The organism is Senegalia massiliensis, from assembly GCF_900626135.1.
Lineage (GTDB): Bacteria > Bacillota > Clostridia > Tissierellales > SIT17 > Anaeromonas > Anaeromonas massiliensis.
In genome coordinates, this window is record NZ_LR130786.1 from 346,028 (window position 1) to 461,370 (window position 115,343).

A 115,343-nucleotide genomic window follows, 5' to 3' on the forward strand; every position below is an offset into this window, starting at 1 on the left:
AAAAAACTTCCGCCGTTTTAATATCATCTTTATTTAATTCATTAATTTTATATTCTTCTATATCTTCATATATTTTTTTTATATTATCATAATTTATAAATGATATTACTTTATAAATAAATATATCTTTATATAAATTGATATTACTTGGTATATTAAATTTTTCTGTGATTTTTATGGTATCAATACTTTCTCTATATAGATTTTTAATATTTATAGCAACATCACTACTGCTTATTCCTATATTAATATTCTCTAACATCTCAATTTCTATTAATTCTACTATTAACCTAGACAATTCAAGTGCTTTTTCTACACTATTATTTAAGACTATTAGAATAAATTCATCATCCAAAATTGATATAATATCAATTTCTTCTAAATTAACTAATATTTCAAATGCATCATTTAATCTGTCTTTTTTAAAAATTTTTAATGCCATAATAATTAAATTATTATTTTTATTTATAGATAAAAATTTTAATTTTCCTTCAATTTCTTCAGTATTTAAGTTGTTTTTAATTATATTGTTTAATATTTTATTTGAATGGGTATCATTAGAATAAATGTCAAGTTTTTCTGAAATTAAAATTTTTAATATATTTTTTTCGTTAGTAGTAATATCTTCTAGATTGCTATATATATAATAATTATTTTCATTGTTATTATAATTATAAATTAAATTCTTATCTTCATATTTAACTGTATCTAAATGCAAATCATATGAAGTCGATGAATTTATAATATTCAGCTGTTTTTGTAGTTCAATTTTGGTTAACATAAAATCACCTGAATACTATTATAATAGATTTCTTTATGTTTTAAAAGAGTAAATATGATTTTTTTTGTAATAATAAAGTAATAAATTATACTTCTTTTATAATTATTGTAATCTAAATGTAATAAAACCTTATTAAATAATACCATAAAATTTATAATAACACAAATAAAAAAAGAAAGTAGAAATTTTAAAATTTCTACTTTCTTTTTCTATATTAAATTAAATGAAAAGGGCTTTTAAAATATTGCTTTTTCTGTTTCTTTATCAAATAAATGAATTCTATTAGTATCAAAGGCTAAAGATACTTCATCTCCTGCCTCAGATTTATTTCTTGGGTTTACTCTTGCAATTGCATTATTACCAAATATATTTAAATATAAATATGTCTCAGAACCCATCATTTCAGTTACTTCTACTATAGCTTTAAATGAACTATCTTGTGAAGCTTCTATAAAAGCTTTTTCATCATGTATATCTTCTGGTCTTATCCCCATTATTACTTTTTTACCAAAATGACCATTATCTTTTAATATTTTTGCTCTTCCTTCTGGAATTTTGATTTTCACTTCACTATTATTTAATACTAAATAGCAATTATTTACATCAGTTGCTTCAATATTGCCATCAAAAAAGTTCATTTGCGGACTTCCTATAAATCCAGCTACAAAAGCATTAGCAGGATTTTCATATACCTTTTGTGGAGTATCAGCTTGCTGAATGAGTCCATCTTTCATTATAACTATCCTATCTCCCATAGTCATAGCTTCAGTTTGATCATGGGTTACATATATAAAAGTAGTTTGTAATTTCTTATGCAGTTTTGAAATCTCTGTTCTTGTTTGAACTCTTAACTTAGCATCTAAATTAGATAATGGTTCATCCATCAAAAACACCTTTGGGTTTCTTACTATAGCTCTTCCTAGAGCAACTCTTTGTCTTTGACCTCCAGATAATGCTTTAGGTTTTCTATCTAATAAAGCTTCAATGCCTAATATCTTTGCAGCTTCTTTTACCTTTTTATCTATTTCATCTTTAGATACTTTTCTTAATTTTAAACCAAATGCCATGTTATCATAGACTGTCATATGTGGATATAATGCATAATTTTGAAATACCATTGCTATATCTCTATTTTTTGGTGGAATATCATTAACTAATTTATCTCCTATATATAATTCACCACCAGATATTTCTTCTAAACCAGCTACCATTCTTAATGTAGTAGACTTTCCACACCCAGATGGTCCTACAAGAACTATAAATTCCTTGTCTTTTATTTCTAAATTAAAATCCTCTACTGCCTTTACTTCTCCAGGATAAACTTTTTCTAAATTCTTAAATGTTAAACCAGCCATATATACCTCCCGAATAATTAATTTTTCTATATTTTAATTATATCGTGTAATGGCTATTTTTTTCTATTGACATTTCATACAATATTTCTAATGTTTTTTAGTTAAATATACAATAATCTACTATTTATCTTTAGTATATTCTACAAACTGAGATAATTTTTTAGATACTTTATGGTATACACTTTTTTCTGGATATTTACCATTTTCATTCATTTTTCCTGCTTTTACTCCTGTTAAAATCTCTATCCCTTCATCTACTGTTTTTATAGAATATATTGAAAACTTATTTTGTCTTACTGCATCTATAACTTCATCTGATAACATAAGATTAGTTACATTTTGATGAGGGATTATAACTCCTTCTCCTCCTAATAATCCTTTTGTTTTACAAACTTTATAATATCCTTCAATTTTTTCATTTACTCCTCCTATAGGTTGTATTTCCCCTTTTTGATTTATAGAGCCAGTAACTGCTATTGCCTGATTTATAGGTATCTCTGATAAGCTAGATAACAATGCATATAATTCTGTACTAGATGCACTATCACCATCTATTATGCCATATGACTGTTCAAATGTAATACTTGCAGATAATGATAATGGTTTAAATTTAGCAAATTTACTTCCTATATATCCATTTAAAATTAATACTCCTTTATCGTAACTACTGCCACTTTGTTCTACTTCCCGTTCAATTGATACTATTCCATCTTCTCCTACAAATGTAGAAACTGTTATACGATTAGGCCTACCAAAAGAATACTCACCTGAATCAAGTACAGCAAGCCCATTAATCTGTCCTATTTCATATCCGTTTGTTTCAATTAATAAAGTTCCTTCTTTAAATAATTCATGCAATTTTGTTTCATATTGATTGTTCCTATATATTTTACTATCTAAAGCTTGTTTTATATGGTGCTTATTTACAATGTTTTCATTTTCCCATCTCGCTAAGGCATCTGCCTCATATAATAGCTCTACTATATAATTAAATCTACAAGTTAACTTTTTTTGATCTCTTGCAAGTCTTGAGGAGTACTCTATTATTTTTCCAATACTATCTTTATTAAAAGGTAGTAATTTATTTTTCCTACAATGATATGATATAAATTTAGCTATAAGTTTCATGTTTTTTTCAGTTCTTTTCATCTCAATATCAAAGTCTGCTCTTATACGAAATAATTTCTTAAAATCTTCATCATTTGCATATAAAAGTTGATAAATATAATGATCCCCAATTATAATGACTTTCACATCTAAAGTAATTGGTTCAGGTTTTAAGCTTTGTGATAGTAAACTTTCTTTAAATACATTTTCTATTTTTATTTGATTAGATTTTAAAGCTCTTTTTAATCCTTCCCAAGCAAATTTATTTTTTAATATATCTTTTGCTTGTATTATTATGTATCCACAATTAGCCTCGTGTAAAGATCCAGGTTTAATTTTAGTATGATCTGTTTTTAATACTCCTAATTGATTTACATATTCAATCTTACCTAATAAATTATGGTATGTAGGATTTAACTCTCTAATTACAGCTCCTCCTTCTAATTTGCTGTTATCAATAAATAAATTTATTTCATACCTTATAAAAAAATCATCTTGATTAGCTTTTTGATGTAATAAGTCTATTCCCCTTTGATTATCTGATGTATTTGTATTTTTAAATCTATCATAATTTTCTATAATATCTATTTTTACTTCTTCTAAGAATTTTATGACTTTTTTATTATCTTCAAATATTTTATTTGCAGATTTTAATTGAGAATTTATTGTATCACTAACAATACTTTTTTCTAAATATGATATTTGATATAATAAATTATTTTCCTGATTTTTCAATTTTTCAATAATATCAAATGTTACAGATTGTAATTTATTAGATTTTGCTTTTAATTCTTTTATTTCTTCTTCATCTAAATCATTAAGTTGAGCTTTTGACATTGGTTTCCCATTAACAACAGGAAAAGTTACAATACCTTTTTCAGTATATTCAAATTTAAAATCATATTCTTTTGAAATATTATTTAATTCATTTATAATATTTTCAATTATTCGTCTATGATTTTTATACAAATTGTCTAATTTTTCTTCATAATTCTTCGAACTTAGGTTTTCAGGTATTTTTTCCTTTAAGATATCTATAAGTTTATCCACTTCTTTTTTGAATATTTTTCCTTTTCCTTTTTTAAGGAATATTGCTTTAGGATTTTCAGGCTTTTGAAAATTATATACATAACACCAATCTTTACTATTGTTTTTAAATTTAGAGTATTCTTTTGCAAGAGAATAAGAATAACTATTACGCCCTGTACCATTAAGTCCTGATACATATATATTATAGCCTTCTCTATCAATAGAAATTCCAAACTCAAGGGCTTCTATAGCTCTTTTTTGGCCTATTATACCTTCCCAATTATCTACTTCTTCAGTAGTTTCAAATTCAAATATATCAGTATTACATTTATTTTTTAATTTATCTAAGCCTATCTTATATTTATCCACCAAACCCCTCCATTAAAATATTTAAAACATTTATACCCTAAATTGTATATTAGAATTCATTTAGATATTCCAATTATTTATATAAAAAAAATAATCATCAGAATTCATTCTGATGATTATTCTATATAATTTGTTTTTAAATCTATTTTTTCAGGTAACTTTTCTAATTCTGTTTCTGCTACTACAGTAGGATAAGTAATAACTTGAGGTACTATTTCATCAGGTTTCGGATCCTTATATTGAGCATATACTATTAAATTAAATTTTCCATCATTTTTCTTTTTCTCTATAGATTGAATAGTTACATCATAACCATCAGTATTTTTTTCTCCTCTTGTAACTACTATATAAATCTTATCATCTACTTTACATGCAAGTGCACGTTCTTCTTTTTGATACTTAGGTAATATTTCTTCTATTTCTTTAGGAATATCATCTTCTTTAATAATATCAAAAGACACTTTTTCATCTCCTTTATCAGTTAAAATTTTAGGAATGAAAATAATTCCTAAAATAACTATAGTTAAAAAAATAAGTACCCACCATTTCTTATTCACACAATCCCCCCATCTAAACAAAGTTCTTTATTAAATAGTATTATGATTGTATGACAATTATGATTTAATTTCTGTAAATCCTTCTCCTAATACTTCATGGATTTCTGTTACCATAACAAATGCATTTTTATCTAATTTATTAATAAGATTTTTTAATTTAGTTATTTCAGCTCTATTTACAACGCATAACAATACATTTCTATCATTACCAGTATACATTCCTTTACCTTTCAAAATCGTAGCACCTCTATCAATTTCCTTTAAAATTGCACTGCCTAATTTTTCTGGATTGTTAGATATTATAAGAAATGCCTTACTATAACTAAGCCCTTCTAAAATCTGATCTATCACCTTTACTAATATATATAGTGAAATAATAGAATATAGTGCTGTATCTAATTTTTTATCTACTAGTCCTGCAAAAACAACAACCATTAAATCAATACTCATCATAATTTTAGGTATGCTTAATCCTGGAAAATATTTATTTATTATTGCTGCTCCTAAATCAGTTCCTCCAGTAGTCCCACCAAATCTAAATATAATGCCTATACCTATACCTATAAGAAGACCACCAAAAATAGAAGCTAACAAAAGATTATTTGTAGCTACTGAATTAGGGAAAACTTTTACAAAAAAAGATAGTCCTATTGTTGCATACAGTGTTTTTGCACCAAATGATTTTCCTAGAACTAATACTCCTCCAATAAATAATGGAATATTTATAAGTAAGTTTGTAATTTCAATTTTAACAAATCCATTTGTTATCTTTTGAATAACAATTGCAATACCTGATACTCCACCTGGTGCTATAGTATTTGGGCCTAAAAACATATTTAATGATAAAGCCATTATAATAGTACCAAATGTTATTGCAACGTAGTCTATAAGGTACTTATACCATTTGTTATTTTTCATATCATCACCTCTTCTTATATATTTTACACTATTAAATAAGCTTTAAAAAAGAATATAACGTATATTTAATATTTAATATAAAAAAATATATATTAAAGCAACTTTTTGACAATAAAAAATTAGAAATCATATGATTTCTAATTTTAAAATATATTTAAATTTAAAATTCTGCAAGACCTGTACTTATTCTCAAACACTCATCTACTGTTTTCATCATATCTTCATCAAAATGTCCAATTTTTTCTCTAAGTCTCTTTTTATCTATTGTTCTAATTTGTTCTAATAATACAACTGAATCTTTTGTTAAACCATATTCACTAGCATTTATTTCAATATGTGTAGGTAATTTTGCTTTATTAATTTGAGATGTAATAGCAGCTATAATAATCGTAGGGCTATATTTATTTCCTACATCATTCTGTATAACTAAGACTGGTCTAACTCCTCCCTGTTCAGAACCAATAACAGGACTTAAGTCGGCATAAAATATATCTCCTCTTTTAATCAATATTAATCACATCCCGTCAGCTTCGACTCATAATCACAGAGCTCACAATTATCTGCTTCAATTCCTATTTCAGCTAAAGCTAAATTAATATTAGCCATTTCTCGATATCCAACCTTCATTCTCTCTCTGATTTGAATCTTTTTCCTCTCTCTAATGTAAAGCCTCATAGCTTCCCTAATAAATTCACTTCTATTTTTCTTCTCGATAGATACTATCCCATCAATTTCGTTCAATAAAGTTTTTGGCATGCTCACAACTATTTTCTTAGATTCGGCCATTGGTGCACCTCCGGATAAATTTATTAAGATAATATAATTCCAAATTATATACTTATTATTATTATATTCCATTGAAGTAAAGTATATACTTGATTATATAGTAGTATATGAACATTTTCAAATGAGTAATTAATCCTAATTTATATACTCATATTATGTAAATTATAATCTTTCACCTTAATAAAATTATCATCTTTAACAAAAACTCTAGGAACTCTTTTAGCTATCATACAAACTACTTCATAATTAATTGTCTTTAATTTACGAGCAATATCATCTATACTATTAGTATTTTTTTCTTCGCCACTAAAAATCGTTACAATATCGCCTAACTTCACATCTATTATTTCACTTAAATCAATCATTGTTTGGTCCATACAAATTCTTCCTACTACATTAACCTTTTTTCCTTTTAATGTTACTTCTATGTCATTACTCAATATTCTAGTAAACCCATCTGCATAACCTATTGGTAATGTTCCTATTCTAACAGGTTTACCTGTTACATATGTATGACCATAACTAATCCCTTCACCTTTTTCTACATGCTTAATATATGATATTTTAGTTTTTAAACTCATTGCTGATTTTAAATTAACTCTTCTTCTATCTACATTCATAGATGGATACAATCCATACAACATTACACCAGCTCTTACCATATCAAGATTATATTCTGGTAAATCAATTATTGCAGCACTATTAGATACATGCTTGATTGGAATACTTAACCCCTTTTTTTCTAATTCATCTGTTATATATTTAAATCTTTCAAATTGTAATTTTGTAAATCTTTTATTTTCTTCATCAGCACAAGCAAAATGAGTAAATATTCCTTCTATTTCTACATTAGGTAATTTGGATATCTTTAGTATTTCCTCAACAGATTTTGCATTAGATTCAAATCCTAATCTTCTCATTCCAGTATCTATTTTTATATGTATTTTTGAAATTTTATTTTGTTCTACTGCATCACTTGATAATAGTTCTGCTTGATTAAATGAGTATACAGTACTTATAATATTATATTTTAGTAAATACTCATTTTGTGAATTTGGAGTATAACCTAATATTAATATAGGTGTGTCATCTATTCCTGAATTTCTTAATTCTATAGCTTCAGACAATGTAGCTACAGCAAGCCTATCTGCACCATTTTTTAAAAAAACTTTAGATACTTCTGCTGCATCATGACCATATCCATTAGCCTTTACAACAGCTGTTATCAAAGTATTTTTTTTAACTATGTTTTTTACCTCATTCATATTATGAGCTAAATTATCTAAGTTTATCTCTACCCATGTAGGTCTTGTGTCATTTAAATCTACCAATTAATCACCTCTTACACATTATTCAAATAACATATCTTCTGTTAGTTTAACATTGTAGTTTAAATTATCATATTTAACTTCCACATTTTCCATTCCTTTTGTATCAGTTATTATCATTTTATGCGGTTTAAAATTTTCTTTTGAAAACCATATCCTCTGATTTCTTCTTTTAGTACTATTTCCTGGTAATTCTAAGTCGATAATCAAAAAGTCTTTATCACTTTTCATTTCAATTTTTTCAGAAGTCTGAATAATCTCTAAAAAATATCCTATAAATAAGGTGCTATATTGATCAATTTCTTTTCTTTCTAAAACAATTTTTGTTTTATCAATATTAGGATATATTAAATATAAACTTTTACCATCAAAATATATTTCTTGTTTTTCATCTAAGTATTTAATCCTATATTTCTTAGGCTTAGAAAAAATATGCTTGGCAGAATATTTTTCTTTTCCTTTATTACTTTCTATAGATATATTTACATCTGCAGAATAAGTTTCTATATTATTTATAGTTTTCACTAGTTCATTAAATAGTTCTTCATTTGTTGGATTTTTATTGGAACATGATATAGTAAAAATAACTATCAATAAAATAATCACAACAAACAATTTATTCAATTAGTACACCCCTTTATTAAAGATGAGCTAAAATATCTGATCTAGCTATTATTCCTTTTAATTTCCCTTCTTTATCTATGACAGGAACTCTGTTAATTCTCCTATCTAACATAATGTTTACCACTTTTCTAACTTCATCTTCTTCATAAACTTTAATCACTGGAGATGTCATGACATCTTTAACTTTATACGCAGCGGCCTTTCTTAATTCTTTTTCAAATTTTTTTACAGAATCAAGTAAAATAAATCCTCCTAATAATGGAACATAAGAAGGTATATTTACATCTTTGTCTCTAAATATTAAGTCCGTCTCTGTTACAATTCCAACAACTTCTTGTTCATCATTTACTACTGGAACTCCACTAATTTTATTAGTTATTAAAATTTTCGTTACATCTTCTATTATGTCATCTTCTGTTACTGTTATCACACTTTTAGTCATTATTTCTTTGGCTTTCATTCAAACCCCTCCTATCTTTTATATTTAAATTTAAAATATTTATACCCTTTATGGTGCCTACTCTATCAAAATATATTAAGATTCTTTAAATAATCTGATACTTAATATATTATTCTTCTATTTATACTTATTATTACATTAAGTTTTTATTTTGTAAGATCTCGTATAATATCTAGCAAACTTTTATCTACAGGAATATCTAATAATATTCCTAAAATATATACTGCTCTATATAAAAAATATATAGTAATACCTATAAATAATACTATGAATATTAACTTTACTACTGTATAAACTTTTGTTTCTTGTTTTTGACCTTTCTTATCAACTTTAAGTAAGGGTCTAGTGAATACACTAGTGAATATCTCTACACCACTTATTATAAGCAAAGAAAACAATATTAAATCAAGTGTCAAATTATCTCCTCATTTCTAAATAAATCTAAATTTATATCTGTTTTAATCTAGTTAATTTTTTTCTAAAAAGTTTTGATCTAATTTTTCAATTTCCTCTTTTCCAATCATATTATGTAAAAATGTATAAGTATTGTTTATTTCTTCTTCGTAATCATTTTTATTTTCAATAAGTTCTTTTAATTTAATTCGTAATTCTTCTATTTCATTATAAATTGGAACTAATTTTTTTTCCTTTATTTTAAGATCTTGATATGCTATCTTTATTGTTATATTTAATAGCTCAAAATTAGAATGTCTTATTTTACTAGGCATATCATCTAACTTTATTTCAAAGTTTTCTATTTCTTTATTTATTTCTAACATTTCACTTCTTGCTAGTTCTAATTTATTTATAGATTTCTTATCATTATTATTTACTTTATGAGACAAATTAACTATATTAACCATAATATCTCTTTTTTTATTTTGTAATGTTTTTAGACTACTTTTGTATTTTCTTTGATTTCTCAAATGTTCTAACAATTCTTTTTTAGCATCTTGAATATCAGTATTATCTAAATTACCAAACATCTTTTTCCACTCAAAATTATTAACTAATAATGGTATATTATTTTTAGCCATAATCTCATAATTCAATTTTATATCTTTAAATGACAATTTTATTCACCCCCAATTATATTATACTCCTTTTTATACAAAGTAAAAATAGTATAATATAACGAATTTCAAATATTTATCATATATTAGTTTCTAATATTAAATTTTTAACATTTATTCCTGATAAAATTGCCATAGGCATACCTCCACCTGGATTCACACTTCCCCCTACAAAATATAATCCTTCATATTTTTCACTTTTTTTAGCAGCCTTCAATCCTAAATTTTTTTTCACATCAGAAACAACTCCATAAATTGATCCTTTATTAGAGTAATACATGCTTTCTATGTCAAATGGAGTCAATATTTCTTCAAATAATATATTATCTCTTAATTTATCTAGACCCATTCTTTCCAATTTATCATAAATTTTCTCCTTTAATTCAAAATATTTTTTTTCTGTTATACCTTCTTTTATATATGGTATATGTGGTAATATTTTTATATTATCAAAGCCTTCTGGAGCTTGAGTTCTATCTGTTCTAGTAGGAGCTACCAGATATATTGTAGGATCATTAGGTAATTCTTTATTATCGAATACAGTAGAAAAATGTTCTTTTGGATCTTTAGAAAAAAAGAAGTTATGATGAGCTAAATTCTTATATACTTTTTTTAATCCCAAATGAATTACAAGACCTGAACAACTTGGCTCAAATTTATCATATTTTTTTATAAATTCATCATTTTCATTTAATAATTTCTTATATGCTGGGATAATTTCCATATTTGATACTATTATATTTGCATTTACCTCCTTATCATTATGGAGTTTAATCCCATATGCATGTCCATTTTTAGTTAATATTTTTTTTACTTCACTATTTAAATAAACTTTAATATTTAGATCATCTATTAATTCAGAAAGACCTTTTGCTAAATTATACATACCCCCTTCAACATACCAAAGCCCAAATTGATATTGAATATATGGTAATAAGTTAAGTAATGCAGGGGCATTATATGGTGATGAGCCTACATACTTGACAAAAAAATTAATAATATCTCTCAAATAATTATTATCAATATATTTTTTCACTTGGGAATCAACTGTAGATAATCCATCCAGATCTTTAAGTAGTTTTATAAAACCATATTCTTTTATATTATCTTTAAATGTATCTAATCCTTTAGAAAAATAACCTTCATCTACTAAATCATATAGTTTTTTAGAGTACGTAAGAAAATCTTCTAAATCTCTTTTATCTTTTTCAGATACACCATTTACTCTAAATTTATTTTTCATAGTGACTGGTACAAGATCTATAACTTTATTATCTTCAAAAAAATTTCTCCAATGAGGTTTTACAGGTATTAATCTGAAATAATCATCCATGTTTTTTCCAGCATTTTCAAATAACTCATTGAATATATGTGGCATAGTAAAAATAGAAGGACCTAAATCAAATTTAAATCCTTCCTTTTCTAATAAATTTAACTTACCACCAATTTTATTGTTTTTTTCAAATATCTCTACATCATAGCCTTCTGAAGCTAAAGATATTGCTGTAGAAAGTCCACCTAAACCTGAACCAATTACTAGAACTTTATTATTTTTCATAGTATCTCTCCTTATATTATAGTATCACTAGTAAATAAAAGGAATAAACTTAAATCTTTTTTCTTTCCAATGTATATACCTTTCACCTATGATTTTTTCCATAATCATTTCTTCTTCATCCATTCTCATTTTAAGTATTCTGAACATAATGAATGCGGAGAAAATAAAAACTAGAAAATTCTCAGTATAAAGTGGTATTGATATTGTAAGTAAATATAATCCTAAATATAAGGGGTGCCTTAATATTCTATAGGGTCCTTTACTTACTAAGTCTTGGTTTTCATCTACTTTTACATGCCTGGAAAAATTTTTTCCAATAATGAATAATGACCAGTACCTTAAAATCAATCCTAAAGAGTAAATTATTAATGACAATACTTTAATCCACTTTATATAAACTATTCCTATTTTAAAATAAGTCATTACACTATTAATAATAACTATAAGTAAAATAGTAACTAAAATCATATAAAATGTATCTTTTTTTATTTCATCTTTTTTATTAATTGAAGGATAAAATATAAATTCTAACAGCCATAAAATACTAATAATTATGAAAATATAATCAAATATACTTATGTTCATAAAGCACCTCCTTATAATATATTTACCTCATATTGTAAAAACTAAACTTATTTTAAATCCATGATTCTTTAGTATTTTGTTCTTCTAATTGGTTTGTATAAAGTTTGTAATAATAACCTTTTAATTTTAGTAGTTCCTTATGATTTCCATGCTCTATTATCTTACCTTTTTTAACTACTAGTATTTTATCTGCATTTATTATAGTAGATAATCTATGAGCAATTATGAAACTAGTCCTATTATTTAAAACTTTTTCTATTGCATCTTGTATTTTTTTCTCAGTTTCTGTATCAATAGATGAGGTTGCTTCATCTAATACAAATATTGAAGGATTAGAGACTATAGCACGAGCAAAAGATACTAATTGCTTTTGACCAGTAGATAGTTTCCCTCCACCTTCACCAACTTCAGTATCATATTTCTTTTCTAGTTTCTCAATAAATTCATGAGCATTTACTCTTTTCGCAGCTTCTATTATTTGATTTTCACTTGTATTTTTGGATCCATAACGTATATTTTCTCTTATAGTTCCACTAAAAAGATGCGGACTCTGAAGAACATATCCTATATTAGAATGTAACCAAGACAATGATCTGCTTTTATAATCTACTCCATCAATCAAAATCTTCCCCTCAGTTGGCTCATAAAATCTACATGCTAAATTAACTATTGTACTCTTTCCTGAACCTGTTTCACCAACTAAGGCAACTGTCTCCCCTGCGTTAATTTTCAAATTAAAGTTATCTAACACTTTTTCTCCATTTTGATATTGAAATGATACATTTTTAAACTCTATATCACCTTTAATATTCTCCCAATTTTCTTCTCTAGGATTTAAAATATCTCCATATTTTAGCATAACATCTTTAGTATCTTTTATGTCTGGAGTCATTTCTACTAATGACAGTACTCTTTCAGCAGAAGCCTGAGCAGATTGTAGCTCTGCAAATACACGAGCTAGCTCTCTAACTGGCTCAAAGAACAATGCTGTATAGGATAGAAATGCTACAAGTGTACCATAGCTAATATCCCCAAAAACTACACCTCTTCCTCCAAACCATAATGCAAGTCCAGTACCTATACTGCCAAGTGTTAGTACTATTGGCAAAAATAAAGCAGAAAATATTGCAGCTCTTATGGATATAAATTTCATACTTGAAGTATAATTTTTAAATTCCTTTAAATTTTCTTCTTCTCTAACTAAAGTTTTTGTGGTTTTAGCTCCAGATATACCTTCACTAAATGCACCTGTAATTTGTGAATTTAATCTTCTTACCCCTCTATAAGAATTTAATATTTTCTTTTGAAAATAAACACTTATAATAGCTAATACAGGAACAACTGAAAGTGTTATAAGAGCAAGTTTAAAGTTTAAAACAAATAAAACTATTCCTACTCCTAACATAAATGTAAGTCCCCATGCAGAATCTACAATCCCCCAGGATATAGTTTCTCCCAACCTTCTTACATCAGAAGTCATTCTTGCCATAATCCACCCTATTGGTGTTTTATCATAATAAGTAAATGATAGTTCTTGTAGCTTTTTAAAACCTAATTTTCTTATATCATATTGAATTCCCATTTCTACTTTCCCTGCAACTGCAATAAAAGCACCTACATTTATAACTTGAATTAATATTAAAACTAAATATATAAAGGAAAAACGAATTAAACCATCTGTATTACCTGGTACAACATAATGATCAATTGCCCTTTTTGTCATCAAGGGAAATATTATATCTATAGCTGCTACACTCAGCATTACAAATCCTAATAAGTATAAATGTTTCTTATAATTTTTCATATATTTAAATATTCGTTTCCAAATACCTATATTTAAATTTTTACTATATTCTTCTTCCTTAAAACCTGTCATATTGTCACCTCATTTTATACTATATTTTCTTTTTCAAAATTTTGACCATTTTGAATTTCAAATACCTTTTTATATAAACCATTTCTTTTAATTAATTGATTATGATTTCCCATTTCAACAATTTTACCATCTTCTAGTATTATAATTCTATCTGCTTCAGCTACAGTAGTAATTCTATGGGAAATTATAAATGTAGTTACATCTTTTTTTCTCATTTTCAAAGCATTTCTTATTGTTAAATCAGTTTCTGTATCTACTGCACTTAATGAATCATCAAAAATCAATATTGGGCTATCATTTATAATAGTTCTTGCTATTGCTATTCTTTGTTTTTGTCCACCAGATAAAGTAACTCCTTTTTCTCCTACAGGAGTTTCATAACCTTTATTAAAGCCTAATATTACATTGTGTATAGATGCAATTCTAGCAGAGTCAACAATTTGATTTTCTTTTGCTTTTGAATTTGTAATACTTATATTATCTTTTATACTTCTTGAATATAAGAATGGCTCTTGTAATACTATTCCTATATTTTTTCTAATCCATTTTTTATCTATATTTTTTAATTCTATATCATCAATTTTTATTGATCCTGAATCATAATCATATAACCTAGCAAGTAAATGGACTAATGAAGATTTACCAGAACCAGTTTTCCCCATTATTGCAATTGTCTCTCCTTTTTTCACTTTAAAAGAGACGTTACTTAATATTTTATTATAATTATCATATGAAAAAGAAACATTATTAAATTCAATATCTCCATTTATCTTTGGCATGATCTCATGACTTTCTTTTTGCTCAATAGGATTTTCCAATATCTCTCCTATTCTATCTAGTGAAACTAAAGACTTCCCTAAATCAGTTAAAATTCTACCTAATTGTCTTACAGGCCATAAAAGCATTCCTTCATATGTAGTAAATACAACTAATGTCCCAAGGGTTATTTCATTATTAACAGTCCAATAAACTCCTAATATTAAAACAAGCCCAATTTGTATTAAACTTAACAGATCAGATAAAGCCCAATATCCTGCTAAAAGCTTAATTAATTTATAGGTTAAATGTCTAAAGTTTTCATTCTTTTCATCAAATTTTTCTATTTCAAATTTTTCTTTTGAAAAAGCTCTTACCACCCTTACACCATTTAAATTTTCTTGAAGAACTGTTGATAATTCTGCTTCAGCTTCATCAGAAAGTTTAAATGCTTTCTTTACCATCAAAAAGAATATTACTGAAAAAGAAAATATTATTGGTACTAGTGACATTGATATTAATGCCATTTTAACATCCAACGAGAACATTATTATACCGATAAATATAAGCATAAAAACTGCTCTTCCTATTTCTACAAATTGTATAGCTAAAAACTTTCTAATTGTATCTAAATCAGATGTACATCTTTGAATAAGATCTCCAGTTTCTGCCTTAACATGGTAATTATAAGGTAAGTTTTGAATATGATCATATAATTTTTCCCTAATATTCTTAGCTATAGATTCTGCAGCACTATTTGACCATTTTCCTTTTGTATATAAAAATATACCTTGAATTATAGTAAGAAAAATTAATGCAAATGCTAATATCCATAAATTTGTTTTAAGTACTGCTACTCCTCCAATACTATCAATCATATTAACAATTATATTTGGTGCATCTATAGGTTTGTCACCAATAACTGAATCAATTGAAATTTTTAATACCAAAGGGTTAATTATTGATGCTAATGTTGCAATACCTATACTCAATATAGAAGATAAATAAAGCAACTTATTTCCTTTCATAAATTTCCATAATAATTTTAAACCATTCAATTTTTTCACACTCCTTATTCATAAAAAAAGACGACAGATTTATAAATCCATCGCCTTTAATACATAATTATTTTTATTTTCTTATAATTAGACATAAAAAAACCATAGATATTTACATACCTACAGATAAAATTAAGTTGATATTAGATATAACTTGTGTAGGTCGTATTATATTTAATTTTTATAAATTTATTAATATTGAGCATTTTCATTTTTACGACCTCCTTTAAAGTTATTTACCAATATAATTATAATATAATTTTTAGAAAATTTCAAGTATTTTTAAAAAATATTTATTTCAGAGTGTTTTCTATAGCTTTTTTTACTATATCATAACTAAAACCTTTATATGTTAAATGTCTTGCTAATTTTTGATAAACCTTATTTCTATCTTTATCTTTAATAGTTTTTATCTTTTTCTTAGAAAGAAATATTGCATTTTCTAATTCTAAATCATTATCCTCTAACTTAGAGATCTCTTCTTGAGCAACCCTTTCATCTATTCCTTTTTTTATTAAATCATAATATATTTTTCTTTTTCCAAAGTGACTTAAGTTTCTCTTATCTTTTATAATAGAATTAGCTAAATTTTCATCATTTACTAGATTGTATTCCTTTAAATTTTTAATAACTTTATTAATTATATCTTCATTAAAATCATATTTTTTTAATTTGATATTTAAATTTTTTTCACTTTGTGGAGCTGCGCTTATTATTTGTAATGCTTTATTTTTGCATTTTATAAAATCTTCCTTTAAAATCATTTCATTTAATATACTTTTCTCGACATCTTTTCCAATATATAGATTTAATCCAAAACTTATTTCTTTCAATGTAGTTTTAAAATACTCCCCATCTATATATATATGAACTCTTTCTGTTGTTTTTTTAGAATCTTTAATATCTGTAATTTTAGGCATTTCATTTACCTCCTTATATCTGTTAAGAATATTATCTCATAAACTTCTTCTAAAAAAAAGAATATTTCTTGTTGACATATAATAATTATAGATATATAATTTAAAACAATAAAAAAATATCGAAACTCTTATCTAGAGAGGTGGAGGGACTGGCCCTATGAAACCCAGCAACCAATGCATTATGCATAAGGTGCTAATTCCAGCGGCGTATGCCGAAAGATGAGAGAGGAAAATCCTCTTTCATAGAGGATTTTTTTTATTAAGGAGGAAAATATGATAAAACTTAAAAATGTATATAAAGAGTATAAAACTAAAGACAAAAATATAATAGCTCTTAAAGATATAAATTTAAATATTAAAAATGGAGAAATTTACGGAATTATTGGCCTAAGTGGTGCTGGTAAATCATCTCTTATAAGAACTATTAATAGATTAGAAAATGTTGATAAAGGGAATATTTATATAAATAATATTGATATTACTAATTTAAATAAAAAAGAATTATTAGAAACAAGAAAAAAAATAGGTATGATTTTTCAGCATTTTGATTTATTGAGTTCAAAAAATGTATTTCAAAACGTTGCATTTCCCTTACAAATTGCAAAAGTAGATAAGAATGAGATATCTGAAAGAGTAAATAACTTATTAGAACTTGTAGGACTAAGTGATAAAAAACATGCTTATCCATCACAATTAAGTGGAGGACAAAAACAAAGAGTTGCAATAGCAAGAGCTCTAGCAAATAAACCTAATCTATTATTATCAGATGAAGCTACATCTGCACTTGATCCTGAAACAACAAAATCAATATTGGAACTTTTAAGAAAGTTACAAAAAACATTAAACCTTACAATCATTATGATAACTCATGAAATGGAAGTTGTTAAAAGAACTTGTGATAAAGTCGCTGTTATGGAAAGTGGAGAAATTATAGAAAAGGGTAATGTAGATGAAGTATTTTTCAATCCTAAAACAGATATTACTAAAAGACTTATAGAATCTATGCATAATGATGATATAGAAGAGTTAGATATTACTAATACTGAAAACTCAAAATTATTTAAATTAACTTTTATAGGAGAATCTTCAAAAAAGCCTATAATATCAACAATAGTGAAAAAATTTAATGTAGAAATAAATATTCTTTCTGGAAATATAGATAAACTTATAAGTACAAGTGTTGGTAATTTAACCATACAAATAAATGGTAATCAGGAAGAAATAAATAAAAGTATAAGCTTTTTAAATAAAAATAATGTGAAATCAGAGGTGATAACAAATGAAAGAAATATTTAATCTTATATATACTCCCCTATTAGAAACATTATTTATGGTATCATTATCTTCTATATTTGGGTTTTTACTAGGCTTTCCATTAGGTATAATACTATTTATTACTCAAAAAAATAGTTTAGTGCCTAATTTAAAATTAAATAGTATATTAGACTTTATTGTAAATATTGGAAGATCTTTTCCATTTATAATTCTTATGTTAATATTATCACCTTTATCAAAATTAATTGTAGGTACTTCCATTGGAAATACAGCAACTATAGTTCCACTATCTATAGCTGCAGCTCCTTTTATTGCACGTGTAGTTGAATCTTCATTAAAAGAAGTAAGTTATGGAGTAATAGAAGCATCTTTATCTATGGGAGCCACTACAAGACAAATAATATTTAAAGTTTTAGTCCCTGAAGCTTTACCTTCATTAATATTAGGTATGACTTTAACTATTATAAATTTAATTGGCTATTCAGCTATAGCAGGAGCTATTGGAGCTGGAGGTCTTGGGTATTTAGCAATAAGATATGGTTATTATGGTTTTGATGCAAGTGTAATGATTATTGCAGTTATAGCCATAATAGTATTAGTTCAAGGTGTTCAATCTTTAGGTAATAAAATAGCATTTAAGTTATTAGAAAATCGTTAGGAGTGTGGTAAAATGAAAAAGTTATTAATCGTATTATCTTTAGTAACATTAATCTTTGTAGGATGTGGTAACGAAACAGATAAAAAAGAAGATGTTAGCAACTTAAAAATAGGAGCAACTCCTATTCCTCATGCTGAACTATTAAATGAAGTAAAAGAAAAATTAGCAGATGATGGTATAACTTTAGAAATAGTTGAATTTACTGATTATGTAAAACCAAATTTAGCTCTTTCAGATGGTGAATTAGATGCAAATTTCTTTCAACATACACCTTATCTTGAAGACTTTAATGAAAAAAATGATACTGATCTAGTTGAACTTGCAAAGATTCATGTAGAACCACTAGGTCTATATTCTGACAAATATGAAGATGTTGAAAAAATTGAAAAAGGAAGTACAATTGCTATACCAAATGATCCTACAAATGGAGGTCGTGCTCTTTTACTTTTAGAAAATGAGGGATTAATAAAATTAGATAAAGAAGCAGGTTTACTTGCAACAGAGAAAGACATAGTAGAAAACCCTAAGGAGTTAGAATTTAAAGCTCTTGAATCAGCTCAAATACCAAGGTCACTTGGTGATGTGGACTTAGCTGTAATAAATGGGAATTATGCATTAGAAGCTGATTTAGTACCTACAGAAGATGCTATATTACTTGAAGGAAAAGATTCTCCTTATGCTAATGTAATAGCTATAAGACCAGAAGATAAAGATAATGAAAGTTTAAAAGTTTTAGTTGAAGCTCTTCAAAGTGATGAAATTAAAAACTTTATAAAAGAAAATTATGATGGTGGTGTAGTTACTGCATATTAAAAAGACTCCCTAGGAGTCTTTTTAATATGCTCTTATAGAGTAAATTCTATAATTATATCAGGATCTAATACTCTAAATGTAAATGATTCTGTTATAAAGAATTTAACTTTTTCATTATCACTATTTTGATATCCTATAGACAGATCTTTCCCTATAGTCATTTCTAAGTCTTCATGATTATAAGGTAATAAATATGCTCCATCTACTACATGACTATATACAACTTCTGTTCCTAATAAATCTTCTAATCTTTTAAGTAATGGATATCCCATACAATTTGAGTTTATTCTTTGATATGCTTCTTCACCTACAATAAGAACATAAGGCTTACCAGCAAATGCTCTATTAAGCTTTATTATAGCTTGAGATACTGATTTTAATATATCATCTCCGCTATTACCAAAGCTCATTTTTTCTTGAGAAGAAGCGTCTTTAAGACCTTCTATCATTCCTTTTTTAAATCCATTAAAAATAGCTTCTTCTTCAAATAAAGCTATTTTTTTAGCAGCTTCCTCAAGATTATCTAACTCAACATCCTTTGCTCCTCTTTCTAAATTATCCATTTCCCATCTATTTAATTCAAACTCTACTCTAGATTCAACTAAAGGTTTTACTTTATATACTCCTGAGCATACTTCTTCTTCACCTTCAATAGGCTCTAATCGTCCTTCTGAAATTGCATTATACTCCCAACCTTTTGGTCCTGAAACATTCACTACTTTTCTTGCAGATAAATAATTTGAAAGTACTTCTTTTGCTCTGTCATCAATTTCTTCCCACATATTCTCTGATATAGGTGCTAAATTTCTTTTTAACATAACAACTCTCCTTTCAATAAAATACAACTAAATAAATAATATTATTTTAATTTTCCAATTCCTAAATCAGTATTGCTATCCCCTTCATCTTCTTCAGCTTCAGCTTTTTCTTCTACTTCAAGAATTGGATCATCAGTAAATAAATAAGTTCTTAATTCTTCATCCCATCCATCCATATTTCTTCTTAACCATTCTAATGTCATAGCTACGTGTTCTATTTCTTCATCTCTATTATGTGCCATAACAGCTTTTAATTGTTCATCTGTAGCAGCAGCAACTCTTTGATGATACCAATCTACTGCCTCTACCTCTTCTCTTAAACTATTTAATGCTCTAACACAATCTTTAGTGTGCTCATCTAATAACTCCATTGGCTCATGATAATCTTTCATATTAAAACCCCTCCTAATATAATAAGTCTTTCCTTAACAAATATTACCCTGAATATTCTTTGTTAAACAAAAATCTATTTCAAAAAAATTATTGTACGTTTTCATTGATTAATCCCATTCTATAAGCTGACAATAACTTTTTAAGATATTCTACTCTTTCCTCCAACTCTTTACCTTTATCAGTATCATATATATATTTTCTCTTATCCATTTTTTCAAGTAATTCTAATGTTGACAATATATCCTTTTCTTCTTTAATTGCCTTTATCTTAGACTCAAATGGTTCATGAGATGCAAGTCTAATTCCATATGAATTATATATTAATGTATATCCTGCAAGTCCTGTTTTTGATTGATAGGCTTTTGAAAATCCACCGTCAATAACTAGTAATTTACCATTAGCTTTTATTGGACTTTCTCCACTTGAAGCCTTTACAGGGACATGTCCATTTATTATGTGTGATGAGTAAGGATTTAAATCAAATTCTTCTAATATATTATTTAATACATTTTCATTATCTCTAAATTTATAATATGGATCCTTTTTTTCAATATGAGCCATTTTATCATCAATAAAATACCTCTCAAAAGTAGTCATCTTATCCTTGCCAAAAAGTGGAGAATTGCCATTACACCATAAATACCACATTATATCTTCCCCATATAATTTTTTATCTATTTGATCCTTATTAAAATAAAACATTCTAGCTAGAAAATCAAATTTATCAAATAATTTTTTTCCATACAGTTTTTCATCTCCTAACTCAACTTTTCTAAATTCTCCTTTATCATTTAATGGTATGCAACTATGATATAAAAGATTTGAATTATATTTTAAATACATACTTCCGTTAGAATAGAGAAACTTTATATGTTTTTGCAGTTTATCACTTTCTAAAAAACATGCTTTTATTCTATTTAGTATCCTCTCTTCTTCTTTAGTTAATATATATGGATTATTCGGATCTATAGTAGGAAAGTTTTTATCATTTAATCTGTAATTTTTACCTTCTATTATAATATTAAAAATATTATAATCTATTTTATCAAGTAAAAGTCTATGGTCCATTTTATAATTGGAACTTTTTTTTATAATTTGTCCTTCTATTTTAAATTGAATGATAGCAATTGCTTTATGCATTTTTGAAAGTAATTCTAAGTCTTTTTCTTGATAATAATTTTCTATAGGTTTTTTAGGAATAAAGTTTTTACATTCATCATCTTTATATATATCAAGTGCAAATGTAGCAAGAGGCAATAAGTTTATTCCATATCCTTCTTCTAATGTAGCTAAATTTGCATACCTTAAAGCTATTCTTACTACATTTGTAATACAAGCAAGTGAACCTGCTGCTGCTCCCATCCATAATATATCATGATTTCCCCATTGTATATCTGTAAAGCTTCTTCTTAGTATTAAATCATCTAATATTTTATGAGATGATGGCCCTCTGTCATATATATCTCCAATTATATGAAGTCTATCAATTGCAAGTCTCTGAATTAAATTTGAAATAGCTATTATAAATTCATCTGCTCTATCTATATCTATTATAGTATGGATAATATTATGAAAATAATCATGCTTATTCAGTCTTTCTTCTTCTTCATGTAATAATTCTTCTATTATATAAGAAAAATCCTTAGGTAACATTTTTCTTACTCTTGAACGTGTATATTTTGAAGAAACAACTCTACAAATCTTTATTAATCTTATTAATGTATCCTTATACCAACTATCTATATCACTTATTTCCTTTTTTATTAAATCTAGTTTTTCTTCTGGATAGTATAAAAGTGTAGCTAATTTTTTCTTTTCTTTATTATTTAATTCGTCATCAAAAAGATCATCTATTTTAAGCTTTAAAACTCCTGAGGCATTTCTAAGTACATAACTAAAAGCTTCATATTCCCCATGAATATCAGTTAGAAAATGCTCAGTACCTTTAGGAAGATTTAATATTGCATTCAAGTTTATTATTTCAGATGAAACTGAAGATATCGTTGGATATTCTTCAGATAATAATTTCAAATAATTCTTATCTTTCATTAATTCGTCTATTTTGACTTTATTCAATCTTCTCACCTCATTTATTATGTATTATTTATATATAGTATAGCACAATTAAAACGAATAAAATAGATGGATTTATCCATCTATTTATTAAATAACTTTTTTAGAAATCCTGTTTTCTTAGGTTTTTCCAGAGATGATTCTTCTTTTAAAAACACCCATTTAGACTTTGCTTGCTCTTCTCCACCAACACATTTATTGCCTTCTATATAATATTCATTATTTTCTTTTTTTAAAGTTACAAAGCAATTCCTTCCACAACCTTCACATTGCAATTTATTGTCTTCCATTTATAATTCCTCCAATCATGTCTAAATATATTATAACATCTTATTATAAATATTTAAGTTTATATTTATATTTTTTTGGTACATAAATAATAGGAGATGATTAAATGGAAAAAGATAATTTAAAGGAATATAAAAATAAAAGAAACTTTAATAATACAACTGAGCCTAAAGGTAAAAAAATAAAAAGAAATGATGTACTTATATTTGTAATTCAAAAACATGATGCAACTAATCTTCACTACGATTTTAGAATTGAAGTTGATGGAGTTTTAAAATCTTGGGCTATACCTAAAGGTCCTTCAACGGATCCAAGTCAAAGACGACTTGCGATGCCTACAGAAGATCATCCTTTTGAATATAAAGATTTTGAAGGAGTAATATCTAAAAATAACTATGGGGCTGGAGAAGTTATAATATGGGATAGAGGTACTTATTACAATCTTAAAGAAAATAACTCTCCAACAATAAAAGAATCATTAGAAAAGGGACATGTAACTATATTTTTAGAAGGAGAGAAACTTAAAGGTGGTTATGCTTTAATTAGGACCTCTAAAGGAAAAGATGAACGCTGGATTTTAGTTAAAATGAAAGATGATTATGCTGATGCTAGAAGAAATCCTACTAGCACCGAAAATAAATCGGTTATATCAGGAAAAACAATAGATGATCTAAAGGAAGAATCATAAATATGAATGTAAATAATAAAGATATTAATATAAAAAATGAAACTAAAATAATCTTTCCTAAATCTAATATATCTAAAAAAGATTTAATAAATTATTTTTTAAAAATATCAAATTATATAATACCCCATATAGAAAATAGACCTCTAACTATGCACAGATTCCCTAATGGAATAAATGATATAAATTTTTATGAAAAACAAATACCTTCATATTTTCCAAATTGGTTTGATAGAGTTGACATTAAAAATAAAGATAAAGGTCATACAATATATCCTATATGCAATAACAAACACTCTTTAGTTTATTTAGCTAATCAAGCTTGTATATCTCATCATATTTGGCTCAGTCAAAAAGATAGTCTTGATTATCCAGATAAAATAATATTTGATTTGGATCCTCCTGAAAACAAAGATTTTAGTTTAGTAATAAAGGCTGCTAAAGATTTGAAAAAATTATTAGATTCTAAAAAATTATCTACTTATATAATGACTACAGGTTCACACGGTCTTCATATTGTAGTTCCAATTATACAAGAGTATGATTTTGAAGAAACAAGATCTTTTGCTAAAGGCATAGCAAAAAAATTAGTTGAAAAAAATAGTGATTTATACACTATTGAACAAAGAAAAGATAAAAGAAATAATAAAATATTTATTGATTATTTAAGAAACTCATATGGTCAAACTTCAATTGCACCTTATAGTATACGAGATAAAGATGATGCTCCTATAGCAACACCAATTGATTGGGATGAATTAGATAACAAACTTTCTGCTACAAAATACAATATATCAAATATATTTAGACGTTTAGGACAAAAGCAAGATCCTTGGAAAAATATTTATAATAATAAAAATAAGATAAAGTAAAAAAGTTGGGATATATTATCCCAACTTTTTGAATAAAGAACAACCTTTACATTCTGAACATTTTTTTAAAAGTATAGTATTACACCTTGGACACCTAATTAAATTAGGATTCTTTATTTTATTGTTACACTCAGAACAAATCCTTACTCCTTCTGTAGTGTTACATTTCATTTAATCATCTCCTAAGAAAAAGTACTCAATATAAAGTATAATGCTCCTCCAGTTAAAAATGCTATTACCCAGCTTGATATCCAAATAGCTACAGCTTCAAATTTACTTCTTTCCTTAAGCATAATCATCATAGCAGCTATACAAGGTACAAAAAGTGTAATTGTTACTAATGAAACTAATATTTGATCTGGAGTTAAAGCCATTGAATTTAACCCTGCTACTCCAAAATCACGTCTAACTATTCCCATTATAAATGCTGTAGCAGCTTCTTTAGGTAACCCTAAGAATCCAGTTGTTATTGGAGCTACTAAGTCTTGAATAGCTGTAAGTATTCCACTATATTGAAGAATAGTTATCACAACTGCTCCTATTATAAATATAGGACCTGCTTCTTTTATAAAAGATACTGATTTTATATAAGTTTTTCTTAATACATTGCTTATTCGTGGCAATCTTAATGGTGGTAAATCTATCAATAGGTCTGTAGATTCCCCTGGTAATATTTTATTTAAAATAGTTCCTGCAAGTACATATACTAAAAATATAGTTAATCCATATATTACAAAATATTTAGCACCTAATGGTGCAATAAGTCCCATAATAACACCTAATTGTGCTGAACAAGGTATTGCAAGTCCTAATAAAAATACTGCTATTATACGTTCCCTTTTCGAACCTAAAAGTCTTGTTGTTATTGTAGCCATTGTAACGCATCCAAAACCTAATATCATAGGAATCACAGCCCTACCATTTAGTCCAAGTCCTGTAAGCATTCTATCAACTAGTGCTGCTATTCTAGGTAAATACCCTGAATCTTCAAGTATTGATAAAAATAAATAAAATCCTATTATAAGAGGTAATAATAACCCAAAAGTATATGTTACTGACATAGTAAGTACTCCAAATTCACCAATTAATACTTGTCCTATAAATGAAGATGGAGAAATAAAATTATCTACAATTCCTCTTATAAATGGTTCATACGTCTCTATAAATATTGTTTCTTCTGTTATGCCTACAACTGTTTGAGCTATAAATACTCCTACAAATTCATATAATAAAAATAACACACCTATTAACATTGGTATCCCAGTAAGTGGTCTTAACATAAGTCTACCAAGTGTTGTTTTAAAACTCACACTATCTGTGGTTTCAGTTACAACTTTATCAATTATTTGATTTACTCTTTCACGTCTATCCATATAGATTTGATCTCTATAGTCTATATCTTTAATATTATTTTTAGCAGATACATGTGGATCTCCTTCCATTATAAGTACTGCTTCTGCTCTATTAGTAGCATTCTTTGTTATATCTTTTAATATTTTTTCTAATTTTATACTGCTATTTCCCACTTTAGCAAGATTAATAGAATCTTTTACCTCTTTAAGACCTTCTCCTTTTGGAGCAACGGTCGGTATTACAGGTACTCCCAATTCTTTACCTAATAAATCTAAATCTATTTTCAAACCATTTTTTTTAGCCTCATCCATCATATTTATGGCAACTATAGTAGGTATACCCATATCTATTACTTGTTGGGTTAAAAACAAATCTCTTTCTAAATGTACAGCATCTATAACATTTATAACTACATCTGCTGATGCTATAGCATCTCTTGCAACTATTTCTTCATCATTAAATGAAGATACTCCATATACACCTGGTGTGTCAATTATAACATCATCTTTATATTTTCCTGAACTAATATCTAATGTAGTACCTGGAAAATTTGATACATCTACATATACTCCTGTAAAGGAATTAAAAAATATAGATTTACCAACATTTGGATTTCCTGTAAGTACAATTTTTTTTGCACCTTCTGGGATATCTATTTGATGACTTATATTACAGCAATCCATATATTTTCCCCCTATCTAGCTATAGCTGCTTCATATGCAGCAGATTTTGTTGTCAATTCATCTATTGTAATTTTCTTTGCTAACTTTCTACCTATAGCAATTTCTTGTAAATTTTTCTTGATAATTACAGGTCCACCTGGTATTTTTTCAGCACATTCTACTGTAGTTCCTTCTGAAATTCCAAACCTTAATGTTTTTGCTTTTACCAATGTATCTGGAATATTAACTATTTTAAATTTATCTCCTCTTTTTACATCAGCTAAATTCATATAAATTCCTCCTATATATAATATTTATAATTAATATCTTTTGAAATGTATTCTCATTATATCACAAAAAAAATAATATGTAATTAGCTAATTAAATTTTTGTCTAATGAGAACAACTTTCTCTTAATGATCATCATTATGTATGCTCGTTTAAATTTAGTTAATAAAAACAACTAAAAAACTATGGATATTAATATCCATAGTTTTTTAAGAAATCATTATATATTTTTTCTGATACTTCTCCTATTACCTTTCTACCATATATATTGTCATAAGCATCCCACGTGAGCATCACAAATAAATACTCAATATCTTTAAATATTACAATTCCAGCATCATGATTTGTATAAGGTATATTTCCAGTTTTATGATAAATTTTTGTATTAGACTTATCAATATTTCTAGCCATCATTCTATTATCCATTTGCTTTTTCATTATATTCATCATATTAACTGATGCATCTTTATCAATTAAATCTTTATAATATATTTTCTTTAATATATGTGCAATATCCCTTGAAGATGTGATATTATCAAAGCCTTTTTTCTTTCTTTCAAAATCCATCATTTTTCTATTAATCACAGTATTTTTAAGTCCTTCTTCACTTATAAACTTATTAATATTTTCAATTCTCAATATATCAATAAGTTGATTTGTAGCAGTATTATCACTTAAATTCATCATTAAAAAAATTAAATCTTTTATAGAATAACAATAATTTGATAAGTTTTTTATAAGACTTCCACCTACTATATTATCTCTATCAACATTTACTATTTTTTGACTCATAAATTCATCCTTAGATATTTGACTATAAGCTTCTGCCATTATAAATATTTTTATCATACTTGCAGAAGTGACTTCTGCATCTGAGTTAATATCAAATATAATTTTATTTGTTTTCAAATCTTCAACATATAAACTATATTTTAATTTATCCTCATTTATAATACTCTCCAAATCTATCACTATAAACTCTCCACCTTTAATTTTTAATTTATTAATTTATTAATTATAATATACCCAGTTATAGTGTAGTTTTTCACAAAAATTTAATTAAGCAATATTTTCTTTTTTTATATCATCTTTTTTTAAATTTTTTCCTATTATTTTACCCATTATATATATAGAAATTACTGTTAATATCCAACGTATTAACATAAAATTAAATCCAATAAACTTAATTTCATTGGCTAAAAGTGGTAACTTTATAACAGCCCAAGAACTTATTATTATTACAATATTTGATACTCCTGCACCTTTTTTAAGTAATGCACTTGCCATAGGAAAAGCTGCATATATTGGTCCTGCTGAAATACTTCCAAGTACAAAAGATAAAAATACACCTTTTTTTCCTGAACCTTCACCTAAATTCTTTAGTATAACTTTTTTAGGAATCCACATATCAATTAAAACAATCATTATAAATATAATAGGCATTACAACAAGCATTTCTTTGATATAATAACTGCTGTTTTTTAAAGATGTACTTGCAAGTTCTAATTTAAATATGAAAAGTAACAAGTACATGAAAATAACTGCTATTAATATCTTATTCTTTTTTATTGTCTTTTTATTAATCAAATAATCACCCCCATCACAAGAGAAATCAATATAGCAAAACCAAAACTTAATGAATTTCTTTGTAATGCAAATTTAGTTCCAAATTTATCCCTTTCTAATGGGAAAGTAACTATTCCAACCATTGTAAGTGTAGTTAAAAATCCAGATATTGGAGCTATTGCTGCTCCTGAATCTATAAGGGAACCTGCTAGTGGAAAAGCTACAAATGCCGGTATTAATGTTATACTTCCTATTACAGTAGATAATAATGTTGAAATATAAATATTAGATTCCCCTAATAATTTTTTTATTGTTTCTGGAGGTATTATAGCAAGAACTATACCTATAAGTAATAAAATACCAAATATACTTCCAAACATGTTTCTCATCATTGTAAAATTTTTTTTCATAGATTTTAAGGTTTTATTTCTATCTTTAACAAATGACACTAATAATCCTATAAATGATAATATTAAGAAACCAATACTAAAAATATCCATATTATTTCTCCACATCTTTAGGATTAGGTGCTTTTATAACAAATATTTCAAGTGTCTCATCATCCATATTTGTTACATTCATAAAGGTCTTATAAGGAATATTTAGTATGCTTCCTTTTTCATATTTAATTACATTTTGATTGTTTAATTGTAATGATAATATTCCTCTTGTTACTATCATATAAACATTCGAATTAGCATTATGCTTTGGTAATCCATCTCCTTTAGAAAATATCATGTGGTTTAAATGAATATTTTCATCATTAATAATTTTTTCTACAATCTTTTGTTCTCCTTTATTAAACTTAAACATTTTTTGAATCATAAAAACTCCTCCTTTATATTCTATCTACCTTATATTATAATGATAATATATGTTAAATCTGTAACCATAGTTACGAAAGGAAAAATAATGAATTATAAAAAATACTTTGATATTATTAATTCTAATGAATTATTTAAAGATATTTCTAATGCTGAATTAGAAAATTTATTTAACTCTAATAAACTTTCACTAAAAAAATATACTAAAAAACAAATAATATATTTTCAAAATCAAGAATGTAAAACTTTTGATATACTACTTTATGGTAAAATATCTGTTCAAAAATTAGATGAAAATGGTAATATCCTTACTATAACTAATTTTAATCCAGGAGATTCTTTTGGTGGACATATGATTTTCGCAGATAATAATTATTATCCAATGAATTTAATATCTAAAACTAATTCTATAGTTTTAAATATTAAAAAATCACTTGTTATAGAACTATGTCAAAAAAATAAACATTTTCTATCTGAAATGTTAAGATCTATTTCTAATAAGACTATAATTATAAGTAATAAAATAAATGATATCTCTTTGAAAACTATAAGAAAATCAATTATTAATTATTTAAAATATGAATATCAATTACAAAATAGTTATAATTTAAATATAGAAATGACTAAAAAGGAATGGGCAGAAAAAATAGGAGTTCAAAGACCATCTTTATCTCGTGAGCTCATGAAAATGAAACAAGAAGGTTTAATAAGTTATAGTAGAAATAGTATTACAATAAAAGAAAAGAAGATATTATTCTAAATAGAATAATATCTTCTTTAAAAAAATTATGATAAAGCTAAAAAAACTTTTTCCGGCGTAATTGGTAAATCAGTAATTCTAACTCCTACTGCATTATATATTGCATCTACAATAGCAGGTGCTGGAGTATTTATTACCACTTCTCCAATGGATTTCGCTCCAAATGGCCCTGTTGGTTCATAACTTTCTTCAAATTCTACTTTAATATCTCCAAAATCTTTTCTTGTAGGAATTTTATATTGCATAAAACTATCTGTAGAAAGCTTTCCATTTTTAGTATATTTTACTTCCTCAAAAAGTGCTAGACCTATACCTTGAACTATACCACCTTCTGCTTGAATAGTTGCAAGTTTTGGATTTATAACCTTTCCACAATCTATTACAGATACATAATTAAGTAGGTCAACTTTTCCTGTTTCTTTATCAACTTCCACTTCTGCAAATCCTGACATAAATGGTGGAGGAGAAATATCACTTCCATGAGTAGCGTGACCCACTAATTGTTTTCTTCCTCCAAATCCTAATATTTGAAGTTCTGCTAACTTAGTTAAACTTATTTTTTTATCATTATCTAAGTTAAATATACTAGTTCCATCAAATTCTACTTTTTCCAATTTACATTCTAAATGATTAGCTCCACTTTCTAAAATTTTCTTTTTTAAATCTTTACATGCTTTTACTACAGCCATCCCTGTGACATAAGTTGTACTTGAAGCATAAGATCCTGGATCGTATGGAGATAAATCAGTATCTGACGCATTTACTGTTATATTTTCTATATTAGTATTTAAAGTTTCTGCAGCCATTTGAGTTAAAATAGTGTCACTACCTGTTCCCATATCTGTTGATCCTATTAAAAGGGTATATTTACCATCCTCATTTAATCTAATTTCAGCTGAAGCAGTATCAATGTTAGCTATACCAGATCCTTGCATGGTTACTGCCATACCTACTCCCCTTACCCTTGTATCTGAAATTTTTTTGCACGGGTATTTCTCATCCCATCCTACTAATGATTTTCCTCTTTCTATACATTTATGAAGTGTAGAACTGCCCAATTTTTCGTCTTCATGTAATAAAGAAGTTTCTCCTACTCTAATCAAATTTTTCAATCTAATTAGAGTAGGATCTATATTTAGCTTTTTAGATAATTTATTTATAGCTGTTTCCACTGCAAAAGTTCCTTGTGTAGCACCATACCCTCTAAATGCCCCTGATGACATTTTATTTGTATATACTACTTCCCCTCTAAATCTAACTGCCTTTGTCTTATTATATAATGGTAGTGTTTTATCTCCTACAAGATTAAATGTTGTGGGAGCATGCTCTCCATATGCTCCAGTATCAGATAATCCATAAATGTCTATAGCTTTTATAAAGCCCTCTTTATTTGCACCTAGTTTTACCTTTATTTTCATAGGATGACGACTATTTGTCGCAGTAAATGTCTCTTTTCTTGAAAGAATAATTTTAGCTGGTTTTTTAGTTTTCATAGTTACAATAGCTGCAAATATTTCAACTACCCCTGTTTGTTTTCCACCAAATCCTCCGCCTATTCTAGGTTTTATTACTCTTACTTTGCTAGATGGTAACTCTAATGCTTGTGAAATTTGTCTCTTAATATGAAATGGTATTTGAGTAGAACTTACTACTATAAGTCTACCAGTATGATCTAAATAACTATATGCTCTATATGTTTCCATCATACTATGTGCTTGTGCTTGAGTCCACACAGTTTCTTCTACAACTACATCACAATTTTCTAGTTCTTTTTCCACATCACCAATCTCAAGATCTTTAGTTGTTACTATATTTTTTTTCTGTTTCATTCCTATATCAAAATTACAATGTAAATTATCTTCTGGATGAATAATTGATTTATTATCTATTGCTTTTTCAAAATCTAGTATTGGATCAAAAACTTCATATTCAACTTTTATTAACTTAATTGCTTTTTCTGCTATTTCTTCATCTGTTGCAGCAATTATTGCAACTTCATCTCCAACATACCTTACTATATCATCTAAAATTAATCTATCATAAGGAGAAGGTTCAGGATAGGATTGTCCTGCTAAAGTAAATCTAACATTAGGTACATCTTTATATGTTAAAATACATTCTACTCCTTCTAATTTTTCTGCTCTTTTTACATCTATATTTTTAATTTTTGCGAAAGCATAAGGACTTCTTAATACCTTTATTATGAGAGAGTTTTTATCTGCTAAATCATCTGTATATACTGGCTTTCCCGTAGTAATAGCCATCCCATCAATTTTTGGTATGTTTTCACCTACATATCCCATATTATGCTACCCCCAAATATTTTTTTATTGCCCTTAATTGACCCTTATATCCTGTGCATCTACATAAATTTCCTGTTAAATAATGAATGATTTCTTCTTCTGTAGGGTTTTCTAATTCATTTTTCATAGCTAATACTGTAAGGATAAATCCTGGACTACAATATCCACATTGATCTGCCCCTTCAGCAACAAGTATCTTAGCAAATTCTTCTGCCTCATTTTCAAGTCCTTCCATGGTAGTAATATTTAATCCATCAGCTTTAATGGAAAGAACTGAACATGATAAAACAGGTTTATTATCAAGCCATATTGTACATAAACCACAATTAGAAGTGTCACACCCTCTTTTAAGACTTGATAATCCAATTTTTCTTAAGGTATCTACTAAATATTCATTCTTCTTTACCTCCATATATGTTTTTTTACCATTTAAGTTTATTGTTATTTTCATTATAATAACTCCTTTATAGCTCTTTTAATAAGAATCTTAGATATTGCTTTTCTATAGTCTTTAGATGCTCTATCATTTGTACCAAAATTCAATTCATCACTTGCAATATTTGCATAATAATCTAAATCTATAATCTCTTTACTATTAGATAATTCTCTAGAAGCTTTAAGAGCAATTTTAGCTCGATTAGGTCTTGCTCCTACACATATTTTAAAATTATCTTCAAGTCTTGAAACTGAAACATTTAATATTGGATAATCACTTACAGAATTTCTTAAGTCTTTGTAAACTGCTACTCTTTGATTTTTCTTTATAAATATTTTGGTTAATATATCTTTTTCATAAGAACTATTTAAAAACTCATCTAATTTTATTCTTCCAGTTTTAGCTAATTCAACTTCTGTATCTAATGCTAAAAGAGCAGTTATTATATCTGAAAATCCATATTTAGAAAAAACTGAAGCCCCAATAGTAGCAATATTTCTAAATTGAACTCCTACTATATTTTTAACAGAGTTTGGTATTACTCCTTTAAAGTTTTCTTTTAGAAGTTGATTAGTTTCTAAGTCTCGAAGTGTAGTATATGCTCCTATTTCTATATATCCATCTTTCTCTTTTATATAATTTAAATTAAGATTAGACAAATCAATAGCAGTACCTATTTTCTTCGAGCTCATCTTTAGAAAAGCACTACCTCCTATAACTGCATTATTCTTTTTAGAAATTAATGTTTCATAAGCTTCATTTATTGTATTTGGTTTTACATATTCTTTTATAATAAACATTTATTTTCTCCTCTCACTAATTAGCTTGTATAGTTAAAAAAGTGTTGATTCTGCCAACATGAGCAAAATCAACACTTTAAAATATCTAATAGTGTAGATTGAAATTGCTCATAGTCGAACCATTTACGGTAGTTCGGTAGAAACTTGCAGACCATATTACTGCTATTATATGAACTATATTTTATTATTAAATACATTTTACTATGGATATAGTTGTTACGTCAACCTATTCACATACTTTTCTTCATACAGATTAATTTTAGTTCGTATTATTTTAATGTAATTAGTATTATCTGTGGTATATTAAATAACCTTTGAGGAAATAAACTATTTCCAAGACCTCTACTAACTATTAGATTAGTTTTATCTATTTTATATAGTCCAGAATCATATTGTGGTAATATTCCTTGATCTGGAGCTAGTAATCCACCTATTAAAGGTACTCTTATTTGTCCACCATGAGCATGTCCTGAAAATACTAAATCAAAATTCTGGGTTGTATAATGCTCAATATAACTTGGTCTATGAGCTAAAAGTATGTTTATATCAGATTTTTCCATATTTATATTTTCTAATTTAGAAATTAATTCTGACTTTCCTTTAGATATAGTCTTATCTCTTACCCCTATAATATTTAACTTATATTCACCCTTTATTAAAATATCATTATTATCGTTTAATATATTCACATTTAATTTATTTAATTCTTCATATAAGGATAAAGATTTCTCACTTCTCTCTTCATGATTTCCAGTTATATAATATACAGATGCAACACTTGAACATTCCTTTAATAAAGCTACGCCATTTTCTATTCCATCTCTTCTACTATCTATCAAGTCTCCTGTGAAGAATATAATATCTGGATTTAAACTCTTTATTTTTTTCATTATTTTATTTTGATTTTTTCCAAATGATTTATTATGCAAATCAGATAAATGTAATATTTTAAGTCCATTAAATATTCCTAAATCTTTTCTTATATTAACTTTTAACTTAGTAACTTTTATAAAATTATTTTGTGTATATAGAAATACTATTAATAATAAAACAATTATAATTGAAATCCATACTTTATTCATATCTATTCTCCTAATATTATATTTTATAATTTATAATAGATTCTCATTATATCATTTTTTGGTATTTTCTGATATTATTATAATAGAAATATATATAAAGGTGGAGTATTATGAATGATATAAATATAATAACAATGGTAGATAGAGCTATGAATATAATTGAGTATATTTATAATAATACTGAAGAAGTGGGTGTATCTACTATTTCTAAAGACTTAGATTTACCTAAAGCTACTGTATTTAGAATTTTATCTACACTTGAAAAATGGGATGCAGTAGAAAAAGTAAATGATGATGGTAAATATATACTAGGCAAATCTCATATTAAATATGGAGAAAAATCAAAAAAACAATTTGATATAGTATCTATTGCAACTCCATATATGGAAAAACTTTCTGAAGATATAGGAGAAACTATAAACCTAGGAATGAAATATAAAGATAATGTTTTAATTTTAAAAAGTATTGAAGGAGAGTCTTCTATATTAGTTTCAAAATTAATACCTATAAGTCCTCTACATTGTTCTTCTATTGGTAAATTATTTTTAGCTGAATTTAATGATAAAGAACTTAGGGAATATTTTAATGCAAATATTTCTAAAAGAACTATTAATACTATAACTAATATACAACAATTTAATTATGAAAAGCAAAATATTATAGATAATTCTGTTGCTCATGATAATGAAGAATATGAATATGGATTAACTTGTCTTGCAAGTCCTATAAAAGATAAAAATGAAACTATAAATGCAGGAATTAGTATATCTGGTCCTACTACAAGACTACAATATAAAAATTTAGAATTCTTAGAAGAAAAGTTAAAATCTACTACAAAAGCTATATCAACTGAATTAAAGTTAATATAAGATAGACTCAGTTTAAACTGAGTCTAATCTTATATTATAATAATAACTTTGTCATTAATACTATTAATGGTATAGCTATTACAGTTCTTTCTAAAAATACAAACAATAACTCTTTAAATCCAATTGGAACTTTAGAATTTATTATTATTACTCCAACTTCAGTAAGATATATTATTTGTACAAGTGATAGTATACCTAATATGAATTTAGTTTCAATTATTTTAGATGGTGCTAAAATAAGTCCCGGTATAAACATATCTGCAAACCCTACTAGTGTAGCAGGTGATAATTCAAATGCCCCTTCTACACCTAATATATCTAAATAGAACCCAAAAGGATATGCAAGTATATTAAATACTGGAGTGAATTCTACTAATATAAGTGATATAGTTCCCCAAGAAAGTATAATTGGTGCTAGACCAAAAATAACGCTAAAAAACATATCATTCCCTTGTTTAATTACATCTGAAAATGTAGTATCTTTTGCTCTTAATGAAGCTGTTTCTACTGCATATGCAAATTTACTTTTGCCTTGAGGAACAGTTTCGTTTATGACTTTTCCAGTTTCTTTATTATAATCTTCTGTTACTCTATTCAATGGTGGTATTCTAGGTATTATTGCTGCAAGTATAAATCCTACAACTACTATAGTTAAATAAAAAGGTGTAAACAAATTTTCTATACCTATTATAGTAGCTACTATATAACAAAAAGGAATTGATACAAGAGAGAAATTAGTCATTATCACTGCCGCTTCTCTTCCAGAATAATAACCTGTATTATATTGTCTTTCCGTTAAAAGTACTGCTGCATTTGAAGCTCCAAACCAAGATGTCATTAAATCTACTGCAGATCTTCCTGGAACTGTAAATAATGGTTTCACCAAACTTCTTATTAATACACCTGAAAATTCCATTATTCCAAAGTCAGTTATAAGTGGCATAGTATATGATATTACTAAAAGTACAGACACCAATGACATAGTCAGGTCTAACATAGTCCCACCAGTACTACCTGAAATAATTGCTTCAGGACCTAATTGGAAAAACACCATTACAATAACTATTGCTCCTATTATTCTACTCACTAAATATAATGGAGTAGCAACTAATACTTTATTTAACCATTTATTTTCCTGTATAAAGTTTGGTTTGAAAAAATAATTTATTGTGGTCAATATAGCATTTATTACTACAAATATCAACATAATATATTTAGTATACTCATGAATATAACCTTTAACAAAATCTATTCCAATGCCTACTGGAATGTTAAAACTATTACCATATTTAATTGGGAATAAAAATAGTAAAGCACCAATAAGTGAAAATATTGCAAATTTTACTACGTCAGTTGTTCTTACATTACTTTTTTCTATTTTACCAATATCACTATCACTCATAAAATCACCCTTTTTTATTTTTTATCTATTGAATATTGTCAAGAACTTTAGGATTTATTACATTCATGGGTCTTTCTCCTCTTAATATTTGTCCTACAATTTTAGCTGTAGTTTTAATTTGTTGATCTGCTGCTTCCTCAGAAAGGTAAGCAGAATGAGCAGTTACTATTGTATTTTTTAAGTTTATTATTTTCTTTTCCAATTCCCCTGGTGGTTCAACTTCTAATACATCTAAACCTGCACCTAAAATCTCTCCATTTTTTAAAGAGTTATATAAATCTTCTGAATTAATTAACGCTCCTCTTGCAGTATTTATTATATATGCTGTATTTTTCATCTTTTTAATGTTTTCTTTTCTTATAAAATATTTTGTAGAATCTACTAATGGAGCATGTAATGATAAATAATCAGATTCTTTTAATAAAGTATCTGTTTCAACTTTTTCTACATTAAATTCATTCATATCCTCTTTTGTTACAAATGGATCTGAAGAAATAATTCTAACTCCAAAACCACTTAATTTTTTTGCTACTGCTTGTGGTATTTTGCCAAATCCATATAATCCTACTGTACTATTTTCAAATCTTTTAATTTTACCTAATATCTCTAGATCCCAGTTTCCTTCTTTTACATATGGAATCATTTTATATGTTTTCTTATAAAGGCTTAGAATTAACATTATGGTATGTGTTGCAACTTCTTCTGTACAATATCCTGAAACATTTGTAACAATAACATTATTTCTAGTTGCTGCATCAACATTTGCAGCATTATATCCTGTACTTGCAGCACAATAAGCACGTAATTTCAATTTTTCATAAATTTCATCATCCATTTTTTGATCCCAAGAAATTAAAACATCTATATCTTTACATTTTTCAATTAATTCATTTTTTGGTATTACATTTACAGACAAAAATTCATAATCAACATTTTCGTATTCTTTTTTTATATATTTGTCCATATTCCTTATATCTTTAGGATTCATACCAGGAACACCAAGAAATACTACTTTTTTTGTATTGAACATTTTATCTCTCCTTTAATTTTGAAATAATTTCATTTTTTCTATCCTATCAAATGCTTCTTTAAGCTTTTCTATTCCTACAGTGCAGGCTATTCTAACATAACCTTCACCTGCTTCACCAAAAGCTATTCCAGGCAATACTAATACATGAGCTTCTTTTAAAATTCGATCACTAACTTCAGTAGAAGATAATCCAGTTTCTTTAATATTTACAAATAAATAAAATGTACCTTTTGGTGATAATACACTCATATTTGGTATTTTATTTATTCTTTCATATGCATAAAAAATTCTATCTCGATATTCCTTTATCATAGGAGGTTGTATTTTTTCTCTATTTCTCAGAGCATATATTGCACCTCTTTGTGATATAGATGGAGCAGTAAATACTACATTTTCATTTATTTGTTGAATAGTTTTTATTATATAATCTGGAGCTAGTACATGTCCTATCCTCCAACCTGTCATTGTATAATCTTTAGAAAAGCTATTTATAGTTATTATTCTTTCTTTCATATCATCAATAGTAACCATTGGTATAAATGGATTCTGGTATGAATATGCTCCATATATTTCATCGGAAATTATAACTAAATCATATTTTTTAGCTATATATGCTATATTTTCAAGTGTACTTCTAGTAAAACAAGTTCCTGTTGGATTATTAGGTGTATTTATAATCAAAGCCTTAGTTCTTTCTGTTATTAAAGATTCTAATCTTTCAATATTTATTTGAAAATCTTCTTCTTCTAAAGTATCTAAGAATACAGGAACTCCTCTTGCAAGTTCAACTTGCTGTGGATAAGGTGTAAAAAAAGGCGAGTGTATAATTACTTCGTCTCCATCATCTATTATTGCTTCCAGTACAAGATACATTGCTAGACATCCACTAGCTACTACCATTATTTCTTCATCTTTAAAATCAATATGATAATCTTTTTTATACGTTTTTATTATCTCTTTTCTCAGCTCAGGATCACCTCTAAAATCAGTATATTTAGTGTGACCTGCTTTAGCATCTTTCATTGAATTATTAATAATTAAGTCATCTGTTACAAGATCAGGATCTCCCAAACTTAAATTAATTACATCATCAAAACTTGCTGCTAAAACATCCGACTGACCCATAGGAGTAGTTATATCTTTCCAATATCTTTTTGCAATAAACTTATGCTTCATCTTATCACCCTTACCTCTCTTAGTAATTTAGTTTAGAAAACGATTTCATTGATTCAGAAACGACGTTTCAATATAAGGTTAAAAAAAGAAACGTTGTTTCAAATACATTTTATAACAACATTTTTTTCTTGTCAACTGAATTTTTGGAAAATTTACAATATAAAATTAAATCAATTCTCATAATAGGGCTCAAAATGAGCTATTATTTGAATATCTTCATCAATATTTTCTTTCATATCTTTTTCTATCTTATGAATTAAATCATGTGAAGTTTTTATAGTCATTTCTGGAGGAAGCAACATATGTAAATCTAAAAAAACTTTTTTCCCTGTACTTCTACTACGTATTTTATGAACACCTTTTATATCTCTATATTTTTCTAAAATTTCTTTTATTTTTTCAGTATCAAGAGCTTTTTTATCTACTAATATTCTACTGCTAGATATAAATATTTCAATAGCAGCTTTAATTATAAAGCCTGCAACAATAAAGGATACAATCGGGTCTATTATATTAGGCAATCTCAAATTTATTAGTATTAATGTAAGAAGTACTCCAATAGAAACAAATATATCACTTCTTGTATGATATGAATCTGAAATCAATATTGAACTATTTAACTTTTTACCTTTCTTATATTCAAGAGTTGAAACTACAATATTTACTATAAGAGTTAATATTATAGCTAATATGCTATATAGACTTATATTTAATTTTGTAGGATTAAATAATTTGTTAAATGAATCCATAACTATATTACCAGATATAAAAAACAACATACCTGATATAACTAAAGAAGAAATTAGCTCAAACTTTTCATGTCCATAAGGATGATCTTTATCTGTAGGTTTTGATGCAAGTTTCACTCCTATTAATCCTGCTATATTTGAAGACCCATCTGCAAAAGAATGAAAACCATCTGCTATAAGACTTGCACTCATCACTATATTTCCTACAATTATTTTAATTATTGCAACTAAAAAGTTAGCAAATAATATTATCCAAAGTGTTTTACTAACTTCTTTATAATTATTATCCATTTTACAACCTCCTAAATTCTATATACCCAGCATACAATATTAAATTCTATTATATATTATGAAAATTTATTATTTAAGTTACTTTACACAAAAAAGTTAGAATTACAAATTGTAATTCTAACTTTTTATCATTTAATATTAATCTATTCTACAATAACTGCTGTTCCAGATGCAGTAACCATTAACATATTACCACTTTGTCCTAAAACTTCATAATCTATGTCTACACCTACTACTGCATTTGCTCCTAATTGTTTTGCCCTCTTTTCCATTTCTAATATTGCTTCTTCTCTTGCTCTAATCATTTCACCTTCATATGACTTTGAACGTCCTCCAAAGAAATTCGTAAGACCTGCTGCAAAATCTTTTATAAAATCCATTCCAGAAATAACTTCACCAAATACTATTTCTTTATATTCAATAATCTTCTTACCTTCAATCGTTGGTGTTGTAGTAGAAATCATTAAGTCACTCTCCCTTTATTTTTATTTGTTATATATTTACTTCTATATAATTATATATTTTCCTCCTTATTTATATGTTTTTTAATTATAATTAATTTGTTTTCCATCTATATCCATATCCCCAAACTGTTTCAATATATTTTGGCTCAGATGGATTTTCTTCTATTTTTTTTCTTAGCCTTCTTATATTTACATCTACTGCTTTATAATATCCAAAATAATTTTTTCCCCACACACTATCTATTATATCATTTCTGCTAAGTGCTTTATTGGGTTTCATCAGAAATAAATATATTAAATCATATTCAATAGGAGTTAACTCTATAATTTTACCATTTTTATATAATTGTCTGCCTTTTAAATCTATTTTAAATGGCCCTTGTATAAAATAATCTGATTTATTTTTCTTTAACAGTTCTACTCTTCTATATAGTGCATCTACACGAGCAACTAATTCACTAGGACTAAAAGGCTTAGTTACATAATCATCAGCACCAATAGATAGACCAGTTATTTTATCTATTTCTTGAGTTCTTGCAGTTAACATAATAATTCCAACTTGCTTATTATTTTTTCTTAATTGTTTACAAACTGAAAATCCATCAATTCCAGGTAACATTACATCTAAAATAGCAACATCAATTTCACTTTCATATAATGCTTTTCTTAGAGCTTCTTCTCCATCAATAGCTTCTATTACTTCATATCCTGCTCTTTTAAGATTAATTTTTATAAATTTTCTTATGCTTTCTTCATCTTCTAGTACTAATATTTTTGCCAATTACCTTGCAACTCCTTAGTAATTATAATGTTATAAATATATTTATTTAAGCTCTTCTTTTATTTTATCATTCCATAAATCCACATAATTATTAGTAGACCATTCTGCCATTATAACCTCTTCTTGATTTCGCTTTTCAATAATTTTTATAGGTTTGGAAGATAATAAATTATTTTCAATATAAAAAATATATATTTCATCTTCTGTAATTATTATAGCTAAATCCTTATTAGGTGAGGTGTATGCATCTATTGCTTGAGGTACTCTTGACTTAATATAATTCCAAGATAATAGTAAATCATTATATTTTATTAATTCATCAGTAGGTAAAATATTTATATTAAAATCCTTATAATTTTCTTTACCTTCCATCATGTAAAATAAACGCCCTTTCAAAATCCAGTATCCATTTCTTCTAGTCATAGTAAAACTTTGTTCATTAATGTTAACTTGTTTATCTTTTAATTCTTCTTGTCCCTTTGATATTAAAAAAGACTTTGCAGAATTATAATATGCTTCTTTCCCATTTTCAATATATATATCCTTTAGTAATACTCCTTGTGAAGAATTAATATTGTCTAAAGGTAACACCCTAAATCTAGGAGCAGAATTATCTTCACTATTTGCTTTGGTATATTCTGTTATAACATAGTCATCACTTACAAATTGAATCACTTTTTTCTCTTTTTCTAAATCCTTACGTTCTTTAATATCTACTGATTTGTTAATATTGTCTTCTACTGGACTTATTGATAAAGTATCTACAGAAGAAGTACTATTAATTTTCATATTCCAAAATCCATTTTTTCTTGGGATAAATAAATTATTTAATTCTAATATTGGATTTATTTTTTTATTTTCTGATGATATCCATAGTGTTCTATACCCATATTTAACATCAGAACTTTTTGGATCATGTGACCTTAGTCCTAATAAAACTCCTGAATCTAAGTTATTATCTAAATCATTTTCTTCCTTTATATATCCTGCATCTTGATTATCTTCTGAATTTATATCTATATTATTTGATACTTTTTTTAACTGTAAAAACATTCCATTATAATACATAAAAATATTTTTATTATCTTTATATATAATATCAAAGAAATAATTATTGCCTGATGTAACTATTAAAACATTTATATTTTCAGAATCAATATTTAAAACATTCATATCAATTTTATAATTATACAATAAATACTCATTGGTATTTACATTTTTTGATTTATATTCTGGATCTTTAATTAATTTTTTATTTATATATATATAGTCATCACTAAAAACAACTTTCTTATTTGATATATTTGATTGATTATTTTTTAAACCACCATCTTTTACATATGTCTTTTCTTTTATTTCCCATGTACCTTGTATAGCTATGTTTGGATTCTTTGGTGAAACAATGTTATCTCCATCATCTAATTCAATATTACAACCTTGTAAAATCAATATAAAAAATAATATTATTAATAACTTAAGTTTATTCATCTATTATCACCTTTTTAAATATAGGTATCTTAATTATAACTTTAGTTCCTTGTCCTAAATCACTCTCAATATTTATTTGTCCATTATGCATTTTTATTATTTCATCACTTATAGAAAGACCCAAACCTGTATTAGATTTATTAGTTTTACCTTTGTAAAATTTCTCCTTAACCTTTGGAAGGTCCTCCTTACTAATGCCATAACCATTATCTTTAATCTCTATTATTAACATATCATTTTTTATTTGTGAAGATAATATTACATATCCTTTTGGTTTAGTGAATCTAAATGCATTATCTAAAATATTTATTAAAACTTGCTTTATTCTATCTCTATCAACATATACTTTATCATTATCTCCTTTAAAGTCTACATTAAAAAACAAATTTGCCCTTTGAGCTCTTGGCATCATATTAATTCTTATATAATCAAGTATATCTTTAAAATTTGTCTCTTGTATATTTAGTATCATTTTTCCTGAATTAAACCTAGAAAAATCTAATAATTCTTCTACCATTTTAGTTAATCTTTCAGTTTCATTTTCTATTATAATTAAACCATCTTTTAAAATTTCCTCATTATCATTATTGTCTGTGTTTAAAGTAGATGCCCACCCCTTAATTGATGTAAGAGGTGTTCGTAATTCATGTGATATAGAAGATATAAATTCATTTTTAAGTTGTTCCTTTTTTGTTATTTCTTCAGCCATATAATTAAGTGTATCATTTAACTTGCCTATTTCATCATTATAGTCATTACTTCCTCTTACTTTAAAATTACCTTCAGCCATTTGTTCTGCAATTTTTGTCACGTCTTTAATAGGTGATACTATGGTTTTGGATATAATATAACTAACTGAAATTGCTATAACTATAACTCCTAAACCTATAAATATAAAAACCATTGAAATATTTATAATTGCTTTATTAATCTTTTCTAAAGAAGTAACAAATCTAATTACACCTATTTGTTTATTAGATGATATCAATGGATGTGATACTGCCATTACTTCATGCTCATCATAATTTACTTTTCCAATCCATGTAGCATACTTTCCTGATAGAGCTTTTCTTACATCACTTGTTGATAATTTATCCTTGTGTATTACTCCTATAGAATCCATTAAAACATTACCTTCTAAGTCTAGTATTTGAACTTGACTCTCTGTTTGATTCCAAAAAACATCAACATTATCTAATATATTATCTTTAAGTGAAACATTGGAAAAGTATCTTGAATAAAAATCAGATGATATTTTAATTTGATTTGTAATTATTTCTTCAGTATTCTTATAATAATAACTCTGAAGCAATTCTATTAATAATACTTCAAATATTAAAATAGTAATTACTATTATTAAAATAAACGCTCCTATTACTCTTGTCTTTATGCTTTTCATTTTTCCAACCTTCTATATATATTTTACTCTAAAACACCAAATTCATATCCTTCATTTTTCAAGTAATCAATTACCATTGGTAAAGACTCTACTGTGTTTTTCTTTGTAGCAGAATCATGCATAAGAATAATAACTCTTTTTTTATTTTTTGTTGTTTCTTTTATATTCAACAATAATTCATTTGGAGTTTTATTTCTACCTTCTGAATCTTTGTTCAAAGCATTCCAATCAACATATTTATAGCCTTGATTTTCTATTGCTTGTCTATATACTGTCTTATTTTCTCCAAATGATCCCCCTGGAAATCTAAAAAGATTACTTTTAAAATTATACCCTAATATTTCTTTTAATATTTTGTTGGTTTTATTAACCTCACTTAATAACATATCTGTAGATGAATATATTTTTTTATACTCATGAGAATATGTATGATTTCCTATTTTATGATTTTTATTATATATTTCTTTGATTATTGAATGATTCTCCTTAGCGAGTTTACCTAAAACAAAAAAAGTCGCTTTAACATTCTCTTCATCAAGTATTTTTAATATTTCAGTAGTATTTTTACTTGGGCCATCATCAAAAGTTAGAAATGCAATTTTTCTATCATCATTCTTATATGCTTCCTCTACTGGTACAGTTAATACATTATCTATATCATTATCTATATCATTATCTATATCACCTTCTGTATTATCAGTCGATAAATCAGTTTCATTATAATCTTTCTTAAATTCTATCCTATTTTGACTTGAATTCTCATCATTATTTTGAATATATATTTCTTTGCCACTATAACTTACACTTTTATGGTTTCCAATTAAAATAATTATGATTACAATTGATATTATACATAAAAATATGAATCTTATAAACCTTTGTTTTCTACTCACCTTTATCCTCCCAAAATTTCATATATCTTTCTAACAATATATATCTTATAAAATATAAGAAGATTTTGAGTAACAAAACAGTATTAAATGGTTACAATAAGATTACATTACTAATATCTATCATCCTTTTTATTGCTATTAGAATGATATTCTAAAATATATTTATCTATTTTTTGACTTATTTTAATTATTATTTCTTTACTTATGTTCATATTAATAGCATTACATAAAATCTTCTTTCCAATAATTAGTTTATTAGTTTTCATTTAATCTCCCCCTATAACCTCAATATACATTAAATTTTATAACATATATTAGCAATAAGCAAGTTTAATATATATGCAATAGGCACATTAAAATATATCTGAAAATCCGTTAAAGTATAAAGTAAGTTAGGAGTTGTTTTTATGGAAAATAATACACCTATAGATAATAAATCCATAGGCTTAAGAATAAGAAATGAAAGAGAGAAATTTAAACTTTCAAGAGAAGAACTAGCCGAATTAATAAATCTTTCTGATTATTATATAGGACAATTAGAAAGAGGAGAAAGACAGATGAGTTTAACAACTATGGTAAATATATCTAAACACCTTCACATTTCTCTTGATTACTTAATTTTTGGGCATAAAACAAATAGAAATGAAGTAGTCCTAGAAAATAATGGATTTTATTTAAAGGAAAATTTAGAAATTAATGAGTTATTAAGTTTACTAAATAAATGTTCTGATAAGGAATTAGAGTTGTTCCAGAAACTATTAAGAACAGTTCTGCCATATATTACATAAGTTTAAAGGTACCTAATAGGTACCTTTAAATTATTATATTTCTCTTGTTTGATTTTTAAGCCACTTTTGTAAATCTTCCTCTAAATATGGACTTAATTTATTATATACTTCTTTATGATAATCATTTAGCCATTTCTTTTCTTCATTATCTAACAATGCAGGTTCTATAGCATCTAAATCAATTGGACAATATGAAATTGTTTCAAAATCCATAAATTTACCAAATTCACTTTCAAACTTTTCTTTAACAACTATTGTATTTTCTATTCTAATACCATGCTCACCATTTCTATAAATACCTGGTTCATTAGTTAAAATCATATTTTCTTCTAATTTTATTTTATTAGGCTGTCTACTAATACTTTGTGGACCTTCATGTACATTTAAGAAAAATCCAACACCATGACCAGTACCACATTTATAGTCTAGACCTTTTTCCCACATAGGTTTTCTTGCTATTATATCTATATTAGATCCTGTTGCTCCATATAAAAATACTAATTTATCAAGAGCTATATGAGATTTTAATACAAGAGTAAAATCTGATTTTTCTTTCTCAGTAACATCTCCTAACACTATAGTTCTTGTAATATCTGTTGTCCCGTCTAGATATTGACCACCAGAATCTATTAAAAATAAACTTTTATCTTCTAAAGTGTATTGGCTCTCTTTATTTGCTTTATAATGCATCATAGCAGCATGATCTTTATACCCTGCTATTGTATCAAAACTAATACCTTTAAATTTATCATTCATTCTTCTAAAGCTTTCAAGTTTTTTAATGGCATCTATTTCAGTAATTTTTTCTTTAGCTACATTTTCTTTTAACCAATGAATAAACTTAACCATAGCTACTCCATCTCTAATTTGACAATCTTTTAAATTTTTAATTTCAATATCATTTTTTATAGATTTAAGACTTGTAGCTATACTTGTTCCCGTAATTTTATTCGTATTTTTAGGTAAAGCTTTGTATAAATATCTATTTATCTTTGATTCATCTAAATATACATTATTATTTTCAGTTATATTATTTAAATCTTCAGCTATTTTTTCATATTCCTTTATTTCAACTTTGTTTTCTTCTAAAGTATGCTTAGCCTTATCATTTAATTTATCTTTATTTAAATAAATTGTAGCTTTGTTATGAGATACTACAGCATATGCATATACAACTGGATTATTAGGTACATCTGTTCCACGTATATTAAACAGCCAAGCAACATTATCTAAGCTGCCTAAAATATAATAATCAGCATTATTTTCTTTCATTTTTTCCCTTACAGATTGTAACTTCTCTCTTGTACTCTTTCCAGCATATTTTGTATCATGATTGTATATTTCATTAAAATTTTGTTTGCCTCTATTATCCCAAATTTTTGTTATAAAATCATACTCATCATTTACATTTATACCAGTATTCCTAAACTTTTGTATAATATCTTTTGCAGTTGATTGTGATATAACTTTTCCATCAAATCCTACATTACTACCTTTATCTAATACCTCTTTTAGCCATTCAGTATATGTAGGCACTCCTTCTAGACCTTGCTTAAATAAATGTATTCCAGAGCCCTTAAGTTGTTCCTCTGCTTGTATATGATATCTTCCATCAGCCCATAAACCATTTTTGTGCATAGTTATAACCACAGTACCAGCTGATCCTGTAAATCCTGATATAAAACTTCTCATTTTAAAATACTCTGCCACATATTCTGATTGATGTGGATCTACATCTGAAATTATATAAGCATCAATTCCATTTTGCTTCATGAGTTTACGTAGTCTTTCAATATTGGTTTTAATATTCAAATCAATCCCTCCAATTATTATTTCTTTATTTTAAAAGCTAAATGTTTTCTTCTAAATTTCTTATTCTTGAAATAACTTCCATATTCTTTAGTTGAAACAAATATCACTATGATACTAGAGATTCCTGCAACTATTTTTCCTACTATAAATGGTCCTATTATATCAGGTGAAACACCTAAAACAAATGCCATTTGTCCGCCAAATACAAAAGATGCACTTACAGCAAATGCTGAATTTATGACTTTACCTTTATTATCCATCTTATCATATATAGAAATCATAGGTATTGTATTAACAAGAGATGTAATTACTCCAAGTATAGAGTTCTTATTTACATTTAGCTTATTTCCAATAGAACTGAGTCCTTTTTCTAATTTTTCTGATATAAAAGACACTAAAGGATATGCTCCTGAAAGAATAATAGCAATTTTACCTATAACTACTAACCCCTCTTCAATTGGAATTATATCATTAAATATACTAATACCCAAAGTAAACTTCAAAATTCCTACTATTAAACCAAATGTACTAAGTAATAGTATAAATTTATTAAATCTTTCAAAAGCATTAAATAATTTATCAGGACATAAAAAAAGTCCCATTGATATCATAATAGAAAATAATAATATAGGAATGTGATTCAATAATAAAGTATCAAAATCTATTCCCATCATAACGCCAGAAACTAAACTACCTAATGGGATAGTTATTATTCCATATAAAATTCCTTTTGAAAAATGTTTTTTATCTTTATCTTTTATCATTCCAAGGGCAATAGGAATAGTAAACACAAGTGTAGCACCTAGCATTGAACTAAGTATAAGTCCAGAGAAAAGTCCAATTTGAGCATCATGTGCTATAGCTAATGAAGCATTAAATCCTCCCATATCTGGAGCCAAAAATATTCCTATAAATATAGATGGATCTATTCCTGTTACTTTTGAAATTGGAAAAAGTAAAGGCGATATAACTTTAGCTATAAGTGGAGATATAGTATAAATACCTAACATAGTAAGGGCAAGACCTCCCATAGATTTAAAGCCTTCTTCAAAATGATTGCCAAGATTCATCTTATTTCCAATTACTTTATCTATGGCGGATATTATGGAAAATGATATTATAATCATTATTATTAAATTACTCATTATATCACCTCTAATATTTTAATATACAATCATTATACTTGCTTCATATGGTATTGTCTATAGATTTGATATATTGATAAAAAATCACCTTTATAATATAATGATATGTATTAAATAGAAAATATTGGAGGTATATATGAAGTTAATAATTGAAAATATTAGTAAGTCATTTGAAAATAAAAGCGTACTTGAAAACTTAAATTTTGAATTTAATAGGGGAAATATATATGCTCTTCTTGGAAGAAATGGAGCAGGAAAAACAACATTTTTTAATATATTATCAGAAGAGTTAAAATCAGATGAAGGTAAAGCTTACATAGAAATAAATGGTGAGAGAAAAAAATTAGAATCTACTGACTTATCATATGTATATTCTGACCCTATACTTCCTGAATTTTTAACTGGATATGAGTTCATAAAATTTTTTATAGATATAAATAAAGATAAGTTAGATCATCCCTTATTAATAGATGAATATTTTGAAATAATAAAAATTAATTATGAAGACAGACATAAATTAATCAGGTCATATTCTCATGGAATGAAAAACAAACTACAAATGCTCATGTTTGTAATAAGAAGACCCCCTATAATATTATTAGATGAACCTTTAACATCATTGGATGTGGTTGTAGCGTTAGAAATAAAGAGACTCCTTAGAGAAATTAGAAAGGATCATATAATTATATTTTCTACCCATATACTTCAATTAGCAAAAGACTTATGTGATGAAATAGTAGCTTTAAATAATGGCAAGTTATCACTTATGCAAAAAGAGTTATTACAAAATCCTGATTTTGAAGATAAAGTTATAGAAATGCTTGAGGAAAAAACAAATGCTTAGAACAATTAAACAAATATCACATATACAATTTTCAATATCAATAAATGCGTTTTTATATTTTTTAAAAAAGATACCTTTAATCAAAAACTTATTTAAAAATATTAATTATTCTTTTATGAAATTTAAAAGTATACTAAGTGTTTTATCTATAATTTGGAACTTTGTTAGTACACCTATAAAAACTGCTTTATCATTTTTGCTGCCTATTTTTTTACCTGCATTTTTGATATTTGATGGTGATATAAATATAAATGTTATATTTTCGCTTATACTTTCATTTTATTTTATATTAGCATTTGTATTTTCAAATGCACTCTCTACAGATAAAGAAAAGTTTATTTTAATAAAACAAATGAGAATGCCACCTAAAGAATATTTTATTTCTAAAATATTCTTTGAAGAAACTGTTAAATTTTTAGGTAAAATAATATTTTTTTCTATATTTTTTATATTTTTAGATTTCAACTTTTTATTCGGAATTAAATTATCTTTAATGATATCTTCAATAAATATAATAAGTGAAGCATTATACCTTTTCTTATTTAATGAAAGACAATTTAATGTAAATAGTAAACCAATAATTCAAGTTATTATATATGCTATTATAGTTATAGTAAGTTATTTAGTATCCTTTTTACTTATGCCAAAATTATATTTTTCATTTGTATATTTTTTCTTTACAAGTAATATACCTTTTTTAATTACTTTAACTTTAGGTATATTATCAAGTATATACATATATAAATATGAAAACTTTTGGGATGTAATAAACTCTAAAAACACTATAGAAGATTTTAAAGAATTAAATGAAGTTTATAAAGAAGCTAATTTTATAGGTGTTAAATTAGATGAAAAAGATTATTCCACTGACGATTTACAGTCAAGTAAATTTAATAATAAAGAGGGATATGATTATTTGAACTCCATATTTTTCGAAAGGCATAAGAAAACAATATATAGACCAATGCTTATAAAATCAGCTATAATAATACTTAGTTTCATAGCTATATTGATATTAAATATATTTATAGATAATATCCCCAAAAAAGAATTAATTGATATGATAATAAATAAATATACATTATTTGTTTTTATAATTTATTTACTATCTAATTCGGAAAATATAATTAAATCACTTTTCTATAATTGTGATATATCATTACTTAAATACAGCTTTTATAAACAAAGTGATGCTTTACTCAAAATGTTTTTTTTAAGATTAAAAAAAATAATTTTTAGTAATATTATCCCTGTATTGATATTATGTTTAGGTCTATTAACCATTACATTTATTTATGATTCCTCAAGAATTATAGATATGATACCAGTTTTAATATTCATTATAGTATTAAATTTATTTTTTTCAATACATTATATTTTCATGTATTATATTTTTCAACCTTATACAACGGATTTAAAAGTTAAAAATCCTTTTTTTAAAATCATTAATTTTGCTGTGTATTTTATTTCTTATATGTCATTACAAATTGATGCACCAGCGAAAATATTTTTACCTATTACAATAGTAATTTCTATTATTTATATATTAATTGCAATCGCTCTAGTCTATAAAAAATCACCTCAAACATTTAGAACAAAGTAAGAATGTGTTAGCATAAATCCATAATTAAAGGCAAAATAATGTATAAAATTATACATTATTTTGCCTTATACTCTATTCTACATTTTATTGCATATTTTGTATCTTTTCAGAATTAATAAATAAACCTTCAATAAGTTGATTATCTTTATCAAATACTGTCGTTACAATAACTTCATTCTTTTCATTTGAATAATCTGAACTATAAATTAACTTTATATTATTTTCATCTACTTCTTCTGTAGTTAATAATTTTTTAGAACCTTTTATATACTCACCTATTAATTCAGATATAGGTAAAACCTGTTCTTTAAACATTTTTTCATTTAGATGTGATTTCATACTTTCACTAAAATCTTTACTAAAGGATTCATAATCTTTTTTATCTATAGAAATTAAAAAGTTTTCTACTATTTCATCTGTCCAAGATGATACAGTTTCTTCAGGTGTTTTCATATTATCATTTACTTGTTCATTTTCACTATTGCATCCAATCAATGAGCTAAACATTAAAGCTATAATTATAATCAAAATTATTCTATTACTTCTCATATTAAAAAACCTCTTTCATTTTTTTCTTGTATTTAAATGTTACATTAAGTAATATAACTCCCCATGCTATAAGATAAGTCCATATAAATATTTTATTATTAATAAATAAAATAGGTAAGTTCACTAAAGTATGTATGATAAATGCATATAATAAATATTTATATTTTTCCTTTTTAATACTATATAACACAATTAATGATAATCCAATATGTATTATTATCGCTAGAGTTCTTTCAAATCCTGATAAAAATATATTTTCTACTGATATATTACTAAATAAATTCAAATTTCCATTTAAAAAACTATAATAAGCTTTTATTAAAGGTAATCCTACAAGATAAAATGCTTCTACACCTCCATGTCCTATTCCAAATGCAATACCTTTTAGCCATGTAATATGATCTTTTAAAATAAACTTAAAAGATAAAAATCTACCACCTTCTTCAACTAATGCTGCTGTTAGCGCTAAAAATATAGCATATATATAAGTATTTGAAGAAATATTTACTATAAACCAAGGCTTCAAACTTAAATAATTTAATATAGGAATCCTAATAGATATTTGAACTATGAAAAATGTCAGTATTCCTATTATAGACCAAATTAATGTTTTTTTATCTTTTTTGTATAATAGAGCTATAAATGCAACTGGTAAAATTAGTGTTATAATCAAAGTTATAACTATTGAAATATGCTTAATTAAGTCCATATTCCACCTCTTTTCTATATAATATTATTTATTATATCACACACTTAGTATGATATAAAGAGAGTATAAAATAATGCTATATCTTTATCTTCCATTGATAACTAATAAATTCATTATTAGATTATATTGACACTTATATAAAGTGTATGATAGTATGTAGTCAAAAGAATAAAACGTTAACACTAGGGGAGCTTTATGGCTGAGAGTGATTTATCACGACCCTTACTACCTGAACTAGATAATACTAGCGGAGGAAAGTGTATATTTTAAAAAATATCCACTACCTTTGTAGTGGCTTTTTTTATACTAAATTTTAAGGAGGTTCAATATGAACAAAAAATGGAGTGCAAAAATGTTAACAGAGGGTGGAATATTAATAGCTTTATCAATCTTACTTAGTTATATAAAAATATATCAAGCACCTAGTGGTGGATCTGTTACAGCTGGTAGTATGATTCCCATAATGATATTTGCTATCAGATGGGGACTAGGTCCTGGGATATTTATGGGAGCTACTTATGGACTTGTAGACTTTTTATTAAAACCATCATTTTATCATCCTATACAATTTTTATTAGATTATCCAATAGCTTTTGGTTTTTTAGGACTTGCAGGACTAGGATATAAGATAAAAAAGGATGGAGCAAAAGGATACTTAACTTTAATTATTGGTATAATTCTTGCGTTAAGTGGAAGATTAATTTCTCATGTATTATCTGGTGTAATATTCTTCGCATCATATGCCGGAGATCAAAATCCTTGGATTTATTCTATTGTTTATAATGCAACATATATGGTGCCAGAACTTATAATATCTATATTAATAATAAGTTTAATTTGGAAACCAATGAAAAGAACTATTAAAAGTGAAAATTACTAAAACAAAAAAGCTGATTTAATCAGCTTTTTTTAATAACTAAATATTTTTATACAGTCTGTAACTATAAATATTTAATCATCATAAAATCAGTAAATTTATATCCCATTTTTTTATATAAACTCACTGCTCTTTCATTATGTGCAAAAACATGTAGTTGTACACTATCAACATCATTTTCTTTCAAATGCTTATCTAGCAAATTCATAGTTTGTTTACTATAACCTTTACCCTGATATTCTTCTTCTAATTCAATATCATATATAAAAGCTTGCTTAATATTATTGTTTATATAAATGTTCACCCATAGTACTCCTATATTATTTTTTTCATGAGTTACAGAAAACAAATAATGTTTTTTTGTCTTTAAACCTTCAGGCAATAATTTTTTAAATTCTTTTTCTGCTCTTTCTAAAGAATCTTCTTTTATCCAATTACCAGCTTTTACATGTTCATTAGCATATTTCTTTATAGACTTATTTATGTATTTAGCAAAAATATCATTAGTCATGGGTCTTAACTGTAATTCCATATACAACAACTCCTTACTAGTTTTTCAGATTTAATTATTTTTTATAGCAAAATTTAGTTATTTAATTTTTCAATTTCAGGGTATTGTTCAAGTAATTTTTTATTAGCAATTTCTAATTGTCTATAGTATTCAGAATAAGAATTACTTAGTTTCTTCATCGCTGGGATAAATATATCATAATATCCACTTACACTATTAAATTCTTTAAGCAAAGATTGAATTTTATATGCAGGTGAATTTTTGTATTCAACTGACTGTTTAAATTTTAAATATTGCTCTAATATTTCCTTATTATCCGATAAAAAATTATCAGGGTTTTCTATAGATAATTTAGTTTTTTCTGTCATTCTTTTGATATCTTCAGTACTTATGTGTTTTGTTCCTTCAATTAAATACTCTTGTAAATCTTTAGGAAAATTAAGCGAAGGAGTATTATCTAAAAATTCTATAATTTCTTTATAAGCAATTTTCTGATTTTCTGTTTTCATTGGCTCATTTAAAAATCTTGCAAAATGAAGGCAAATAAACCTACCATAATAACCTGGAAATGACATCAATAACTTTTCAGTGATTGTTTCTCTTTGCTCAATTATTTTTAATTCTTCATCTATTTCATCATAATTCTTACCACAACTAAGTTTATCAAGGATCTCTTTCTTTGCCTTCTCTCTTTTTACATTTAACTCTTTTTGAACTGATAAATTTTGTAATACACTACTTGACTCATCAGTAAATACTTTTTTAATATCTTCTGTGCTTATTCCCAATTTGCGAAGAACATAGATTTTCTTTAAATCTTCTATATCATCTTTACTAAAATCTCTATACCCATTACCTAAAATATCAGGACAAATTAAGTCTTGTTCTATGTAATAATTAATTGCTTTTTTAGTTAAATTAGTTATTTTACTCGCTTCATTAATTAACATATTTATCACCTCAATACAATCATAAGCTAACACCCAGGGTAATAGTCAATAGTTTTTTTATTATTAATACCTAATTCTCTAACTATAAGTAGTTTAAAATTTTTATATCTAAAATTTCTTTCATCCCAATTTCTATCAAATAATTCAATATATTTATAATATAAATATAACTATCAATAAAAATAGATTTTTTCTTTTATTAAAAACTTTCACTCTAAATTTTAAATTATTAACTATAATGTTACCATATAATTCTTTATATATTATATATAACAGTGAGTCTTTTTCTAATATAAGAGTCCTATTTTTCATTACCTATTGAATTATATATCTCTTCTATTTTTCTAATATCAAAATCTTCATCTATAATAATATATTCTTTATGAGATTCTTTCATCCTACTATCTATATTTAAAGTTTTATATTTGACATCAATAATTTTGTCATTTATATGTATGTCTAACCATTCATTACTTTCACTAGTTAAGTAGATAAAGTAAGTATTATTAGTTTCTTCTAAATTAGTGTTTAGATAATTTTCTTTTATTTTTATATCACTTAAATATTTTGTTAATTTATGTATTTGATTGATATTATTTGATTCTTTGGTTTTGTAACCTCCATATATCTCCATACGAATAAATTTATCTTTATATTCATATTTACTATAAATTACTTCTTCAACTTTTCCTTTTTCAGGATAATTTTTTATAACAATTAATACAATTAAAATTATTACTATTATTATAACACTATATAAAACTCTCTTCATATACTCTCCTTATATTGAACTAAAATATTGTAAGTTAAATCGTTTATAACAAATTATTCTTCTCTTTTAAAGTCAAATTTTTCATTTGGCATATCTAATTCATGTCCGTTAATTATAACTATATTATCATTAAGCCATTTAATTATTGATTCATCCTCATAATAATTCCATTAAATGTTTTTAGGCTTTTTCTTGATCTTATTAAAGCTTAATTCTTCTAAAATAACATAAGCAGTAGTTGCTCCACCATCAGATCTATAAACCCTTATTATATATGTTCCATTAGAAGATTCTTTTTGTGCTAATAATTCATTTTTAGGTAAACGACTCATATCAAAGAAAGCCTAATATATTACATGGGATAAAATTGCAAAAATTATGAAAATAATAATGAATATTTTCTTTTTTATTTTAACTCCTATTCCTTTATTTCAACTAAATCTACTAATTAAATAATTTTTTGCAATTATTTAATTTTTTCCACACTTTTCTCTACTACATATACCATATCATCCTCTGCTCCAAGACTGAAATTAAATATAACCCCTTGTCCTCCTCCAGCTCCAATAGCCGAAATAAAAATATTATTTTCATGTCCTACTATAGTAACACTTAAGCTTGCTCTATTACCATTTCTCATAAAATATTTATCATAAACTCTAACTGCTACACTTGTATCTTTAAACTTATAATTACTTTCATCAACTAAATTCATAGTTACTCCACTATTATTAATGTCCTTTTCTAAATTAGTGACTACTTCTTCAAAATTTCCTATAATATTTTCTTCATACTTTGCCATAATTTCACCGTCCCCTGTATTAATTAACCATCTCATATAAATTATATCAATTTTATTAGATAATTTAAAACAAAAAAAGAAAAGTAGAAGAACTACTTTTCTTCTACTTTTCCCATCTATTTTTATTCGACAACATATTTCCCTGGAAATGATTTTATTCTACAGTAACTGACTTTGCCAAATTTCTTGGTTTGTCAACATCTGCTCCTTTAAGTGTTGCCACATGATATGCAAGTATTTGTAATGGAACGACACTTATTATTGGTGATAAATCATCAATAATATTAGGTATATAAATCACTCTATCTGCTGCTTTATCAATTTCTTTATTTTTTAACATTGAAAGAGCTATTACCTTTGCACCTCTTGCACTTACTTCTTTTATATTACTTACTGTTTTATCATAAAGTTTATCTTGTGTTGCTAATGCTATTACTGGAGTATCATCTTCTATTAAAGCTATTGTTCCATGCTTTAATTCTCCTGCTGGCATTGCTTCAGAATGAATATATGATATTTCTTTTAATTTAAGCGACCCTTCACGTGCTACATCATGGTCTATTCCTCTACCTATATAGAATATATGATCTTTGTTGTATATTTCTTCTGCTAATTTTTTTATTTCATCTGATGTATCTAGTATGTTATCTATTTTAGCTGGTGTATCTCTCAATTCATCTATTAAGTCATGATACATACTATTCGATATAGTACCTTTTTTATTAGCCATATCAAGTGATATTAGAGCCATAGATACTAATTGAGTAGTATATGCTTTTGTTGAAGCTACTGCAATCTCAGGTCCAGCCCAAGTATAAAAAACATCATCTGCTTCTCTTGATATAGTACTTCCAACTACATTAGTTACAGCAAGTGTTCTAGCTCCTTTTTCTTTCGCCATTCTAAGTGCTGCTAAAGTATCAGCTGTTTCTCCTGATTGACTTACTATTATCATAAGTGTCTTATTATCTATAAATGGATCATTATATCTAAATTCTGACCCTACTTCTGCTATTACAGGTACATTTACATATTTCTGAATTAAATTCTTACCTAATAATCCAGCATGATATGCTGTTCCACAAGCTACTATATATACTCTATTGATATTATCTAAATCTTCTTTTGTTAATGTTATATCGTCTAATCTAATATCATTTTGTTTGTTTAATCTTGGAGATAATGTATCTTTTACTGCTTTTGGCTGCTCAAATATTTCTTTTAGCATAAAATGATCATATCCGCCTTTTTCTGCAGCTTCTACATCCCAATTCACTGTATAAACTTCTTTTTCAACAGGTCTACCAAAAGTAGTCATAAGAGTTATATCATTCTTTCTTACTATTGCCATTTCTCCATCTTCCATTATAAATATATTTCTAGTATATTTTAATACTGCTGGTATATCTGATGCAATAAAGTTTTCATCTTCTCCTATACCTATTATAAGTGGACTGTCTTTTCTTACAGCAATCAATTTATCTGGATTTTCTCTATTTATTACTCCTAAAGCATATGCACCTTCCAATTCTTTTACTGCCTTTTGAACTGCTTCAACTAAGTCATCTTCATAGTACATATCAATCAAGTGTGCAATTACTTCTGTATCAGTTTCTGAAACACAATTATATCCATTTACTTTTAATTTTTCTTTTATTTCCATATAGTTTTCAATTATACCATTATGAACTACAGCTATATTTCCAGAAGTATTCGCATGAGGATGACTATTCTTATCTGAAGGTTCTCCATGAGTAGCCCATCTAGTATGACCTATACCTATATTACCTTTTACTGGTTGCTTTTCTAAATTATCTTTTAATATTTGGAGTCTTCCTTTGTATTTTCTAAGTCCTAAGTTATTATTATTTAATATTGCTACACCTGCAGAATCATATCCTCTATATTCTAGTTTAGATAATCCTTCTACTAATATATCTGATGCTTCTCTATTTCCGATATATCCTACTATTCCACACATTTTGTCTCACTCACTTTCAAATATGATATTTATTTTTCTACCTGATAAGTGTTGTGCAAATAATTACTTATTTGTTTTACTTATCTTTAAGGGTAGTAGCTTACCCCGAGGTACCCGCCGATAAATTCGATAAACCTCGTCCTCGTCTGCAATAAAGTATCCGTTCCCTTATTGCCCTGGCGCTTTATTTTTATTCATTTTCTACTATTTTCCCTTTTGCATCACCCCTTTCAAAGAAATGATAAGAGAGCAAAGCTCTCTTAATTTAATCTCTCTTCTATTAAATCAGCTAGTTTTTTAGCTATAGTTTCTATTTCTGATGTATCTTTACCTTCTATCATAACTCTAACTAATGGTTCTGTTCCTGAAGGTCTTATTAGAACTCTTCCTTCACCGTCAAATCTTTTTTCAAGATTTTGTATTTCAACTTTTATTATCTCATCTTCTAAATAACTGTTTTTCTTAGAATTGTCTACTTTAGCATTTACTAGTACTTGTGGAAGTGAAGTCATTATACTTGCAAGTTCTGATAATGTCTTACCTTTTTCTTTTACTATTGATGATAGTTTGATCCCAGTTAAAAGTCCATCACCAGTAGTATTATGATCTAAGAATATTATATGACCTGATTGTTCTCCACCTAATTTGTAATTATTTTTAGACATTTCTTCTAATACATATCTATCTCCAACTTTTGTTTTTACAAGATTAATATCTTTATTATCAAAACAAATATCTAATCCTAAATTACTCATAACAGTACCTACAACTGTATTTCCAGTTAATAAATCTTTTTCTTTTAAATAGGATCCACATATAGCCATTATATGATCTCCATCTACAATTTGTCCCTTTTCATCAACAGCTATTAATCTATCTGCATCACCATCAAAAGAAAGTCCAATATCTGCTCCTGTTTCTTTCACAAGCTTTTGTACCTCTTCTGGTTTAGTAGAACCACAAGCTACGTTTATATTCACTCCATTAGGATCATTATGTATTACATGTACTTCTGCTCCTAATTCTTCTAGTAATAATGGTGCTATCATATAAGCAGCTCCATTACCACAATCTACAGCTATTTTAAGACCTTTTAAATCAATATCTATAGTTGTTTTTAAGAAATTACCATAGTCATTTAGTGCATTCATAACAATAGTCTTTCTTCCTACATTATTTCCTACTGGAAATGCTAGTATATCCTCATGGTTTAATATATAACTTTCTATTTCATCTTCTATCTCATCAGTTAATTTATATCCTTCTGAATTGAAAAATTTAATACCATTATATTCTACTGGATTATGTGAAGCTGATATCATAACTCCTGCATCTGCATTATACTCTCTTGTTAAATATGCTATAGCAGGTGTTGGTAATACTCCTACAGATAATACATCTACACCAGCAGAACAAATACCTGATATAAGAGCTGCCTCTAACATATCACCAGAAATTCTAGTATCCATTCCTACTACTATCTTTGCTTTTTCTTTACCTTTTGTAAGTAAATATCCACCTATTCTACCCAGTTTGTAAGCTAGTTCTACAGTTAAATCTTTATTTGCTACTCCTCTTACTCCATCAGTCCCAAATAATTTTCCCATTTTTAAACCTCCTGAATTTAGATACTTTATTATAATACCATAGTAATAAAGTATACTCAAGCTCTAATTTATCAGCGCTATGACAATTTTTGTCGAATTATATAAAATTATAAATTTAATGCAATAAAAAAAGTAGACAAAAGTCTACTTTTTAAAACTCTACATTTCTAAATCCTTTACCCTTCACTTCTTTACTTTGCGATATATTGATGAAAGCATCTTTATCTATATTTGTAACTATTTCTTTTAATTTACCTATTTGAGTTGAAGTTACTGTACAATAAATTATTTTTTTATCGTCATGTGTATATGCTCCTTCACCATTCAAAAACGTAGCTCCTCTTCCAAGTTCACTGAATATTTCTTTTGCTACTGTTTCTGGTTTAGATGATATAAGCATTACAGTTTGGTTAGTATCTAATCCTTCTTGTACTTTATCTAATATTTTATATCCTATATATAATCCTATTAATGTGTACATTGCTAGTTTTAAACCAAATAGGAATGATGACAATCCTATTATCAATAAATTTACTCCCATTAGTGCTGAGCCTATATCTATATTTAGTTTCTTCTTCAATATAGCTGCTATAATATCCATTCCACCTTGAGAAGCTTTGTTTCTGAACATTATACCCATACCTATTCCATTTAATAATCCACCAAGTATGGTTTCTAGTAGTAAATCATTTATTTCAATATAAAATCCAATATCTTCTGTTAAGTTTAGTAACAATGACATGGAGAACATTGATATAAAGCTATAAAGTAAAAAATCTCTATCTACTACTTTAAGGCCTACCATAAAAATTGGTACATTGAGTAAAAATACTAATAGACCTGTAGGAAGCTCAGTTAAATAATGTATCATTAAAGCAATTCCACTAGCTCCTCCACTAAGCAAATTATTTGGTATGAAAAAACCATTAATTGCGACAGCACATAATAATCCTCCTAAAATTACTGAAACTAATCTCAACGAATGAGGCAAGTCATTTGAATCACTTTTTGAACGTGATTTAAATTTTGCCTTATTAGCAAGTTCCACATTTACATCTCCTTTTTTATGCCAGGTTTTAACCTGTTTTTCAACTTCATTATATAGAGTTGATACCTATAATTCAACCTAATTATTCATTTTAAATATTAAGATATATTAATAGTTCTGACTATTTTAAATACAGATTATTATTGTTTTTTACCTTTCATTAATATGTGATAAACATACAATTAGTGATAAAAAATGAATATTTTATTTTTCAACTTTCATAAAAAATTAACACTAAAAAACATCTGAGAAATTTTCTCAGATGTTTTAGTTTTATTTTATAAGTTCTGCACCTTTTTCAAGTGCTTCTTTATTTATTGGTATTAGATGAGATTTTGATTCACCAAACACTTTCTTAAATGCTTCAAGTATTGATTCTATTTTCACTGCATTTGTAAGCTCTAAATACGCACCAAGCATAACCATATTTGCTACTCTTGCGTTACCTAGTTCATTTGCTATTTCATTGGCAGGTATATAATATGCTTTTAAATCGTCTCTTTCAACTTTTCTATCTATAAGAGAACTATTTATTAATAAGTTACCATCTTTAACTATATCTTTTTCAAATTTATCTAAAGATGGTCTATTCATAACAATTGCTGCAGTAGCTTCAGTAACTATAGGTGAACCTATATTAGTATCAGAAACCATTACATTACAGTTTGCAGTACCTCCACGCATCTCTGGACCGTAAGATGGAAGCCAAGAAACATTCTTGTTTTCTATCATTCCTGCATAAGTTAATAATTGTCCTATACTCATTACACCTTGACCACCAAAACCTGCCATTATAACTCTTTCTTGCATATTATTTCGCCTCCTTAGGTGAACATATATTTCCTAATGGATAATATGGTATCATATTTTCTTCTAACCAACTTAATGCCTCTACAGGAGTTACACCCCAGTTTGTAGGACAAGTTGATAATACTTCAACAATCCCAAAACCTTCTCCACTTAATTGAAGTTCAAATGCTTTTTTTATAGCTTTTTTTGCCTTTCTAACTTGTTTCGCATTATGAACAGAAACTCTTTCAACAAACTTAGCTCCATCTAAAGTTGCAAGCATCTCTGATACTTTTATAGGCATACCTGCATGTGATACATCTCTACCAAATGGTGATGTAGTAGCTTTTTGTCCTACAAGTGTAGTTGGAGCCATTTGTCCACCTGTCATTCCATATATAGCATTATTTACAAATATTGTAGTTATCTTTTCTCCTCTTGCTGCTGCATGAATAATTTCTGCCGCTCCAATTGATGCAAGGTCCCCATCACCTTGATAAGTGAATACTACTTTATCTGGATGTACTCTTTTAATTCCTGTAGCTACAGCTGGTGCTCTACCATGAGCTGCTTCATGCATGTCACAATTAAAATAATTATATGCAAATACAGAACAACCTACAGGAGCTACACCTATAGTTTCACCTAATACATCTAACTCTTCTAATACTTCTCCAACTAATCTATGAATTATACCATGTGTACAACCTGGACAGTAATGAGTTGGTATATCTACTAATCCATTAGTTCTTTCAAATACCTTTGCCATTACTTTTCACCCCTTGCAATTTTTTTAATTTCTTCTACTATAGCATCTGGTGTTGGAACCATTCCTCCAGTTCTTCCATAGAAATGAACTGGCTTTTTGCCATTTATTGCGATTTTAACATCATCTATCATTTGTCCTGTACTCATTTCTACTGTAAGTACCCCTTTAGTTTTATCAGTTATTTCTTCAAATGCTTTGTCTGGGAAAGGCCATAATGTAATTGGTCTAATAAGACCTACTTTCATACCTTCTTCTTCACACTTAGCAATTGCATTTTTTACGATTCTAGAAGTAGTACCATATGCTACAACAACTACATCAGCATCAGATACATTGTAGTTTTCGTATCTAGTTTCATTTTTCTTTATTTCATCATATTTCTTTTCAAGTCTTAATACGTGATCTTCTAATTCTTGAGGGTCTATAAATAAAGAATTTATTATATTAGGCTTTCTTTTTCCTTTTGTTCCATCAGTTGCCCATGTTTTAGGTTCAATTGGTCTTTTTTTAGGTTCTTTAAATTCAACTGGTTCCATCATCTGTCCTATCATACCATCACCTATTACCATTACTGGGTTTCTGTATTGTTCAGCTACATCAAAAGCTTCCATTACTAAATCTACTGTTTCTTGAATTGTAGCAGGAGCATATACTAAATGTCTATAGTCTCCATTTCCTCCACCACGTGTAGATTGATAATAATCTGATTGTGCAGGTTGAATACCACCTAATCCTGGACCACCTCTAACTATATTTACAATTACACAAGGTAATTCTGCTCCAGCAATATAAGAAATTCCTTCTTGTTTTAAAGCTATTCCTGGACTTGAAGAAGATGTCATAACACGTGCACCTGCTCCAGCAGCACCATAAACCATATTTATTGCAGCAACCTCAGATTCTGCTTGTAAAAATACTCCTCCTACTCCAGGTAATTCTCTAGCCATATATTCAGGTAATTCATTTTGTGGTGTTATTGGATAACCAAAGAAATAATTACAACCTGCCTTTATAGCAGCTGCTCCTATTGCTTCATTACCTTTCATTAATACTTTAGTCATTTTTTCCCCTCCTAATTATTTTTCAATTACTCTTTCAACTTCAATTACAGTATCTGGACAAATAGTTGCACAATTTGCACATCCTATACATTTATCCATATCAGATACAGTAGCTGGATAGTATCCTTTAATATTTATTTTTTCTCTATTCATAACAACAATGTTTACAGGACAAACAGTTGTACATAATTCACAACCTTTACATCTATCCTCTCTAAAAGTAACTTTACCTTTTGCCTTTGCCATTTAAAACCCTCCTTAATATTAGCTCATCCATTCTTCTCTCATATACATCTTTATTGGAAAAATTTCACCTTCTAAATCATTAGGTAAATCTTTTACAATACTTTCTATACATGAGATATATTTAATAGGAATATTTAAATTCTTTGATACCTCTTCACATAGTTTTTGACCTCTTATAACATCTTCAACTGTTGTTGATTTTAATAAATGTGTGTTATTTATTATGCCTGTTACCTTAGCCCTAGATTGAATTTCTATATTTTTAAGATATTGAATAGTTTTCTCAACTTCTCTAGTTTCTGGTCTGTTTGCATTTATTACAAAAAACATATCATAATTTCCTTCTATAAAATATTCATAATATCTTCCTAGAGCACGAGCACCTGCTGGGTCACCTCCTACATCTAATACTGCATCAAATGTATTATCTTGTAATGGAGTGAGTATTTCTCCAGAAACAGCAGGGACATCAGATGCAAGCCCTTTAATTGAACTTCCAATAACTCTTATACCTAAATCACTTAAAAACTCTTCTTTTTCCCTGCTTCTAAAATAGGGATTTACAACATCTAGATCTGCTATAGCTGTCTTTTTGTTAGCTTTAGCTAATTGTATAGCATAGTTAACAGCAAATTCAGTCTTCCCACTTCCATAATGTCCTGTAATTATCCTTATTCTATTATCATTTAACATATAATCATCCTTTGTTGATTAATCAGTATATTGTTTTGCTTTTTCTTCTCCTCTTAATACTCTAAGTCCTCCTTGAGCAAGTGCTATCATCTCATCTTCTCCTGGATAAACAAATACTTTACTTATAAACTCTACACTTTCTTTTATCCAAGAAATAAAATTATCATCATATGCTATACCACCTGTAAGTATAATCCCATCAACTTGTCCTTTTAATACAGCAGCACAAGCTCCTATTTCTTTTGATACTTGATATGCCATAGCTTTATAAACTAATTCTGCTTTCTTATCTCCATTATCTATCATCTTGGTTACTTCTCTTGCATCATTTGTACATAAATAAGCTACAAGTCCACCTTTTCCTTTTATTTTCTTTTTTATATCATCTAAAGTATACTTTCCAGAATAACACATTTTAGCTAAATCCCCTGATGGAAGACCACCTGATCTTTCTGGTGAAAATGGACCATCTCCATCTAATGCATTATTTACATCTATAACTTTACCTTTTTTATGTGCACCTACTGAGACTCCACCACCTAAATGAGCAACTATGAAATTTAATTCTTCATATGATTTTTTTAATTCATCTGATGCACGTCTTGCAACTGCTTTTTGATTTAATGCATGAAAAATACTTTTTCTTTCAAGTTCAGGCATTCCAGATATTCTAGCTACATCTTGCATTTCATCAACAACAACAGGATCTACTATATATGAAGGAATATTTAACCCAGTAGCTATTTCTCCAGCTATTATACCACCTAAATTAGAAGCATGTTCCCCTAATACTCCTACTTTTAAGTCTTCTATCATTTTTTCATCTACACTATATGTTCCACCTGAGATTGGTTTTAATAATCCACCACGACCCACAACTGCAGATAATTTAGTAATATTTATTTCTTTATCACTTAAAGTTTTTAGTATAATATTTTTTCTGAATTCAAACTGATCATACATACTTTCATATGGTGAAAGCTCTTCAGTAGAATGTCTTAAAGTCTCTTCTAAAACTAATTTTTCATTATCAAAAATTGCAATTTTGGTAGATGTGGAACCAGGATTGATTACTAATAATCTATAAACATTTGTCATTTATTCTGCCTCCTTATTCTTTGATGCCATTAAAACACCTAATGCTATTGAATTAAATTTCGCCTCATCATCATCTGCTCTAGATGTTAATACTACAGGAGCTTTTGCTCCAACTATAACACCAGCAATGTTTGCATTTGCCAAAAATACTAAAGATTTATAAAAAATATTTCCTGCTTCAATATCAGGCATAAGTAAAATATCAGCATCTCCAGCTACAGGATGTTCTATACCTTTATGAATTGCTGCTTGTTTTGATATAGCATTGTCTAGTGCAAATGGGCCTTTTACCATGCATCCAGTTATTTCTCCATTTTCATTCATCTTTGTAAGTTCAGCTGCATCCACTGTATCTGGCATTTTAGGATTTACTTTTTCTTTAGCACAAATTACAGCAACTTTAGGTTTTTCAATATCTAAAGAATGAGCTACAAAATTAGCATTTTCTAATATTTTTTTCTTTGCTTCTAAGTCTGGATCTATATTCATTGCTGCATCTGACACTAATAATATTTTTTCATAAGTAGGTATATCAAAAGCTACAACATGACTTAATAAGTTTCCAGTTTTAAGTCCTACTTCTTTATCTAAAACTGCTTTAAGTATTATTGAAGTATCAACAATCCCCTTCATAACTAAGTCAGCTTTTCCCTTGCTTACAAGTTCTACAGCCTTAAGTGAAGCTTCTTTTTTATCTTTTATATCCACAACTTCAAACTCGTTTAAGTCCATATTTATATCTTTTGCTATATTTTTAATTTCTTCCTTATCACCTACTAAAATTGAATCTGCTATTTTCTCATCTTTTGCTTTCTTTGCAGCCTGTAAAACTTCTTTGTCTTGTGCAACTGCTACTGATAATGTTCTTGGACCTTTTTTTCTTGCTAAATCTAAAATATCTTTAAAATCTTTAATCATTTGAATACACCTCTTTTTCATATATTTTTATTTTTTCTTTTGAATTCAATACTCTAATAGCTCCATCATTTAAAGCTTCCAATTCATCTTCACCAGGATATATTTTTATGGGAGCTATAAAGCTAACCATATCCTTAATATATTGGACAAGCATGTTAGAATAAGCCATTCCTCCAGTAATAACTATATAATCAACATTTCCCTTTAATACTGTACTCATCTTTCCAATTTCTTTTGCTATTTGATATGCCATAGAATCATAAATTAATTTAGTATACTTATCGCCAGATTTAATTTTTTCTTCTACTTCTATAGCATTATTAGTATTTAAATAAGCTACTAGCCCTGCTTTTCCTTTTATTTTTTTCTTCATTTCTATTTCTGTATAATCACCTGAAAAACAAAGTTTTACTAAATCTCCTACTGGTAATTCACCTGCTCTTTCTGGAGAAAAAGGTCCCATTTCATTAGCATTATTTACATCTATTATTCTGCCTTTTTCTATTGCAGCTACAGAAATTCCTCCTCCAAGGTGAACTGTTATTAAGTTTAACTCTTTAAAATCCTTATTAATATCATCTGAAAATTTATATGATATAGCCCTGATATTTAATGCATGTAATAGAGATTTTCTTTCTATTTCCGGTATTCCAGATATTCTAGCTATATCTCTAAATTCATCAACTGCAACAGGATCAACTATAAATGAATCTACATTTATTTTTTCTGCTAATCCTTTTGCTATTAATGCACCTAAATTAGATGCATGCTCACCTCTTACAGCATTTTTTAAATCTTTAATCATCTCATCACTAATTTTATATATTCCTGCGGGTATAGGTCTTAAAAGCCCCCCACGCCCTACTACTACTTTAAATGTATCAAGAGCAAAGCCTTCATTTTCTAATACTGATTCTATCATATTAAGTCTATATTCATATTGATCTGTAACCTTATCAAAAACTTCTAAGTCTTTTAAGTTATGATTTATTTTTTTCTCTAAAACTTTTTTATTTTCTTTAAATATACCAATTTTAGTTGAAGTTGAACCAGGATTGATAGCTAAGATATACTCTTTCATTATTTCACTCCCATTAATTTTCTTTTAATATATAATGCAATTTATATGCCAAAAAAAGATTGATGAAATTTATCTATTCATTTGAAAACATTTTCCCTGTATTGGTGAATAATGCTAACTTTTGAATACACCTTATAGATAAATAAAATATAATTAATTTATTTCTGAAATTTATTGCATGCAACATTTTGCACAAAAATCAATTTGTGCAAAATGTTGCAATTAAACAATATTGTATTTTTCTAATTTGTAATATAGACTCCTTATGGAGATGTCTAAAATTTTTGCAGCTTTAGTCTTATTGCCTTCAAATCTATTTAATATATGAATTAAATACTCTTTTTCTTTATTTTCTAATATAGTTTTTAAAGATTCTGGTGTTTTTTGTGATGTGAATTCATCATTGTTAAGAAACTGGTTTTTTTCAATATAGTTCTCAGTTATTTTAGGTAAGTGTCTTTTTTCTATTTTATATTCATTTACTTTCATATTTATTATTGATCTACCTATTACATTTTCTAACTCTCTAACATTTCCTGGCCAATCATGCAATGAAAGTATCTCTAATGCTAAATCAGAAATTTCTACTACTGCTCTTCCATATTCTTGATTTAACTTTCTTATAGAATTATATACTAAATCTTGTAAATCTTCTTTTCTATATCTAAGTGCTGGAATATGAATAGGTAACACATTTAATCTATAATATAAATCTTCTCGAAATCTGGATTCTTTTACTGCTTTTTCTAAATCCATATTAGTAGCTCCTATTATCCTAACATTTATATCTATAGGTTTTGTAGCCCCTACTTTTATTATTTCTTTCTCTTGTAACACTCTAAGTAGTTTTACTTGAATGTTTGGACTTACTTCTCCTATTTCATCTAAGAAAATAGTCCCTCCAGAGGCTTGTTCAAATAATCCTTTCTTGCCTCCCTTTTTAGCTCCAGTAAATGCCCCTTCCTCGTATCCAAAAAGTTCTGACTCAAGAAGTGATTCACTTATTGCAGCACAATTAACCTTTATAAATTGATTAAATTTCCTATCACTTTCATTATGAATTGCATGTGCAAATAATTCTTTTCCAGTTCCACTTTCTCCTCTTAATAATACTGTAGCAGGTACTTTAGCCGCTTTTCTTGCTTTTTCTATTGCATTTTTTAAGAGTCTATTTTCTCCTACAATATCCTCAAAAGTGTATTTTGCTTCTAAGCTTCTAATTATTTTCTTTGCAAGTTTTAATTCATTTGTAACTTTCACAATATCAGATAAATCATGTAATACTCCTACACTTCCTCTTAATTCATTATCAACAATTATAGGAGCTGCAGTAGCAATTACTTCTTTACCCATTGGTCCTACTTTCATTTTAGCATTTTTAATTTTTTTCTTTGTTTCTAGTACCTTTAAATGTATACTCTCCCCTTCTGCTATATCTGCAGTAGCAATCTTACCTATTATATCTTTTTCACTTAATCCAGTAAGTTTAGTATAAGCGGGATTAATCATTAGATTAATTCCATTTTGATCTACTACAGATATTGCATCTTGAGTTGAATAAAAAATAGCTTCTAACATTGATTGTACTTCTTTTAAATTAGTTACTTGACTTGCAAGTTCTTTTATATCAGTTATATCTCTAAATACGGCTACTGCTCCAATGATTTCACCTTTTTCATTTATAACTGGCATTCTATTAGTAATTATTTTTATATTTCCTAAATCCTGTTTGCGATTTAATTCAAAATCTCCTGTTTCTAATATATGATTAAGTCTTGTATTTAAAATTACCTTTTTCACTTCTCTATTTAAAGCATATTCCTTATTTATACCAGTCAGCTTTTCTGCAGCTTTATTAAAAAGAGTAATCACCCCATATTTATTTACTGCAATCATAGCATCATGAGTTGAATTTAATATAACTTCAAGTTCTTTCCTCAAACTATCAAATCCTTATTATTCAGTATTTTCATCTTGGATATTATTATCTTCTGAACCTTCGTCTTCATCTTCAGATTCATCTTTTACTTCAACTACTATTTTTAGAGTTTTAGGATCTATACTTTCTAATATAACTCCTTCAGGTGTGTTAACTTCTATATCTACAGTATGTTCTCCCTCAGATATATCTTTCAGATCTATAAATAATTCAAAATCATTTTTATCTAAGTCTTTCATTATATCTTCAAGTGCAGTGATTGAAATACTTACATTTGTATCATCTTCTGATTCTGCTAATTTAAACTTTAATCCTTCATCTATGTTTTTAGCTTTTATATCATTTTTGTCAAATTCAAATGTATTTTTTTCATTTTCAGATATTTTTACATTTATTTTTAATTCTTTATCTCCTACTAAATATATCCCTTCTGGAAGGTCTAATTCTACTTGTTTATCTAAATCATCAGACTCATAACTAATGTCTATAGGTTTAGTTTTTATTGTTTCAACACCTTCTAAAACATCTTCTCTTCCTTTTATTGTTACTTTTTTTGGTTCTATTTCAACATCAGTTATTTCATGATCTACCAAAGGATTACCCTTTATTACTGGCTCTACGCTTACCTCTTTTAATTTTAATATAGATACTTCAACATTTACTGTATTAGGATCCTTTTCTAATCTAGATATTTCGTCACCATCACTATTTAAAAGTTTCATAGGCACAGTTCTTTTTATATCATTTTGTATACCATCTATATTTACATTTGCTCTTACTTTATCAACATTATTTACTATACTTCTAGGTCCTTTTACTAATACTTCTGACGGATTTATATCTATTTCACCTGCAGCATAACCATCTATAGGATCTCCTATTAATTCTACTGATATAGGCATTTGCTTCTCAATCAACTTATCAATATTTACTGTAAGTAATTCAGGTGAAGAATCTACTATTTCAGCATTATATAAGTCAGGTATTTTTATAGGAACTTTATTTATTCCTGCTCTATAACCTTTTAAATCAATGGTAGCTGTTATATCACTTGGTTTAATATTAATTACATCATTTCTTCGCCCTCTTACTTCTACTGTAATAGTATCATCACTTATATCCATAAGAGTTAAATTATTCTCTTCTAAACTTTCTTCATTTAATATTTCTACTTTTACATTGGATATTGGTTTTACTATTCTAGGATTAACTTCACTCATTACATAGGTCCACATGATGAAGGCAAAAAAAGCAGCAACTATTTTCATTGTAAAATTTTTATTTTTAAGATCTATCTTTTTCATATATATTCCTCCATCTGTCAATTAAACCTTGTTTCTTTTTAACATGATGTTTGTACATATTTTGAAGTATTTGTCTAAGTGTTTGTATATCCACATATCTGGACAATTTTCCTCTATCTGCTATAGAAATAGCCCCTGTTTCTTCTGAAACTACTATAGCTAATGCATCTGATCTTTCTGAAACCCCTAGAGCTGCTCTATGTCTTGTACCCAATTCCTTACTTATACTCATATTTTCACTTAAAGGTAATACACAACCAGCAGCTCTTATTGTATTATCTTTTATTATTACTGCGCCATCGTGGAGAGGAGTATTTGGAATAAATATGTTTATAAGAAGTCCACTAGAAACAGAACCTTTTATAATATTTCCAGTTTCAACAATTTCAGAAAGTCCAGTTTCTCTTTCAAAAACTATTAAAGCACCTATTTTTTGTCTTGAAAGTGAAGCGGAGGCTTCAACAATTTCTTCAATTACATGAGAGATATCTTCCTCTTTTATTTCAATAAAAGATTTGGTGAAAAATCTGCTCCTACCTATATACTCAAGTGCTCTTCTAAGTTCAGGCTGAAAAACTATTAAAAGTGCAATTACTCCCACAGTCATAGTTCTTTCTAATATCCAATTTGTTGTAAATAGTCTCAACCATTCACTCATTTTTGTAGCTACTAACAATACAACTATACCTTTTATAAGTTGTTCTGCTCTAGTTTCTCTAACTAAAGTATAAATCTTATAAAATGCAATTGCTACTATTATCATATCTATTATATCTCTTAATCCTATATTTAATATAAGCCCTCTAAAATACTCCAAACCTAACACCTCTATACTATTTTTGTTTTTGTCTATAATAAAATTATATTACATATTGTAAAAATTTAAAACCACTAAATATAACTATATGTTATTTATGTTATATTTATGATTAAAAAATTAGAGATATCTTTAGATATCTCTAATTAAATTATTCTACTATCTCTACCTTTTCCATTAAATCCATAGTTTGTTTATGTGAATTTTTTAATCTTTCTATTGTTCCTTGTGACAAAGTATCACTATCTATAAAATCTGCTATAGGAAGTATTCTATATTCATCTTTACCATTTTCAGGATATTTGTATACCCAAGTAGGAATATATCTTACATCCTCTATTATAGTTTCTTTGGTTTCTAAATCCTTTTTAAAATCGATATTAACAATTACACCATCTTCTGTATAAATATTATTTCTAGTATTTGGTAAGGTTTCTCTTCTTTGATTTGATATAAAATTTCCCATTGAATATATTATAAATTTATTTTCGCCATTTTTCTTTATTATTTCTGACCTTTGAATAACATGAGGATGACTACCTAATATAATATCTGCCCCCCACTCAAATATTTTATCTGCTAATTGCATTTGAGCTTCACTTGGTTCTCTACTATATTCATTGCCCCAATGTATAAAAACTACTACTTTATCTGATACATTTTTAGCTTTTTTGATATCTGCTTCCATTTTATCTTCAGCAATTAAATTAACCATATTATCTAATTCTTTAGAGTTTAATCTACTATCATTTCCATTTAAACCATAAGTATATGATAAAAATGATAATGTAATATCATTCTTTTCCTTTAATATAAATGGTCTATACTCTTCTTCACTAGTACCTATATAATCTAAACCATTATTTTCTATGTTTTTTATAGTGTTTAATATTCCTGTTTTACCAGTATCTAAAGAATGATTATTTGCAGTTGTTAATATATCAAATCCTGCATATTTTAAAGCATCTATAGTAGAGTCTGGACTATTAAATGAAGGATAACTTGATACGGGCATTTCACTTCCTGCTGTAGTAGTTTCAAAATTAGCTATTGCTATATCTGAATTTTCTAAGTGAGGTTTTACATTTTCAAATACTCTATTAAATTCATATTCTTTTGTATTATTATTATATGCAGATTTAAGTTGAGCACCATGAAACATAATATCCCCTGTAGCAGATAGTGAAAGTTCACTATGTTTTTCTATTTCTTCTTCTACTATATTATTTTCATCTTGTTCTTGACCCTTACTTTCATTTTGCTCTAATTTTTCACTATTATCTAAATCTGAACAACCAATAGTTATTGTAATAGTAAAGATAACTATAAATAAAATTGCTAAAACTTTTTTCAAATATATCACTTTCCTTTATCTTTTAGTAAAGTCCATAATGTACATAGTAATATCATCTTCCATTTGAGCTTCGCCTCTAAATTCAGTTAAATCATCGCATATTTTTTTCAAAAGCCCCTTAGAATTCAGGTAAGATTTATCTTTAATTAAATCTTTTAGCCTTGAAAGACCATATTGCTCCTTAGTATTATTAGTCTCTTCTATTACTCCATCAGTAAAAAACAGAATTCTATCTTCTCGTCCTAATTTTATTGTTTCATTATGATAATCAGGTACGAAAATACTTCCTAATTTACATATTGGAAATCCATCTTTAAGTTCTAATAATTGTATTTCACCATTATTTTTAATATGAATTGGATTACAATTAAGTCCTGCTGAAGAATACGTAAACTCACTTGTCTCTATATTTAAAACTCCATATAACATAACCATGTGAGTTTCTTCTGGAAAATCCGATTCATTAAACACTTCATAAAAATCTTTTAATACTTCTTTAGGATTTAAATAAAATTCCTTATCTTCTTCAACTTCAGCATCGAAAGGTGTTAATACTCTATCTGCAAATATAGTAAGCATTGCGGAAGATACACCATGCCCTGATACATCTATTAAAAACATACCTAAATTCTTTTCATCTATTTTAAAATATTTATATGAATCACCACTTAACTTTCCCCAAGGAATATATTCAGAGTAAAATTTAATACCTAAATGATTCTCATATTTTTTAGGCACTAATGCCATTTGTATTTGTTTTGCAGCATCTAGTTCTTTTAACATCTTATTATTCATATTTTTAAGCTTATAATTTGCTATAGCCATTTCCTTTGTTTTCTGCTTTGCAATATCTTCAAGCCTAATTACATGATTATTTAGTTGTTCTCTCATTTCAGAAGCTTTTCTATATGGATCTTTGATATTTTCAATAAATAAAACTCTAAATATAATAAAATAAGAAATAACCTTAAATACATGTCCTAATAAATTTATACTATCATGTACGTCTATATACATAGTAAATATTATTTCAGATGCTATTGCTATAGTTATAGCTATTAACATATTTCTAGTTAATATGCTATTTTTTTCTTTACTAGTTTTATAAATCACATACATACTTACAATTAAAAGTAACATTACAATATATTCTAATACTATTTTTGTCATAGTAAGTCCTGTCTTTTCATCAAAAAAAGTAGGAATTATACTTGAATTGTATATAACTAGATAACCTAATACAATTGTAAAAATAGTACTTAATAAAATAAAATATCTTTTATTTACTTTAGTTATAGTTTCTTTTTTAAAAATACTTGCACATAACAACCCTACTGCCATTATAATTCTTGCAAATATCCAGAATGATGTAGCTTTTTGTGATAAATTTTCTGTAAGAAACATAGGCATACCACTATAAGATAAGAAATGCATTATATCTAAAAGACCTACTATATAGAAAGTATTAGCAAATATAACATTTCTTATGCTATTGGTAAAATCATAAATATTGTACAATGCTAAAAATATAGAAAAGGATACTAATACACTTAGTATTTCAAATATTGTATGTAAAACTAAAAATAGTTGTTGATCTAAAAATATATTAAATACGCTACTAAATCTCACAAATATTATAATAATCATACACAGTATTGCAGTAATTATAGTGTGAAATTTAGTGACATTTGTATCTATATTAAATTTATTTGTGAACATTAATTGCCTCCCCAAATCTTAAAATTATATACCCCTGTTAACACTACACTTATTATACCAGAAAAAAATACAGAACAACAGTTTTTAAAAATTAAATTTTATACTTAATAAATTTTGTGAATTAATAAATTAATGTTATAATTAATTAATAGCTATTTAATTGCAATCTTATAACATAGGGGGAATGTTATGAAAAGCGATGTAATTATTATAGAAAATAAAAAAAGAAATATTGATATTATTAAAAATTTAATTTATGAAGAACTGGGAAGAAAAAATACTTCTGTCCATTTAGGTTTAAATGTTGAGAAAATATTATATATTGTAAAAAATAATTATATTGATTTAATAATCTTAAACTTAGATTCGAATTTAGAAGATATATTTAAAATTCTAGATAAAATAAATTACTTAATTAATAAACGAGAGTTTAATATTCCTATAATTGTCTATTCAAATTCATTTAATAAAGATACTGTTGAAAAATTATTTGAATTAGGTGCAATAGATTATTTCATTGACCCATTATCTTCAGATGAAAAACTATCAGTTCTTTCTTTTAAAATAAAAAATGCATTGAAAAATTATAAATATAATAAATACCAACTTAAAATTAATAATGAAAATAAAAAGCAATTGAAATTAGGTACTATACTTCAAAAGTCTTTAATGTTTAAATATAAAGAACTTCAAAATATAAAAATTACAGGACGATACATACCTTCAACTGCATTAGGTGGAGATTGCTACGATTCAATAGAAACAAATGGTAAAACATGGTTTATGATAGCTGATGTTATGGGACATGGGGCAAGTGCTGCAATGGTTTCATTTATGGTAAAAGCACTTTTTAATCAATTAGCAACTATGTATAAAACTCCTAAAAAGTTATTAGAAGAAATAAACACTACTTATTATAAAATGTTTGAAAATAAAAGCGATATTATCTTTTCTATATTCATAGGTACAATTTATAAAAATAAATTAACCTATTCTTCTGCTGGTCATCCTTATCCCATATTTTATGATAATGAAACTAATAATACTGAATTTCTATCCAATAATAATATATTAATAGGTATCACCCCAAATTCAAATTTTTCTCAAAAAACAAGAATTATAAATAAAGGAGATATCGTATTTTTATATACTGATGGTTTATATGAACAAATTCCTGATATGCGTGATATAAACTTAATAAATATGTATATTCAAAATAATAAAGATATCCTTATAACAAATCAAGAATTATTTATGGATAATATCATAAAACAATTCAATGATACTGAACAATTTGAAGATGATGTAGCTATTTTAGCAGTAAAAAAGAAGTAAGGAAACCTTACTTCTTTTTTACTTTGTAAATGCTGTGAATTTTTCTCTTTTTGCTCCACATATAGGACATACATCTGGAGCACCATCTATAGCTGTGAATCCGCACACATCACAAATATGTACATCTTCTATATCATAATCTTCGCCTTTATCTACTGATTTTTTTGCTTCTAAATATAATCTTTCATGTACTTTTTCTGCTTCAAGAGCATAATGCATTGAAGTTATTGCTGCTCTTTCTTTTTGCATTTTAGCAACTTCTAGATATGCAGGATACATTTGATGAATTTCAAAATGTTCACCATCTGCTGCACCTTGTAAGTTTTCAGAAGTAGTACCTATACCAAATCCACCCATTGATGCAACTAAATAATCGCCATCTACATTTGCAAGGGCAGTAAAGTGATTAGTAGCATGTACTTCTTCTGCATAAGATATTGCAATAAATAACCTTGCAACATTTGGGAAACCTTCTTTTTCTGCCTTATCAGCCCATATTCTATATCTCATATGTGCTTGTGATTCCCCACCATAAGCAGATCTTAAATTTTCAGCTGTCATTTCATTCATAATAAAACTCCTCCCTTTAATGTTAATAATATATCTTGCCAATAATCTTATACCCAGAATATCTTTATAAAAACATATATCATATTAAATAAATAATTTTTTTACAATGTCTCCTACTTTTATTTCTCCAGTTTTTATTACTGTTGCAAAAGCTACATTGTATTTCAAAATGCATTCCTCTTTTTCTTTGATTAATACACATTCATCAAAACATCTTTTCCCCACTTTTTTTAGCTGGATAATTGCATTTCCTATTTCAAATTTTTGATTTTCATTTAATAATTTCCCATCTATTCCTTCCAGAAGAATATTTTCATAAAATTTTTTTATACATAGACCTCTATAGTCTTTTTTTCTTATTTCTTTTTTACTATTTATAAAAAGAATAGATACCTGTCGTTTTCCTATATTATAATTAAGGTCATCTACGATACCTTTGTTTTCTATAAGATATAATTTATTAGTTTTATTAACTTTTCCAAATTCATCTTTATATTTAAGTTCAATTATACTCAATCTATCATCACTAATTCACCTGAATTTTCTAAACTATAACCTCCAAGGTTTTCAACTCTTTGTTTGAATTCTTCTGATTTTAATGTATCTATGAATTTTTTTATAATGACATTTTCTAAATCTTTTTCTCTAACTAAAAAATCATAATCTTCATCTGTGACTTTTATAAAATCTAATTCTAAAGCTTTTGCAGCTGAATATATTCCAATTCCTACATCTGCTCCTCCTGTTTTAATCCCTGTAGCTACAGCCATATGAGTATTTAATTCTCTTTTATATCCTTTTATATCTTCTGGTTTTATATTATTTAATTTCAAATTATAATCAAATAATACTCTAGTTCCTGCTCCTCTTTGTCTATTTATATAGGATATATCTTTTCTTTTTAAATCATTAAAGTCTTTTATGTTTTTAGGATTCCCCTTTTGAACAATAAATCCTTGTTCTCTCTTAACCCCTTTTATAAGTGCCATCTTTTCATCTTTAAAATATTTTTTCACATAACTAATATTATATTCCCCTGTGTTTTCATCTAAAAGATGTATTGGAGATATATGACACTCTCCTCTTTTAATAGAAAGTATTCCACCCATACTTCCGACATGCCCTGAAGTTAATCTAATCATATCTCCTAAAATATCCATTATTAAATCATGACTTCCTATTGAAACCATAGTATTTTCTATTCTATTAAGAGGTTTATATAATTCTACCTCTATTTCATCCCCTGCTTCTACTCCTTCTATATTTCTAGGTATAATTGCTACCCCATCAGCTTTTACCAAACTCATAGTAGCCCCTGCATTACTAGAAAGTGGAGTTGCTATTAACTTATCTCCTACAAACCCAAGGGTAACTCTAACTAATTCTTCATTTTTAAAAGAGGATACTATTCTTTTTGAAATTTTAGCACTTATTATATCTCTTTTAACTTCATATTCTCCAAAAAAATATTTTATTAATGGTTTTACAAATTTATCAAATACTAAATATGACGACACAGGATATCCTGGAATACCTATTACTGGTTTTTTATTTATTATTCCAAGTATAGTAGGTTTCCCTGGTTTCATAGCTATACCATGAACTATTAATTGTCCTAATTCTTCTATTAAGTTTACAGTATAATCTTTAGAACCTGCAGATGATCCTGCATTTATAAGCAAAATATCATTTTCTTCTATACCTTTTAACACAGCTTTTTTTAGTAAATTATAGTCATCTTTTACTGGAGAATATCTATTAGGAATTGCTCCTAATTTTTCTATTTCTGATTTAAATACTCTTGAATTAGAATCTATAATTTTACCTTCTTTTAAATCTGTTATGTTTTCTATAATTTCTGTACCAGTTGGTATAATTCCAACTTTAGGTTTTTTATAAACCTTTATCTTCTCTATCCCACCTGATAAAAGAGCACCTAAATCTAAAGGACGTATTTTATGCTTAGATGGTATTATCATTTCTGTTGCAACAATATCTTCTCCAATTTGGCGTATATGTTGCCAAGGATAAGCAGATTTTAATATTTTAACTTTACAATCTTTTAATTCTATTACATCTTCTATCATAATTACTGAATCATATGGCTCTTTTATTATATTGCCAGTATTAATATACAAAAAATCTTTATTCTCTTCTAATACAATAGGACTTATTTCTGTAGCTTCTATAGTATCACCTGATTTTACAGCAATCCCATCCATAGCTGCTGCATTATAATTTGGTGAAGAATATTTTGCATATATAGGTTCATATGTTACTCTATCTACTGAATCAACTACATCTATTTCTTCACATTCAAATTTTATATTCAATTTTTTATAATACTTAATTTTAGCTTCTTCTACAGCAATATTATCTATATAAGTATTTCTTTTCATATTTTACATCTCCTATAATAAATATACCTTTCTTGTTTCCCCTTTATTTATACCTTCTTCATATTCATCAATTATTATGTAACCATTAGAATTTGATAATAAACTTATCATACCCGATTTACCAAAACTAGGAGATATGTGATATTCATCTTCATGTTTTTTTATGTTCACCATTTGATAAGTCTTTTTTCCAGGAGATGAAGCAAAATTATAATCTACTTTTGCTAATATACTTGGAATTATTTTTTCTACATTAAGTTTTTTGTATATAAAATATTCTACTAAAGCTTTAAATATAACTATAGATGATACAGGATGCCCTGGAAGCCCCACTACTAACTTATTCTTAATCTTTCCTATTATAGTAGGTTTCCCAGGTTTTATAGATATACCATGTACAAAAACTTCACTATCATCAAATGAATTTATAACATTATAAGTGTAATCTCTAGTTCCTACAGAACTTCCTCCTGAAATAAGTAAAATATCAGAAATTCCTAATGCTCTATTTACTTCATCTTTTAATATACTATAATTATCTTTTACTATAGATTTTCCTACCACTTCACAATTAATATTTTCTATAGAGCTTTTAAGAGTATAAGAATTTATATCTCTAATTTTACCAATACTTAATTCCTCGTGAATATCTATTATTTCATCTCCAGTAGAGATTATAAAAAACTTTGGTTTTTTATATACTTCTAAACTTTTTATTCCAAGTGCTGCCATAACACCTATATCTTCAGGATTTAATGCTTTTTTCTTTTTAAGTGCTATATTTCCTTTTTTTATATCATCACCTTTAAATATTATATTTTCTCCCTTGGATATAGCTTTTTGTATCAACAGAGTATGTTCATCCATCTTTTCAGTATTTTCTATCATAATTACTCCATCTGCACCTTCAGGAATCATGCCCCCTGTAGGTACAGATATGGCTTCTCCTGAATTAACTTCTAAATCAGTATACTCTCCCATTTCTACTTGTCCTACAATATTTAATATACTTGGTATAGAATCGTTTGCCCCATGACTATCATTTACTTTAATAGCATATCCATCAACAGTTGAACGATTAAATTCAGGCACATTAATAGAAGAATATAAGTCCTTAGATAATATTCTTCTATTAGCATTTAAAATATCTACTTTTTCTGTTTGAAATGTAAAATCTTTAAATTTTTCTAAAGTAAGTTCCCTTGCTCTCTCTACTGTTACTGCATTAAAAAAATCCATTTAATCACTCTCTTCTTTATGCTTTAATTAATTATATCACAATTTTCCGAATTTTTAACCCCCACCTACTGGTGGAAATAAGGAAATAATATCTCCATTTTTAACTTCTCTATCAAGGGATCCATCTATTCCATTTAAAAGACCAAGACTTACTTCATTTTCATTAATTTCTAATTTTTTTACTATATCTTTTATAGTAGTTTCTTCTTCAATTTCTAAAAAATACTTTTTATCTCTTCCTTCTCTAAATGTAGCAAAAAGCCTAACTTCTATATTCATAATATTGTTACCTCCTAAAATATCAAGGTCCCCTATGGGACCTTGTATTATGCCATTTCTTTTTCAACATACTTTTTATATTCAGATAACCCTAATTTTTCTAATGTTTCTTCAGTAGGAACACCTTGTTCATCCCATCCTCTTACTGAATAATATTCTGGTAATAATTCATCTAACCTATGAACATGACCCTTAGATGGACCATTAGAAATAGGATCTTTTAACAATCTCTTTGGCAATTTATCTTGTGAGCTATCTATTCCTTCTCTTAAATTAAATAATTTTTCTAAATTCCAAATTCTCTCTCCAGCTTGAAGAAGTGAATCATTGTCATAAACATCACCTACAACAGCATTATACATATCTACATAATCAGGAAGTCCGAGTCCAAATGTAGTAAAGACACAAAGTCCAATTGCATCAATTACAGCTGTTAGATCTAAGAATATTTTAGTATAAGCAGCTTTTCCTTCAATAGAAAATCTATCTAACTTTTCAGGATATCCGAGTATTTCAGGGCTTATCATATATCCTTTAATATGACATCCCCCTCTATTGTTTACTGCATAAGTCAAACCATGACCTTGAACTCCACGGGGATCATATGCTGCTATTTCTTGTTTTTTAACACTCATTGAAATTTCAGGTGCTCCATAATATTCACAAAGTCTAGCTGATCCTTCTGATAGCTTCTTTCCAAATCCTTCTCTTTTACCCATTTTTTCAGTCCAACCTATTACAGCATCTTTATCTCCCCATTTTAGACTTAATCCATCTTCTGCTATATCCTCATATTTAATATATCCTTTTTCATATAATTCCATAGCTGCTGCAATTGTAGCTCCAACTGAAATAGTATCCATTCCATATTCATTACAAAGTTCATTTGATATATTTATAGTTTCTAAATCATATATGTCACAATTTGAACCAAATGACCAAAGAGTCTCATATTCAGGCCCACCAATGACTCTACCATCCTTAGTTTTTATAACACGACCACAACCTATAGGACAAGCAAAACATGCTGATTTTTTCAATAATGGTCCTTCTTTTAAAGATTCACCTGATATTTTATCTGCATCGTCTGTATAAGACTGTTGAAAGTTCTTAACAGGCAATATTCCATTTTCATTTATAATATTTACAAGTACAGCACTACCGTAAGTAGGTAGACCATTTCCTGCTACAGGATCTTCTTTTAATGTTTTCACCTTTAACTTAGTGACTTCCTTAGTTTTGTTTTTATCGTATAAAAGCACTTTTTTAGTTCCATTAGCTACAATAGCTTTTAAATTTTTAGAGCCCATTACAGCACCAACACCACCACGACCAGCTGCTCTATCTATATCATTCATTACTGAGCCTAAAAGAGATAATTTTTCTCCAGCAGGCCCTATTGCAAGTACTTTTCCCTTTGCTTCTTGATTCAATATTTCAGTAGTTTCAGATAATGTTTTACCCCATATATGATTTGCATCTCTGATTTCAACTGTTTCATCATCTACATATAAATATACTGGTTTTTCAGATTTCCCCTCAAATATCACTAAATCATATCCAGCTGCCTTAAATTTAGGTCCCCAATGTCCCCCTGAATTTGATATAGCAATAGTACCTGTAAGAGGTGATTTAGTAATAACCATATACCTACCAGAAGTAGGTAAAGGTGCCCCTGTAAGTCCTCCTGTAGCAATTATAAGTTTATTTTCTTCACTAAATGGATCTATACCAGCTTCAACTTCATCCATCATAATTTTAACTCCAATACCTCTTGAACCTAAATACTTCTTTGATACTTCAAAATCTAAATTTTCTGTGTTAACTTTTCTATTTGTCAAATCTACCCTTAAAAGTTTACCCATATAACCATACATAAAAATACCTCCTTTTTATATATGATATTGCAAGAATGAAGCCAATTTTAAGAATAGCTTATATACTATATTACAGAATATTCAATTTATTTTTGTTCCAATATGGTATATTTATATATACCATATTGGAACAAGTGATCCATTATTATATAATACTCTTATCCGTATAGAATCAGATTCTCTTCCTATTTAACCTTATATCTAATTACAAAAATCAGTTCAATTCACCTCTTAACTTAGGGTTTAGCACATATTTTAGTATCTTAAATACTGTAGTTATTAAAAAGTAAAGAAAAGCTATCATAATCCCCATTGCCATAACCACTTTGATTTCACCTAACTCATAATTTTTAAACATAATATATGCAAGACCTGGATATGCAAACATATACTCTACTACTACAAGAGTGGATATTATAATAGTTGCTATAGCTGAAAATGAATCTAATAAATCCATTATTGCGTTTCTAAGTACATGAATATATATTATTCTCCTATTTGAAGCACCTTTGCCTAAAGCCGTTTTAACATAATTTTTTTCAAAATTTTGATCTATTGAAAGTGATGTTATTCTAGCAATATAACTCATGGGTATAAGAGTTAATGAAAGTATAGGAAGAATCATATGCCTTATTTCACCATATCCTGCTGCTGGTACTACTTTTATTCCATTTCTATATAATATTACAGCTAAAAACTGTAATACTAATATCAAAAATACATCTGGCATAGCAAGTATTGTAAGAGTAGATAATGTTTTTAAATTTGAAGAATATCTCTTTTCTCTTTTGCTATCAAATATTCCTTTAAGTATTCCAAATACTATGGCAAAGAAAAGAGAAAATGAAAGTAAAATTGCTGAATTTTTAAAGCTTGATTCTACAAAATTAAATATATCTTTATTTGTATTACTAGTTCCAAATGTGCCTGATAAAAGAGTTTCATAATAGTCAAATACATTTTTAAGAATTGCTTTAAACTCTATATTTGTTTCAAAGCTTTTTTCTCCTAAAGGAAGTACTATAAAATTATCAGGGGTCAAATTTAATACTGAAAGTATAAGTGTAAGGGTAACAAACCCTATTATTATATTTAAAAGTATTTTTAATATAAGTTTTTTATTTATATTCAATTTTCTCTCCCCCTTTAGAATTTTCTATTACTTTTTCATCTAAAAAACAAGCTGATTTATGATTTTCTCCAACTTCTGTAAGTTTTGGTTCTAACTTTTCACATATATCCATTTTATATGGACAGCGTGTATGAAATACACATCCTGAAGGTGTATTTATAGGACTTGGTATTTCTCCTTTTAATATTATCCTTTTATGCTCTATTTCAGGATCAGGATGTGGAAATGCTGATATGAGTGCTTCTGTATATGGATGTTTTGGAGAGTTATATATATCATCTACTTTTCCTATTTCCATTAATTTTCCTAAATACATTACCCCTACAGTATTAGATACATGTCTTACTACATTTAAACCATGGGCTATAAATAAATATGTTAAACTATATTCTTTTTGTAAATCTGTAAGTAAATTTAATATTTTTGATTGAATTGAAACATCTAATGCTGAAACTGGCTCATCACATAGTATAAATTTTGGTCTTGTAGATATAGCTTTAGCTATACCTATTCTCTGCCTTTGACCACCACTAAATTCATGAGGGAATTTTTTCATATCTTTTGATGAAAGTCCTACTATATTAAGTAGTCTCTTTACTTCTTTTTCTCTTTCAAATCTAGGTACTATATTATGTATTTTAAGTGGTTCTGTTAATATATCTTCTATTATCATCTTTGGGTCTAATGCCCACGATGCATCTTGAAATATTATTTGTAAATCTTTTCTCATCTTTCTAAATTTAGCTTTAGAATACTTATATATATCTTCACCTTCTACATATACACTACCACTAGTAGGACTTAGCAACCTCAGCATCAAAAGTCCTGTAGTACTTTTCCCCGATCCACTTTCACCAACTAAACCAAATGTTTCTCCTTTATTTATACCAAAAGAAATCCCATCCACTGCTTTTAATGTTTTTTCATTTTTAAATATATTTGAATTATTTATATTAAAATATTTCTTTAAATTCTGAATTTCTATTAATTTTTCATTACTCATTATTACTGTCCTCCTCATAATGCCAACATCTTACAAAATGACCCTTTTTATATTCTAAGAGTTTTGGATTATTATCTATACATTTATCCATACGTCTACCGCACCTTGGATAAAAAGCACATCCCTTTTCTTTAGTTTCTAAATCTGGTACATTTCCTTTAATAGTATAAAGTTCTTTTGTAGGATCATTTAATCTTGGTATGCATTTCATAAGAGACACTGTATATGGATGAAGTGGATTTTTATATAATTCCTTTGTATATGAAATCTCTCGTATCTTTCCACTATACATTACCATTATCCTATCAGCTATATTTGTAACTACTCCTAAATCATGTGTTATAAATAATACTGACATATTTAATTCACTTTTTAGACTCTTTATAAGCTCTAATATTTCAGCTTGGATTGTAACATCAAGTGCTGTAGTAGGTTCATCTGCTATTAAAAGTTTTGGATTACAAATTAGTGCCATGGCAATCATTACCCTTTGTCTCATACCACCACTTAATTCATATGGATATGAATTATATCTCTTTTCAGGTTCTGGTATGTCTACTTTTCTTAAAAGTTCTATAGCTTTACCCTTTGCATCACTACCCTTTATATTAGTATGAATTTTTAATACTTCTTTTATTTGATAACCTATTTTTAACATAGGATTTAGCGAAGTCATAGGCTCTTGATATATCATGGATATATCTTTTCCTCTTATGTGTTTAAGTTCTTTATTCTTTTTTTGTAATAAATCTTCTCCTTCAAATATTACTTGTCCATTTACTATTTTACCTGGTGGAATAGGTACTATTCCCATTATAGATTTAGCAGTTACAGATTTTCCACTACCTGATTCACCTATTAAGGCCACTATTTCACCTTTTTTTATATTAAATGACACATCATCTACTGCATGAATAGTCTTATTTTCTAATTTGAAATATGTTGTAAGATTTTTCACTTCAAGCAAATTTTCCATAATATCGCCCCTTTTCCTATACTTCTTATATTCTATAAAAGGTTTAATATTCCTTTTTTATTTAGGTTGTAATTTATTCTTAATATATTTTATTGTTATAACTTATTATAGTAATTACTTTGAGTTTTCTATTACTTTTTCATCTAAGAAGCAAGCTGATTTATGATTTTCTCCAACTTCTGTAAGTTTTGGTTCTATTTTTTTACATATATCCATTTTATATGGACAGCGTGTACGAAATACACATCCTGAAGGTGTATCTATAGGACTTGGTATTTCTCCTTTTAATATTATCCTTTTATGCTCTATTTCAGGATCAGGATGTGGAAATGCTGATATGAGTGCTTCTGTATATGGATGTTTTGGAGAGTTATATATATCATCTACTTTTCCTATTTCCATTAATTTTCCTAAATACATTACCCCTACAGTATTTGATACATGTCTTACTACATTTAAGCCATGGGCTATAAATAAATATGTTAAACTATATTCTTTTTGTAAATCTGTAAGTAAATTTAATATTTTTGATTGAATTGAAACATCTAATGCTGAAACCGGCTCATCACATAGTATAAATTTTGGTCTTGTAGATATGGCTTTAGCTATACCTATTCTCTGCCTTTGACCACCACTAAATTCATGAGGAAATTTTTTCATATCTTTTGATGAAAGTCCTACTATATTAAGTAGTCTCTTTACTTCTTTTTCTCTTTCAAATCTAGGTACTATATTATGTATTTTAAGTGGTTCTGTTAATATATCTTCTACTATCATCTTTGGATCTAATGCCCATGATGCATCTTGAAATATTATTTGTAAATCTTTTCTCATCTTTCTAAACTGTTCTTCATTATATCTATATATTGGATCATTTCCATAAAAAATCTTTCCATTTGTTGGTTTTAATAATCCTAATAATAAATATCCTAAAGTACTTTTCCCAGAACCACTTTCACCTACTAATCCAAATGTTTCTCCTTCATAAATATCAAAAGATACATTGTTTACTGCTTTAATATATGATTTTTCTTTAGTTATACTTGGATCCTTTACATTAAAATATTTTTTGAGGTCCTGAATTTTTATCAATGGAGATTTTAATTCTAATTTAATTTCTTTATTATAATAATGCCAGCATCTTACAAAATGACCCTTTTTATATTCTAAGAGTTTTGGATTATTATCTATACATTTATCCATACGTCTACCGCACCTTGGATAAAAAGCACATCCCTTTTCTTTAGTTTCTAAATCTGGTACATTTCCTTTAATAGTATAAAGTTCTTTTGTAGGATCATTTAATCTTGGTATGCATTTCATAAGAGACACTGTATATGGATGAAGTGGATTTTTATATAATTCCTTTGTATATGAAATCTCTCGTATCTTTCCACTATACATTACCATTATCCTATCAGCTATATTTGTAACTACTCCTAAATCATGTGTTATAAATAATACTGACATATTTAATTCACTTTTTAGACTCTTTATAAGCTCTAATATTTCAGCTTGTATTGTAACATCAAGTGCTGTAGTAGGTTCATCTGCTATTAAAAGTTTTGGATTACAAATTAGTGCCATTGCAATCATTACCCTTTGTCTCATACCACCACTTAATTCATATGGATATGAATTATATCTCTTTTCAGGTTCTGGTATGTCTACTTTTCTTAAAAGTTCTATAGCCTTTTCCTTTGCATCACTGCCCTTTATATTAGTATGAATTTTCAATACTTCTTTTATTTGATAACCTATTTTTAGTCGAGGATTAAGAGATTTTAATGGTTCTTGGTATATCATAGATATGTCTCTTCCTCTTATATCTTGTATTTCTTCTTTGCTTTTGGTTAATAAATCTTTACTTTCAAAAATTATTTTGCCACCTTTTATTTTTCCAAATGGTCTAGGTATTATATTCATTATAGATTTAGCAGTTACAGATTTCCCACTACCTGATTCACCTATTAAAGCCACTATTTCACCTTTTTTTATATTAAATGACACATCATCTACTGCATAAATAGTTTTATCTTCTAATTCAAAATATGTTCTAAGATTTTCTACTTTTAATAAGTTTTCCATTTGATTTTCCCCCATGCAACTATTCCAGTTCATAATCCATTATTGTAATAACATCTAATATTAATTGAGTTTGATTCTTCAAATTTTCCTTACTCACGTATCTAAGATTCATTTCATTGCTTTCTATTTCATCTCTATTAGATAAATTTATTGAAGATAAAAATAACCCACTACTTCCATTTACATTTAATGTAGTTATGTCATCTTCTGGCTTTGCTATTTTGTCTAATATTATATTAACCTCTAATTCCTTAGCTCTCTTAGAAAGATTTTTTACAACTTCATAATGATATTTATTATCAGGAATTAATAATGATCCATCAATATACATGTTATCAGTATTTTCATACCCTAAGTAATTTAAATAGATAAATAAATGTTCATCATGCAACGAATCATAAAAGCTACTTTTTTTAAGTGAGTCATAAGGAGTTATATTTTCTCCTTTAGAGCCATCTAAAAATAAAAAATATATATTTCTCTGTGGTTTATATTCACTATCTTTTAATATATTTATTATCTCTAATAAAGAAGCAATAGATGAACCATTTTGCAACCCTTTATTTAATACCTTACCTCCATTTATTCTTTCGTTATAATTAGTAGAAAATATAAGTGGAGGCTTTTCCTTATCTTCCCCTTCTATAAAAGCAAAAATATTATTTAAATCATTTTTTTCTGATTTATTTATTTTTACATTAAAAACTATTTCCTTGTCTGCATTTTCAATTAATTTACTAGCTGTATCATCATTTACTAAAATAATAAAATTAATTTTTCCATCTTGACTCTTTTGTTTTTCTATTTTATCTATAGGTGATATAATATTAGTTTCATTTTTTTCATTAATTTCTTTATTAGTTCCAATATAAATAATTCCATCAATAAAATCCTTATTTGAAAGTTCTTTTTGTAATGAACTAATATCAAAGCTAAAACTATATTGATTTACAAGTAAAATATAATCATTATTACTATTATAATTGCCTTCCTTATAATTTTCTAAAGTCAATAATCTTCTTCTTAACTCACCTTCATATGTTTTTTCATCTAATTTGTTAGCATATACATTTTTAAAATTATAGGACCTTTTATAAAAAAATTTTATGTCTTCTTCTTTATCTATATAAAATTCACTATTTTCTACATCTATAGAATGGTCTTTATCTTCATTATCTAAATATCCTGTTGAAAAAATAGATTTTGTATTATAATTCTCTAATTTATTTATTATATAATCTTGAGTGTTTTGTAAATTATCTTCACTTATTTGATAATTATCTCTATATAATTCTTTAACATGATTAAAAACCCTATCACCACTTACTTTATATTTACTAACTTTTGAAGGAATGAATAAGGTTATAAAAATTATTAATATTATAGATATTTTAATTAATACTTCTTTTTTAAATTTCCTAATATTTTTAAGTTGATAATAAAAAGTTATAGGAGATAAATTATATGGAATATGCTTTAAAAACACAATAAACTTAGAATTTCTTTTATTTAATTCCTGCTTTAACCCTTCTCCTAAAAGATTAAATCCAAGTACAGATACAAATAAAGCAAGTGCAGGATATATTACTATCCATGGTTTACCAGCCGATATAGCATATCTAGCTGAAGCAAGCATTGAACCCCATTCAGGATAATAACTTGGAGTAATAGATAGTTCTAATTCTTTTATTAAATTTGGATCTATTTTATTTACTCCAATATATATACCAAGTACTCCTAATTCTGCTATTATTATCAGCACTCTGCTTATTTCTATAAAAAAATAAATTATAATACTTGCAAATAGATGTGGTAATATATTTTCTATAGCAATACTCCATTTCTTTTTCCCTACTGTTATTTCTCCTTTTATAAAACTTTTTTCTAATATCTCTTTTATTCTATCTCTAAGAATAGTGCTTATTCTACCAAATCCTATAAATGTAAGTACTGTTATATATGCTATAATAGCTTCATCTATTTCTAAATTTCTAATTGATTTTAAGTTTAATATAATATAAGTAATTATAAGAGCTGGTATGGCACTAAATGTAGCATTAAATATATCAATAATTTTATTACTTAATTTATTTCCAAATGCTGCAATAAATGAAATAGGCAATGCTATTAAAAATCTTAAAATTGCAGAAAATACAGCTATTAACATAGTTATTTTTGCCCCATACATAATTCTACTAAATATATCCCTTCCAATTATATCAGTTCCCCAAATATTAGTATTATTAGGTGGATGGGGGGGATTGTTGACTATTAAATTACCATCTATCATTTTAGGTTGTGATAAATTAATTGCAAATGGATCTAATAGCATAAATCTATATCCGTGAATAGATATAATAAATATAATAATAACTAATATTAATCCAATAAAAAGAGGAATATTTACTTTTTTAAATTTATTCATTAAATATTTTCCTCCTTTAATTTAGGGTCTAGTATATGTTTAATAATCTTAAATATTGATGTAATAAAAAAATATAATACTCCTATAATAATAGCTATAGCTATTATTATATTGTCTTCACCACTTTTTCTAAACATCATATAAGCAATTCCTGGATATGCAAACATATATTCAACTATTAATAATGTAGAAATTATTATAGTAGTTATAGAGGAAAAGGAGTCCAATATGTCAATTATAGAATTTCTAATTATATGAATAGTTAATATCCTTCTATCATTAGCTCCTTTCCCCCTTGCAGTTTCCACGTATTCCTTAGTATAAGCTTCATCTATTGAAAGTGAAGTTATTCTAGCTATATAGCTCATGGGAATAAGAGTTAGTGCAAGTATTGGAAGAATCATATGTCTTATTTCTCCATAACCTGCAGCAGGTACTAAGTCTATTCCATTTCTATATAATATTACAGCTAAAAATTGTAATAATAATATTAAAAATACATTTGGCATCGCTATTAATGCAAGAGTAGATAATATTTTTATACTGGATTTATAAGGTTTATCATTTTTACTATCATATATTCCTTTTAATATACCTAAAATAATGGCCAATATTAATGATATGCTTAATAAAACAATACTCCTATTAATTCCAGGTCTTATATATGACCATACCATTCTATTATCAGAAGTTTTTCCAAATGTTCCTGAAAAAATCATTTTATAATAATCAAATATTTCATTTAAAATTTCTTTAAAATTTATATTTGTATTTATTGATATGTTTTTAATATCTATATTAAATTCAGAAGTAACAGGTATTTTGATTAAAAATATTATAAAAGTTAATGCTGAAAGTACTAGTATGATATTTCGAATAAATTTCAAAATTATATTTCTATACTTTTTCATTCTAATTTCCTTTCTCTAAATTTCTATATTAATCAAATTCATATTCATATAATGTTATGGCATCAATTATTAATTGAATTTGATTTTTTAACTTTTTTTCATTAATAATATTTATATTTTGCTCTATATTTTCTACTTCTTTCCTTTCATTGTCATTGATAGAGCTTATTAATACTCCACTACTTCCATTTACATGCATATCCGTTATTCCATCATTTGTATTGGATACTTTATCAATTTTAAATTCTATTCCTAATTCTTTAGCCCTTTTAAATATTCCTTTAATAAAATTGTAGTGATTTTTATTGTCAGAATAAAGTAAAGATGTATCTATAGATAATGAATCTGAATTTTTATACCCTAAAAAATTTAATTGCATTATAAAATGATAAGGTGACAGTTTATTATAAAAATCAGTATTTCTAAATAAATCAGTACCTTTTTCTCTTGTCCCTTTAGAACCATCAAAAAAAAGAAAAATAATATCTCTTTTAAGAGTAAAATTGTTTTGTGATAATACTTTCATAATTTCTAAATTAGCAGCAATTGATGTACCATTATAAAAAACACCATTACCTAAATCATCAATGTCATTAGAAAAATAATCATAATTAGTTGCTATTATAAGTGGTGGCTCATCTAATCCTTCCCCTTCAATATATCCCCCTATATTTTTCACTTCTACATTTTTTAAATTTTTTAATTTATATTCTATAATTAATTCTTCTTTTGAATATTTTTTTAATTCTTGTACTGTATCTTCTGTTATATAACCCCTGAAAGCTGATCCAAATTGTTCTTTATCTTTCTTTAAATCATCGATAGAACCTGCTATATTTACAAAAGAAACTATATCTTCTAGTGAAGTAACAGAAGATAGTAATACACCAGTTATAAATTTCTCTTTATTTATTTCTGTAGCTATCTTATTATAGCTATTCCAATTGTCTACAATTAAAAAATAATTTTCTTCTTCATTATATTTTTCATTTAAATAATCTTCATATAGTAGTAATTTACCAGAAATTTTTCCTTCATATATTGAATCTGAAGTTTCATTTAAATATATATTCTCCATAATAAAATCATCTTTATATTTAAAATTTATCTTTTCTTCTCCCTTTTTTAGATGCATTTCTGCTTTTTTAATATTATTCATTTCTACATTGATATTACCTTTATTTATATAACCATCTTCAAATAATGGGATTATATTATTTTCTTCTAATTGTTTAACAATATAAGTTGAAAACTCCTCATGACCTTCAGTTCCTATTACTCTATTATTATACTTTTGGTTAGATATTTCTTCTACTTCATTATATATTCTATTACTATCGACTTTATATTTACTTATGCTGGGAGGATATAAAAAAACTAATCCTAATATTAGTACAAGTGATAATTTTATTAAAATACTTTTCTTATATTTTTCTTTATTCTTGATTTGATGTATGAAAGTTATTGGGGACAAATGATATGGAATATGTTTTATAAAAATTATAAACTTAGAATTTTTCTTATTTACTTCCTCTTTTAATCCTTCTCCTAAAAGATTAAATCCAAATACAGTGACAAATAGAGCTAATGCAGGATACATTACTATCCACGGTTTCCAAGCTGATATGGCATATCTAGCTGAAGCAAGCATTGAACCCCATTCTGGATAATAACTTGGAGTAATTGTACTATCAATCCTTTCTAATAACTCTGGATTTATTTTATTTACTCCAATATATATACCAAGTACTCCTAACTCTGCTATGATTATAAGCACTCTGCTTATTTCTATAAAAAAATAGATTATAATATTTGCAAATAAATGTGGGAATATATTCTCCACAGCAATAAGTAGACTGCTCTTCCCTATAGCAATCTCACCCTTTATAAAATCTTGTGATTTTATGTCTTCTATTTTTTCTCTTAATATAGCTCCTACTCTACCCCAACCTATAACTGAAAGCACAACTATGTAAGCTATAAAAGCAGACTCAATTTCCATATTATATATATAATAATAATTTAATATAATATAACTAATTACAATAGCAGGAAGAGCACTAAAACTCATGTTAAAAAAATCAATTATATCTGAACTTCTTTTACTCCCAAATGCAGCTAAAAAAGAAAACGGAATTGCTATTAAAAATCTAAAAATTGATGTTATAAATGCTAAACCTATAGTTAACTTAGCTCCATAAATAACTCTACTAAATATATCTCTCCCTATAGAATCAGTTCCCCATATATTAATGTTATTAGGTGGATTAGGTGGGTTAGAAACATTTAATGTATCTCCTTCAAGTTTAGGTAATCCAAAATTTGTAGCAAAAGGATCTAAAGGAATTATTCTATATCCAAAAATCAATATAAATACTATAAGTGAAACTATGATAATTCCTATAATTAACGGAATATTTAGTTTTTTAAGTTTATTTAGCAATTTATCCCTCCTTTTCCTATAGTTTATATTCTATAAATTTTTTTATATTCCTTCTTTATTTTAAATATATTTTTAATCAAAAAATTTATCCCAAGTTTTTTTGTTTTATAAATATATTCTAATTTGTTTTCTATAACCATTAAATAATGTAATCACTTTTTGTTTTTTGGTGAGTTATATCTGATTTACTATAAAATAACTTTGCTTGATTGTATTTTTCATACTTTAATAACTCATAATTTTAAATCTTTATTTTTATTTATCCTATGATATAATTACAATATAAGGTAATTTTAGAAAAATAGAGGTGAAACGATGCTGAATATAGCTATTTGTGATGATGAAAATGCCATATGCAATCAATTAGAAAACATTATATTAGATATTAGTCCAAAATATAATATGAAGATTGAAATAGATATATTTTATACTGCTGAAAATTTATACAAAAATTTATTAAATAAAAATAAATATGATTTAATTTTTTTAGATATTGAATTAAAATATATGAGTGGAGTCCAATTAGGAAAAAAATAAGAGAAGATATAAATGACCAAATTACTCAAATAATATATATTTCAAGTAAAACTTCATATGCTATGGAGTTATTTTCTATAAGACCTTTAGATTTCTTAATTAAACCAATTAGTACCAAAAAAGTGGACAAAACATTTAGCACAGCTATGAAATTAATAAAAAATAAAAATAACTTTTTTAATTATCAAAAAGAAAAAGAATGTCATCGTATCCCTATAACAGATATACTTTATTTTGAAAGTAATAATAGACAAATAAATATATATACTCTAAATGGAAAATATTCTTTTTACGGTACTTTAAAAGAAATTTTTAATAGATTAAATGATTATGGATTTGTATTTATTCATAGATCTTATCTTATCAATATAAATCATGTGAAAATCTTTAAATACAATAAAGTAACTTTAACAGATAATACAATTCTAAATATTACTCAAACTTTTAGAAAAAATTTACGAGAGTTACAGATGAAGATAGGTGAAATTTAATGAGTGTTATTAATTATGTCTTATTTTATCTTATAATTAATACTTTATATGTATATACCATATTTAGATTTATGGGAGTTTTTTTTGAAAGAGAAAAAATAAAAACAATAGAAATTTTTTCTTATTTTATTTTTTACATACTAATTTCTTTTATTTTTTTAGTTTTTAATATACCTTTACTTAGTTTAGTTACAAATATAATTTCTTTTTTTATACTATCTTTTAATTATAAGTCAACTTTAAAAAGGAAAATCATTTCTATATTTTTTATAATTTCAATAATGATGTTTTCAGAAATTATAATTACTTTACTTATAGTTAATATAAATTTATCTATTTTTAAGTCAACATATCTAGATATTTCTATTATAATTTTTAGTCGAATAATAAGCTATCTTATAGTATTAATATTTGAAGGAGCTAAAAATGTAAAAAATAATATAGAATTGCCTAATATTTATTGGTTCTCTGTATTTTTTATCCCTTTAAGCTCTATGTATTTAACATTATTACTTTTTCAAAATAGTAATTTAAATAAATATGAATTATTAATCTCTATATTCATATTGTTTATAATCAATATAGTAACTTTTTATTTATATGATATGTTAAATAGAATATATAAAGAAAAAATACAAAATAAATTATTAGAAAAACAAAATGAATATTATGAAGAACAATTTAAAATTATGAATTCTTCTTATAAAAAATTAAAGGCTACAAGACATGATTTAAAAAATCACCTTATAGCTATAGAAAATTATATAATTAATAATAAAAAAGAAAAAGCATTAAAATACATAGAAAAAATTAATAATTCCTCTTATGATAAAAGAGATTTTGCTAATTCTGGTAATGTAGATATTGATAGTATATTAAATTATAAAATTCAATCTGCTAAATCAAAAGGTATCAGTATAGAGTTGAATTTAAATATACCTTACGATTTAAATTTAGATTCTTTTGATATGATTATAGTCATTGGAAACTTAATAGATAATGCCATAGAAGCAACTTCTAAATTAGAAAATGATAAAAGGTTTATACATATTAGCATATTTTATGATAGAAATATACTTCATATGCACTTTAAGAATACCTTTGATGGTAAAATTCTAAAAGAACAAGAAAAAATCCTAACCACAAAAAAAGATAAGTTTAATCACGGTATAGGACTTAAAAATGTTAAATATATATTAGAAAAATATGAGGGGGACTTAAATTATAGTTATGATGATAATATTTTCTATGTAAAACTATTACTTTATTTATAAATATTTATTGTACTTTTCCAAATAAAATCATTATTGAAAGTATAAATAAAGATATTGTTATTGTAAGTGCAATATTATTAAGTTCTAATATTAATAATATTAACACTACAACTAATTCTATAATACACATCATTCTTGATATAATTTTATGTTTATATGCTTTTTCTTTATTAGAGAAATTATTACTATCTTCTACTGGAGATAGTAATAATACTATAAATGAGGATATTATACCTAAAAATAATATAGTATAATTTGATGATGGAATATATTTTATAGATATCATTGCTATTATAGTTAAAGCCAAAGAAAATATATAGCAATTTAAATTATCACCTGCATCATATCCTCCTGTATATGCACGAATTGGTTCATAAGAAATAATAAAAATTATACTCTCTAAAACCATATCAAATAATATTCCAATTCCAATTATAGTTATAATATTTACTACTATAGGTATAATTCTTTTTATTATAAGTGTATTAGGACTATTAATGCTATTCTCCATTTTCATATTTTAATTCCTTTTTAAAAGTTATTTTTAATTTAATTAATATAATTATATGATAAAAATAACCATTATATTTTCAAAATGTAGTAACTCGTAGTCTCCATGTCATAACTCATACTTATTTATCTTTCTATGCAAAGTATTCCTACCTATACCTAGTATTTTAGCAACTTTAGTTATATTCCTATCATTTTTTCTAAGCATATCTGTTATATAATTCTTTTCTAACTCTTCTAATGTCATATTTTTTTCTATTATAAAATCTTTCTTTGTTTTTTCTATTTTATTCTCAAAATATTTGTTAGGTATATATTCTAAGTTTATTATAAGTTCTACAAAGTTTTCTAATTCTCGTATATTTCCAGGCCAGTTATAGTTAATTAAATAATCCATTTGAAATTTTGTGATTTTAACCTTTTTCTTATTTAATCTTCTTGAAATCTTGTCCATAAAATAGTCTATTAAAATTGGTATATCATCTTTTCTCTCTCTTAATGGTAAAATAGAAAGTGGTAATACATTTAGTCTATAAAATAAATCTTTTCTAAAATTACCTTTTTCTACTTCTTTTTTTAAATCTTTATTACTTGCTGCTATTATTCTTACATCAACATATTCTTGATCTATAGATCCTATTCTAGTTACTATACCTTCTTCTATTACTCTAAGTAATCTTGTTTGTAAATTAAAAGGCATTTCTCCTATTTCATCTAAAAAAATTGTACCTTTATCTGCTGACTTAAACTTGCCGATTTGTCCTGTTTTTTTAGCTCCTGTAAAAGCTCCTTCTACATAACCAAAAAGTTCTGATTCTATTAAGTTATCTGGTATTGCTGCTGAATTTATAGCTATAAAAGGTTTGTTTTTTCTATCGCTCATATTATGAATACTTTGAGCAAAAACTTCTTTTCCAGTACCTGTTTCTCCTGTTATAAGTATTGTGGATTTTGAATCAGAAATTTTCTTTGCAAATTCTATTTGACATTTAAATCTTTTATTGTTTCCAATTATTTTATCAAAAGTATATATTGCTTTATTTTCTTTTATTTTTTTATTTAATTTTCTCTTCTTTTTTATATCTTCAAATTTAAATAAAAAATCTTTGTTATCTAATTTATATATGGAAACCATGAAATGTATTTTATTTTTATCTGCATTTATTAATACTTCTTCTCTTTCTATATTTTCTTTTTTATTTAATAAATCTCTAAAACTATAAAAACCTTCAAAAATATCATAAACTTTTTTTGAATTTAATTTTTCTTTGCTAAATCCAAATAAATTAAGTAATTCATCATTAAAAAACTTTATATTTCCGTCATCATCAGATATTATAATTGCATCTATAATGTTTTTTATAATATTTTCAATATAATTATCATAGTACAATTTATTCACTACCCTTTATAATATTTTTATTTTTTCTATATCCATTTCATTTGAATCTATTAATATTAATTCATTTTCTCTATAATTATCAAATAAATATTTAAGTGATAAATTCACTTGAATGCTTGCTGTTATCATGCAAGTCATAGGTAAGTTTCCCAGTGATTCATTTTCCTTTGTATTATCTTTATATATTTTCTTAAATATTCTATTATCTTCTCTTGATAATGCTACTTGACCATAATATCCTCTTATTGCTCCATGTACTAATGGTAACTCTAATTTTTCACATATATATTCTAAATCAAACCTTGATTCTATAGAATCAAGACAATCAAATACTATATCTACCTCTTTGATTAAATTTATACTCTCTTTATCTAATTTGGTGCTATATGTTTTTAATACTACATCTTTCTCTATAGATATTGCTCTTTTTTCTGCAACTAAAGTCTTGTATTCACCTATATTTTCTTCTGTAGATAATACTTGCCTATTTAAATTAGATTCCTCAAATTTTCCTTTATCAATCAATATAAATTTTTTGACTCCAATTCTTAATAGATTTTCTAATACATATCCTCCAAGACCTCCAAGTCCAATTATAGCAACATTTAAATTATTTATTTGTGATTGTTCTTTATGACTTATTGATGAATGATTTCTAACATATCTTTCCATATAGTCACCTCAATTTGTATAACTATAGGCTGATTAATTTAATCAGCCTATAGTGTATTATTAATTAGCATTTGGCACAAATAAAGCCTGGCCATATTCTTCTTTTCCATAATCTTTTATTAATTCTTGTGCTTCATCTGATAATATCCAATTAACAAACTCCATGGCACTTTCACTATCTATTTGATTATTCTTATCTGGATTTACTGGTATCACTCCATACTGATTGAAAAGATTAGAATCTCCTTCTACTATTATATCTAAATCAAGTGAATCTTTCATAGATAGATATGTGGCTCTATCAGTTAATGTGTAAGCTTGTTTTTCATCTGCTATTTTAAGTACATCTGCCATACCTGCCCCTGCTTCAATATACCAATTTCCTGCAGGATCAATCCCTGCATTCTCCCATATTTTCAGTTCTTTTTTATGAGTACCTGAATCATCACCTCGAGATACAAATTCAGATTCAGTTTCTTTTAATTTTTCAAGAGCTTTAGAGATATCTTCTGGATACTCTTCTTTTATGCCTGCTGGATCATCTTGAGAGCCAACAAGAATAAAGTCATTATACATTACATCATATCTTTCAGTACCATGTCCTTCTGCTACAAATTCTTCTTCTGAATCTTTAGCATGTACTAAAAGTACATCAGCTTCACCATCTTTTCCCATTTGTAAGGCTTTACCTGTTCCTACTGCAATTACATTTACTTCTATATTATTTGTATCAGTAAAATTTGGTAAAATATAATCTAATAGCCCTGAATCTCTTGTTGATGTCGTAGTTGCTAACTTAATAGGATCATTTTCCTTGCTAGATAATTCATCAGTTGCTTCATCTGTTGAAGCTTCTTCTTCTTGATTTTCAGTATTTGAACATCCAACTACTAATGAAATACTCATAATCAAAACTAAAAATAACACTAATATTTTTTTCAATTAAAACATCCCCTTTATCTTATTTTAAATTAAATATATCAAAATTAGAATATACATTTAATTTTTCTCCTCTTGCAAACCCTATTAATGTTATATTTAATTTATTTGCCATTTCTACTGAAAGACTTGTGGGAGCAGATCGAGATATTATTGTAGAAATACCACCTTTTGCTACTTTTATTAATATTTCAGATGATATTCTTCCTGAGGTCAAGACAATTTTATTATTTAAATTAATATTTTCCATCATAGATCTACCAAGTATTTTGTCTAATGCATTATGCCTTCCTATATCTTCTTCAAAAAACAATATGTCATTTTTATCACATAAAGCTACACTATGCACTCCTCCAGTTTTTAAAAATAATTCTGATTTATGATTAAATTTTTTCACTAACTTTTTTATTTGATCTATTTTTATATCCATTTGTTTTTCAATTTTTTTTGACTTAAAACTATCTAATACATTATAAAATATAGTTCCTTTTCCACAACCTGATGTAATAGTTCTTTTTCCTCTAAGTTTTTCTATTAGCTCACTTCTATTTTCTATATCTATATATATTAACCCATATTTTGAATTAAAACTTATATTTAATATATTCGACGTATCCTTTAAAATACCTTCTGAAAATAAAAATCCTATAGCTAATTCTTTTACAGATTTCGGTGTACATAAAAGGGTTACAACTTCTTCGTAATTCACAAATATTGTAAGAGGATATTCTGTTATTAGAATATCCTCTTCTTTAGTTGTTTCTTCTCCTCTTATTTTCATTATGTTTATTTTTTTTATAACATTCATATTAAACACTCCATTTTTCATTTTCTAAATATAAATTCAAATCTTCTTTTGTATTTATATTTAAAAACATATCCCAATTTGGACTAAATTTTCTTGCTTCTTTTTCTTTTATATATAATATATTTAATTTCTTAGCTAATGAATTAATTGAACGCATTTTTGTCTGTAAATGCTTTTCTATATCACTAATTATTTCTTTAGAATAAAAACTACTAAATGGTTCTATATGATTGTCATACTCTGTTATACAACCTATTTCATTTGTTATTTTTTCTCTCATATATGTGATATATTTTATATTTATATTTGGCATATCACAGGCTACTACAAAACTATATTTAGAACTTGCTTCTATTAATCCTACATGAATTCCTGCAAGTGGTCCAACATTTTTAATTTTATCTGTAGTTACTTTAGCCTTAAACCCTATATAATCTTTAGGTTTATTTGTAACTATAATTATTTCATCAAATTCATTTTTAAGCTTTGATATTAAGGAATTCATAAGCCTTCTATTGTCAATTTTTAAAAATTGTTTATCAAAACCCATTCTAGAACTTTTTCCCCCTGCAAGTATTATAGCAGTACCAAATTTTTTCATGAAATCACCTTTTCTTCATTACTAGCCTTTTCTAAATTTACTGCTGCTACTTTTAATTCTGGTATTTTTGCAATATCATCATATACTGGATTTGTAAGATAATTTACGGCTCCATCTGCAAAATGAAAAGGCATAAATAATATATCTTCTCCTACTATATTTGTAACTTTTGTAGTAGTGAAAATTTCTCCACGTCTTGAAGTGAGTTTTACTCTATCTCCATCAGAAAGATTTAATTTTTTAGCTGTAACTTCATTTATTTCTACATAAGATGAAGGGGCTATTTTGTTAAGTCCTTCTACACGTCCTGTCATTGTCCTAGTATGATAATGATATAATATTCTACCTGTTGTAAGTGTAAAGGGATAATTACTATCAGCTACTTCATCACTTTCTACATATTCTACTGGAATGAACAATCCTTTACCACGAGCTATAGATTTTTCATGTAAGAATTTAGTACCTGGATGATTTTCATCTAAACATGGCCATTGTAAATTTTCTTTTTCAAGCCTCTTATAACTTATCCCTCCATATTGTGGTGTAACTTTAGCTATTTCATCCATTATATCTGATGTATTCTTATACCAAGTATCATATCCTAAGATATTCATAATTTCCATTAGTATCTTCCAATCTGGTTTTGAATCACCAACTGAATCTATTGCTTTTCTTACTCTTTGTACTTTTCTTTCTGTATTTGTAAATGTACCTTCTTTTTCTGCAAATGATGCTGCAGGAAGAACTACATCTGCATATTCTGCTGTTTCTGTAAAAAATATATCCTGAACTACTAAAAAATCTAATTTGCCCAATGCTTTTTTAATATGATTTATATCTGGGTCTGATACCATAGGATTCTCTCCCATTATATACATGAATTTAACTTTGCCTTCTTCAGCACCATGCATCATTTCTGGAATTGTAAGTCCTACTTCTTTAGATAATTTAACTCCCCAAGCTTCTTCAAACTTTTCATTTACTGTATCTTTAAATACTTTTTGATATCCTGGTAAATCAGCTGGAAGTCCTCCCATATCGCAAGCACCTTGAACGTTATTTTGCCCTCTTAGAGGATTTACTCCTGCAAATTCCTTTCCTACATTTCCACACATTAAAGCAAGGTTTGATACACTCATTACACCATTTGTTCCAGTAGAATGTTGAGTTATGCCCATTGCATAATATATTCCTGCTCTATTAGATTTCGCATAAATTCTAGCTGCCTTTATTATATCTTCTTTATTTACTCCACAAATTTTAGCTACTTTTTCTGGAGTATAATTTTTGACTACTTCTTTTACTAATTCAAATTTTTCTGTTCTTTCTTCTATATATTCTCTATCATATAATTTTTCTTTTACTATTACATTCATCATTCCATTTAATATAGCTATATTTGTACCAGGTTTTATTTGTAAAAACACATCTGCATCTTTTGCAAGAGGTATTTCTCTTGGATCAGCTACTATTAATTTAGCACCTTTTCTTTTATTTTGTCTCATCATAGCTCCTATTACTGGATGATTTTCTGTAGTATTTGAACCTATTACAAACATACAATCTGTATTTTTTACTTCCTGAACTGAATTTGTCATAGCTCCACTTCCAAGTGTAGTTGCAAGACCTGCAACTGTTGAAGAATGTCAGAGACGTGCACAATGATCGACATTATTTGTACCTATTACTGCACGAAATAATTTTTGAAAAAGATAATTCTCTTCGTTTGTACACCTTGCTGATGTAAGTCCTGCGAAGGAATCACTACCAAATTCATCTTTTATCTTATTTGCTTTTTCTCTTATAAGTTTATAGGCTTCATTCCAACTTGCTTCTCTAAACTCCCCATTTTCTTTTATAAGTGGAGTTTTAAGTCTATCTTTATGATTTATAAATTTATATGCAAATTTCCCCTTTACACATAAAAGGCCATCATTTGGCCCATTATCAAATACAGGATTGGCACCAAGTACTTTGTTATCCTTTACAGTTAAATCTAATTGACAACCTACTCCACAATATGAACAAGTAGTTCTTACTTTTTTAGTTTCCCAATGTCTAAACTTTTCAAGCTTTTTAGGTAAAAGTGCCCCTACTGGACATACTGATACACAATTACCACAAGATACACATGATGATTTATCAAGTTTCTTATCAAATGGTGCTACTATCTTTGTAGAAAACCCTCTGTTTTCATATCCTATTGCGTCAGTACATTGAAGTTCATTACACACTCTTACACATTTTCCACAGAGAATACATTTATTTGGGTCATAAGTATAAAAAGGATTACTGCTATCTAATTTTTCATTACTTTTTTCTCCTATATATGATCCGTCTTCTAAGTCATACTCATAGGCAAGATTTTGTAAGTTACAATCACCTGATTTTTCACAATTCAAACATTCCATAGGGTGGTTTGAAAGTAATAAATCTAATACTTCACGTCTTGCATCCATTACCTTCTCGTTAGAAGTAGATATTTCCATTCCACTTCTAACTTTAGTAGAACAAGCAGTTTGTAAGTTTTTCTTTCCCTTTATTTCAACAAGACACATCCTACACGCAGCATGAGGTTCTAACCTTTGATCATGACATAATGTAGGTATATTTATGTCTATATTTTTACATATTTCTAAAATAGTTTTCCCTTCCTCTACTTCATAGGTGTTACCATCAACTAAAATATTAATCATTTTTATCACCTTTAACATTTTTTTCTTCTAATTTATTTATTTTATCTATTACACTATTAAGTCCTAGTGCACTTATCCAATTGGATTCAACAAATTTTCCATCTATTTTTCTATAAGGAATTTCAGGGTTTTCCAAATATTTAAGTTCAGTCATAAGCCTTCCTGTTAAACATAAAGGTCTATCATTTGATGATGATTTAGCTCTCACTGCAATATTTTTTCCTTTTGTAGATAAAACATCATATTCACAACCATATGAGCATGATTTACATACAACAGTTCTAACTTCTGAATCCCATACTCTTACTTTCCCTTTTAACCTTTTATCTATTAATGCTCCTGTAGGACAAACAGTTACACATCTATTACATGATACACATTTTGATTCTTCAAATGTTTGATTTAAGTCTGCTACAATCTTAGTATCATATCCTCTATCTGCGAATGCCAAAACTTGTCTCTCTTCTTTTATTTGATTACATGTTCTAACACATTTCCCACAAAGTATACATTTACTATTATCTTTAAATATATATGGACTAGAAATGTCATATAATTTTGGTCTCATTTCTCCATCATGTTGTCTAAATTTAACATCATACCTATATGAATATTCTTGAAGCAAACATTCACCTGCTTTTTGACATGTTAAACAATCATTTGGATGACTATCTAATAATAATTGTAATATCTCTCTTCGTATCTTTGTTAATTTTTCGGTTTCTGTATAAACTACCATCCCTTCCTTTATTTTTGTAGAACATGAAGTTTTAAGTTTATTTGTTCCTTCAATTTCCACCAAACATAATCTACATGCTGATACTATTTCTAAATTAGGATCATAACATAATGCTGGTATTTTTATGCCTACCTTTTTAGCTGCATCCATTATTGTAAAATTTGAAGGAACAGTTATGTTATTTCCATCTATTGTAAGTGTAACTTTTTTCATTTAAGCTCCCCCTAACCTTTAACTACTGCATTTACTGGACACACTTCATAACATGAACCACATTTTATACATAGATCTTGATCTATTTCATGTATTTCTTTTCTTTCTCCACTTATACAATTAACAGGACATTTTCTAGCACATGAAGTACATCCTATACATTTATCTGTTATAGTGTACTTCATTAATTCACTACACCTTCCTGCTGGACACCTTTTATCCATTATATGGGATAAATATTCATCTCTAAAAAATTTCAAAGTACTTACAACTGGATTCCCAGCAGTTTGTCCTAATCCACATAATGAAGCTGCACTCATTGTATTTGCTAAACTTTCTAACCTTTCAATATCTTCTCTTGTACCTTTTCCCTTAGTTATTCTATCTAATATTTCATACATTCTCTTTGTTCCTTCTCTACAAGGAACACACTTTCCACATGATTCATCTACTGTGAAATCTAAGAAAAATTTAGCTATATCAACCATACAGTCATCTTCATCCATTACAACCATTCCACCAGACCCCATTATAGACCCAATCATTGCAAGTGATTCAAAATCTACTGAAGTATCAAATAAATGTTCGGGTATACAACCTCCTGATGGACCACCTGTTTGAATAGCTTTTATTTTTTTATCATCTATAGTACCACCTGATAACTCATCTATAATTTCATTTAATGTTGTACCCATAGCCACTTCAATAAGACCTGCATTCTTTACTTTACCTACAAGTGCAAAAACTTTTGTGCCAGGTGATTTTTCAGTTCCTATATTTTTGAACCAATCTACACCTTTTCTAAATATTACAGGAATATTTGCAAACGTTTCTACGTTGTTTATAATTGTAGGTTTTTGCCATAATCCTTTATGAGCTGTTCTATATACTTTAGTTCTAGGCATACCTCTTTTTCCTTCAATTGATTCCATAAGTGCAGTACCCTCTCCACATACAAATGCACCTGAACCAAGTCGTAATTCAATATCAAAATCAAATTCTGTTCCTAATATATTTTTTCCTAATAGTCCATATTCTTTTGCTTGAGATATAGCTTTTTTTAACATATCAACTGCCTTTGGATATTCAGCTCGTACATATATAAATCCTTGATCTGATCCTATAGAATAGCCAGCTATAGCCATGGCTTCTAATACAGAATGAGGATCTTTTTCTAATATACTTCTATCCATAAAAGCCCCTGGATCCCCTTCATCAGCATTACAAATTATATATTTTTTGTCAGAGTCATATTTATATGCTGTTTCCCATTTTATACCTGTAGGAAAACCTGCTCCTCCACGACCTCTAAGACCTGATTTTTTCAATTCTTCTATAACATCTAAAGGCCTCATATTATGTAATATTTCTGATAATGCAAAATATCCTTCTAACGCAATATATTCATCAATATTATTTGGATCAATAATATCGCAATTTTTAAGAGCAATCCTTATTTGCTTTTCATAATAATCTCCTTTTAACTTTATTTCTTGATTATTTATTATATAATTATTTGTTTTTTCTAATCTGTCTACAAGTTTAGATCTTATATTATCTTTAATATCTTTTAATTTTTCCATAGTAATCATATTTGTTCCCCCCAATTTATCTATATTTGTCTAAAATTGATGAAATCTCCTCTTTTTTCACCATAGGATATACATCATCATTGATTGTGATTACTGGTGCTTTACTGCAATCACCTAAACATCTAGCAGCTACAATAGAAAATTTCATATCTTTTGTAGTCTCTCCATATTTTATTTGAAGAATTTCTTCTATTTCATCTAATATCTCTTGAGCACCTTTAACATAACAAGCAGTTCCTATGCAAACGTTTATCTTGTTTTCACCTTCAGGAATAAATGTAAATTGAGAATAAAAAGTTGCAACACCATATATCTCTGATATAGGAATATTTAACTTATTGGATATAAGTTCTAATATTTCTTTAGGTAAATAGCCAAATATATTTTGTGCTTCTTGCATAACTGGCATCAAAACTCCTAGCTTGTCTTTATTTTTCTCTATAAAATTTTCAAGCTTAATTATTTTGTCATTATTTTTATCTTTATCAAAAACAAAATTCATATATAAACCCCCATTATCTTTTATTCTTTTCACATTATAATATTTTTTCAGAAAATTATCAATTTTGTGTAAGTTAATTAATTAACTAGAAAAGCTTGAGCTATTTGATAGCTCAAGCTTTTAATCTAAAAATATAGTCGAAAGTTTAATTTTTAACTTTTAAAATAAGGTGTTTTTTTCTTTTGTTTTTAGATTTATCTGCATACATATTTTCATCAGCAGTTTTCAAAACTTTTTCTATAGGCTTTTCTCCATTTTTTATTAAATCCCAACCAATAGAAATGCTCATAACAAATTCATCATGATTTCTATTGTATTCTCTAACAGAATTTTTAATTCTATTTATTAAACTATTTATATCCTCTTTTTTTATATCATATAATATAATGGCAAATTCATCTCCACCTATTCTTGCTACTGTATCATCTTCCCTAAGATTACTTTTTAATATTTTTGCAGCATCTTTAAGATATTTATCTCCTATTAAATGTCCTTTATTATCATTAACTTTTTTCATATTATCAAGATCAGCAATTACAATTCCAAGAGTTTCATATCCTAATTTATTCATTAACCTCATTTCTTCTTCAAAATAAAATCTGTTATACAATCCTGTTAATGAATCTTTTAAGCTAAGTATGGAAAGTTTTTTATTAACTTTTTCAAGCTCTATTGTTTTTTCTTTTAACTGTTTGTTATACTTATTTAATTTATAAAAAAGAGTTTTATATGGCTCTTTTAAATTTATAAAATTTAAAGCTTTATATAAAAGATAATAAGAAATTATTTTAAATATATATCCTAATGAAATATATATATTTTCTTGTCCTAAAAAGTTAATAAAAAAAATATTAGAAATTAAAAGTGAAAACATAGAGCTAATAAGCATATAATACATTTCTTTATGAAAATACTTTTTATATTTCAACATAGTTATAATACTTAAAGATATCAATATTATTGCAAAAAACATTATAACAAAAGTAGAAGGGTTAAAAATATTAGTCATAAATATCATAAGTAAGGAAAACATACTTACACTTAAATATATTAAAAAAAATAAATGTAATCTAAATTTAAAATGAAAATTTAGAAATGATACAAAAAGAGATATTGATTGAATTATTCTTGATATAAGCCATAAATTTATATGAATAGACATAGAATAATTAAATATTCCTATATTAGGATTAATTAAAATATGTAATATATCAAAGAAGGCTACAAAACCATAAGAAAGTCCTAAAAAAGTAAAATAGTGAGTTTGTGAAATTTCATAAGTATTTAATGCAATTATAGCCATTGACATTCCAATTATTATAGCAAAAATATTTGATATAACTTGAAAAAAAATAAAATTTTGAAAAGATATATATACATATGTAATTATTAATAAAACTAAAATTAATATAGAAAAAATTCTGTTATTTTGTTTTAATATTATATTTTTAGTTGTCATAAAATCACTCCATATAGGTCTAAAGTCCTATTAATCTTTAGTGATTTATACCCATATAATGTTCTGTATAACAAAAAACAAGAGCATTTTAAAAATGCTCTTGTTTTTAATAACTAAATAAATAGATTAACATCTGAATTTTCTGCTGCACCTAAATAATTTGCAACTCCACCTATTTCTACTCCATCTATAAGTTCTTCTCTTTTTATTCCCATAACATCCATACTCATTGCACAAGCTACTATTCTTACACCATTCTCTTGTGCTTTTTTTATTAATTCTTCCAATGAATCAATATTTTTATCATTCATTACTTTTCTAATCATTTTTGATCCCATACCAGCCATATTCATACGAGACAGACCTAATCTTTTACTTCCCCTAGGCATCATTTTTGCAAACATTTTATCCATAAAACTTTTATCTGTTTCTACCTTCTCATCTTTTCTTAAAATATTTAATCCCCAGAATGTAAAGAACATAGTAACTTCTCTACCCATAGATGCTGCACCATTTGCAATTATAAAGGAAGCTATAGCTTTATCTAAATCTCCACTAAATACAACCATACTTTTATCTTCTCTAGGATTAATTACTTCTTTATTTTGAGTTTTTACAGCTGTACTACCCTTTTTTAAAATAGCTAAAAATGAGTTTTCTTCTTTTTTAGTAGATAGTAAAGTATTACCTGTTCTTTCTGCCCATGTTTTTATATCACTCATAAATCCAGGGTCAGTAGCTTTTACTTCTAATATATCTCCGTCTTCTAATTCTTTCATTTTATTAAAAACTTGCATAATAGGTCCAGGACACTGAAGACCACAAGCATTCAATTTTACAGTTTTTCTTTCTGTATCCTCTGTACTTTCTAAATTTCCAGCTTCATCATAATTAACATCTGTACTACATGCTTCAGCTGAACAATTATCGTCATTACAATCCATGCAACTAAAAGTAGAATATCCTCCATTTAGATTCATTACATTTTTAAATCCATTCTGCTTTAATATTCTAGTTGCAATATATCCTCTTACTCCTATAGCACAATAGACTACTATTGTTTTATCTTTATCTAATTCATTTAATCTGTTTCTTAATTCATCTACAGGTATATTAATAGAGTCATTTATAAAACCAAGCTGTCTCTCAATATCTTCTCTAACATCAAGAATTATAGTATTACTCATGTCTAAAGTTTCTATTTCATCATAATTTATAACATCTACATCACCTTTTAGTATGTTTTCAGCTGTAAAGCCTGCCATATTTACAGGGTCCTTTGCTGATGAATAAGGTGGTGCATAAGCAAGCTCTAATTTTTTCAAATCATAAATTGTACCATTAAATCTAATAGCTGTTGCAATTACATCTATTCTCTTATCTACTCCATTATATCCTACAATTTGAGAACCTAATACTTTTCCATTTCTATCAAATATCAACTTTATTGTCATTGGTATTGCCCCTGGGTAATATCCTGCATTTGATTTTGAATGTATTAGTGCAACAAAATAATCCTCTTTATATTTCAAATCATTTTTCTTTAAAGTTTTCTCATTTATACCAGTACTAGCTATTGTTAAATCAAATACTTTTGCAATTGAAGTTCCCTGAGTCCCCTCATATTTCTCATATCTACCTGCAATATTATTTGCAACAATCCTACCTTGTTTATTAGCAGGTCCTGCAAGAGGTACCATTGTCTTGGTTTTTGTATTAAAATCAATTATTTCTACAACATCTCCTAATGCATATATGTTATCATCAGAAGTTTTTAAGTATTCATCAACTATTATTCCACCACGTTTATTCGTTTCAAGTTCTGCGCTTTTTGCAAGCTCTGAATTAGGTCTTATACCAATTGAAAGAATTATCATATCCGTTTCAATTTTATCACCACTTTGTAAAACTACAGTTGTACTTCCATCATTATTATTTATAAATTCTTTAACTCCATCTTCTAATACTAAATTAACATTTTTACTCCTTATATGATTATGAGCTATTTGAGCCATTTCATAATCTACAGGAGCCATAACTTGATCTGCCATTTCTATAATAGAAACCTCTAGTCCTTTATCGTGAAGATTTTCTGCCATCTCAAGTCCTATAAACCCTCCACCAATAACAGCTGCTCTTTTTGGTTTTTTTGTATCCATATATGACTTTATTTTATCTGTATCTGGTATATTCCATAATGAAAAAATATTCTCTGCATCTATTCCTTTTATTGGTGGTCGTAAAGGTGTAGATCCTGGTGAAAGAACTAAAACATCATAACTTTCTTTATACTCTTCATTGCTATTTAAATTTTTTATACTAATTTCTTGTTTCTCTTTGTCTATACTTATTACTTCATTTTTAACTCTTACATCAATATTAAATCTAGCATTCATATCCTCTGGAGTTTGAAGCAATAAGTTATCTCTTTCTTCTATAGTACCTCCAATATAATAAGGAAGTCCACAATTTGCAAAAGAAATATATTCTCCTCTTTCTATCATGATTATTTCTGAATCTTCATCCATTCTTCTAAGTCTGGCAGCAGTACTTGCACCACCTGCTACTCCTCCTACTATAACTATTTTTTTTGACATTTATATTACCCCCTATAATGTAATATTCGCATATTTGAATAATACGATTTTATTGTTAAAAATAATGCATTCATAAGCATTATTTTATAATTGAACTTATTATTTGTTTTGCATCTTCATCTATAACATAATAATTTATTTCAGTACCATTTCTCTTTCCTTCAATAATACCTGCAGCTTTAAGTTTTGCTAAATGCTGAGATATTGTGGATTGAGGAGCATTTAAACAGCTTTGAATTGTAGAAACATTCCTACCCTCTTGTTCTATGAGTCCATGTACAATACATAATCTTATAGGATGTGCTAGTGATTTTAATATTTCTGATTTTTTATCAAATATATCTTTTTTATATAAATCCATATTTATCTCTCCTAATATTAATATATTCTAATTTTATGATATAACAATAAATTTTGCAAGTATTTATTTAAATTTCTTTCCATTTATGATAAAATTAAAAAAGTAATTATGTTAAAAACTTCTCTAAGAAAACCTTTCTATGTTTTTTTCCAATATATATATCCATGATTTTTCAATATTTGGAGGTGCTTATGAACAGAAATTTATCTATACAAATTGACAAAACCGAAAATTCTATAATAAAATATGTACTTTTAATTTTACCTATATCATTTACAATCTCGGCATTTTTTTTAGATGATATTGATACAATAATAAAAGGATTATATAGTATTATGTGGAGCGAAGACATACTCTTAACTGACTATTTAGAAATAGCTGGTATTGGCGCCACTTTAATAAATTCCGCAATAATAACATTTTTTAATTTATTTCTTCTACATAAATTAAAAGTACCTATAAATGGTACAGCTATTGCTGGTGTATTTATTGTTGCAGGATTCTCGTTTTTTGGCAAAAACATATTTAATGTTTGGCCAATATATATAGGAACTTTTATTTATTCAGTTTATCAAGGTAGAAAATATCGCTCTGTTATATATATATCAATGTTTGCTACAGCTCTTTCTCCAATTGTAAGTCAATTATCCTTTGGCCTTGGTCTCCCTCTCATAGAGGGAATTGTTTTAGGATGGCTTTTTGGAATAGGCATTGGTTTTATAATAACTCCACTTTCTGCCCATTTAGTTCGTGCACATGATGGTTACAATATTTATAATGTAGGCTTCACAGCAGGATTTATTGCTACCGTTCTTATAGCAGTACTTAGAAGTTATGGTTTAGATATCAGTAGCCAATCTATATTATCTTCAAAATATGATATTTTCTTGAAAGTTTTTTTACTTTCATTTTCTATAATACTAATATTAATAGGTTATTTATTAAATAAGAAAACGTTCAAAGGATATAGAGAAATATTCGAGTATTCAGGAAGACTAGTTACAGATTTTATTTTACTAATAGGAATAGGAAATACTTTTGTAAATATGGGACTTATGGGTGTAATTGCAATTATTTATGTTATAATATCTGGAGGAGCAATTAACGGTCCAATTGTAGGAGGAATTTTAACAATAATAGGTTTTTCTGCATTTGGTAAACATCCGAAAAATACTATACCAATATTACTTGGAGTATTTGCTGCAGGACTTCTAAATATTTGGCATATAAATTCAACAGTTGTTATAATTGCTGGGTTATTTAGTACAACACTTGCACCTATTGCTGGTGAATATGGTCCTTTTGCTGGATTCATAAGTGGATTTCTTCATCTAGCTGTAGTAATGAATGTTGGGGTAGTTCATGGGGGAGTAAATCTATATAACAATGGATTCTCTGGAGGAATTGTTGCATCTGTTCTTGTTCCTATATTAGATACATTTTCGAAAGGAGATTGAAATTGAAGCATGATATTAAGAAAATAAGTAAAATAATTGACGAATTAACCACATTTTGTCTTATACATGGAGCAAATAACATTAATATGAATGTAGAAAACAGTAAAGAATATTTCAAAATATCTTTTTATGTAGATTGTTTGGATTATAAAGACAAAAGAGTTTCTCGACTTGAAAGGTTATTAAATGTACCAAGACAAACAGAAATGGAAGAATTTTATTGGGAACTTACAGGTGAATCAGACCATGATTCAGAACTGAGTATAGTAGGGATGATGATTGATAAAGTTGAATTTATACATGAAAATGAGTCGCTTAAAATAATTTTATACAGATATAAATAACTCTCTATATGCAGGAGAGTTATTTTTTATGCCTTTTTTTGGTCACAAATATATATCAATAAGAGTATTATATATAGAAACAAGTTTAGCATAAGGAGTTGAATTTGTATGGACGATAAGAAATATAATGAAGAATATGAGAGACCAAATTATAGGTTAGCTCGTGCTTATGTGCCTTACCAGAAGATGTGTAAAGTATATGATTTAAAAGAGGCATTATGTAAAGGAACATTATTTCCTGAACTATATATGCCATATGAAATCCATAATAAAAAGAAAAGATGCTAATAGGAGGTGCAATTTATGGATTCTAGACAATTAGAATTATTAGAAGAGATTATGCAAGTAAGCTTTGGTTTAGTTGAAACAAATCTTTATCTTGATACTCACCCTGCAGATGAAAAGGCTTTAATGCTTCATAATACATTTTCAAAAAAATATCGTGATTTAATGAAAGTTTATTCTAGAGAATATGGACCATTAATGTATACGGGTATGAGTATGTGTCCTTGGCAATATATAGATTCACCTTGGCCTTGGGATATTGAATACAAAAAATGCAAATGGGAATAAGGAGGTAATTGTATGTGGATTTATGAAAAAAAGATACAATATCCTGTAAGAGTAGACTCCTGTAACCCTGCACTTGCAGCTATGATATTAGAACAGTTTGGTGGAGCAGATGGAGAACTCTCAGCAGGTGTAAGATATTTAACTCAAAGATGGACTATGCCTACAAATCAGGCAAAAGGAATACTTACAGATATTGGGACTGAAGAACTTGCTCACTGGGAGATCATTGGTACAATTGTCTATAAGTTAGTAAAGGATGCTCCTATAGAAAAAATTAAAGGAACACCTTTTGAAGCACATTATGCAAATCATGGTAAAAGCCCATTTCCTCACAATGCAGCAGGAGTACCATGGACTGCTACATTCTTAAATTCAAAAGACGATCCTATAGCAGATCTTCATGACGATATGGCAGCAGAAGAAAAGGCTCGTGCAACATATGAGCATCTTATAAATTTAAGTGATGATCCTGGTGTCAGAGATACCCTAAGATTTTTAAGAGAAAGAGAAGTTGTACATTTCCAAAGATTTGGAGAAACTTTAAGAATAGTTGAAGATCATAAAAATAGCAAAAAATATTATTAAATTTAAATAAAATCTAATATCTAAAACATTAAAAATCTCTCTTAACAAACAATAATTGTGGCTTATTTGTTAAGAGAGATTTTTATAATATATATTTTAGTTGTTTTATACTATCTATTCTAATATCAGCTTCATCTAATTCACCAAGTTTATGAAATCCATAATTACAACCTATAGTTAAAATATTATTTTTCTTTCCTGCTTCTATATCCTGAAATCTATCTCCTATCATAACCATATCTATAGGATATTTCTTCTTTAATTTAGCTAAAATTTCATGTTTAGAAATGTAATCATATTCTTCAGAACAAGCCATTTCTACAAAGTAACTATTTAATCCAAATATTTCTTTTGCCTTATCTCTATAACCTATACTACAGTTACTAAGAAATACTAAATTATATCCCTTAGCTTTTAAATACCTAAGAGTTTCTATTGCATGTGGATATAATACTGCTTTTCTAGAATTTATTTGACTAACCATTTCTCTACCTATTATTTTACTTGCTTTATCTCTAATATCTGTATCAATATCTGGCATAAATTCTTCCCACATTGCTTTGCTACTAAATCCTAGCCAATATGAAATTTCTTCATCATTCCATTTTTTCTCCGGAGCTTCACCTATATTAACTAGATAATTATAAGCTTTTCTAAAGGCAGGTCCATAAATCTTTATACTATTATGAATAGTTCCATCATAATCTAAAAATATTGTTTTTATATTTTCAAACATATTGATTTTACCTATATTTCTCTTAATAAATTTGCCATCTCTATTGCTGTAATAGCTGCTTCAGCCCCTTTATTTCCTGCTTTTGTCCCTGCCCTTTCTATAGCTTGCTCAATAGTATCAGTTGTAAGTACTCCAAATATAACTGGAAGTTCTGTTTCTAA

Annotated in this window: 113 protein-coding genes, 1 pseudogene and 3 riboswitches (2 of these 117 running past the window's edge); of the genes and pseudogenes, 20 read left to right on the forward strand and 94 right to left on the reverse strand. The window is 26.7% G+C overall.

What is annotated here, in order from left to right; genetic code table 11:
• The 17 genes from E0D94_RS11525 to E0D94_RS11605 all read right to left on the reverse strand — a co-directional run.
• Positions 1-781: the 5' portion of a PucR family transcriptional regulator gene (locus E0D94_RS11525; protein WP_130807713.1), read on the reverse strand. 185 nt of this gene lie to the left of the window's left edge; the window shows 781 of its 966 coding nt (coding positions 1-781); it begins with the start codon at positions 779-781; the stop codon falls past the left edge of the window.
• Between the two features lie 236 nt (positions 782-1,017).
• Positions 1,018-2,136: an ABC transporter ATP-binding protein gene (locus E0D94_RS11530; RefSeq protein WP_130807714.1), complete on the reverse strand. Its 1,119-nt coding sequence runs from the start codon at positions 2,134-2,136 to the stop codon at positions 1,018-1,020.
• A 120-nt stretch (positions 2,137-2,256) separates the two neighbouring features.
• The gene (locus E0D94_RS11535) at positions 2,257-4,641 is read right to left on the reverse strand and encodes an ATP-binding protein (RefSeq protein WP_130807715.1); all 2,385 of its coding nucleotides are present in this window, start codon (positions 4,639-4,641) and stop codon (positions 2,257-2,259) included.
• 116 nt (positions 4,642-4,757) lie between these two features.
• On the reverse strand, positions 4,758-5,198 hold the full coding sequence (locus tag E0D94_RS11540) for a protease complex subunit PrcB family protein (protein WP_130807716.1): 441 nt from the start codon (positions 5,196-5,198) through the stop codon (positions 4,758-4,760).
• Between the two features lie 57 nt (positions 5,199-5,255).
• Positions 5,256-6,116 carry a YitT family protein gene (locus E0D94_RS11545; protein ID WP_130807717.1) on the reverse strand — a complete coding sequence of 287 codons (861 nt, stop codon included), beginning with the start codon at positions 6,114-6,116 and terminating at the stop codon, positions 5,256-5,258.
• Between the two features lie 160 nt (positions 6,117-6,276).
• On the reverse strand, positions 6,277-6,627 hold the full coding sequence (locus tag E0D94_RS11550) for a type II toxin-antitoxin system PemK/MazF family toxin (protein WP_130807718.1): 351 nt from the start codon (positions 6,625-6,627) through the stop codon (positions 6,277-6,279).
• Positions 6,627-6,902 (reverse strand): CopG family ribbon-helix-helix protein, encoded by a 276-nt coding sequence (locus tag E0D94_RS11555; RefSeq protein ID WP_130807719.1) that lies wholly within the window; start codon positions 6,900-6,902, stop codon positions 6,627-6,629. Before E0D94_RS11555 ends, E0D94_RS11550 begins: the two co-directional genes overlap by 1 nt.
• Positions 6,903-7,042: 140 nt before the next feature.
• Complete coding sequence (gene alr / locus E0D94_RS11560) at positions 7,043-8,233, reverse strand: alanine racemase (protein WP_130807720.1); 1,191 nt, start codon at positions 8,231-8,233, stop codon at positions 7,043-7,045.
• Between the two features lie 18 nt (positions 8,234-8,251).
• A complete protein-coding gene (locus E0D94_RS11565) occupies positions 8,252-8,854 on the reverse strand; it encodes a LolA family protein (RefSeq protein ID WP_130807721.1) in 603 nt (200 codons plus the stop codon).
• A gap of 16 nt (positions 8,855-8,870) precedes the next feature.
• The gene (locus E0D94_RS11570) at positions 8,871-9,314 is read right to left on the reverse strand and encodes a CBS domain-containing protein (RefSeq protein ID WP_130807722.1); all 444 of its coding nucleotides are present in this window, start codon (positions 9,312-9,314) and stop codon (positions 8,871-8,873) included.
• 146 nt (positions 9,315-9,460) lie between these two features.
• Positions 9,461-9,730 carry a hypothetical protein gene (locus E0D94_RS11575; RefSeq protein WP_130807723.1) on the reverse strand — a complete coding sequence of 90 codons (270 nt, stop codon included), beginning with the start codon at positions 9,728-9,730 and terminating at the stop codon, positions 9,461-9,463.
• A 51-nt stretch (positions 9,731-9,781) separates the two neighbouring features.
• Entirely contained in the window at positions 9,782-10,387 is a 606-nt protein-coding gene (locus E0D94_RS11580) for a hypothetical protein (protein WP_130807724.1), read from the reverse strand.
• A gap of 79 nt (positions 10,388-10,466) precedes the next feature.
• Positions 10,467-11,945 (reverse strand): phytoene desaturase family protein, encoded by a 1,479-nt coding sequence (locus E0D94_RS11585; protein ID WP_130807725.1) that lies wholly within the window; start codon positions 11,943-11,945, stop codon positions 10,467-10,469.
• A gap of 27 nt (positions 11,946-11,972) precedes the next feature.
• Complete coding sequence (locus tag E0D94_RS11590) at positions 11,973-12,530, reverse strand: methyltransferase family protein (RefSeq protein ID WP_130807726.1); 558 nt, start codon at positions 12,528-12,530, stop codon at positions 11,973-11,975.
• Positions 12,531-12,582: 52 nt separating this feature from the next.
• Complete coding sequence (locus E0D94_RS11595; protein ID WP_130807727.1) at positions 12,583-14,406, reverse strand: ABC transporter ATP-binding protein; 1,824 nt, start codon at positions 14,404-14,406, stop codon at positions 12,583-12,585.
• Positions 14,407-14,420: 14 nt separating this feature from the next.
• A complete protein-coding gene (locus E0D94_RS11600; RefSeq protein ID WP_130807728.1) occupies positions 14,421-16,220 on the reverse strand; it encodes an ABC transporter ATP-binding protein in 1,800 nt (599 codons plus the stop codon).
• A 293-nt stretch (positions 16,221-16,513) separates the two neighbouring features.
• On the reverse strand, positions 16,514-17,140 hold the full coding sequence (locus tag E0D94_RS11605) for a regulatory protein RecX (protein WP_130807729.1): 627 nt from the start codon (positions 17,138-17,140) through the stop codon (positions 16,514-16,516).
• Positions 17,141-17,265: 125 nt separating this feature from the next.
• A riboswitch (SAM riboswitch) is annotated at positions 17,266-17,366 on the forward strand.
• 47 nt (positions 17,367-17,413) lie between these two features.
• On the opposite strand from E0D94_RS11605, the gene E0D94_RS11610 reads away from it, so the two are divergent.
• From E0D94_RS11610 to E0D94_RS11620, 3 genes are read left to right on the forward strand one after another with little or no spacing between them, the layout of a single operon-like run.
• On the forward strand, positions 17,414-18,436 hold the full coding sequence (locus E0D94_RS11610; RefSeq protein WP_130807730.1) for a methionine ABC transporter ATP-binding protein: 1,023 nt from the start codon (positions 17,414-17,416) through the stop codon (positions 18,434-18,436).
• A complete protein-coding gene (locus E0D94_RS11615) occupies positions 18,420-19,073 on the forward strand; it encodes a methionine ABC transporter permease (RefSeq protein ID WP_130807731.1) in 654 nt (217 codons plus the stop codon). The genes E0D94_RS11610 and E0D94_RS11615 overlap by 17 nt, the downstream gene beginning before the upstream one ends.
• Before the next feature lie 12 nt (positions 19,074-19,085).
• Positions 19,086-19,886, forward strand: coding sequence for a MetQ/NlpA family ABC transporter substrate-binding protein (locus E0D94_RS11620; RefSeq protein WP_130807732.1), 801 nt, complete (start codon positions 19,086-19,088; stop codon positions 19,884-19,886).
• Positions 19,887-19,918: 32 nt separating this feature from the next.
• Here the strand turns inward: E0D94_RS11620 and E0D94_RS11625 are convergent, their stop codons facing one another.
• The 4 genes from E0D94_RS11625 to E0D94_RS11640 form a co-directional block, all read right to left on the reverse strand.
• Positions 19,919-20,704, reverse strand: coding sequence for a family 1 encapsulin nanocompartment shell protein (locus E0D94_RS11625; protein WP_130807733.1), 786 nt, complete (start codon positions 20,702-20,704; stop codon positions 19,919-19,921).
• A 41-nt stretch (positions 20,705-20,745) separates the two neighbouring features.
• Positions 20,746-21,096 (reverse strand): ferritin-like domain-containing protein, encoded by a 351-nt coding sequence (locus E0D94_RS11630; RefSeq protein ID WP_130807734.1) that lies wholly within the window; start codon positions 21,094-21,096, stop codon positions 20,746-20,748.
• A gap of 88 nt (positions 21,097-21,184) precedes the next feature.
• A complete protein-coding gene (locus tag E0D94_RS11635; RefSeq protein WP_130808231.1) occupies positions 21,185-23,146 on the reverse strand; it encodes a fructose-1,6-bisphosphatase in 1,962 nt (653 codons plus the stop codon).
• Positions 23,147-23,253: 107 nt separating this feature from the next.
• Positions 23,254-23,460: a hypothetical protein gene (locus E0D94_RS11640; protein ID WP_130807735.1), complete on the reverse strand. Its 207-nt coding sequence runs from the start codon at positions 23,458-23,460 to the stop codon at positions 23,254-23,256.
• Positions 23,461-23,564: 104 nt separating this feature from the next.
• Here E0D94_RS11640 and E0D94_RS11645 point away from each other — a divergent pair, with 104 nt between their 5' ends.
• Together E0D94_RS11645 and ligD are read left to right on the forward strand one after the other, a co-directional pair.
• On the forward strand, positions 23,565-24,146 hold the full coding sequence (locus E0D94_RS11645) for a DNA polymerase ligase N-terminal domain-containing protein (protein WP_130807736.1): 582 nt from the start codon (positions 23,565-23,567) through the stop codon (positions 24,144-24,146).
• 2 nt (positions 24,147-24,148) lie between these two features.
• Entirely contained in the window at positions 24,149-25,015 is an 867-nt protein-coding gene (ligD, locus tag E0D94_RS11650; protein ID WP_130807737.1) for a non-homologous end-joining DNA ligase, read from the forward strand.
• 182 nt (positions 25,016-25,197) lie between these two features.
• Here the strand turns inward: ligD and feoB are convergent, their stop codons facing one another.
• The 6 genes from feoB to E0D94_RS11680 form a co-directional block, all read right to left on the reverse strand.
• Positions 25,198-27,051 (reverse strand): ferrous iron transport protein B, encoded by a 1,854-nt coding sequence (gene feoB, locus E0D94_RS11655; RefSeq protein ID WP_130807738.1) that lies wholly within the window; start codon positions 27,049-27,051, stop codon positions 25,198-25,200.
• Positions 27,052-27,062: 11 nt separating this feature from the next.
• Positions 27,063-27,320 carry a FeoA family protein gene (locus E0D94_RS11660; RefSeq protein WP_130807739.1) on the reverse strand — a complete coding sequence of 86 codons (258 nt, stop codon included), beginning with the start codon at positions 27,318-27,320 and terminating at the stop codon, positions 27,063-27,065.
• Positions 27,321-27,510: 190 nt separating this feature from the next.
• A complete protein-coding gene (locus E0D94_RS11665) occupies positions 27,511-28,290 on the reverse strand; it encodes a serine hydrolase (RefSeq protein ID WP_165442958.1) in 780 nt (259 codons plus the stop codon).
• A gap of 87 nt (positions 28,291-28,377) precedes the next feature.
• Positions 28,378-28,905, reverse strand: a complete 528-nt coding sequence (locus tag E0D94_RS11670) for a permease (RefSeq protein WP_242620536.1) — start codon at positions 28,903-28,905, stop codon at positions 28,378-28,380.
• The gene (locus tag E0D94_RS11675) at positions 28,902-29,384 is read right to left on the reverse strand and encodes a permease (protein WP_130807741.1); all 483 of its coding nucleotides are present in this window, start codon (positions 29,382-29,384) and stop codon (positions 28,902-28,904) included. The genes E0D94_RS11670 and E0D94_RS11675 overlap by 4 nt, the downstream gene beginning before the upstream one ends.
• Before the next feature lies 1 nt (position 29,385).
• The gene (locus E0D94_RS11680; protein ID WP_130807742.1) at positions 29,386-29,709 is read right to left on the reverse strand and encodes a cupin domain-containing protein; all 324 of its coding nucleotides are present in this window, start codon (positions 29,707-29,709) and stop codon (positions 29,386-29,388) included.
• Between the two features lie 87 nt (positions 29,710-29,796).
• On the opposite strand from E0D94_RS11680, the gene E0D94_RS11685 reads away from it, so the two are divergent.
• A complete protein-coding gene (locus E0D94_RS11685) occupies positions 29,797-30,468 on the forward strand; it encodes a Crp/Fnr family transcriptional regulator (protein ID WP_165442959.1) in 672 nt (223 codons plus the stop codon).
• 26 nt (positions 30,469-30,494) lie between these two features.
• Here the strand turns inward: E0D94_RS11685 and E0D94_RS11690 are convergent, their stop codons facing one another.
• The 4 genes from E0D94_RS11690 to E0D94_RS11705 all read right to left on the reverse strand — a co-directional run bounded on the left by E0D94_RS11690 (position 30,495) and on the right by E0D94_RS11705 (position 35,089).
• Complete coding sequence (locus E0D94_RS11690) at positions 30,495-32,771, reverse strand: xanthine dehydrogenase family protein molybdopterin-binding subunit (protein WP_130807744.1); 2,277 nt, start codon at positions 32,769-32,771, stop codon at positions 30,495-30,497.
• 1 nt (position 32,772) lies between these two features.
• Positions 32,773-33,222 (reverse strand): (2Fe-2S)-binding protein, encoded by a 450-nt coding sequence (locus E0D94_RS11695; protein ID WP_130807745.1) that lies wholly within the window; start codon positions 33,220-33,222, stop codon positions 32,773-32,775.
• Entirely contained in the window at positions 33,222-34,007 is a 786-nt protein-coding gene (locus E0D94_RS11700; RefSeq protein WP_130807746.1) for an FAD binding domain-containing protein, read from the reverse strand. The genes E0D94_RS11695 and E0D94_RS11700 overlap by 1 nt, the downstream gene beginning before the upstream one ends.
• Before the next feature lie 91 nt (positions 34,008-34,098).
• Positions 34,099-34,200: riboswitch (purine riboswitch) on the reverse strand.
• A gap of 76 nt (positions 34,201-34,276) precedes the next feature.
• The gene (locus E0D94_RS11705; protein WP_130807747.1) at positions 34,277-35,089 is read right to left on the reverse strand and encodes a metallophosphoesterase; all 813 of its coding nucleotides are present in this window, start codon (positions 35,087-35,089) and stop codon (positions 34,277-34,279) included.
• A 110-nt stretch (positions 35,090-35,199) separates the two neighbouring features.
• Between E0D94_RS11705 and E0D94_RS11710 the strand changes: the two genes are divergently transcribed.
• Positions 35,200-35,958, forward strand: a complete 759-nt coding sequence (locus E0D94_RS11710) for an IclR family transcriptional regulator (RefSeq protein ID WP_130807748.1) — start codon at positions 35,200-35,202, stop codon at positions 35,956-35,958.
• A gap of 34 nt (positions 35,959-35,992) precedes the next feature.
• Here E0D94_RS11710 and E0D94_RS11715 read toward each other — a convergent pair whose 3' ends face one another.
• From E0D94_RS11715 to E0D94_RS11760, 10 genes are all read right to left on the reverse strand, one after another.
• On the reverse strand, positions 35,993-37,360 hold the full coding sequence (locus E0D94_RS11715; RefSeq protein ID WP_130807749.1) for a YjiH family protein: 1,368 nt from the start codon (positions 37,358-37,360) through the stop codon (positions 35,993-35,995).
• A gap of 25 nt (positions 37,361-37,385) precedes the next feature.
• On the reverse strand, positions 37,386-38,390 hold the full coding sequence (locus E0D94_RS11720) for a C-terminal binding protein (RefSeq protein ID WP_130807750.1): 1,005 nt from the start codon (positions 38,388-38,390) through the stop codon (positions 37,386-37,388).
• Positions 38,391-38,402: 12 nt separating this feature from the next.
• Positions 38,403-39,566, reverse strand: a complete 1,164-nt coding sequence (locus E0D94_RS11725; protein WP_130807751.1) for a pyridoxal phosphate-dependent aminotransferase — start codon at positions 39,564-39,566, stop codon at positions 38,403-38,405.
• A 170-nt stretch (positions 39,567-39,736) separates the two neighbouring features.
• Positions 39,737-40,606: a cation diffusion facilitator family transporter gene (locus tag E0D94_RS11730; protein ID WP_130807752.1), complete on the reverse strand. Its 870-nt coding sequence runs from the start codon at positions 40,604-40,606 to the stop codon at positions 39,737-39,739.
• Positions 40,607-40,749: 143 nt separating this feature from the next.
• Positions 40,750-41,070, reverse strand: a complete 321-nt coding sequence (locus tag E0D94_RS11735; RefSeq protein WP_130807753.1) for a putative heavy metal-binding protein — start codon at positions 41,068-41,070, stop codon at positions 40,750-40,752.
• Between the two features lie 91 nt (positions 41,071-41,161).
• On the reverse strand, positions 41,162-41,851 hold the full coding sequence (locus E0D94_RS11740; RefSeq protein WP_130807754.1) for a response regulator transcription factor: 690 nt from the start codon (positions 41,849-41,851) through the stop codon (positions 41,162-41,164).
• A gap of 42 nt (positions 41,852-41,893) precedes the next feature.
• Positions 41,894-43,339, reverse strand: a complete 1,446-nt coding sequence (locus E0D94_RS11745) for a hypothetical protein (RefSeq protein ID WP_130807755.1) — start codon at positions 43,337-43,339, stop codon at positions 41,894-41,896.
• Positions 43,332-44,738, reverse strand: coding sequence for a sensor histidine kinase (locus E0D94_RS11750; RefSeq protein WP_130807756.1), 1,407 nt, complete (start codon positions 44,736-44,738; stop codon positions 43,332-43,334). Before E0D94_RS11750 ends, E0D94_RS11745 begins: the two co-directional genes overlap by 8 nt.
• Positions 44,739-44,761: 23 nt before the next feature.
• Positions 44,762-45,631, reverse strand: coding sequence for a polysaccharide deacetylase family protein (locus E0D94_RS11755; protein ID WP_165442960.1), 870 nt, complete (start codon positions 45,629-45,631; stop codon positions 44,762-44,764).
• 110 nt (positions 45,632-45,741) lie between these two features.
• Positions 45,742-45,897 carry a Spo0E family sporulation regulatory protein-aspartic acid phosphatase gene (locus E0D94_RS11760; RefSeq protein WP_130807758.1) on the reverse strand — a complete coding sequence of 52 codons (156 nt, stop codon included), beginning with the start codon at positions 45,895-45,897 and terminating at the stop codon, positions 45,742-45,744.
• Positions 45,898-46,038: 141 nt separating this feature from the next.
• Here E0D94_RS11760 and E0D94_RS11765 point away from each other — a divergent pair, with 141 nt between their 5' ends.
• A complete protein-coding gene (locus E0D94_RS11765) occupies positions 46,039-46,419 on the forward strand; it encodes a helix-turn-helix domain-containing protein (protein WP_130807759.1) in 381 nt (126 codons plus the stop codon).
• Between the two features lie 33 nt (positions 46,420-46,452).
• Here E0D94_RS11765 and E0D94_RS11770 read toward each other — a convergent pair whose 3' ends face one another.
• A complete protein-coding gene (locus tag E0D94_RS11770) occupies positions 46,453-48,231 on the reverse strand; it encodes an aminopeptidase P family protein (protein WP_130807760.1) in 1,779 nt (592 codons plus the stop codon).
• Between the two features lie 17 nt (positions 48,232-48,248).
• Positions 48,249-49,376, reverse strand: a complete 1,128-nt coding sequence (eutH, locus tag E0D94_RS11775) for an ethanolamine utilization protein EutH (RefSeq protein WP_130807761.1) — start codon at positions 49,374-49,376, stop codon at positions 48,249-48,251.
• Between the two features lie 136 nt (positions 49,377-49,512).
• On the opposite strand from eutH, the gene E0D94_RS11780 reads away from it, so the two are divergent.
• Complete coding sequence (locus E0D94_RS11780) at positions 49,513-50,220, forward strand: ABC transporter ATP-binding protein (protein ID WP_130807762.1); 708 nt, start codon at positions 49,513-49,515, stop codon at positions 50,218-50,220.
• Complete coding sequence (locus tag E0D94_RS11785; RefSeq protein WP_130807763.1) at positions 50,213-51,823, forward strand: hypothetical protein; 1,611 nt, start codon at positions 50,213-50,215, stop codon at positions 51,821-51,823. The genes E0D94_RS11780 and E0D94_RS11785 overlap by 8 nt, the downstream gene beginning before the upstream one ends.
• Before the next feature lie 84 nt (positions 51,824-51,907).
• Here the strand turns inward: E0D94_RS11785 and E0D94_RS11790 are convergent, their stop codons facing one another.
• Together E0D94_RS11790 and E0D94_RS11795 are read right to left on the reverse strand one after the other, a co-directional pair.
• Positions 51,908-52,372 carry a DUF3887 domain-containing protein gene (locus E0D94_RS11790; RefSeq protein ID WP_130807764.1) on the reverse strand — a complete coding sequence of 155 codons (465 nt, stop codon included), beginning with the start codon at positions 52,370-52,372 and terminating at the stop codon, positions 51,908-51,910.
• A gap of 1 nt (position 52,373) precedes the next feature.
• Complete coding sequence (locus tag E0D94_RS11795) at positions 52,374-53,081, reverse strand: YhfC family glutamic-type intramembrane protease (protein WP_130807765.1); 708 nt, start codon at positions 53,079-53,081, stop codon at positions 52,374-52,376.
• A gap of 174 nt (positions 53,082-53,255) precedes the next feature.
• A riboswitch (TPP riboswitch) is annotated at positions 53,256-53,354 on the forward strand.
• Between the two features lie 55 nt (positions 53,355-53,409).
• On the opposite strand from E0D94_RS11795, the gene thiT reads away from it, so the two are divergent.
• On the forward strand, positions 53,410-53,961 hold the full coding sequence (thiT, locus tag E0D94_RS11800) for an energy-coupled thiamine transporter ThiT (RefSeq protein WP_130807766.1): 552 nt from the start codon (positions 53,410-53,412) through the stop codon (positions 53,959-53,961).
• 61 nt (positions 53,962-54,022) lie between these two features.
• On the opposite strand, the gene E0D94_RS11805 is transcribed toward thiT, so the two are convergent.
• The 21 genes and pseudogenes from E0D94_RS11805 to E0D94_RS11900 form a co-directional block, all read right to left on the reverse strand.
• Entirely contained in the window at positions 54,023-54,490 is a 468-nt protein-coding gene (locus tag E0D94_RS11805; RefSeq protein WP_130807767.1) for a GNAT family N-acetyltransferase, read from the reverse strand.
• A gap of 53 nt (positions 54,491-54,543) precedes the next feature.
• Entirely contained in the window at positions 54,544-55,419 is an 876-nt protein-coding gene (locus E0D94_RS11810) for a MerR family transcriptional regulator (RefSeq protein WP_130807768.1), read from the reverse strand.
• A gap of 301 nt (positions 55,420-55,720) precedes the next feature.
• A complete protein-coding gene (locus E0D94_RS11815) occupies positions 55,721-56,191 on the reverse strand; it encodes a hypothetical protein (protein WP_130807769.1) in 471 nt (156 codons plus the stop codon).
• A gap of 53 nt (positions 56,192-56,244) precedes the next feature.
• A pseudogene (locus E0D94_RS15040) lies at positions 56,245-56,523 on the reverse strand (DUF5412 family protein).
• Between the two features lie 134 nt (positions 56,524-56,657).
• A complete protein-coding gene (locus E0D94_RS11820) occupies positions 56,658-57,029 on the reverse strand; it encodes a DUF6054 family protein (protein WP_242620537.1) in 372 nt (123 codons plus the stop codon).
• 118 nt (positions 57,030-57,147) lie between these two features.
• A complete protein-coding gene (gene glmS, locus E0D94_RS11825) occupies positions 57,148-58,974 on the reverse strand; it encodes a glutamine--fructose-6-phosphate transaminase (isomerizing) (RefSeq protein ID WP_130807771.1) in 1,827 nt (608 codons plus the stop codon).
• Positions 58,975-59,234: 260 nt separating this feature from the next.
• Complete coding sequence (gene glmM, locus E0D94_RS11830; protein ID WP_130807772.1) at positions 59,235-60,581, reverse strand: phosphoglucosamine mutase; 1,347 nt, start codon at positions 60,579-60,581, stop codon at positions 59,235-59,237.
• 151 nt (positions 60,582-60,732) lie between these two features.
• Positions 60,733-61,629: a YitT family protein gene (locus E0D94_RS11835; protein ID WP_242620538.1), complete on the reverse strand. Its 897-nt coding sequence runs from the start codon at positions 61,627-61,629 to the stop codon at positions 60,733-60,735.
• A gap of 273 nt (positions 61,630-61,902) precedes the next feature.
• Positions 61,903-62,439, reverse strand: coding sequence for a 2-oxoacid:acceptor oxidoreductase family protein (locus tag E0D94_RS11840; protein WP_130807773.1), 537 nt, complete (start codon positions 62,437-62,439; stop codon positions 61,903-61,905).
• A 1-nt stretch (position 62,440) separates the two neighbouring features.
• Complete coding sequence (locus E0D94_RS11845; protein WP_130807774.1) at positions 62,441-63,187, reverse strand: thiamine pyrophosphate-dependent enzyme; 747 nt, start codon at positions 63,185-63,187, stop codon at positions 62,441-62,443.
• Complete coding sequence (locus E0D94_RS11850) at positions 63,187-64,248, reverse strand: 3-methyl-2-oxobutanoate dehydrogenase subunit VorB (RefSeq protein ID WP_130807775.1); 1,062 nt, start codon at positions 64,246-64,248, stop codon at positions 63,187-63,189. Before E0D94_RS11850 ends, E0D94_RS11845 begins: the two co-directional genes overlap by 1 nt.
• A 15-nt stretch (positions 64,249-64,263) precedes the next feature.
• A complete protein-coding gene (locus E0D94_RS11855; protein ID WP_130807776.1) occupies positions 64,264-64,494 on the reverse strand; it encodes a 4Fe-4S dicluster domain-containing protein in 231 nt (76 codons plus the stop codon).
• Between the two features lie 18 nt (positions 64,495-64,512).
• Complete coding sequence (locus E0D94_RS11860; RefSeq protein ID WP_130807777.1) at positions 64,513-65,187, reverse strand: nucleotide-binding protein; 675 nt, start codon at positions 65,185-65,187, stop codon at positions 64,513-64,515.
• 18 nt (positions 65,188-65,205) lie between these two features.
• On the reverse strand, positions 65,206-66,285 hold the full coding sequence (gene buk / locus E0D94_RS11865) for a butyrate kinase (RefSeq protein WP_130807778.1): 1,080 nt from the start codon (positions 66,283-66,285) through the stop codon (positions 65,206-65,208).
• Complete coding sequence (gene ptb, locus E0D94_RS11870; RefSeq protein WP_130807779.1) at positions 66,286-67,203, reverse strand: phosphate butyryltransferase; 918 nt, start codon at positions 67,201-67,203, stop codon at positions 66,286-66,288.
• Positions 67,196-68,284: a butyrate kinase gene (gene buk / locus E0D94_RS11875; RefSeq protein ID WP_130807780.1), complete on the reverse strand. Its 1,089-nt coding sequence runs from the start codon at positions 68,282-68,284 to the stop codon at positions 67,196-67,198. Before buk (E0D94_RS11875) ends, ptb begins: the two co-directional genes overlap by 8 nt.
• Positions 68,285-68,506: 222 nt before the next feature.
• On the reverse strand, positions 68,507-70,225 hold the full coding sequence (locus tag E0D94_RS11880) for a sigma-54 interaction domain-containing protein (protein ID WP_130807781.1): 1,719 nt from the start codon (positions 70,223-70,225) through the stop codon (positions 68,507-68,509).
• Between the two features lie 15 nt (positions 70,226-70,240).
• Positions 70,241-71,527, reverse strand: coding sequence for a CdaR family protein (locus tag E0D94_RS11885; protein WP_130807782.1), 1,287 nt, complete (start codon positions 71,525-71,527; stop codon positions 70,241-70,243).
• A complete protein-coding gene (gene cdaA / locus E0D94_RS11890; protein WP_341274575.1) occupies positions 71,508-72,353 on the reverse strand; it encodes a diadenylate cyclase CdaA in 846 nt (281 codons plus the stop codon). Before cdaA ends, E0D94_RS11885 begins: the two co-directional genes overlap by 20 nt.
• Positions 72,354-72,495: 142 nt before the next feature.
• Complete coding sequence (locus E0D94_RS11895; protein WP_130807784.1) at positions 72,496-73,698, reverse strand: CapA family protein; 1,203 nt, start codon at positions 73,696-73,698, stop codon at positions 72,496-72,498.
• A 15-nt stretch (positions 73,699-73,713) separates the two neighbouring features.
• A complete protein-coding gene (locus E0D94_RS11900; RefSeq protein WP_130807785.1) occupies positions 73,714-75,417 on the reverse strand; it encodes an MASE3 domain-containing protein in 1,704 nt (567 codons plus the stop codon).
• A gap of 189 nt (positions 75,418-75,606) precedes the next feature.
• On the opposite strand from E0D94_RS11900, the gene E0D94_RS11905 reads away from it, so the two are divergent.
• Positions 75,607-76,752 (forward strand): fused response regulator/phosphatase, encoded by a 1,146-nt coding sequence (locus tag E0D94_RS11905; protein WP_130807786.1) that lies wholly within the window; start codon positions 75,607-75,609, stop codon positions 76,750-76,752.
• Positions 76,753-76,770: 18 nt separating this feature from the next.
• Here the strand turns inward: E0D94_RS11905 and E0D94_RS11910 are convergent, their stop codons facing one another.
• The 13 genes from E0D94_RS11910 to E0D94_RS11970 form a co-directional block, all read right to left on the reverse strand.
• A complete protein-coding gene (locus E0D94_RS11910; protein WP_130807787.1) occupies positions 76,771-77,322 on the reverse strand; it encodes a rubrerythrin family protein in 552 nt (183 codons plus the stop codon).
• A gap of 84 nt (positions 77,323-77,406) precedes the next feature.
• Positions 77,407-77,838, reverse strand: a complete 432-nt coding sequence (locus E0D94_RS11915; RefSeq protein WP_130807788.1) for an MOSC domain-containing protein — start codon at positions 77,836-77,838, stop codon at positions 77,407-77,409.
• On the reverse strand, positions 77,835-79,721 hold the full coding sequence (locus E0D94_RS11920; protein ID WP_130807789.1) for a molybdopterin biosynthesis protein: 1,887 nt from the start codon (positions 79,719-79,721) through the stop codon (positions 77,835-77,837). The genes E0D94_RS11915 and E0D94_RS11920 overlap by 4 nt, the downstream gene beginning before the upstream one ends.
• A 12-nt stretch (positions 79,722-79,733) precedes the next feature.
• Positions 79,734-80,960, reverse strand: coding sequence for a molybdopterin molybdotransferase MoeA (locus E0D94_RS11925; protein ID WP_130807790.1), 1,227 nt, complete (start codon positions 80,958-80,960; stop codon positions 79,734-79,736).
• Positions 80,961-81,014: 54 nt separating this feature from the next.
• Complete coding sequence (locus E0D94_RS11930; protein ID WP_130807791.1) at positions 81,015-81,239, reverse strand: MoaD/ThiS family protein; 225 nt, start codon at positions 81,237-81,239, stop codon at positions 81,015-81,017.
• A 47-nt stretch (positions 81,240-81,286) separates the two neighbouring features.
• Positions 81,287-83,116, reverse strand: coding sequence for an aldehyde ferredoxin oxidoreductase family protein (locus E0D94_RS11935; protein WP_130807792.1), 1,830 nt, complete (start codon positions 83,114-83,116; stop codon positions 81,287-81,289).
• A gap of 214 nt (positions 83,117-83,330) precedes the next feature.
• Positions 83,331-84,248 carry an ABC transporter permease subunit gene (locus E0D94_RS11940; protein ID WP_165442962.1) on the reverse strand — a complete coding sequence of 306 codons (918 nt, stop codon included), beginning with the start codon at positions 84,246-84,248 and terminating at the stop codon, positions 83,331-83,333.
• A complete protein-coding gene (locus E0D94_RS11945) occupies positions 84,235-85,251 on the reverse strand; it encodes an ABC transporter ATP-binding protein (protein WP_130807794.1) in 1,017 nt (338 codons plus the stop codon). The genes E0D94_RS11940 and E0D94_RS11945 overlap by 14 nt, the downstream gene beginning before the upstream one ends.
• On the reverse strand, positions 85,244-86,227 hold the full coding sequence (locus E0D94_RS11950) for an ABC transporter ATP-binding protein (protein ID WP_130807795.1): 984 nt from the start codon (positions 86,225-86,227) through the stop codon (positions 85,244-85,246). Before E0D94_RS11950 ends, E0D94_RS11945 begins: the two co-directional genes overlap by 8 nt.
• Positions 86,228-86,341: 114 nt before the next feature.
• Complete coding sequence (locus E0D94_RS11955) at positions 86,342-88,315, reverse strand: dipeptide ABC transporter ATP-binding protein (protein ID WP_130807796.1); 1,974 nt, start codon at positions 88,313-88,315, stop codon at positions 86,342-86,344.
• Between the two features lie 19 nt (positions 88,316-88,334).
• Entirely contained in the window at positions 88,335-90,740 is a 2,406-nt protein-coding gene (locus tag E0D94_RS11960) for an ABC transporter permease subunit (protein ID WP_130807797.1), read from the reverse strand.
• A complete protein-coding gene (locus E0D94_RS11965; RefSeq protein ID WP_130807798.1) occupies positions 90,740-91,651 on the reverse strand; it encodes an ABC transporter permease subunit in 912 nt (303 codons plus the stop codon). Before E0D94_RS11965 ends, E0D94_RS11960 begins: the two co-directional genes overlap by 1 nt.
• Before the next feature lie 28 nt (positions 91,652-91,679).
• Positions 91,680-94,094, reverse strand: a complete 2,415-nt coding sequence (locus E0D94_RS11970; protein WP_130807799.1) for an ABC transporter permease subunit — start codon at positions 94,092-94,094, stop codon at positions 91,680-91,682.
• A 315-nt stretch (positions 94,095-94,409) separates the two neighbouring features.
• Here E0D94_RS11970 and E0D94_RS11975 point away from each other — a divergent pair, with 315 nt between their 5' ends.
• The 3 genes from E0D94_RS11975 to E0D94_RS11985 all read left to right on the forward strand — a co-directional run bounded on the left by E0D94_RS11975 (position 94,410) and on the right by E0D94_RS11985 (position 96,396).
• A complete protein-coding gene (locus tag E0D94_RS11975; RefSeq protein ID WP_130807800.1) occupies positions 94,410-94,631 on the forward strand; it encodes a response regulator in 222 nt (73 codons plus the stop codon).
• A 62-nt stretch (positions 94,632-94,693) separates the two neighbouring features.
• Positions 94,694-95,122 (forward strand): LytR/AlgR family response regulator transcription factor, encoded by a 429-nt coding sequence (locus E0D94_RS11980; protein ID WP_130807801.1) that lies wholly within the window; start codon positions 94,694-94,696, stop codon positions 95,120-95,122.
• 281 nt (positions 95,123-95,403) lie between these two features.
• Entirely contained in the window at positions 95,404-96,396 is a 993-nt protein-coding gene (locus tag E0D94_RS11985) for a sensor histidine kinase (protein ID WP_165442963.1), read from the forward strand.
• Between the two features lie 4 nt (positions 96,397-96,400).
• Here E0D94_RS11985 and E0D94_RS11990 read toward each other — a convergent pair whose 3' ends face one another.
• The 13 genes from E0D94_RS11990 to E0D94_RS12050 all read right to left on the reverse strand — a co-directional run bounded on the left by E0D94_RS11990 (position 96,401) and on the right by E0D94_RS12050 (position 111,487).
• Entirely contained in the window at positions 96,401-96,913 is a 513-nt protein-coding gene (locus tag E0D94_RS11990; protein ID WP_130807803.1) for an accessory gene regulator B family protein, read from the reverse strand.
• A 102-nt stretch (positions 96,914-97,015) separates the two neighbouring features.
• The gene (locus E0D94_RS11995; protein ID WP_242620539.1) at positions 97,016-98,299 is read right to left on the reverse strand and encodes a sigma-54 interaction domain-containing protein; all 1,284 of its coding nucleotides are present in this window, start codon (positions 98,297-98,299) and stop codon (positions 97,016-97,018) included.
• 15 nt (positions 98,300-98,314) lie between these two features.
• Positions 98,315-98,980 carry a HesA/MoeB/ThiF family protein gene (locus tag E0D94_RS12000; RefSeq protein WP_130807805.1) on the reverse strand — a complete coding sequence of 222 codons (666 nt, stop codon included), beginning with the start codon at positions 98,978-98,980 and terminating at the stop codon, positions 98,315-98,317.
• 60 nt (positions 98,981-99,040) lie between these two features.
• A complete protein-coding gene (locus tag E0D94_RS12005; RefSeq protein WP_130807806.1) occupies positions 99,041-99,922 on the reverse strand; it encodes an ABC transporter substrate-binding protein in 882 nt (293 codons plus the stop codon).
• Positions 99,923-99,941: 19 nt separating this feature from the next.
• On the reverse strand, positions 99,942-100,727 hold the full coding sequence (gene fdhD, locus E0D94_RS12010) for a formate dehydrogenase accessory sulfurtransferase FdhD (protein WP_130807807.1): 786 nt from the start codon (positions 100,725-100,727) through the stop codon (positions 99,942-99,944).
• 1 nt (position 100,728) lies between these two features.
• Positions 100,729-101,328 (reverse strand): molybdenum cofactor guanylyltransferase, encoded by a 600-nt coding sequence (mobA, locus tag E0D94_RS12015; RefSeq protein WP_130807808.1) that lies wholly within the window; start codon positions 101,326-101,328, stop codon positions 100,729-100,731.
• Positions 101,325-104,024 carry a formate dehydrogenase subunit alpha gene (gene fdhF / locus E0D94_RS12020; RefSeq protein WP_130807809.1) on the reverse strand — a complete coding sequence of 900 codons (2,700 nt, stop codon included), beginning with the start codon at positions 104,022-104,024 and terminating at the stop codon, positions 101,325-101,327. The genes mobA and fdhF overlap by 4 nt, the downstream gene beginning before the upstream one ends.
• Positions 104,017-104,976: an NADH-quinone oxidoreductase subunit G gene (locus E0D94_RS12025; RefSeq protein ID WP_130807810.1), complete on the reverse strand. Its 960-nt coding sequence runs from the start codon at positions 104,974-104,976 to the stop codon at positions 104,017-104,019. The genes fdhF and E0D94_RS12025 overlap by 8 nt, the downstream gene beginning before the upstream one ends.
• An 11-nt stretch (positions 104,977-104,987) precedes the next feature.
• On the reverse strand, positions 104,988-106,568 hold the full coding sequence (locus E0D94_RS12030) for an NADH-ubiquinone oxidoreductase-F iron-sulfur binding region domain-containing protein (protein WP_130807811.1): 1,581 nt from the start codon (positions 106,566-106,568) through the stop codon (positions 104,988-104,990).
• A 16-nt stretch (positions 106,569-106,584) separates the two neighbouring features.
• Positions 106,585-107,070: an NADH-quinone oxidoreductase subunit NuoE gene (nuoE, locus tag E0D94_RS12035; protein WP_130807812.1), complete on the reverse strand. Its 486-nt coding sequence runs from the start codon at positions 107,068-107,070 to the stop codon at positions 106,585-106,587.
• A 145-nt stretch (positions 107,071-107,215) separates the two neighbouring features.
• Positions 107,216-108,529, reverse strand: coding sequence for a sensor domain-containing diguanylate cyclase (locus tag E0D94_RS12040; protein ID WP_130807813.1), 1,314 nt, complete (start codon positions 108,527-108,529; stop codon positions 107,216-107,218).
• 113 nt (positions 108,530-108,642) lie between these two features.
• Positions 108,643-111,126, reverse strand: coding sequence for a DsrE/DsrF/DrsH-like family protein (locus E0D94_RS12045; RefSeq protein WP_130807814.1), 2,484 nt, complete (start codon positions 111,124-111,126; stop codon positions 108,643-108,645).
• A gap of 79 nt (positions 111,127-111,205) precedes the next feature.
• Positions 111,206-111,487, reverse strand: coding sequence for an ArsR/SmtB family transcription factor (locus tag E0D94_RS12050; RefSeq protein ID WP_130807815.1), 282 nt, complete (start codon positions 111,485-111,487; stop codon positions 111,206-111,208).
• Between the two features lie 191 nt (positions 111,488-111,678).
• Between E0D94_RS12050 and E0D94_RS12055 the strand changes: the two genes are divergently transcribed.
• The 5 genes from E0D94_RS12055 to E0D94_RS12075 all read left to right on the forward strand — a co-directional run bounded on the left by E0D94_RS12055 (position 111,679) and on the right by E0D94_RS12075 (position 114,446).
• Entirely contained in the window at positions 111,679-112,944 is a 1,266-nt protein-coding gene (locus E0D94_RS12055; RefSeq protein ID WP_130807816.1) for a DUF1576 domain-containing protein, read from the forward strand.
• A gap of 2 nt (positions 112,945-112,946) precedes the next feature.
• On the forward strand, positions 112,947-113,288 hold the full coding sequence (locus E0D94_RS12060; RefSeq protein WP_130807817.1) for a hypothetical protein: 342 nt from the start codon (positions 112,947-112,949) through the stop codon (positions 113,286-113,288).
• Positions 113,289-113,396: 108 nt separating this feature from the next.
• Complete coding sequence (locus tag E0D94_RS12065) at positions 113,397-113,576, forward strand: spore coat associated protein CotJA (RefSeq protein WP_130807818.1); 180 nt, start codon at positions 113,397-113,399, stop codon at positions 113,574-113,576.
• Positions 113,577-113,591: 15 nt separating this feature from the next.
• Positions 113,592-113,861, forward strand: a complete 270-nt coding sequence (locus tag E0D94_RS12070) for a spore coat protein CotJB (RefSeq protein ID WP_130807819.1) — start codon at positions 113,592-113,594, stop codon at positions 113,859-113,861.
• Positions 113,862-113,873: 12 nt separating this feature from the next.
• The gene (locus E0D94_RS12075; protein WP_130807820.1) at positions 113,874-114,446 is read left to right on the forward strand and encodes a manganese catalase family protein; all 573 of its coding nucleotides are present in this window, start codon (positions 113,874-113,876) and stop codon (positions 114,444-114,446) included.
• A gap of 82 nt (positions 114,447-114,528) precedes the next feature.
• On the opposite strand, the gene E0D94_RS12080 is transcribed toward E0D94_RS12075, so the two are convergent.
• Both E0D94_RS12080 and ribH read right to left on the reverse strand, forming a co-directional pair.
• A complete protein-coding gene (locus tag E0D94_RS12080) occupies positions 114,529-115,182 on the reverse strand; it encodes an HAD family hydrolase (RefSeq protein WP_130807821.1) in 654 nt (217 codons plus the stop codon).
• An 11-nt stretch (positions 115,183-115,193) separates the two neighbouring features.
• Positions 115,194-115,343, reverse strand: the 3' portion of a protein-coding gene (gene ribH, locus E0D94_RS12085; protein WP_130807822.1) for a 6,7-dimethyl-8-ribityllumazine synthase. It continues 312 nt past the right edge of the window; the window shows 150 of its 462 coding nt (coding positions 313-462); the start codon falls outside the window, past its right edge; it ends in the stop codon at positions 115,194-115,196.

Excerpts from the sequence above, each read along its gene's own strand:
- E0D94_RS11630 (WP_130807734.1), bottom strand. The coding sequence starts at position 21,096 with ATGAAAGATTATCATGAGCCAATGGAGTTATTAGATGAGCACACTAAA.
- E0D94_RS12000 (WP_130807805.1), bottom strand. The coding sequence starts at position 98,980 with ATGGAAAGATATGTTAGAAATCATTCATCAATAAGTCATAAAGAACAA.
- E0D94_RS11945 (WP_130807794.1), bottom strand. The coding sequence starts at position 85,251 with ATGAGTAATGAAAAATTAATAGAAATTCAGAATTTAAAGAAATATTTT.
- eutH (WP_130807761.1), bottom strand. The coding sequence starts at position 49,376 with ATGAGTAATTTAATAATAATGATTATAATATCATTTTCCATAATATCC.
- E0D94_RS11710 (WP_130807748.1), top strand. The coding sequence starts at position 35,200 with ATGAATGATATAAATATAATAACAATGGTAGATAGAGCTATGAATATA.
- E0D94_RS11595 (WP_130807727.1), bottom strand. The coding sequence starts at position 14,406 with ATGACAGGTTTTAAGGAAGAAGAATATAGTAAAAATTTAAATATAGGT.
- E0D94_RS11850 (WP_130807775.1), bottom strand. The coding sequence starts at position 64,248 with ATGACTAAAGTATTAATGAAAGGTAATGAAGCAATAGGAGCAGCTGCT.
- E0D94_RS11695 (WP_130807745.1), bottom strand. The coding sequence starts at position 33,222 with ATGAAAATAACAATAAACTTAAATGGTAAAAAAACATATATGGAGGTA.
- E0D94_RS11720 (WP_130807750.1), bottom strand. The coding sequence starts at position 38,390 with ATGTTCAATACAAAAAAAGTAGTATTTCTTGGTGTTCCTGGTATGAAT.
- E0D94_RS11620 (WP_130807732.1), top strand. The coding sequence starts at position 19,086 with ATGAAAAAGTTATTAATCGTATTATCTTTAGTAACATTAATCTTTGTA.
- E0D94_RS11860 (WP_130807777.1), bottom strand. The coding sequence starts at position 65,187 with ATGTTAAATGATAATAGAATAAGGATAATTACAGGACATTATGGAAGT.
- E0D94_RS11615 (WP_130807731.1), top strand. The coding sequence starts at position 18,420 with ATGAAAGAAATATTTAATCTTATATATACTCCCCTATTAGAAACATTA.
- thiT (WP_130807766.1), top strand. The coding sequence starts at position 53,410 with ATGAACAAAAAATGGAGTGCAAAAATGTTAACAGAGGGTGGAATATTA.
- E0D94_RS11785 (WP_130807763.1), top strand. The coding sequence starts at position 50,213 with ATGCTTAGAACAATTAAACAAATATCACATATACAATTTTCAATATCA.
- E0D94_RS12050 (WP_130807815.1), bottom strand. The coding sequence starts at position 111,487 with ATGGATTTATATAAAAAAGATATATTTGATAAAAAATCAGAAATATTA.
- E0D94_RS11965 (WP_130807798.1), bottom strand. The coding sequence starts at position 91,651 with ATGAAAAAGTATAGAAATATAATTTTGAAATTTATTCGAAATATCATA.
- E0D94_RS11955 (WP_130807796.1), bottom strand. The coding sequence starts at position 88,315 with ATGGAAAACTTATTAAAAGTAGAAAATCTTAGAACATATTTTGAATTA.
- buk (WP_130807778.1), bottom strand. The coding sequence starts at position 66,285 with ATGACAAATGTTTATAGATTATTAGTAATCAATCCTGGTTCCACATCT.
- E0D94_RS12075 (WP_130807820.1), top strand. The coding sequence starts at position 113,874 with ATGTGGATTTATGAAAAAAAGATACAATATCCTGTAAGAGTAGACTCC.
- E0D94_RS11660 (WP_130807739.1), bottom strand. The coding sequence starts at position 27,320 with ATGAATTTAGCTGATGTAAAAAGAGGAGATAAATTTAAAATAGTTAAT.
- buk (WP_130807780.1), bottom strand. The coding sequence starts at position 68,284 with ATGAAAGAGTATATCTTAGCTATCAATCCTGGTTCAACTTCAACTAAA.
- E0D94_RS11780 (WP_130807762.1), top strand. The coding sequence starts at position 49,513 with ATGAAGTTAATAATTGAAAATATTAGTAAGTCATTTGAAAATAAAAGC.
- E0D94_RS11675 (WP_130807741.1), bottom strand. The coding sequence starts at position 29,384 with ATGGATATTTTTAGTATTGGTTTCTTAATATTATCATTTATAGGATTA.
- E0D94_RS12065 (WP_130807818.1), top strand. The coding sequence starts at position 113,397 with ATGGACGATAAGAAATATAATGAAGAATATGAGAGACCAAATTATAGG.
- E0D94_RS11610 (WP_130807730.1), top strand. The coding sequence starts at position 17,414 with ATGATAAAACTTAAAAATGTATATAAAGAGTATAAAACTAAAGACAAA.
- fdhD (WP_130807807.1), bottom strand. The coding sequence starts at position 100,727 with ATGAATGTTATAAAAAAAATAAACATAATGAAAATAAGAGGAGAAGAA.
- feoB (WP_130807738.1), bottom strand. The coding sequence starts at position 27,051 with ATGGATTGCTGTAATATAAGTCATCAAATAGATATCCCAGAAGGTGCA.
- E0D94_RS11905 (WP_130807786.1), top strand. The coding sequence starts at position 75,607 with ATGAAAAGCGATGTAATTATTATAGAAAATAAAAAAAGAAATATTGAT.
- mobA (WP_130807808.1), bottom strand. The coding sequence starts at position 101,328 with ATGAAAAAATTTGGTACTGCTATAATACTTGCAGGGGGAAAAAGTTCT.
- E0D94_RS11750 (WP_130807756.1), bottom strand. The coding sequence starts at position 44,738 with ATGAAAAGCATAAAGACAAGAGTAATAGGAGCGTTTATTTTAATAATA.
- E0D94_RS11730 (WP_130807752.1), bottom strand. The coding sequence starts at position 40,606 with ATGGATAATAATTATAAAGAAGTTAGTAAAACACTTTGGATAATATTA.
- E0D94_RS11570 (WP_130807722.1), bottom strand. The coding sequence starts at position 9,314 with ATGAAAGCCAAAGAAATAATGACTAAAAGTGTGATAACAGTAACAGAA.
- E0D94_RS11935 (WP_130807792.1), bottom strand. The coding sequence starts at position 83,116 with ATGTATGGTTATATGGGTAAACTTTTAAGGGTAGATTTGACAAATAGA.
- E0D94_RS11985 (WP_165442963.1), top strand. The coding sequence starts at position 95,404 with ATGATGTTTTCAGAAATTATAATTACTTTACTTATAGTTAATATAAAT.
- E0D94_RS11795 (WP_130807765.1), bottom strand. The coding sequence starts at position 53,081 with ATGGACTTAATTAAGCATATTTCAATAGTTATAACTTTGATTATAACA.
- E0D94_RS12070 (WP_130807819.1), top strand. The coding sequence starts at position 113,592 with ATGGATTCTAGACAATTAGAATTATTAGAAGAGATTATGCAAGTAAGC.
- E0D94_RS11980 (WP_130807801.1), top strand. The coding sequence starts at position 94,694 with ATGGAGTTATTTTCTATAAGACCTTTAGATTTCTTAATTAAACCAATT.
- E0D94_RS11715 (WP_130807749.1), bottom strand. The coding sequence starts at position 37,360 with ATGAGTGATAGTGATATTGGTAAAATAGAAAAAAGTAATGTAAGAACA.
- E0D94_RS11975 (WP_130807800.1), top strand. The coding sequence starts at position 94,410 with ATGCTGAATATAGCTATTTGTGATGATGAAAATGCCATATGCAATCAA.
- E0D94_RS11635 (WP_130808231.1), bottom strand. The coding sequence starts at position 23,146 with ATGAAAGATAAGAATTATTTGAAATTATTATCTGAAGAATATCCAACG.
- nuoE (WP_130807812.1), bottom strand. The coding sequence starts at position 107,070 with ATGAATTTTGTTTTTGATAAAGATAAAAATAATGACAAAATAATTAAG.
- E0D94_RS11925 (WP_130807790.1), bottom strand. The coding sequence starts at position 80,960 with ATGGATTTTTTTAATGCAGTAACAGTAGAGAGAGCAAGGGAACTTACT.
- E0D94_RS11930 (WP_130807791.1), bottom strand. The coding sequence starts at position 81,239 with ATGAATATAGAAGTTAGGCTTTTTGCTACATTTAGAGAAGGAAGAGAT.
- ptb (WP_130807779.1), bottom strand. The coding sequence starts at position 67,203 with ATGATTAAAGATTTTAAAGATATTTTAGATTTAGCAAGAAAAAAAGGT.
- E0D94_RS11705 (WP_130807747.1), bottom strand. The coding sequence starts at position 35,089 with ATGAATAAAGTATGGATTTCAATTATAATTGTTTTATTATTAATAGTA.
- E0D94_RS11645 (WP_130807736.1), top strand. The coding sequence starts at position 23,565 with ATGGAAAAAGATAATTTAAAGGAATATAAAAATAAAAGAAACTTTAAT.
- E0D94_RS11960 (WP_130807797.1), bottom strand. The coding sequence starts at position 90,740 with ATGAATAAATTTAAAAAAGTAAATATTCCTCTTTTTATTGGATTAATA.
- E0D94_RS11820 (WP_242620537.1), bottom strand. The coding sequence starts at position 57,029 with ATGAGATGGTTAATTAATACAGGGGACGGTGAAATTATGGCAAAGTAT.
- E0D94_RS12055 (WP_130807816.1), top strand. The coding sequence starts at position 111,679 with ATGAACAGAAATTTATCTATACAAATTGACAAAACCGAAAATTCTATA.
- E0D94_RS11545 (WP_130807717.1), bottom strand. The coding sequence starts at position 6,116 with ATGAAAAATAACAAATGGTATAAGTACCTTATAGACTACGTTGCAATA.
- E0D94_RS12025 (WP_130807810.1), bottom strand. The coding sequence starts at position 104,976 with ATGAAAAAAGTTACACTTACAATAGATGGAAATAACATAACTGTTCCT.
- E0D94_RS11910 (WP_130807787.1), bottom strand. The coding sequence starts at position 77,322 with ATGAATGAAATGACAGCTGAAAATTTAAGATCTGCTTATGGTGGGGAA.
- E0D94_RS11840 (WP_130807773.1), bottom strand. The coding sequence starts at position 62,439 with ATGCAAGAAAGAGTTATAATGGCAGGTTTTGGTGGTCAAGGTGTAATG.
- E0D94_RS11900 (WP_130807785.1), bottom strand. The coding sequence starts at position 75,417 with ATGTTCACAAATAAATTTAATATAGATACAAATGTCACTAAATTTCAC.
- E0D94_RS11950 (WP_130807795.1), bottom strand. The coding sequence starts at position 86,227 with ATGGAAAATTTGCTTGAAGTGAAAAATCTTACAACATATTTCAAATTA.
- E0D94_RS11805 (WP_130807767.1), bottom strand. The coding sequence starts at position 54,490 with ATGGAATTACAGTTAAGACCCATGACTAATGATATTTTTGCTAAATAC.
- E0D94_RS11625 (WP_130807733.1), bottom strand. The coding sequence starts at position 20,704 with ATGTTAAAAAGAAATTTAGCACCTATATCAGAGAATATGTGGGAAGAA.
- E0D94_RS11690 (WP_130807744.1), bottom strand. The coding sequence starts at position 32,771 with ATGGGATATGTAGGTGAAAACATACCAAAAATTGATGGGATGGCTATT.
- E0D94_RS11585 (WP_130807725.1), bottom strand. The coding sequence starts at position 11,945 with ATGAAAAATAATAAAGTTCTAGTAATTGGTTCAGGTTTAGGTGGACTT.
- E0D94_RS11815 (WP_130807769.1), bottom strand. The coding sequence starts at position 56,191 with ATGAAGAGAGTTTTATATAGTGTTATAATAATAGTAATAATTTTAATT.
- E0D94_RS11640 (WP_130807735.1), bottom strand. The coding sequence starts at position 23,460 with ATGGAAGACAATAAATTGCAATGTGAAGGTTGTGGAAGGAATTGCTTT.
- E0D94_RS11990 (WP_130807803.1), bottom strand. The coding sequence starts at position 96,913 with ATGAAAATGGAGAATAGCATTAATAGTCCTAATACACTTATAATAAAA.
- E0D94_RS11605 (WP_130807729.1), bottom strand. The coding sequence starts at position 17,140 with ATGCCTAAAATTACAGATATTAAAGATTCTAAAAAAACAACAGAAAGA.
- E0D94_RS12040 (WP_130807813.1), bottom strand. The coding sequence starts at position 108,529 with ATGACAACTAAAAATATAATATTAAAACAAAATAACAGAATTTTTTCT.
- E0D94_RS11920 (WP_130807789.1), bottom strand. The coding sequence starts at position 79,721 with ATGAAAAGAAATACTTATATAGATAATATTGCTGTAGAAGAAGCTAAA.
- E0D94_RS11700 (WP_130807746.1), bottom strand. The coding sequence starts at position 34,007 with ATGTTTATTATAAAAGAATATGTAAAACCAAATACAATAAATGAAGCT.
- E0D94_RS11680 (WP_130807742.1), bottom strand. The coding sequence starts at position 29,709 with ATGATTCAAAAAATGTTTAAGTTTAATAAAGGAGAACAAAAGATTGTA.
- E0D94_RS11845 (WP_130807774.1), bottom strand. The coding sequence starts at position 63,187 with ATGGCAAAGGTATTTGAAAGAACTAATGGATTAGTAGATATACCAACT.
- E0D94_RS11855 (WP_130807776.1), bottom strand. The coding sequence starts at position 64,494 with ATGGCAAAGGCAAAAGGTAAAGTTACTTTTAGAGAGGATAGATGTAAA.
- E0D94_RS11760 (WP_130807758.1), bottom strand. The coding sequence starts at position 45,897 with ATGAAAACTAATAAACTAATTATTGGAAAGAAGATTTTATGTAATGCT.
- E0D94_RS11590 (WP_130807726.1), bottom strand. The coding sequence starts at position 12,530 with ATGAACATAAGTATATTTGATTATATTTTCATAATTATTAGTATTTTA.
- E0D94_RS11555 (WP_130807719.1), bottom strand. The coding sequence starts at position 6,902 with ATGGCCGAATCTAAGAAAATAGTTGTGAGCATGCCAAAAACTTTATTG.
- E0D94_RS11725 (WP_130807751.1), bottom strand. The coding sequence starts at position 39,566 with ATGAAGCATAAGTTTATTGCAAAAAGATATTGGAAAGATATAACTACT.
- glmS (WP_130807771.1), bottom strand. The coding sequence starts at position 58,974 with ATGTGTGGAATAGTAGGATATATCGGAAATAGAGAAGCATCAGATATA.
- glmM (WP_130807772.1), bottom strand. The coding sequence starts at position 60,581 with ATGGGAAAATTATTTGGGACTGATGGAGTAAGAGGAGTAGCAAATAAA.
- E0D94_RS11790 (WP_130807764.1), bottom strand. The coding sequence starts at position 52,372 with ATGAGAAGTAATAGAATAATTTTGATTATAATTATAGCTTTAATGTTT.
- E0D94_RS11885 (WP_130807782.1), bottom strand. The coding sequence starts at position 71,527 with ATGAAAAAGATAGATCTTAAAAATAAAAATTTTACAATGAAAATAGTT.
- E0D94_RS12045 (WP_130807814.1), bottom strand. The coding sequence starts at position 111,126 with ATGTCAAAAAAAATAGTTATAGTAGGAGGAGTAGCAGGTGGTGCAAGT.
- E0D94_RS12080 (WP_130807821.1), bottom strand. The coding sequence starts at position 115,182 with ATGTTTGAAAATATAAAAACAATATTTTTAGATTATGATGGAACTATT.
- E0D94_RS11745 (WP_130807755.1), bottom strand. The coding sequence starts at position 43,339 with ATGAATAAACTTAAGTTATTAATAATATTATTTTTTATATTGATTTTA.
- ligD (WP_130807737.1), top strand. The coding sequence starts at position 24,149 with ATGAATGTAAATAATAAAGATATTAATATAAAAAATGAAACTAAAATA.
- E0D94_RS11810 (WP_130807768.1), bottom strand. The coding sequence starts at position 55,419 with ATGTTAATTAATGAAGCGAGTAAAATAACTAATTTAACTAAAAAAGCA.
- E0D94_RS11530 (WP_130807714.1), bottom strand. The coding sequence starts at position 2,136 with ATGGCTGGTTTAACATTTAAGAATTTAGAAAAAGTTTATCCTGGAGAA.
- E0D94_RS12030 (WP_130807811.1), bottom strand. The coding sequence starts at position 106,568 with ATGATTACTATGGAAAAATTAAAAGATATTAAAGATAATATAAGATCT.
- E0D94_RS11685 (WP_165442959.1), top strand. The coding sequence starts at position 29,797 with ATGAATTATAAAAAATACTTTGATATTATTAATTCTAATGAATTATTT.
- E0D94_RS11765 (WP_130807759.1), top strand. The coding sequence starts at position 46,039 with ATGGAAAATAATACACCTATAGATAATAAATCCATAGGCTTAAGAATA.
- E0D94_RS11735 (WP_130807753.1), bottom strand. The coding sequence starts at position 41,070 with ATGATTTCTACTACAACACCAACGATTGAAGGTAAGAAGATTATTGAA.